The organism is Oleiagrimonas soli (genome assembly GCF_000761445.1).
Classification (GTDB): Bacteria; Pseudomonadota; Gammaproteobacteria; order Xanthomonadales; family Rhodanobacteraceae; genus Oleiagrimonas; species Oleiagrimonas soli.
In genome coordinates this window covers 484,149-599,129 of the sequence record NZ_KN196470.1, presented here as the reverse complement: position 1 = coordinate 599,129, position 114,981 = coordinate 484,149, and the positions used below count along the sequence as shown (strand labels likewise).

Annotated in this window: 99 protein-coding genes and 1 pseudogene (1 of these 100 cut by a window edge); 52 read left to right on the top strand and 48 right to left on the bottom strand. The window is 67.1% G+C overall.

Annotated features, from left to right (window positions below):
• Together LF63_RS02550 and LF63_RS16095 are read right to left on the bottom strand one after the other, a co-directional pair.
• Window positions 1-20 carry the 5' end (the start) of an MFS transporter gene (locus LF63_RS02550; RefSeq protein WP_043099419.1) on the bottom strand. It extends 1,210 nt beyond the left edge of the window, so only the first 20 of its 1,230 coding nucleotides appear in the window; the start codon lies at window positions 18-20; its stop codon lies off the left edge, out of view.
• A gap of 41 nt (window positions 21-61) precedes the next feature.
• Entirely contained in the window at window positions 62-1,327 is a 1,266-nt protein-coding gene (locus LF63_RS16095; RefSeq protein ID WP_161782313.1) for a GGDEF domain-containing protein, read from the bottom strand.
• A 170-nt stretch (window positions 1,328-1,497) separates the two neighbouring features.
• On the opposite strand from LF63_RS16095, the gene LF63_RS02540 reads away from it, so the two are divergent.
• Window positions 1,498-1,971 carry a DUF1203 domain-containing protein gene (locus LF63_RS02540; RefSeq protein WP_043102975.1) on the top strand — a complete coding sequence of 158 codons (474 nt, stop codon included), beginning with the start codon at window positions 1,498-1,500 and terminating at the stop codon, window positions 1,969-1,971.
• A gap of 74 nt (window positions 1,972-2,045) precedes the next feature.
• Here LF63_RS02540 and LF63_RS02535 read toward each other — a convergent pair whose 3' ends face one another.
• The 10 genes from LF63_RS02535 to LF63_RS02490 all read right to left on the bottom strand — a co-directional run bounded on the left by LF63_RS02535 (window position 2,046) and on the right by LF63_RS02490 (window position 13,356).
• Window positions 2,046-4,217, bottom strand: a complete 2,172-nt coding sequence (locus LF63_RS02535; RefSeq protein WP_043099415.1) for a carboxy terminal-processing peptidase — start codon at window positions 4,215-4,217, stop codon at window positions 2,046-2,048.
• Window positions 4,218-5,207 carry a lipoyl synthase gene (lipA, locus tag LF63_RS02530; protein ID WP_043099413.1) on the bottom strand — a complete coding sequence of 330 codons (990 nt, stop codon included), beginning with the start codon at window positions 5,205-5,207 and terminating at the stop codon, window positions 4,218-4,220.
• An 8-nt stretch (window positions 5,208-5,215) separates the two neighbouring features.
• Entirely contained in the window at window positions 5,216-5,929 is a 714-nt protein-coding gene (lipB, locus tag LF63_RS02525; protein ID WP_043099411.1) for a lipoyl(octanoyl) transferase LipB, read from the bottom strand.
• Between the two features lie 49 nt (window positions 5,930-5,978).
• Window positions 5,979-6,269: a DUF493 family protein gene (locus LF63_RS02520; protein ID WP_043099409.1), complete on the bottom strand. Its 291-nt coding sequence runs from the start codon at window positions 6,267-6,269 to the stop codon at window positions 5,979-5,981.
• On the bottom strand, window positions 6,269-7,513 hold the full coding sequence (locus tag LF63_RS02515; RefSeq protein WP_043099407.1) for a D-alanyl-D-alanine carboxypeptidase family protein: 1,245 nt from the start codon (window positions 7,511-7,513) through the stop codon (window positions 6,269-6,271). Before LF63_RS02515 ends, LF63_RS02520 begins: the two co-directional genes overlap by 1 nt.
• 125 nt (window positions 7,514-7,638) lie before the next feature.
• A complete protein-coding gene (locus LF63_RS02510; protein ID WP_052394595.1) occupies window positions 7,639-8,526 on the bottom strand; it encodes a septal ring lytic transglycosylase RlpA family protein in 888 nt (295 codons plus the stop codon).
• Between the two features lie 23 nt (window positions 8,527-8,549).
• The gene (gene mltB, locus LF63_RS02505) at window positions 8,550-9,551 is read right to left on the bottom strand and encodes a lytic murein transglycosylase B (RefSeq protein WP_235205344.1); all 1,002 of its coding nucleotides are present in this window, start codon (window positions 9,549-9,551) and stop codon (window positions 8,550-8,552) included.
• Window positions 9,552-9,646: 95 nt separating this feature from the next.
• Window positions 9,647-11,500, bottom strand: a complete 1,854-nt coding sequence (locus LF63_RS02500) for a DEAD/DEAH box helicase (protein WP_043099401.1) — start codon at window positions 11,498-11,500, stop codon at window positions 9,647-9,649.
• Between the two features lie 89 nt (window positions 11,501-11,589).
• Window positions 11,590-12,264: a type 1 glutamine amidotransferase domain-containing protein gene (locus tag LF63_RS02495; RefSeq protein ID WP_043099399.1), complete on the bottom strand. Its 675-nt coding sequence runs from the start codon at window positions 12,262-12,264 to the stop codon at window positions 11,590-11,592.
• A gap of 45 nt (window positions 12,265-12,309) precedes the next feature.
• Complete coding sequence (locus tag LF63_RS02490) at window positions 12,310-13,356, bottom strand: NADP-dependent oxidoreductase (protein ID WP_043099397.1); 1,047 nt, start codon at window positions 13,354-13,356, stop codon at window positions 12,310-12,312.
• A 355-nt stretch (window positions 13,357-13,711) separates the two neighbouring features.
• Between LF63_RS02490 and LF63_RS02485 the strand changes: the two genes are divergently transcribed.
• On the top strand, window positions 13,712-15,055 hold the full coding sequence (locus tag LF63_RS02485; RefSeq protein WP_043099396.1) for a DEAD/DEAH box helicase: 1,344 nt from the start codon (window positions 13,712-13,714) through the stop codon (window positions 15,053-15,055).
• Between the two features lie 56 nt (window positions 15,056-15,111).
• Here the strand turns inward: LF63_RS02485 and LF63_RS02480 are convergent, their stop codons facing one another.
• From LF63_RS02480 to LF63_RS02460, 5 genes are all read right to left on the bottom strand, one after another.
• Window positions 15,112-15,879 carry a glucose 1-dehydrogenase gene (locus LF63_RS02480; protein WP_043102972.1) on the bottom strand — a complete coding sequence of 256 codons (768 nt, stop codon included), beginning with the start codon at window positions 15,877-15,879 and terminating at the stop codon, window positions 15,112-15,114.
• Window positions 15,880-15,997: 118 nt separating this feature from the next.
• The gene (locus tag LF63_RS02475) at window positions 15,998-16,558 is read right to left on the bottom strand and encodes a GNAT family N-acetyltransferase (RefSeq protein WP_043099395.1); all 561 of its coding nucleotides are present in this window, start codon (window positions 16,556-16,558) and stop codon (window positions 15,998-16,000) included.
• Between the two features lie 118 nt (window positions 16,559-16,676).
• Window positions 16,677-18,428: a PKD domain-containing protein gene (locus LF63_RS02470; protein WP_081945052.1), complete on the bottom strand. Its 1,752-nt coding sequence runs from the start codon at window positions 18,426-18,428 to the stop codon at window positions 16,677-16,679.
• Window positions 18,429-18,857: 429 nt separating this feature from the next.
• Window positions 18,858-20,171 (bottom strand): APC family permease, encoded by a 1,314-nt coding sequence (locus LF63_RS02465; RefSeq protein ID WP_043099394.1) that lies wholly within the window; start codon window positions 20,169-20,171, stop codon window positions 18,858-18,860.
• Between the two features lie 99 nt (window positions 20,172-20,270).
• Window positions 20,271-21,074, bottom strand: coding sequence for an AMP nucleosidase (locus LF63_RS02460; RefSeq protein WP_043099393.1), 804 nt, complete (start codon window positions 21,072-21,074; stop codon window positions 20,271-20,273).
• A 226-nt stretch (window positions 21,075-21,300) separates the two neighbouring features.
• Between LF63_RS02460 and LF63_RS02455 the strand changes: the two genes are divergently transcribed.
• The 3 genes from LF63_RS02455 (at window position 21,301) to LF63_RS02445 (ending at window position 25,514) form a co-directional block, all read left to right on the top strand.
• Entirely contained in the window at window positions 21,301-23,715 is a 2,415-nt protein-coding gene (locus LF63_RS02455) for an acyl-CoA dehydrogenase (RefSeq protein ID WP_081945051.1), read from the top strand.
• A 118-nt stretch (window positions 23,716-23,833) separates the two neighbouring features.
• On the top strand, window positions 23,834-24,778 hold the full coding sequence (locus LF63_RS02450) for a DegV family protein (protein WP_043099392.1): 945 nt from the start codon (window positions 23,834-23,836) through the stop codon (window positions 24,776-24,778).
• A 43-nt stretch (window positions 24,779-24,821) separates the two neighbouring features.
• Window positions 24,822-25,514: a DUF4124 domain-containing protein gene (locus tag LF63_RS02445; RefSeq protein WP_052394593.1), complete on the top strand. Its 693-nt coding sequence runs from the start codon at window positions 24,822-24,824 to the stop codon at window positions 25,512-25,514.
• 9 nt (window positions 25,515-25,523) lie between these two features.
• Here LF63_RS02445 and LF63_RS02440 read toward each other — a convergent pair whose 3' ends face one another.
• The 3 genes from LF63_RS02440 to LF63_RS02430 all read right to left on the bottom strand — a co-directional run bounded on the left by LF63_RS02440 (window position 25,524) and on the right by LF63_RS02430 (window position 28,428).
• On the bottom strand, window positions 25,524-26,012 hold the full coding sequence (locus tag LF63_RS02440) for a methylated-DNA--[protein]-cysteine S-methyltransferase (protein WP_043099390.1): 489 nt from the start codon (window positions 26,010-26,012) through the stop codon (window positions 25,524-25,526).
• A 5-nt stretch (window positions 26,013-26,017) separates the two neighbouring features.
• Window positions 26,018-27,484, bottom strand: a complete 1,467-nt coding sequence (locus LF63_RS02435; RefSeq protein WP_043099388.1) for a DNA-3-methyladenine glycosylase 2 family protein — start codon at window positions 27,482-27,484, stop codon at window positions 26,018-26,020.
• Window positions 27,485-27,645: 161 nt separating this feature from the next.
• Window positions 27,646-28,428, bottom strand: coding sequence for an SDR family oxidoreductase (locus LF63_RS02430; RefSeq protein WP_043099386.1), 783 nt, complete (start codon window positions 28,426-28,428; stop codon window positions 27,646-27,648).
• Between the two features lie 150 nt (window positions 28,429-28,578).
• Here LF63_RS02430 and LF63_RS02425 point away from each other — a divergent pair, with 150 nt between their 5' ends.
• Window positions 28,579-28,824 (top strand): hypothetical protein, encoded by a 246-nt coding sequence (locus LF63_RS02425; RefSeq protein WP_043099384.1) that lies wholly within the window; start codon window positions 28,579-28,581, stop codon window positions 28,822-28,824.
• Window positions 28,825-28,827: 3 nt separating this feature from the next.
• On the opposite strand, the gene sppA is transcribed toward LF63_RS02425, so the two are convergent.
• Together sppA and LF63_RS02415 are read right to left on the bottom strand one after the other, a co-directional pair.
• Entirely contained in the window at window positions 28,828-30,678 is a 1,851-nt protein-coding gene (sppA, locus tag LF63_RS02420) for a signal peptide peptidase SppA (protein ID WP_043099382.1), read from the bottom strand.
• 69 nt (window positions 30,679-30,747) lie between these two features.
• Complete coding sequence (locus LF63_RS02415) at window positions 30,748-32,148, bottom strand: MATE family efflux transporter (RefSeq protein WP_043099380.1); 1,401 nt, start codon at window positions 32,146-32,148, stop codon at window positions 30,748-30,750.
• A 522-nt stretch (window positions 32,149-32,670) separates the two neighbouring features.
• Here LF63_RS02415 and LF63_RS02410 point away from each other — a divergent pair.
• From LF63_RS02410 to LF63_RS02375, 8 genes are all read left to right on the top strand, one after another.
• Window positions 32,671-34,851 (top strand): primosomal protein N', encoded by a 2,181-nt coding sequence (locus tag LF63_RS02410; RefSeq protein ID WP_043102960.1) that lies wholly within the window; start codon window positions 32,671-32,673, stop codon window positions 34,849-34,851.
• A 54-nt stretch (window positions 34,852-34,905) separates the two neighbouring features.
• Window positions 34,906-35,859, top strand: coding sequence for a transaldolase (gene tal / locus LF63_RS02405; RefSeq protein WP_043099377.1), 954 nt, complete (start codon window positions 34,906-34,908; stop codon window positions 35,857-35,859).
• Window positions 35,860-36,581: 722 nt separating this feature from the next.
• The gene (locus tag LF63_RS02400; RefSeq protein ID WP_052395155.1) at window positions 36,582-36,953 is read left to right on the top strand and encodes a low molecular weight protein tyrosine phosphatase family protein; all 372 of its coding nucleotides are present in this window, start codon (window positions 36,582-36,584) and stop codon (window positions 36,951-36,953) included.
• 56 nt (window positions 36,954-37,009) lie between these two features.
• The gene (locus LF63_RS02395; protein ID WP_043099374.1) at window positions 37,010-37,411 is read left to right on the top strand and encodes an MAPEG family protein; all 402 of its coding nucleotides are present in this window, start codon (window positions 37,010-37,012) and stop codon (window positions 37,409-37,411) included.
• A 49-nt stretch (window positions 37,412-37,460) separates the two neighbouring features.
• Window positions 37,461-38,012: a YdeI/OmpD-associated family protein gene (locus LF63_RS02390; RefSeq protein ID WP_043099373.1), complete on the top strand. Its 552-nt coding sequence runs from the start codon at window positions 37,461-37,463 to the stop codon at window positions 38,010-38,012.
• A 1-nt stretch (window position 38,013) separates the two neighbouring features.
• Entirely contained in the window at window positions 38,014-39,165 is a 1,152-nt protein-coding gene (locus LF63_RS02385; protein WP_052394592.1) for a glycoside hydrolase family 18 protein, read from the top strand.
• Between the two features lie 83 nt (window positions 39,166-39,248).
• The gene (locus LF63_RS02380) at window positions 39,249-40,088 is read left to right on the top strand and encodes a S1 family peptidase (protein WP_043099372.1); all 840 of its coding nucleotides are present in this window, start codon (window positions 39,249-39,251) and stop codon (window positions 40,086-40,088) included.
• 100 nt (window positions 40,089-40,188) lie between these two features.
• Window positions 40,189-41,373, top strand: a complete 1,185-nt coding sequence (locus LF63_RS02375; RefSeq protein WP_043099371.1) for a DUF2235 domain-containing protein — start codon at window positions 40,189-40,191, stop codon at window positions 41,371-41,373.
• A gap of 24 nt (window positions 41,374-41,397) precedes the next feature.
• On the opposite strand, the gene LF63_RS02370 is transcribed toward LF63_RS02375, so the two are convergent.
• The 3 genes from LF63_RS02370 to rpoH all read right to left on the bottom strand — a co-directional run bounded on the left by LF63_RS02370 (window position 41,398) and on the right by rpoH (window position 44,935).
• Window positions 41,398-43,278 carry a family 43 glycosylhydrolase gene (locus tag LF63_RS02370; protein WP_235205258.1) on the bottom strand — a complete coding sequence of 627 codons (1,881 nt, stop codon included), beginning with the start codon at window positions 43,276-43,278 and terminating at the stop codon, window positions 41,398-41,400.
• A 171-nt stretch (window positions 43,279-43,449) separates the two neighbouring features.
• Window positions 43,450-43,845 (bottom strand): hypothetical protein, encoded by a 396-nt coding sequence (locus LF63_RS02365; RefSeq protein ID WP_043099369.1) that lies wholly within the window; start codon window positions 43,843-43,845, stop codon window positions 43,450-43,452.
• A gap of 232 nt (window positions 43,846-44,077) precedes the next feature.
• Entirely contained in the window at window positions 44,078-44,935 is an 858-nt protein-coding gene (gene rpoH, locus LF63_RS02360) for an RNA polymerase sigma factor RpoH (RefSeq protein ID WP_043099367.1), read from the bottom strand.
• 723 nt (window positions 44,936-45,658) lie between these two features.
• On the opposite strand from rpoH, the gene LF63_RS16090 reads away from it, so the two are divergent.
• The 7 genes from LF63_RS16090 (at window position 45,659) to LF63_RS02335 (ending at window position 54,406) form a co-directional block, all read left to right on the top strand.
• Window positions 45,659-45,778, top strand: coding sequence for a class III lanthipeptide (locus tag LF63_RS16090; protein WP_200877526.1), 120 nt, complete (start codon window positions 45,659-45,661; stop codon window positions 45,776-45,778).
• A 616-nt stretch (window positions 45,779-46,394) separates the two neighbouring features.
• A complete protein-coding gene (locus LF63_RS16085; protein WP_200877525.1) occupies window positions 46,395-46,514 on the top strand; it encodes a class III lanthipeptide in 120 nt (39 codons plus the stop codon).
• Between the two features lie 156 nt (window positions 46,515-46,670).
• Window positions 46,671-49,388 carry a class III lanthionine synthetase LanKC gene (lanKC, locus tag LF63_RS02355; protein WP_052394588.1) on the top strand — a complete coding sequence of 906 codons (2,718 nt, stop codon included), beginning with the start codon at window positions 46,671-46,673 and terminating at the stop codon, window positions 49,386-49,388.
• 132 nt (window positions 49,389-49,520) lie between these two features.
• A complete protein-coding gene (locus LF63_RS02350; protein ID WP_052394586.1) occupies window positions 49,521-51,023 on the top strand; it encodes an ABC transporter transmembrane domain-containing protein in 1,503 nt (500 codons plus the stop codon).
• A 69-nt stretch (window positions 51,024-51,092) separates the two neighbouring features.
• Window positions 51,093-52,412 (top strand): ABC transporter permease, encoded by a 1,320-nt coding sequence (locus LF63_RS02345; protein WP_043099365.1) that lies wholly within the window; start codon window positions 51,093-51,095, stop codon window positions 52,410-52,412.
• 9 nt (window positions 52,413-52,421) lie between these two features.
• On the top strand, window positions 52,422-53,636 hold the full coding sequence (locus tag LF63_RS02340) for an ABC transporter permease (RefSeq protein WP_043099364.1): 1,215 nt from the start codon (window positions 52,422-52,424) through the stop codon (window positions 53,634-53,636).
• Between the two features lie 59 nt (window positions 53,637-53,695).
• Window positions 53,696-54,406, top strand: coding sequence for an ABC transporter ATP-binding protein (locus LF63_RS02335; RefSeq protein WP_043099362.1), 711 nt, complete (start codon window positions 53,696-53,698; stop codon window positions 54,404-54,406).
• A gap of 25 nt (window positions 54,407-54,431) precedes the next feature.
• Here the strand turns inward: LF63_RS02335 and ung are convergent, their stop codons facing one another.
• From ung to LF63_RS02310, 5 genes are all read right to left on the bottom strand, one after another.
• Window positions 54,432-55,130 carry a uracil-DNA glycosylase gene (gene ung, locus LF63_RS02330; RefSeq protein ID WP_043099361.1) on the bottom strand — a complete coding sequence of 233 codons (699 nt, stop codon included), beginning with the start codon at window positions 55,128-55,130 and terminating at the stop codon, window positions 54,432-54,434.
• Between the two features lie 23 nt (window positions 55,131-55,153).
• Complete coding sequence (locus tag LF63_RS02325; protein WP_043099359.1) at window positions 55,154-56,002, bottom strand: response regulator; 849 nt, start codon at window positions 56,000-56,002, stop codon at window positions 55,154-55,156.
• 25 nt (window positions 56,003-56,027) lie between these two features.
• Entirely contained in the window at window positions 56,028-56,984 is a 957-nt protein-coding gene (ftsX, locus tag LF63_RS02320) for a permease-like cell division protein FtsX (protein ID WP_043099357.1), read from the bottom strand.
• On the bottom strand, window positions 56,984-57,664 hold the full coding sequence (gene ftsE / locus LF63_RS02315) for a cell division ATP-binding protein FtsE (protein WP_043099355.1): 681 nt from the start codon (window positions 57,662-57,664) through the stop codon (window positions 56,984-56,986). The genes ftsX and ftsE overlap by 1 nt, the downstream gene beginning before the upstream one ends.
• Window positions 57,665-57,783: 119 nt before the next feature.
• Window positions 57,784-59,529 carry a DEAD/DEAH box helicase gene (locus LF63_RS02310; protein WP_052394584.1) on the bottom strand — a complete coding sequence of 582 codons (1,746 nt, stop codon included), beginning with the start codon at window positions 59,527-59,529 and terminating at the stop codon, window positions 57,784-57,786.
• Window positions 59,530-59,890: 361 nt separating this feature from the next.
• Between LF63_RS02310 and trxA the strand changes: the two genes are divergently transcribed.
• Together trxA and rho are read left to right on the top strand one after the other, a co-directional pair.
• Window positions 59,891-60,217 (top strand): thioredoxin, encoded by a 327-nt coding sequence (gene trxA / locus LF63_RS02305; RefSeq protein WP_043099354.1) that lies wholly within the window; start codon window positions 59,891-59,893, stop codon window positions 60,215-60,217.
• Window positions 60,218-60,384: 167 nt separating this feature from the next.
• Complete coding sequence (gene rho, locus LF63_RS02300) at window positions 60,385-62,130, top strand: transcription termination factor Rho (RefSeq protein ID WP_043099352.1); 1,746 nt, start codon at window positions 60,385-60,387, stop codon at window positions 62,128-62,130.
• 190 nt (window positions 62,131-62,320) lie between these two features.
• Here rho and LF63_RS15135 read toward each other — a convergent pair whose 3' ends face one another.
• Window positions 62,321-63,364, bottom strand: coding sequence for a hypothetical protein (locus LF63_RS15135; RefSeq protein ID WP_152569225.1), 1,044 nt, complete (start codon window positions 63,362-63,364; stop codon window positions 62,321-62,323).
• A 275-nt stretch (window positions 63,365-63,639) separates the two neighbouring features.
• Here LF63_RS15135 and LF63_RS02290 point away from each other — a divergent pair, with 275 nt between their 5' ends.
• The 3 genes from LF63_RS02290 (at window position 63,640) to LF63_RS02280 (ending at window position 66,250) form a co-directional block, all read left to right on the top strand.
• A complete protein-coding gene (locus tag LF63_RS02290; RefSeq protein ID WP_043099351.1) occupies window positions 63,640-64,221 on the top strand; it encodes an LOG family protein in 582 nt (193 codons plus the stop codon).
• A gap of 85 nt (window positions 64,222-64,306) precedes the next feature.
• Entirely contained in the window at window positions 64,307-64,810 is a 504-nt protein-coding gene (msrB, locus tag LF63_RS02285) for a peptide-methionine (R)-S-oxide reductase MsrB (protein WP_043099350.1), read from the top strand.
• Between the two features lie 72 nt (window positions 64,811-64,882).
• Window positions 64,883-66,250 carry a glutamate--cysteine ligase gene (locus tag LF63_RS02280; protein WP_043099349.1) on the top strand — a complete coding sequence of 456 codons (1,368 nt, stop codon included), beginning with the start codon at window positions 64,883-64,885 and terminating at the stop codon, window positions 66,248-66,250.
• Window positions 66,251-66,324: 74 nt separating this feature from the next.
• Here LF63_RS02280 and dcp read toward each other — a convergent pair whose 3' ends face one another.
• Together dcp and bioD are read right to left on the bottom strand one after the other, a co-directional pair.
• Window positions 66,325-68,511, bottom strand: coding sequence for a peptidyl-dipeptidase Dcp (gene dcp / locus LF63_RS02275; RefSeq protein ID WP_152569224.1), 2,187 nt, complete (start codon window positions 68,509-68,511; stop codon window positions 66,325-66,327).
• Between the two features lie 113 nt (window positions 68,512-68,624).
• Window positions 68,625-69,338: a dethiobiotin synthase gene (gene bioD, locus LF63_RS02270; protein ID WP_043099348.1), complete on the bottom strand. Its 714-nt coding sequence runs from the start codon at window positions 69,336-69,338 to the stop codon at window positions 68,625-68,627.
• Between the two features lie 92 nt (window positions 69,339-69,430).
• On the opposite strand from bioD, the gene LF63_RS02265 reads away from it, so the two are divergent.
• Window positions 69,431-69,937 carry a GAF domain-containing protein gene (locus LF63_RS02265; protein ID WP_043099346.1) on the top strand — a complete coding sequence of 169 codons (507 nt, stop codon included), beginning with the start codon at window positions 69,431-69,433 and terminating at the stop codon, window positions 69,935-69,937.
• Here LF63_RS02265 and yihA read toward each other — a convergent pair.
• Complete coding sequence (gene yihA, locus LF63_RS02260; RefSeq protein ID WP_043099345.1) at window positions 69,934-70,539, bottom strand: ribosome biogenesis GTP-binding protein YihA/YsxC; 606 nt, start codon at window positions 70,537-70,539, stop codon at window positions 69,934-69,936. The two genes, LF63_RS02265 and yihA, sit on opposite strands and share 4 nt — an antisense overlap.
• A gap of 123 nt (window positions 70,540-70,662) precedes the next feature.
• Here yihA and LF63_RS02255 point away from each other — a divergent pair, with 123 nt between their 5' ends.
• From LF63_RS02255 to LF63_RS02225, 7 genes are all read left to right on the top strand, one after another.
• The gene (locus LF63_RS02255) at window positions 70,663-71,397 is read left to right on the top strand and encodes a c-type cytochrome (protein ID WP_043099343.1); all 735 of its coding nucleotides are present in this window, start codon (window positions 70,663-70,665) and stop codon (window positions 71,395-71,397) included.
• Between the two features lie 106 nt (window positions 71,398-71,503).
• Complete coding sequence (locus LF63_RS02250) at window positions 71,504-72,403, top strand: thiol:disulfide interchange protein DsbA/DsbL (RefSeq protein ID WP_043099341.1); 900 nt, start codon at window positions 71,504-71,506, stop codon at window positions 72,401-72,403.
• Window positions 72,404-72,435: 32 nt separating this feature from the next.
• Complete coding sequence (locus tag LF63_RS02245) at window positions 72,436-73,080, top strand: thiol:disulfide interchange protein DsbA/DsbL (RefSeq protein WP_043099340.1); 645 nt, start codon at window positions 72,436-72,438, stop codon at window positions 73,078-73,080.
• Between the two features lie 47 nt (window positions 73,081-73,127).
• On the top strand, window positions 73,128-73,922 hold the full coding sequence (locus tag LF63_RS02240; RefSeq protein WP_235205257.1) for an endonuclease/exonuclease/phosphatase family protein: 795 nt from the start codon (window positions 73,128-73,130) through the stop codon (window positions 73,920-73,922).
• Between the two features lie 23 nt (window positions 73,923-73,945).
• Window positions 73,946-76,051 (top strand): transglycosylase SLT domain-containing protein, encoded by a 2,106-nt coding sequence (locus tag LF63_RS02235; protein ID WP_052394580.1) that lies wholly within the window; start codon window positions 73,946-73,948, stop codon window positions 76,049-76,051.
• Between the two features lie 43 nt (window positions 76,052-76,094).
• Window positions 76,095-77,033, top strand: coding sequence for a complex I NDUFA9 subunit family protein (locus LF63_RS02230; protein ID WP_043099336.1), 939 nt, complete (start codon window positions 76,095-76,097; stop codon window positions 77,031-77,033).
• A 40-nt stretch (window positions 77,034-77,073) separates the two neighbouring features.
• Window positions 77,074-78,306: a multifunctional CCA addition/repair protein gene (locus LF63_RS02225; RefSeq protein ID WP_043099333.1), complete on the top strand. Its 1,233-nt coding sequence runs from the start codon at window positions 77,074-77,076 to the stop codon at window positions 78,304-78,306.
• Between the two features lie 21 nt (window positions 78,307-78,327).
• Here the strand turns inward: LF63_RS02225 and LF63_RS02220 are convergent, their stop codons facing one another.
• From LF63_RS02220 to LF63_RS02205, 4 genes are all read right to left on the bottom strand, one after another.
• Window positions 78,328-79,521, bottom strand: coding sequence for a class I SAM-dependent methyltransferase (locus LF63_RS02220; protein WP_043102946.1), 1,194 nt, complete (start codon window positions 79,519-79,521; stop codon window positions 78,328-78,330).
• 255 nt (window positions 79,522-79,776) lie between these two features.
• On the bottom strand, window positions 79,777-81,936 hold the full coding sequence (locus LF63_RS02215; protein ID WP_043099332.1) for a TonB-dependent receptor: 2,160 nt from the start codon (window positions 81,934-81,936) through the stop codon (window positions 79,777-79,779).
• 297 nt (window positions 81,937-82,233) lie between these two features.
• The gene (locus tag LF63_RS02210; protein ID WP_043099330.1) at window positions 82,234-83,088 is read right to left on the bottom strand and encodes a DUF6159 family protein; all 855 of its coding nucleotides are present in this window, start codon (window positions 83,086-83,088) and stop codon (window positions 82,234-82,236) included.
• 24 nt (window positions 83,089-83,112) lie between these two features.
• The gene (locus LF63_RS02205) at window positions 83,113-84,420 is read right to left on the bottom strand and encodes a mechanosensitive ion channel family protein (protein ID WP_052394578.1); all 1,308 of its coding nucleotides are present in this window, start codon (window positions 84,418-84,420) and stop codon (window positions 83,113-83,115) included.
• Between the two features lie 59 nt (window positions 84,421-84,479).
• Here LF63_RS02205 and LF63_RS02200 point away from each other — a divergent pair, with 59 nt between their 5' ends.
• Complete coding sequence (locus tag LF63_RS02200; protein ID WP_043099329.1) at window positions 84,480-85,232, top strand: pteridine reductase; 753 nt, start codon at window positions 84,480-84,482, stop codon at window positions 85,230-85,232.
• Window positions 85,233-85,296: 64 nt separating this feature from the next.
• On the top strand, window positions 85,297-85,833 hold the full coding sequence (locus LF63_RS02195; protein WP_043099327.1) for a hypothetical protein: 537 nt from the start codon (window positions 85,297-85,299) through the stop codon (window positions 85,831-85,833).
• A 52-nt stretch (window positions 85,834-85,885) separates the two neighbouring features.
• On the opposite strand, the gene folK is transcribed toward LF63_RS02195, so the two are convergent.
• The 3 genes from folK to tsaD are packed head-to-tail and all read right to left on the bottom strand — an operon-like array spanning window position 85,886 to window position 87,880.
• Window positions 85,886-86,416, bottom strand: a complete 531-nt coding sequence (gene folK / locus LF63_RS02190) for a 2-amino-4-hydroxy-6-hydroxymethyldihydropteridine diphosphokinase (protein ID WP_043099325.1) — start codon at window positions 86,414-86,416, stop codon at window positions 85,886-85,888.
• On the bottom strand, window positions 86,413-86,772 hold the full coding sequence (gene folB / locus LF63_RS02185; protein ID WP_043099322.1) for a dihydroneopterin aldolase: 360 nt from the start codon (window positions 86,770-86,772) through the stop codon (window positions 86,413-86,415). Before folB ends, folK begins: the two co-directional genes overlap by 4 nt.
• Before the next feature lie 55 nt (window positions 86,773-86,827).
• Complete coding sequence (gene tsaD, locus LF63_RS02180; protein WP_043099320.1) at window positions 86,828-87,880, bottom strand: tRNA (adenosine(37)-N6)-threonylcarbamoyltransferase complex transferase subunit TsaD; 1,053 nt, start codon at window positions 87,878-87,880, stop codon at window positions 86,828-86,830.
• Between the two features lie 62 nt (window positions 87,881-87,942).
• Here tsaD and rpsU point away from each other — a divergent pair, with 62 nt between their 5' ends.
• Both rpsU and LF63_RS02170 read left to right on the top strand, forming a co-directional pair.
• Window positions 87,943-88,158: a 30S ribosomal protein S21 gene (rpsU, locus tag LF63_RS02175; protein ID WP_043099318.1), complete on the top strand. Its 216-nt coding sequence runs from the start codon at window positions 87,943-87,945 to the stop codon at window positions 88,156-88,158.
• Window positions 88,159-88,313: 155 nt separating this feature from the next.
• Complete coding sequence (locus tag LF63_RS02170) at window positions 88,314-88,757, top strand: GatB/YqeY domain-containing protein (protein ID WP_043099315.1); 444 nt, start codon at window positions 88,314-88,316, stop codon at window positions 88,755-88,757.
• A gap of 6 nt (window positions 88,758-88,763) precedes the next feature.
• Here the strand turns inward: LF63_RS02170 and glnE are convergent, their stop codons facing one another.
• Complete coding sequence (gene glnE, locus LF63_RS02165) at window positions 88,764-91,637, bottom strand: bifunctional [glutamate--ammonia ligase]-adenylyl-L-tyrosine phosphorylase/[glutamate--ammonia-ligase] adenylyltransferase (RefSeq protein WP_043102941.1); 2,874 nt, start codon at window positions 91,635-91,637, stop codon at window positions 88,764-88,766.
• Between the two features lie 156 nt (window positions 91,638-91,793).
• Here glnE and LF63_RS02160 point away from each other — a divergent pair, with 156 nt between their 5' ends.
• Entirely contained in the window at window positions 91,794-93,803 is a 2,010-nt protein-coding gene (locus LF63_RS02160; RefSeq protein ID WP_081945047.1) for an LTA synthase family protein, read from the top strand.
• A gap of 66 nt (window positions 93,804-93,869) precedes the next feature.
• Here LF63_RS02160 and LF63_RS02155 read toward each other — a convergent pair whose 3' ends face one another.
• The 3 genes from LF63_RS02155 to groES form a co-directional block, all read right to left on the bottom strand.
• Window positions 93,870-94,427 (bottom strand): YaeQ family protein, encoded by a 558-nt coding sequence (locus LF63_RS02155; RefSeq protein ID WP_043099313.1) that lies wholly within the window; start codon window positions 94,425-94,427, stop codon window positions 93,870-93,872.
• 115 nt (window positions 94,428-94,542) lie between these two features.
• Window positions 94,543-96,195 (bottom strand): chaperonin GroEL, encoded by a 1,653-nt coding sequence (gene groL, locus LF63_RS02150; RefSeq protein WP_043099311.1) that lies wholly within the window; start codon window positions 96,193-96,195, stop codon window positions 94,543-94,545.
• 110 nt (window positions 96,196-96,305) lie between these two features.
• Window positions 96,306-96,599 carry a co-chaperone GroES gene (groES, locus tag LF63_RS02145; protein WP_043099310.1) on the bottom strand — a complete coding sequence of 98 codons (294 nt, stop codon included), beginning with the start codon at window positions 96,597-96,599 and terminating at the stop codon, window positions 96,306-96,308.
• Between the two features lie 231 nt (window positions 96,600-96,830).
• Here groES and cutA point away from each other — a divergent pair, with 231 nt between their 5' ends.
• From cutA to purH, 10 genes are all read left to right on the top strand, one after another.
• Complete coding sequence (gene cutA, locus LF63_RS02140) at window positions 96,831-97,175, top strand: divalent-cation tolerance protein CutA (RefSeq protein WP_043099309.1); 345 nt, start codon at window positions 96,831-96,833, stop codon at window positions 97,173-97,175.
• Window positions 97,176-97,231: 56 nt separating this feature from the next.
• The gene (locus tag LF63_RS02135; protein WP_043099308.1) at window positions 97,232-99,439 is read left to right on the top strand and encodes a protein-disulfide reductase DsbD family protein; all 2,208 of its coding nucleotides are present in this window, start codon (window positions 97,232-97,234) and stop codon (window positions 99,437-99,439) included.
• Window positions 99,440-99,443: 4 nt separating this feature from the next.
• Window positions 99,444-100,058 carry a TlpA family protein disulfide reductase gene (locus LF63_RS02130; protein WP_052394576.1) on the top strand — a complete coding sequence of 205 codons (615 nt, stop codon included), beginning with the start codon at window positions 99,444-99,446 and terminating at the stop codon, window positions 100,056-100,058.
• 274 nt (window positions 100,059-100,332) lie between these two features.
• The gene (gene aroQ / locus LF63_RS02125) at window positions 100,333-100,773 is read left to right on the top strand and encodes a type II 3-dehydroquinate dehydratase (RefSeq protein WP_043099307.1); all 441 of its coding nucleotides are present in this window, start codon (window positions 100,333-100,335) and stop codon (window positions 100,771-100,773) included.
• 34 nt (window positions 100,774-100,807) lie between these two features.
• A complete protein-coding gene (gene accB, locus LF63_RS02120) occupies window positions 100,808-101,272 on the top strand; it encodes an acetyl-CoA carboxylase biotin carboxyl carrier protein (protein WP_043099306.1) in 465 nt (154 codons plus the stop codon).
• Window positions 101,273-101,289: 17 nt separating this feature from the next.
• Entirely contained in the window at window positions 101,290-102,657 is a 1,368-nt protein-coding gene (accC, locus tag LF63_RS02115) for an acetyl-CoA carboxylase biotin carboxylase subunit (RefSeq protein WP_043099305.1), read from the top strand.
• A 108-nt stretch (window positions 102,658-102,765) separates the two neighbouring features.
• The gene (gene prmA / locus LF63_RS02110) at window positions 102,766-103,665 is read left to right on the top strand and encodes a 50S ribosomal protein L11 methyltransferase (protein WP_043099304.1); all 900 of its coding nucleotides are present in this window, start codon (window positions 102,766-102,768) and stop codon (window positions 103,663-103,665) included.
• A 39-nt stretch (window positions 103,666-103,704) separates the two neighbouring features.
• Entirely contained in the window at window positions 103,705-104,508 is an 804-nt protein-coding gene (locus tag LF63_RS02105) for a zinc-ribbon and DUF3426 domain-containing protein (protein ID WP_043099303.1), read from the top strand.
• 215 nt (window positions 104,509-104,723) lie between these two features.
• On the top strand, window positions 104,724-104,990 hold the full coding sequence (locus LF63_RS02100; RefSeq protein ID WP_043102936.1) for a helix-turn-helix domain-containing protein: 267 nt from the start codon (window positions 104,724-104,726) through the stop codon (window positions 104,988-104,990).
• Between the two features lie 247 nt (window positions 104,991-105,237).
• Window positions 105,238-106,821 (top strand): bifunctional phosphoribosylaminoimidazolecarboxamide formyltransferase/IMP cyclohydrolase, encoded by a 1,584-nt coding sequence (gene purH / locus LF63_RS02095; protein WP_043099301.1) that lies wholly within the window; start codon window positions 105,238-105,240, stop codon window positions 106,819-106,821.
• A 91-nt stretch (window positions 106,822-106,912) separates the two neighbouring features.
• On the opposite strand, the gene LF63_RS16080 is transcribed toward purH, so the two are convergent.
• Window positions 106,913-107,395 (bottom strand): DUF2782 domain-containing protein, encoded by a 483-nt coding sequence (locus LF63_RS16080; protein ID WP_043099299.1) that lies wholly within the window; start codon window positions 107,393-107,395, stop codon window positions 106,913-106,915.
• A gap of 79 nt (window positions 107,396-107,474) precedes the next feature.
• On the opposite strand from LF63_RS16080, the gene polA reads away from it, so the two are divergent.
• The 3 genes from polA to uvrD all read left to right on the top strand — a co-directional run bounded on the left by polA (window position 107,475) and on the right by uvrD (window position 113,304).
• On the top strand, window positions 107,475-110,237 hold the full coding sequence (polA, locus tag LF63_RS02085) for a DNA polymerase I (RefSeq protein ID WP_043102934.1): 2,763 nt from the start codon (window positions 107,475-107,477) through the stop codon (window positions 110,235-110,237).
• Window positions 110,238-110,792: 555 nt separating this feature from the next.
• The gene (locus LF63_RS02080; protein ID WP_043099297.1) at window positions 110,793-111,011 is read left to right on the top strand and encodes a hypothetical protein; all 219 of its coding nucleotides are present in this window, start codon (window positions 110,793-110,795) and stop codon (window positions 111,009-111,011) included.
• 100 nt (window positions 111,012-111,111) lie between these two features.
• Window positions 111,112-113,304: a DNA helicase II gene (gene uvrD, locus LF63_RS02075; protein ID WP_043099296.1), complete on the top strand. Its 2,193-nt coding sequence runs from the start codon at window positions 111,112-111,114 to the stop codon at window positions 113,302-113,304.
• 67 nt (window positions 113,305-113,371) lie between these two features.
• On the opposite strand, the gene LF63_RS15705 is transcribed toward uvrD, so the two are convergent.
• Window positions 113,372-114,196: a hypothetical protein gene (locus LF63_RS15705; RefSeq protein WP_152569222.1), complete on the bottom strand. Its 825-nt coding sequence runs from the start codon at window positions 114,194-114,196 to the stop codon at window positions 113,372-113,374.
• Window positions 114,197-114,235: 39 nt separating this feature from the next.
• Window positions 114,236-114,981, bottom strand: a pseudogene (locus LF63_RS16205) (heme biosynthesis protein HemY); the annotation flags it as partial.

The following is a 114,981-nucleotide window of genomic DNA, read 5'->3' as shown; positions in this document are numbered from 1 at the left end:
AATGCGGTTCGTGCGGCCACGACAGGCGGCGGCCGCGAAGGTACAGACGACATGCGTGACCCTACGGCGCGCGATGGCGCTGCTTGTGCTTGTACAACGCCGCATCCGCGGCTTCGACCAGCGCCGTCGCATCGCGGCCGGCATCCGGCGCGGTAGCGACGCCGACGCTGACGCCGGGATAGGCCGGCTCGCGCACGGCCGCTTCGCCGACCGCCTGCACGATGCGTTGCGCAATGCGTTCCGCCTGCGCCTTGCCGGTGCGCGGCAGCAGGACGATGAATTCGTCGCCACCATAACGCCCGAGGTGATCGCCTTCGCGCAGCAAGCCGCGCACCTTGTCGACGACCCAGCACAGCGCGCGGTCGCCGGCGGCGTGGCCGAAGCGGTCGTTGATCGACTTGAAGCGATCCAGATCGAGCACCAGCAAACTGAACGGCTGGTGCGCACGCAAGCCGGCCTCCAGTTCCGCCGTCAGCAGCGCCAGCGTCGCGCGCCGATTCAGCGTGCCGGTCAGCGGATCCTCGGTCGCTTCGGTGACCAACGTCTGCCGCGTGGTTTCCCAACTCGCCGCCATGTCGTTGAAGCAGGCCGCCAACGCAGTCAGTTCGTCCTGCCCCTCGACCGGCACGCGCACGCCGGTACGTCCGTTGCCGATCTCTCGCGCGGCCTGCGCCAACTGCCGCATCGGCCGCACCAGCGAATACAGGAACGCGCCGGCCAGCACGATCGCCACCGTCAGCGTCAGCACCCAGCCCCACACCAGACCCACCAGTTGCCGGTGCCGCTGCGCGGCAGCCCGTTCGTAGCGCGCCTCGATCACCGCCGACAAATGCTGACGCGCCGTGGAGACATCCTGAATGGCGCGCTCCAGTTCCTGGCGCGTGTAGTCAGTACCGTCCTGCGGCACGACGGCGTGCACAGAGCGCACCTGCTCGACCAAGCGCTGCACCCCCGGCTTCGCGTGCATCCAGGCGAGATGGGCATCGTTCATCACGTCCTGCGGCAGATCCTGAGAGTACGTGCCCACGCGCAGGCTCGAGAAGCTCTTGTCGATGCTGTCCGTCAGTCCGGCGAAATCCGGCGCGGCCTGATGGGACTCCGCCAGCAACTCATCCACCAACGCGCGCTGCAGGTAATGCTCCAGCGTGGTCAGCGGCAGCAGGGTGTGCACGGATTCCTCGACCGAGGCCCGGAAGGCCTCTCCCTGCTCGTTGAGCACCGTCATGCTGACCGCGCTCAGGATCGCCAGCGGCAACAACAGCAGCGCGACGATCACCGCCACCCGCTGCCCGACCGACCACCTCCGCAAGTGACGTTCCAGTCTCATCGTTTCCGTCGAGTCCCTGCGCTGCCTCACTGCATGCACAACCATGATACCCGCTCGCGCTGCCCCTGCCGACCGGATACGCAGCCGCGCATGCCGTGGCCGGAAACGGCGCGTACGCGATCCACGACGCGGTCATGCTGTGCCGCACCTAAACCACGGAGATGTTCGCCATGACCTCATTCCGCCTCAGCGGCCTCGATCCCGCACCCTTCGCGCCCCTGTTCGCGCTGTCCGACGATGCGCTGGCGCAGCAGCACATCCTGCGTATGCGCGCGGACAGCCATCCGGGCTACCCCTGCCGTGTCAGCCTCGAAGACGCCTTCGAGGGCGACGTGTTGCTTCTGCTGCCCTTCGAGCACTTGCCCGAGGCTTCGCCCTACCGATCCTCCGGACCGATTTTCGTGCGCCAGGACGCGCCGCGCCGCGTACTCGCACCGGGCGAGGTTCCGCCCTACGTCACGCGTCGCACGATTTCGCTGCGCGTGTACGACGACGCACACCAGATGATCGCGGCGGACGTCGTCGACGGCCCCAGCGTCGGCGACGCGCTGCGGCACGCGTTCGTCGATCCGCACGCTGCCTACATCCACCTGCACAACGCCAAGCGCGGCTGCTTCTCGTGCCGCGCCGATCGTATCGCCTGATCCTCGAATCCGCGCAAGAAAAAAAGGGAAGGTCCGCGGACCTTCCCTTTTCGTTGTCTGCGCAGACGCCGACGTCAGTCGGTCGCGGAAGCCGACTTGCCGTGATACGGCAGCACTTCGGCCGCGAGCTTGGTATCGGACTGGATCAATCCGATCTCGTCGGCGACGATGTGCGCGGTCTCGTCGAGCATCACGTCGGTGGCCTTGTCGGCCTCCTTCTCCTGCTTGATCTGATCCTTGATGCTGCGCTCGCCCGGCGTCAGACCGTCGTCCAGCGTCACTTCCTCGGTGTCGCTGGAATCGCCGTTGATGGCCTTGTGGCGCTCGCGGAAGGCCTTCTGCACCGCCTCGACATGCTTGCGCTCGGCCATGCGCGTGTCGTAGTTCAGCGACACGGTGGTCTTGTCGCGGTTCTTGCGGTACTCGGCCAGCTCGTCGAGCATCAGCTTCCACGCCGGCAGCTTGGCGATGCGCTGCTCGTGCTTGTGTTCGAGCATCGGCACCAGCATTTTCAGATTGGCCACCGGCTTGTACTTGGCTGGCTGAATGTCGGTCCACGGCAGGGCGTTGTCGTAGGTCGACTCGCCGAACAGCTTCTCGTCGCCGTTCTTCGGATAGGCGATGTCCGGCGTCACGCCACGCAGCTGGGTCGAGCCGCCGTCGATGCGGAAGAACTTGGCGATGGTCATCTTCAGCTCGCCGTACTTCGGCTTCTTCTCGCCGTCGCCGAAGCGGTCCAGATCGACCAGGTTCTGCACCGTGCCCTTGCCGAAGGTCGGCTCGCCGATGACCAGACCGCGGCCGTAATCCTGAATCGCCGCGGCGAAAATCTCCGAAGCCGAAGCCGTGCCGCGATTGACCAGCACCGCCAGCGGACCGCTCCACACCATGCCCGGCTGGTCGTCGGTCTGTTCCTCGACGCTGCCGTTGCTGGAACGCACCTGCACCACCGGACCCTTGTTGATGAACAGGCCGGTCATGGCGGTGGCTTCGGACAGCGAACCGCCGCCGTTGTTGCGCAGGTCGACGACGATGCCGTCCACCTTGTCCTTCTTCAGTTCCTTGAGCAGCTTGGCGACGTCGCGCGAGGCGCTCTTGTAGTTCGGGTCGCCGTCGCGGCGCGCGCCGAAGTCCTCGTAGAACGACGGCAGCTCGATCACGCCGATGCGACGCGTCACGCCGTCGTCCTTGACCTGGATGATCTTCTTCTTGGCGGCCTGCTCCTGGATGGTGACCTTGTTGCGCACCAGGGTCACGATCTCGTGCTTGCCGTCCAGCCCGGTCTTGCTGGGGATGATCTCCAGACGCACGGTGGTGTTCTTCTTGCCGCGGATCTTGGAGACCACGTCATCCAGACGCCAGCCGATGACGTCCTGGATCGGACCGTCCTTGCCCTGGCCGACGCCGACGATGCGGTCGCCGACGTGCACCTGGTCGGACTTGGCCGCCGGGCCGCCCGGCACCACTTCGCGCACCATGGTGTATTCGTCGCTGGCCTGCAGCACCGCGCCGATGCCTTCCAGCGAGAGCTTCATGGCGATGTCGAAGTTCTGCGCCGCGCGCGGACCGAAGTAGTCGGTGTGCGGATCGGTGGTCTCGGCGTACGCGTTCATGAAGATCTGGAACGCGTCCTGCGAATCGAGCTGATCGAGACGGTCGATGTAGTTCTTGTAGCGCTTGTCCAGCGTCTTGCGGATGTCGGCGTCGTCCTTGCCGGCCAGCTTCAGGCGCAGCCAGTCGTTCTTGACGCGCTTGCGCCACAGATCGTTCAGGGCCTGCTCGTTGGGCGCCCAGCTGGCCTTGTCGCGATCGAAGTCGTAGCTTTCCTTCTTGCTGAAGTCGAAGCCCTTCTTCAGCAGGCTGCGCGCGTAGTCCAGACGCTGCGTGGCGCGCTGCACGTACAGGTTGAACATCGCGAACGGTCCGGACAGGTCCTGGTTCCAGATCGCGTCGTCCATGCCGTCGCGCAGGCTGGAGAAACGCTGGATGTCGGCCTGGGTGAAGTACAGCTTGTCGCCGTCGAGATCCTTGAGATACGCGTCGAAGATCTTCTCCGACATCGCATCGTCGAGCGGCTTGGCGTCGTACTGGAAGCGCGTCAGGAAGCGCGCCGACAGCGCCGCGGCCTGCGTCTCGGCCGTGGTCGGCTTGAGCGTCAGTGAGTCGGTCTTGGCGGGAACGTCGGCATGCGCCGCCACACCGGTGAGGGCGAGCAGCAGCGTGGCGAGAAGAAAACGCTTGATCATTCAGGCGACCTCGACAAAACCGGCGGCATGAGCCTGCTCGTCGGCGTGATAGGAAGAACGCACCAGCGGACCGGATGCGACATGGGTGAAGCCCATCTCCATGCCGGCCACGCGCAGGGCTTCAAACTCGTCCGGAGTCCAGTAGCGGACCACGGGATGATGATGGGCCGTCGGCTGCAGATACTGGCCGATGGTGACCATGTCCACGTCGTGCGCACGCAGGTCGCGCAGCGTGCCCAGCACCTGTTCCATGGTCTCACCCAGCCCCAGCATGATGCCGGACTTGGTCGGCACTTCGGGATGTGCGGCCTTGAACTTCTTCAGCAGGTCCAGCGACCACTGGTAGTCGGCGCCGGGACGCACCTCGCGGTACAGCTCCGGCACGGTTTCCAGATTGTGGTTGAACACGTCCGGGGTGTGCTCGGCGAGCGCTTCCAGCGCGCGCTCCATGCGGCCCTTGCCGCGGAAGTCCGGGGTCAGGATTTCGATCTGGATGTTCGGGCTGGCGTGACGCACCGCGCGGATGCACGAGGCAAAATGCGCCGCGCCGCCGTCGCGCAGGTCGTCGCGGTCGACCGAGGTGATGACCACGTAGCGCAGCTGCATGCTGGCGATGGTCTCGGCCAGGCGCGCCGGCTCCAGCGGATCGGGTGGCGCCGGACGGCCGTGGGCCACGTCGCAGAACGAGCAGCGCCGGGTGCACACCTCGCCCAGGATCATGAACGTCGCGGTGCCCTTGGAGAAGCACTCGTGGATGTTCGGGCACGAAGCTTCCTCGCACACCGTGACCAGGGCGTGTTCGCGCAGCTTGGCCTTGAGCTGCTGCACCGCATTGCCCTGCGGCAGGCGCACGCGAATCCAGGAGGGCTTGCGCAGCACCGGGCCATCGGTGTCGAAGCCGGCGCGGTTGCGGGCGATCTTGTCGCCAGCGACCTGCTTGTCGACCACCTGCAGGGGAATGCTCTTGTTGGAGGGCTGAAGTTCGCTCATGGCTCGTACTATGCGCAGACCGCGCCCTGACCCGGGAGTTCAGGGATATGCGGTTCGGAAATGTGGGATCGGAAGCCGAATTGACGGCAGATCTCGTCGATCAGCACGTCTTCGACCGCTTCCAGACCGGAGGGACCGCCCAAGTCTAGCACCTGCGTCACCTGCAAGCCCTTGTAGCCACAGGGATTGATGCGGTGGAACGGTTCCAGGTCCATGTTCACGTTGAAAGCCAGGCCGTGGAACGTGCAGCCGCGACGCACGCGCAGGCCCAGCGCGGCGACCTTGGCGCCGGCCACGTACACGCCGGGCGCGCCTTCGACGCGCTCGGCGACGATGTTCCAGTGCGCCAGCGTGTCGATGATGGCCTGCTCGATGCGGTTGACCAGTTCGCGCACGCCGACGCCGAGCCGACGCAGGTCGATCAGCGGGTAGGCCACGATCTGGCCGGGACCGTGGTAGGTCACCTGACCGCCGCGGTCGACGGGGACGACGGGGATATCGCCGGGCATGAGCACATGCTCCCATTTGCCGGCTTGCCCGAGCGTGAACACCGGGTCGTGCTCCAGCACCCACAGTTCGTCGGGCGTATCGGCGTCGCGCGCGTCGGTGAACGCGCTCATGGCCTTCCAGGTGGCTTCGTAGGGCTGGCGTCCGAGACGCCGGACGCGCAGCTCGCGCCCGTCTTCGGCGGGCGCGGTGCGGGTGGAAGCGATTGCAGTCATGCGCTATTCCTGGTGTCCGCGGCCTTCCGGTTCAAGGCCGCCGACCGGCTCAGAGGGTGTACCGGATGTCCGGATCCGCGCGCAGCGCGGCATGGGCCTCATCGTACTCCTCGCGGCGATCGCAATCGAAGTCGACGGTCACGGCCATGTAGTTGCCCTTGCTCGACGGCCGCGTCTTCATGCGGTCGATGTGCACGCGGCGACCGAGCTTGCGCAGAATCTCCGGCACCTTGCTCTCCAGCACCGCCTCGGCGTTGCCCATGGCGGTGATGGTGAAGGTGCCGGGGAACTGGAAGCCCTGTTCGGGCTGGTCCGGCTGGATGTCGTCGACGTCGCGCATCACTTGGCGTCTTTCTTGTCGCTGCTGCTGTGATGGAACCACAGCAGGATGGTATCCCACAGACGCGAGAAGAAGCCGCCTTCCGGCGCGTCCTGCAGCGCCACCAGCGGCTGCGTCAGCACGGTGTCGCCGTCCAGGGTGATGCGCAGGGTGCCGATCTGCTGGTCCTTCTTGAACGGCGCGATCAGCGGGTCGGGGATGTCCATGGTGGCCTTGAGCTTGTCGTACTCGCCGCGCTTGACGGTGACCAGCACCGGCTCGGCCACGCCGATCGGCAGTGTGTCGGCCTCGCCCTTCCACAGCCGCGGCGTCGCCAGCGCCTTGCCCGGCGTGTAGACCTGGTGCGTCTCGAAGAAGCGGAAGCCGTAGTTCAGCAGGGCCTGCGCGTCGTCGGCGCGGCCCTGCTCGCTGGTCGCGCCCATGACGATGGCGATCAGGCGCTGGTCGCCACGCTTGGCCGAGGCCGCCAGACAATAGCCGGCCGCCGAGGTGTGGCCGGTCTTGATGCCGTCGACCGACGGGTCGCGCCACAGCAGCGTGTTGCGGTTGTGCTGGGTGATGCCGTTCCACTGGAATTCCTTGACCGCCGAGATCGCGTAGTCGGCGGGGAAGTTGTGGATCAGCGCACGCGACAGCACGGCCACGTCGCGCGCCGTGGTGTAGTGATCGGGCACCGGATAGCCCGAGGCGTTGGAGTAGTGCGTGCCGGTCATGCCGAGCTGCTTGGCGTAGGCGTTCATCAGCGCGGCGAAGGCATCCTCGCTGCCGGCCACGTGCTCGGCCAGGGCGATGGCGGCGTCGTTGCCGGACTGGATGATCATGCCGTACAGCAGATCCTTCAGCGGCACTTCGGAATTGACCTTGAGGAAGCTGGTCGAGCCGTCGGTGCCCGCGCCGCCGGCCTGCCAGGCGTGCTTGGAGATGAACACCTTGTCGTTCATGTGAACCTTGCCGGCGGCGATCTCGGCCGAGACCACGTAGTCGGTCATGATCTTGGTGATCGAGGCCGGAATGACGCGCTCGTTCGGGTCCTTGCTGGCGATGATGCGGCCGGTGGCGTAGTCCATCAGCACCCAGGACTTGGCGTCGATGTCCGGCGGCGGCGGCACCGGCGCTTCCGGCACCACGGGTCGAGGCACCGTCGGCGCGGGCGGCGCCTGCTGGGCGAACGCGCCGCCGACCAGGCAGGCGGCGACCATCGCGAGGGTGGCCAGTACGGTGGTGCGGAAACGGAAGAACGTCATGGGTGCGATCCGATCGGTGATGGGCCAAGCGCACGGGGCGCATGCAATGCATAAGTACGGTGGAACGGTGACCGCGAGCTGGCACAAAAGCGGCCAGATCGTGGCGTGCAGCCCGCCATGACCGCCTAGTCTACCGCCACTTGCGGTGTCGGCAGACCCAAGGCGGTCACGCGGCGGGTCATGCGGTCGGCGGCGGACACGCTTTTCAGCGGTCCCAGCCGCACCCGACGCACGTCGCGTCCCTGCACGTTCAGGCGGGTGACCTGGACCGGCCCGAGGCCGGCCGCACGCAGGCGGCGCGCCACGCGTTCGGCGTTGTCGGGGTCGCCGAACGCGCCGACCTGCAGCCAGATGCCGGGGTGCGAACCGGCGCTTTCGACCACACCCGGCTTCGGCAGTTCCTGCGGATGTGCGGGATCGATCGCCTGCACCTCGACCAGCCCCGTGCCCTTGGGCCAGATGCCGATGCGCACGGCGGCGGCGTAGCTGAGGTCGATGATGCGATTGTCCACGAACGGACCGCGGTCGTTGACGCGCACGATCACGCTCTTGCCGTTCTCCAGGTTGGTCACGCGCGCCCAGGTCGGCAGCGGCAGCACCTTGCTGGCGGCGCTGAACTTGTACATGTCGTACTTCTCGAAGTTCGACGTCATGTAGCCGTGGAACTTGTTGCCGTACCAGCTGGCGATGCCGCGCTCGTCGTAGCCCTTGGCGCTCCTGAGTACGCGATAGGTCTTGCCGCGCACCACGTAGGGCGACTTGTTGCCGTAGCGCGAACGCGCCTCCGGCACCGGCGTGGGTTCGGTCAGCGTGGCGATGTAGGACGGCGGCTTGACCGGACCGCCATCGTCGGCGTCCTGATAGCGGCTGGACTGCGGCAGGCTGGTGTCGTCGACCGGCCCCGGCGCGCCCGGCAGGGCGTCGGCCACCGGCGGCGTGCCGCCCTTGACGGCAGGCGGTGCGTCGGGCCGCACGCGGTGTCCCGCGCAACCGGCCAGCAACAGCATCAGCATGGGTGTAAGAAGAAGTCCGCGCCTCACGGCGCGGCCTCGGCGGCCACCGGGTCCTTGACGCCGTCGGCGATGGCATCGGCGATCTGCCGCACCGCCATCGCGTACAGCGGACTGCGGTTGTAGCGGGTGATGACGTAGAAGTTGTCGAACGTGAACCAGTGCTGCGGGCCGTGCTCGCTCTGCAGGGTCAGCAGGTTCGCCGCGGTGTCGGGATCGAACCGCTGCACCGGCGCGTAGCCCAGCGCCTCGTACTGTTCGAGCGTGCGCCTGGGCGGCTTGGCCTGGTAGTCGACCGCGGTCGCGTCGGTCTGCGGCTGCGCCTGCGCGGCCACCTCGCCACCGGCCTTCCAGCCGTGCTGATGGAAATAGTTGGCGACGCTGGCGAGGATGTCCGGCAGCGAGCCGTGCAGGTCGATGTGGCCGTCATGATCGGCATCGACGGCGTAAGCCTTGATCGACGACGGCATGAACTGGCCCCAGCCCTGCGCGCCGGCGTAGGAGCCGGTCAGCGTGTCCAGCGGGCCGGCCAGCTTGCTGTCGGGCAGTTCCAGCAGCGTCTTCAGCTCCTTGCGGAAGAACTTCGCGCGCGGCGGGTAGTAGAACGCCAGCGTGACCAGCGCATCGAGCACCTTGTACTTGCCGGTGATGCGACCGTAGCGCGTCTCGACGCCGAGGATCGCCACCAGGTACTGCGGCGCCACGTCGTACTTCTTCGCGGTGGCGTCGATCAGCGCGCGGTGCTCGCGATAGAAGGCGATGCCGTCCTGGATGCGCTCGGGCGTGACGAAGATCGGTCGGTAGTCCTTCCACTCCTTGGATTCCGCCGGGCGACTGATCGCGTCGAGGATGCTCTGCTGCTTCTGCGCACTGTCCAGCAACGCCGTCAGCTTGGCCGGATCCTTGCCGGTATCGGCGGCGACTTCGCGCACCAGCGCGGCCTCGCCAGGATGGGTCTCGGCCTGGACCGCGGTCCAGGGCGCCAGCGCGGCGCAGATGGCAACAACGGCAACCAGACAACGAAGCATGGGCATGGGACGAACACGGGCGCGCATGAAAAAGTGTTGACAGCGTAGCAGTTTGCACGCGTTTTTCTAGCCGCGCGTGCACCTCCGCCAGGGGATCAGACCTTGGGCTTGCGGACCTTGCGCGGCGCCGCGGCCTTGCCGTGCGGCTTGCCTGCCGGCTTGCCCTTCTTCTTCGGCTTGGCCGAGGACGCGTGCGGGCGCTTGCCCGGCGCACGCGGACCGGACGCACCCTCCTGCGCCGCGTGCGCGCTGATCTGCAGCATGCGGCCGGCCACGCGCACCTTCTTCAGATGCGCGAGGATTTCCTTGGGCATGTCCGGCGGAAGATCGATCAGGCTGTGATCGCCCTGGATCGTCAGGCGGCCGATGAACTGGCTGTCCAAACCCGCCTCGTTGGCGATGGCGCCGATGATGTTGCCGGGCTTGATGCCGTGCGTGTGGCCGACTTCCAGGCGGTAGGTTTCCTTGCCGGCCTCGGTGACGTGCGCGCGTTCGTGACGCTTGGCGAACTTGTCCGGCTTACCGGACTTGTCGAACGCGCGCTTGCCCGGCGGGCCGCGGTCGTCCGGCGTGCCCTTGCGCGGCGCGCGCTCGATCAGGCTTTCCTTCAGCAGCAACGGCTTGTCGCCGTGCGCGATGCGCGCCAGCGCGGCGGCGACTTCCGAAGGCTGCATGCCGCGCTCGCTCTCGTAGCGCGCGACCAGGTCGCGGAACGGCTGCAGGTCGTCGCTTTCCAGCGCGGTGTCGATGCGCTCCATGAAGCGCGTGATGCGGCGGTCGTTGACCACCTCGACGCCGGGCAGATGCATCTGCTCGATCGGCTGACGCGTGGCGCGTTCGATGGCGCGCAGCATGCCCTTCTCGCGCGGGGTGACGAACAGGATCGCCTCGCCGCTGCGACCGGCGCGGCCGGTGCGGCCGATGCGGTGCACGTAGGACTCGGTGTCGTACGGAATGTCGTAGTTCAGCACGTGGCTGATGCGCTCGACGTCCAGGCCGCGCGCGGCGACGTCGGTGGCGACCAGGATGTCGAGCTGACCGTCCTTGAGCTGTCCGATCACGCGCTCGCGCTGCGGCTGGGCGATGTCGCCGTTGATGGCAGCGGCGGCGAAACCGCGCGCCTGCAGCTTGGTCGCCAGTTCCTCGGTGGCCTGCTTGGTGCGCGCGAACACGATCATCGCGTCGAACGGCTCGGCCTCGAGAATGCGCGTGAGCGCGTCGAGCTTGTGCACGCCGCTGACCCACCAGTAGCGCTGGCGGATGTTGGTGGCGGTGGTGGTCTTGGCGGCGATCGCCACCTCGACCGGATCGCTCAGATGCGTCTGCGCGATGCGCTTGATCGGCGCCGGCATGGTGGCCGAGAACAGCGCCACCTGACGGTTCTTCGGCGTCGCCGTGAGCACGGCCTCGACGTCCTCGGCGAAGCCCATCTTCAGCATCTCGTCGGCTTCGTCGAGCACCAGGAAGCGCAGCGCGGAAAGATCCAGCGTCTTCTTCTTCAGATGATCGACCACGCGCCCCGGCGTGCCGACCACGACATGCACGCCGCGGCGCAGGCCCTGCAGCTGCGGGCCGTAGCCCTGCCCGCCGTAGATCGGCAGCACGCGGAAACCGGGGATGTGCGCGGCGTAGCGCTGGAAGGCCTCGGCGACCTGGATCGCCAGCTCGCGCGTCGGCGCCAGCACCAGCGCCTGCGGCTTGCCGGCCGCCGCATCGAGGCGCGAAAGAATCGGCAGCGCGAAGGCGGCGGTCTTGCCGGTGCCGGTCTGCGCCTGGCCGAGTACGTCGCGGCCGTCCAGCAGCGGCGGAATCGTCGCCGCCTGGATCGGCGACGGCGACTCGTAGCCGACGTCGGCCAGCACCTGCTGCACCGCGGGCGCCAGCGCAAGCGCGGCGAAGCTCGGCCCGTCCTTGGCGGCGGGAGCGGAATCGGAAACGGGGGATGTCATGGGAACCTCGAGGGGTAACGCGCGACGATTCGCCGCGCGCGATGCCGCATTCTAGCAGTCCCGGACACGTCCCGACATCCGCCCGCGCGTCAGGCGAGCTGCTGGAGCAGCGCCTGCGCCGTCGCCGCCGAGGACGCCGGATTCTGCCCGGTGACCAGACGACCGTCGACCTGCACGAAACTGGACCAGTCGTCGCCCTTGGCGTACTTGCCGCCCAGGCGCGCCAGCTCGTCCTCGACCAGGAACGGCACGACGTCGGTGAGGCCAACCGCCGCTTCCTCACTGTTGCTGAAACCGGTGACGTCGCGGCCGTCGACCAGCGGCTTGTCGCCGTCGTGCACGTGACGCAGCACGCCGGGCGCATGGCATACCGCACCGACCGGCTTGCCGGCGCGCCAGAAGGTCTCGATCAGGTCGATCGACGTGCGATCCTCAGCCAGGTCCCACAGCGGGCCGTGGCCGCCGGGATAGAACACCGCGTCGTAGGCGCTGGCGTCGAGATCGCTCAGCTTGCGCGTGTTCGCCAGCGCCTGCTGCGCGTCGGCGTCGTCCTTGAAGCGGCGGGTGGAGTCGGTCTGCGAATCCTCGTCGTCGCTGCGCGGATCGAGCGGCGGCTGGCCGCCGGCCGGCGAGGCCAGCGTGACCTCCGCGCCGGCGTCCTTGAACACGTAGTACGGCGTGGCGAACTCCTCGAGCCAGAAGCCGGTCTTCTCGCCGGTGTCGCCGAGGCGGTCGTGGGACGTCAGGACCATCAGAATCTTCATGGGGAAACTCCTTGGGGAAAGCGTGGAAAAGGTAGAGGGCCGGATTCAGGCCGGCAGATCGTCCGGGCCGACGCGCACCGCGAGCTTGCCGAAATTGGCGCCGTGAAGCATGCCGATGAAGGCTTCGGGCGCGGCTTCCAGGCCATCGACCAGATCCTCGCGGTAATGCAGCTTGCCGGCCGCCAGCCACGGCTGCATCGCGGCGAGGAATTCGCCGTAGCGGTCGCCGTAGTCGTCGAAGATGATGAAGCCCTGCATGCGGATGCGCTTCTTCAGCAGCGTGCCGGTGAGCAGCGGCAGGCGATCCGGGCCGGGCGGTAGTTCGGTGGCGTTGTAGCTGGCGATCAGCCCGCACAGTGGAACGCGCGCCTTGCTGTTGAGCAGCGGCAGCACGGCGTCGAAGACCTTGCCGCCGACGTTCTCGAAATACACGTCGATGCCGTCCGGGCAGGCCGCCTTCAGCTGCTCGGCCAGGTCCGGCTGGCGGTGGTCGATGCAGGCGTCGAAGCCCAGCGTGCCAGTGACGTAGTCGCACTTCTCCTTGCCGCCGGCGATGCCGACCACGCGGCAGCCGAGCTGCTTGGCGACCTGCCCCACCACCGAGCCGACCGCGCCGGACGCGGCGGCCACGACGACGGTCTCGCCGGCCTTGGGCTGGCCGATGTCGGTCAGGCCCATGTAGGCGGTGAAACCGGGCATACCGAGGATGCCCAGCGCCCAGGACGGCGGCGCGCGTTTCGGGTCGAGCTTGAACAGGCCCTTGCCGTCGGAGAGTGCGTAGTCCTGCCAGCCACTGTAGGCCAGCACCCAGTCGCCTTCGGCATAGTCGGGATGCCTCGACTTCGCGACCCGGCAGACCGTGCCGCCGACCATCAGGCCATCCACCTCGACCGGCGCGGCGTACGACGGCGCATCGCTCATGCGTCCGCGCATGTACGGGTCCAGCGAAAGGAACACGGTACGCAACAGCACCTGACCCTCACCCGGTTCGGGGGCGGACCCGGTCTCGAGGCGGAAGTTGTCCGGCGTGGGCGCGCCCTTGGGACGCGAAGCCAACACGAAGCGGCGGTTGCGGTCGGAAGTCTGGGCCATCGGGCGCATCCTTGAACGTTCAGGGCGAGGCCTTCATGGATGCTGGCGCACGCACGCGAATTCAAGCGCCCCCGTTCAGGAAGCGGTCCGAAACTTCTGATCGAAAAAGAAAAACATGGCCCGCCGCGAGGTTTTGCTATATGCTTCGCGACGTCTTGCGGGTCGGACCTCCGACTTCCCTACGGATTTCCGCGACTGTCAGGTCTTCTGCACAGTCCGGCCCACGCCACTCGGCCCCATCCGCACGACCGGGCAGTCCGCCACAAAGGCGAGCATCCGCCACATTCCCTACTCGCAGCGCGGTTCACCGGGAACGCTCCGAGTCACCAAACCTGTCTTCACAGGTGGAGCTTTCATGCATTTTGAATCTCTCGGGCTTTCGCCCGCGTTGCTGCGCGCGCTTGCCGATCAGGGCTACAACGAGCCCACGCCGATCCAGGCCGCCGCCATCCCCGTCGTTCTGGAAGGCCGCGACCTGCTCGCCAGCGCCCAGACCGGCACCGGCAAGACCGCCGGCTTCTCGCTGCCGATGCTGGAGCGCCTGTTCCCGAACGGTCAGCGCCCCGTGCAGGGTCGCCCGCGCAAGCCGCGCGCGCTGATCCTCACGCCGACGCGCGAACTGGCGGCGCAGGTGCACGATTCCGTGCGCGACTACAGCAAGTTCCTGACCGTCTACAGCACCACCATCTTCGGCGGCGTCGGCATGGGCAACCAGATTCAGAATCTGCGCCGCGGCGTGGATATCGTGATCGCCACGCCCGGCCGCCTGATCGACCACATGCAACAGCGCCACATCGACCTGTCCGGCATCGAGATCCTGGTGCTAGACGAAGCCGACCGCATGCTCGATATGGGCTTCCTGCCCGCGCTCAAGCGCGTGATCTCGGCGATGCCGGCCAAGCGTCAGACACTGCTGTTCTCGGCCACCTTCGCGCCGGCGATCAAGGCGCTGGCGGCGCAGTTCATGCAGAACCCGCAGGAAATCGAAGTGGCGCGCGCCAACACCGTCGTCGCCACCGTCAGCCATCGCGTGCATCCGGTCGACGCCGAGCGCAAACGCGACCTGCTGCTGCACATCCTGGCCGAGGACAGCCGCCGCCAGACCCTGGTCTTCGCGCGCACCAAGCATGGCTCAGACAAGCTGTGCAAATACCTCAACGACTCCGGTCTGCGCAGCGCCGCGATCCACGGCAACAAGAGCCAGAACCAGCGCACCCGCGCCCTGGCCGACTTCAAGAGCGGCAAGATCCACGTGCTGGTGGCCACCGACATCGCCGCGCGCGGTCTGGACATCGAACAGCTGCCGATGGTCATCAACCACGACCTGCCGATGGTCGCCGAGGACTACGTGCACCGCATCGGTCGCACCGGTCGCGCCGGCGCCAGCGGACTGGCCGTATCGCTGGTCAGCCACGAGGAATCGGGACTGCTGCGCGACATCAAGATGCTGCTGAAGGACGAGATCGACATCGCGCCGATGGACGGCTACGAGCCATCCCATCCGCTGCGCATGGACGCCGGTGCGCCGAAGCCCAAGCAGGGCGGCCAGCGTCAGCGCTCGGGCGGCGGCGGCAATGCCTCGCGCCAGCGTCGTCCGCACACGCAGGAACGCAAGTCCGGCGGCAACGGCCAGGCGCATGCGCAGTCCAAGCGCCGCCAGCGCGGCGGTTCGCGCTCGCGCCGTTCACCGTCGTCCTGAGACACCCGAACCGTCGTTGCGGAGCGATGCGTGCGTCGCTCCGCAAGGCTTGAGATTCAGGCCAGAAAGCCGCCGTCCAGCACCCAGCTCGCGCCGTTGACGTAGCTCGCCGCCGGCGTGCACAGGAACGCGACCGCGGCGGCAATCTCCTCGGGCTGCGCCGCGCGCCCCAGCGGAATCTGCGCGCGCAGGAAGCGCATCAGCTTGTCGTCGTCCAGCAGCGCCGAGGCGAAGCGGGTGTCGGTCAGACCGGGCAGCACCGCGTTCACGCGGATGCCCTGCGGACCGAGCTCGCGCGCGAAGCTTTCGGTCATCGACACGATGGCCGCCTTGCTCATCGAGTAGGCGCCCTGCCCCGGCGCCGGCCGCCGCGCGTTGATCGAGGCGACATTGACCACCGCGCCGCCGCCCTTCGCCTGCATGCGCCGCACGGCCTGCGCCGTGGTGTAGAAATAGCCGCGCACGTTGACGTCGAGCGTCTTCTGGAAACTGTCCAGATCCTGCGCCGCCAGCGGCCCGTAGTACGGATTGGCAGCGGCGTTGTTGACCAGGATGTCCGGCGCCACATCGCGTGCGTCGAGCGCGGCGAAGCCGGCCTCGATGGCATCGGTGTCGCCCATGTGCATGGCCAGCGCCTCGGCCGCGCCGCCTTCGCCGCGGATCGCCTCGGCCACCTTCTCGCAGGCATCCAGCTTGCGGCTGCTGACCACGACATGCGCACCCCAGCGCGCCAACTGCCGCGCCGTCGCCTCGCCGATACCGCGCGATGCGCCGGTGACCAGAGCGACCTTGCCGTGCAGGTCGAACGCTTCCATCGAACTCATGAGCATCCCTCTGCGGATTCGTTGCGGACACGCCGCACGCAGGCATCGGCCGCGGCGGCGCAACGCCTTCCAGCATCGCATGGCGACGCCGGTCGACGCACCCGCCAAGCCGCGCGCATCAGCCGCGCGCGTCGGGATGCAGCAGTGCGGTCAACACGTGGTCGCGCCAGGCGCCGGCGATCTTCAGGTAGCTGCGCGCGTAGCCCTCGCGCTCGAATCCGAGCCGCTGCAGCAGCCGTTCGCTGCGCTCGTTGTCGGGCAGGTAGTTGGCCATCACGCGGTGCATGCGCAGGTCATCGAAAGCCCAGACCAGGCCGGCCTGCAGCGCTTCGTGCATCAGTCCCTCGCCCTGCCGATCCGCAGCGATACCGTAGCCCAGATGGCAGGCCTGAAAGATGCCGCGCACCACATTGGCGAAGGTGAAGGTGGCGAGGATGACGCTGTCGTCCGGCGACAACACCAGCAGCGGATACGCGCGATCGGCATGCGCCGCCTCAATGTGCTCGACGATGGCGCGCTCGCAGACTTCGAGCGTGTAGTAGCCGTCGTCGCGCTCCGGTTCCCACGGCGCGAGGTGCGCGCGGTTGTCGCGGCGATAGGCGAGCAGACGCTCGGCGTCGTCCTCGCGCGGCAAGCGTATGTGGGTGCGCTCGGTGCGCAGGTCCGGCAGCGGAATCATCGCGGTCGCCATCCTTGAAACGGAGCGGAAGCATACCCGCTCCGCGCCGCATCGGCAGGCCCACAACGAAACGGACCGGGCACGAGGCCCGGTCCGTTCATACCTTCCCTGGCTTGCCTTACAGACCGAAGTCCTGCAGGAAGCGATTGGTGTACTCCAGCGCCGAGGTGCCGGAGACCGAGTTGCAGGTCGGCGACGCGTAGCCGCTGTTGCTGGCGCACGGCGTGTCGCGGTCCAGCGACCAGAAGTGCACGCCGGCCAGACCGTTGCTGACGGCGTAGTTGCTCACCGTGTCGACGTCGTTGACCGTGAAGATCTCGCTGGACACGTCGTTCATGCCGATCATCGGCGTCAGCTCGATCTTGCTGGCGGGCACGCCGTAGGTGTGCTCCAGATTCACCGCGGCCTGGATCGCCGACTGGCCCATGTCGCAGGAACCGTTGACGACCACGCACACGCCCGGGCTGGCCGAGCCGAAGTCCATCACCATCAGGTTGATGGTGTAGTTCTGCAGGCCGTTGCTCTGGATCGCCTGCATCACGCTGTTGCCCAGCGAGTTCAGGCCGCCGTAGCTGCCGTCGGACGCGGCCAGCGTGGCCAGCGTGAACGAGAAGCGCAGGTTCGGATACTGCGACTCGGCGTAAGCCACCTGCTGCACCAGCGCGTTGAGCTGCGACGCGGTCTGGCCGCCTTCGATGTCGAAGTCGACGCCGACCATGTGCGGCGAGTAGTAGCGCTGGATGAACTGCACCATCGAGGACGGATCCGAGCAGCTGAACGTGCCCGCGGCGCCGCCGGTGGAGACGATGTAGTCCACGCCCGCACTGTCGAGCGCCGAGACGTTGGCGCTGGCGAAATCCGCACCAGGCACGCCGCCCCAGTTCTCGCTGCCGCAGGTGCCGGTGGCGAAGGCCAGGGTGATCGCGCCGAGGTTCGGCTCGTAGTTCGAGATCAGGCTGCCGCTGCCGACCACCGGGATCAGCGAGCCGGTGACCTTGGTCGACATCACGTTGGTGTTCCAGTTCAGATTGACGGTGATGTCCTTGTACGGGCTGAAAACGAAGCCCGCCGGCGTACCGCCGCCGCCACCGCCGCCACCGCTGGACACGGTCACGGACGCGCTCTTGCTGCCGGTCGCACCGCCGTTGTCGGTCACGGTCAGGGTGACGGTGTAGGTGCCGCCCGCGGCGTAGGTGTGGCTCGGGTTGGTCGCGGTCGAGGTCGCGCCGTCGCCGAAGTTCCAGGCGCGCGAGGCGATGGAGCCGTCGCTGTCGCTGGAGGCGTCGGTGAAGCTCACGCTCAGGCCGTTGATGGCATCGGAGAAGTTTGCCGTCGGCGGATTGTTGCCGCCACCGCTGCTGCCGCTGCAACTGCCCTGCGAGGTCCACGGCTGGCCGGAACCGCTCGGGCCGCTGTGGGTGGCCGGGTCGTCGCCCTGCGTCCACCAGTTGGCCTTGTAGTTGACGCCGTTCTCACTGGCGACGTCGCCGCCGTTGTACGCGGTCGAGGCGCTCCACGGCGCGGCGCAGCCGCCACTGCCGGTGCCGCCACCGCCGGAACCCGACGAGCCGCAGGCGCCCTGCGACGTCCACGGCTGGCCGGAACCGCCGGGACCGTTGTTGGTCGCCGGGTCGTCGCCCTGCGTCCACCAGTTGGCCAGGTAGTTGACGCCGTTCTCGCTGGCGACGTCGCCGCCGTTGTACGCGGTCGAAGCGCTCCACGGTGCGGCGCAGGCGGTGGCCGTCTGCGCATGCGCCACGCGCACGGGCACGACGGCAAGCATCAGCGTGGCGATGCTGCCGCCGACCACGCTGCCCAGGGCACCCAGGGTCAGGTGCGCCCATCTCTTCCATTGCTGTGTGTGCATCATCTCTGTCTCCTCCATTCAGGAATCGCTTGAGTTGGCCTTGCTGCCTGGCGATCGACCGGCCACGTCCGGGTGGTCGGTGGGGACAGTCGCCGTCCGCATCCCTGCGGGCGACCGTTCTGATGCGGTCATTGTTCGATGTGATAGCAACGTTATGACAACGTTGTCTACAAACTTGTCCTACAAGACCGAATAAGACGCCAACGATGTGACCTGGATCACACTTTCCTCGCGCCGCCCCACCGCACGAACGACGCGATGCGCACACGAAAGGACGCCCTCGCGCCTTCGGCACGGCGGAAAATAAACCCAGCAAAGGGTTGCGAAGAAGATGGCGTGCGTCAGGAAGCACCCACGCCCGAGTGCTCACGTCATCGACGTACTAGGAAAGCCCAGTGCACTGGCGAACGACTTTTTGACAACGTTGTCCGATCATTGCCCGCCGCGGGCCCCGCGGTGATGAATCGGCAGATGCAGCGGACGCTCGCGCCAGCGCCGGTAGACGAGCTCGATGCCCCAGGCCAACCCCAGCATGGCGGCCAGCACGCTCAACTGCGCCGGCGTGCGCAGCGCGGTCTCGACCAGAAGACAGGCCAACGCCAGCAGACACGCCGCCGCGCCCAGCCACGCCAGCCACGGACGCGCTCCGGTCTTGCCGGCCAGCCGCGCATTGGCCACGTTGACGGCCGCGAAGATCAGCAGGAAGCCGGTGCTGCCCATGGTCGAGATGTTGGACAGATCGAAGCCGTTGGCCAGCGCCAGCGTCAACGCGGCAGTAATCAGCAGGCCGACGACGGGACGGTTCCAGATGCGCCGCTCCAGAACACTCGGCAGTTCGCCGTCCTGCGCGATGACAAAGCTCAATCGCGCCGCGCCGTACAGCGTGGCGTTGATCGCCGACGCCGTGGACAACAATGCGGCCACGGTGATGACCATGTAGCCGGCCGTGCCGAGAAACGGTCGCGCGGCCTCGGCCAGCGCGTAGTCCTGGGCCGCGACGATGCCGTCCACGGACAGGTTGCCCAGCGTCACCGCCGCCACCGCCAGATACAGCACGATGACGAAACCGACGCAGGCGTAGAACGCGCGCGGCAGGGTGCGCTTCGGATCGCGCACGTCCTCGGCCGCATTGGCGATCAGCTCGAAGCCCTCGTAAGCGACGAAGATGATCATGCCGCCGGCCACCACCGGCAGCCAGCCGGCCCAGTCCGAAGGCGCCAGCCGCTGCGTATCCATACCGAACAGGCCGATGCCGACGAACACGGTCAGGATCAGGATCTTGATCGCCACGATCCAGCGCTCGGCGGCGCCGATGGCCTTCACGCTGAGCAGGTTGAGCGCGGTGATCGCCACGATCACCGCGCTGATCAGGGCGTGCGTCCAGAAACCCCGCTGGTCGGCCGGAAACAGCAGCGCGCCATAGCTGCCGAACGCATGCGCGTACAGCGACAGCATGACGATGTAGCTGATCCACAGCAGCACGTTGGCGGTACCGGTGAACAGGCTCGGCCCGAACGCCTGATACAGGAACGTGACCGTGCCGCCCTGCGACGGAAACGCCACCGACAGCTTGGCGTAGGACCACGCCGTGACCAGCGCGACCAGACCGGCCAGCAGAAAGGCGATGGGCGCGGCGCCGTGGGCCAACTGCACCGAAAGACCGAGCACGGCGAAGATACCGCCGCCCACCATGCCGCCGACGCCGATGGATACCGCGCCCCAGAAACCGATCTTGTCCGTCTGCATTCGCCTTCCGTCGTTCGCGCCGCGGGTGCGGCCAGCGGCGATGATGCCACGCAGGCACGCGGCGGCCCGACCCGAGGCCGACCGCCGCGCGTGCGCGAATCAATCCTCGTCGGGATCGACTTCCAGGTCTTCCTCGAACCGCAGGTGCTTGACGCTGCGTCCGTGACGACGCACCAGCTTCAGCGCCTCGATGCCGACCTTGATGTGCGATTCGACATACTCGGCGGTGACCTTGCGGTCGCTGGCCTCGGTCTTCACGCCCTCGGGAATCATCGGCTGGTCGGACACCAACAGCAGCGCGCCGGTGGGAATGCCGTTGGCGAAGCCGGCGGCGAAGATGGTCGCCGTCTCCATGTCCACCGCCATGCAACGCGTCTGGCGCAGATAGCGCTTGAAGTTTTCGTCGTGCTCCCACACGCGGCGGTTGGTGGTGTAGACGGTGCCGGTCCAGTAGTCGTGGCCCAGGTCGCGGATCATCGTCGACGCGCCGCGCTGCAGCTGGAACGCCGGCAGCGCCGGCACTTCCGGCGGCAGGTAGTCGTTGGAGGTGCCTTCGCCGCGGATGGCCGCGATCGGCAGCACCAGGTCGCCGATCTTGTTCTTCTTCTTCACGCCGCCGCATTTGCCCAGGAACAGCACGGCCTGCGGCGAGATCGCCGACAGCAGATCCATCACCGTGGCGGCGTTGGGACTGCCCATGCCGTAGTTGATCATGGTGATGCCGTCGGCGGTGGCGTTGGGCATCGGACGGTCGGTGCCGCGGATGTCCACGCCGTGCCACTGCGCGAACAGCTCCAGGTAATGCCCGAAGTTGGTCAGCAGGATGTGGTCGCCGAAGTCGCCCAGTTCGGTGCCGGTGTAGCGCGGCAGCCAGTTGGCGACGATTTCATTCTTGTCTTTCACGCGGATTCTCGCATCGGGCGCATCGCGTGGCGACGCGCGACGCCGGCGACGCCACGCCGGCAGGAAACACTTCGTTCGGATATCCCTCTTATTGTACGCGCTTGCGCGTGCATCGGCGCTGCGATGCGCCCGTCGACATGAACGGCGGCGCACCGGGCGGCGCGCATTTTTGCCAGTCGCGCGCGTAGACCGTCAGAATGGGGCGTCGCGAATAAGGAGATGCACCATGCTGCTTGCGGGAATCCTCATCGCCCTGATCGTGCTGTTCGCCTTCGCCATCGGCGGACGCGGCTGGCAGGCCTGGACCGCCGCCCTGACCGTGCTGTTCCTGACCTGGCTGGTGCACGGCGTGGCTTCGCCCGTGCTGTTCGGCTTCCTGTTGCTACTGACCGTGGCGCTGGCGCTGGTCACTGGCTTCGCGCCGCTGCGGCGCGCGCTGTTCGCGAAATCGCTGATGCCGCTGATGGGCCGCGTGCTGCCGCGGCTCGGCGAAACCGAGCGCATCGCGCTGGAAGCCGGCACGGTGTGGTGGGACGCCGAGATTTTCTCCGGCATGCCCAACTGGAGCCGACTGGAACATTTCCGCTGCCAGCCGCTGAGCAAGCGCGAACAGGCCTTCATGGACCAGCAGGTCGACACGCTGTGCCGCATGCTCGACGACTGGCAGATCGAGCAGGACCGCGAAATGCCCGAGGCGGTCTGGGACTACCTCAAGCGCGAGCGCTTCTTCGGCATGGTCATCCCCGAGGAATTCGGCGGCCTGGGATTTTCCGAGATTGGTCATTCGCGCGTGGTCACGCGTATCGCCAGCCGCTCCATCGCCGCTGCGGTGACGGTGATGGTGCCCAACTCGCTCGGCCCCGGCGAACTGCTGCTGCACTACGGCACCGACGAACAGAAGCAGCGCTACCTGCCGCGCCTGGCCGACGGCCGCGAAGTGCCCTGCTTCGCCCTGACCGGTCCCGAAGCCGGCTCCGACGCCGCCGCCACGCAGTCGACCGGCATCGTCGAACGCGGCATGTACGACGGCGAGGAAGTGCTGGGCATGCGCCTGACCTGGAACAAGCGCTACATCACGCTGGCGCCGGTGGCGACATTGATCGGCCTCGCCTTCCGCCTCAAGGACCCGCACGGCCTGCTCGGCGGCGAGGAAGATCTGGGCATCACCTGCGCGCTGATTCCGCGCGACCTGCCCGGCATCGAGATCGGCCGCCATCACGACCCGATGGGCGTGCCGTTCAACAACGGTCCCATCGTCGGCACCGACGTATTCGTGCCGCTGGACGCCATCATCGGCGGCCGCGAACAGATCGGCCACGGCTGGCGCATGCTGATGGAATCGCTGGCCGCCGGCCGCTCCATCTCGCTGCCGGCGCTGTCGATCGGCGCGGCGCAGATGGCCACCCGCATCTGCGGCGCCTACGCCACCGTGCGCGAGCAGTTCGACACCCCCATCGGCCGCTTCGAGGGCATCGAGGAACCGCTGGCGCGCATCGCCGGCATGACCTACGTGATGAGCGCCACGCGCACCCTGACCTGCGGCGCGCTGGACGCCGGCGAGCGTCCCGCCGTGCTCGGCTCCATCGCCAAGGCTTACCTGACCGAAGGCATGCGCGAAGTGGTCGCCGACGCCATGGACATCCGCGCCGGCGCCGCCATCCAGCGCGGCCCGCGCAACTTGCTCTCGCGCATGTGGATGGCGATCCCGGTCGGCATCACCGTCGAGGGCGCGAACATTCTCACGCGCTCGATGATCATCTACGGCCAGGGCGCGATCCGCTGCCATCCGTTCGTGCAGAAGCTAATCGGCGCGGTCGAGGAGAAGGACGAGGCCAAGCTCGACAAGGCCCTGTTCGGCTATATCAACTTCGTCTGCACCCGCGCCATGCGCGCCTTCGCGCTGGCGCTGACCGGCAGCCGTCTGGCCGGCGCGCCGGAGGGCGACCTGAAGCGCTTCTTCCAGCACCTGTCGCGCTTCTCGGCCGCGTTCGCCTTCGTCTCCGACCTGTCGATGGCCACGCTCGGCGGCACCCTGAAGCGGCGCGAGAAAATCTCCGGCCGCCTCGCCGACGCGCTGGCCTGGCAGTACATGGCTGCCGCCGCGATGAAGCGTTACATCGACGAACCGAAGATCGCCAGCAACTACGACCTCGCCCGCTGGAGCGCCGCGACCGCGCTGTACCGCACCCAGGAAGCGCTGCGCGGCGTGATGGAGAACCTGCCCAACAGCGCCGCCTCGTGGCTGGCGCGCATCGTCGTGTTCCCGCTGGGCGCGCGCTTCCGGCCGCCGTCCGACGGTCTCGGCCGACGCGTGGCGCGCACCATCCTCGAAGACCGCGAGGCGCGCATCCATCTGACCGAGGACATCTTCGTGCCGCAGGGCGACGAGGTCGGCCTGGGCATGCTCGAAGCCGCGCTGGACAAGGCCGTGCGCGCCATCCCGGTCGAGACCAAGATGCGCGACGCGGTGCGCGCCGGCCGGCTCGAACGCGCGCCGGGCTACATGCTCGACGATCTCGCCCTGCAGGCCGGCGTCATCACCAGCGAGGAGTACGAACTGCTCGACGAAGCGCGCGAGGCGCGCAACGAAGTGGTGCAGGTCGACGCCTTCGATGCCGACACCTACAAATCCCTGCGCTGAGGACGTTCAGCTGCGACATGCAACCATTTTGGATGACACAACGTAGCTTGCACTGGAAGAGCTGATTACGTGATAGGTTTCACGCTGTCAGCCATGCGTATCACGTCGGGAGGGTTCTATGCGTATCGGTCTGGTCATGGATGCGACGTGCGATCTGCCACTGGAATTCGTGCAGAAAAACAACATCACAGTGCTGCCGATCCTCGTCAACGTCGAGGGCGAAACCTTCGCCGATCAGCGCGATCCGGTTGAAACCCAGCGCTTTCTCGACTCGAACATGGGCAGCCGAAGTCACGGCGCGGAAACCACGCCCTATTCGTCCGAGGAAGTCATGCAGCTGTTCATGGAACGGCTGGTCATCGACTTCGACTGCGTGTTCTGCTTCACCATCACCGCCACGCGCAGTCCGGTGTTCGAGCAAGTCAACAAGGCCAGCTTCGCGATCCTGAAGAACTACCGACCCGCGCGCCAGGAAGCCGGCGTGCCCGGTCCGTTCCTGATGCGCGTGATCGACACGCAGACGCTGTTCGCCGGCTCGGCGATCCCGGTCATCGAGGCCGTGCGGCTGCTGGAGACCGAACAGAGTCCCGGGCAGATGCGCGAACGCCTGGAGCAGGTCGCGCAGAACACGCACGGCTTCCTGATCCCGCGCGACCTGAACTACCTGCGCCAGCGCGCGCGCAAGCGCGGCGACCGCAGCATCGGCCTGGTCGGCGCGACGCTGGGTTCGGCGCTGGACATCAAGCCGATCCTGCGCGGCTGGCGCGGCAACACCGAGCCGATGACCAAGGTGCGCAGTTTCGAGGGCGCCGCCGAAACCCTGTTCAAGCACATCGAGGATCGCATCCGCCACGGGCTGATGGTGCCGGTCGTGTCGCTGAGCTACGGCGGCGATCTCGACGTGATGCACCACCTGCCCGGTTACGACGACCTGCGCCGGACCTGTTCCGACCACGGCATCGACGTGATGGAATGCCCGATGAGCATCACCGGCATGGCCAACACCGGTCAGGGCGGTCTGTGCGCCGGCTTCGCCAGCGAGCCGTACGAAGCGAACTTCTGAACGAGCGCACCCGCGTTCACGCGCGGCGCGCTACTATCGGCGCATGTCCACGCAGCAAGCCACACGCACACGCCGGGCCGCGATCGTTCGCGGCCTGCCGTTGCTGCTGCTCCTTTTCGGCGCGCCGGCCGCGGCCGAGACGATCTACAAGTGCACGGCCCGCAATGGGCAGGTCAGCTACCAGGACACGCCCTGCGCGCGCAGCAGCCAGCAGCAGACGCTGAACATGCCGACCCCGCCGCCGGCGACCAGCCTCCCGGCACCGCCTGCCGCGCCGGTACCAGCCACACCGCCGCCGGTACGTATCGCGCAGACTCCCGCGCCGGCAGCCGAACCGGTCACCCTGCCGCAGCTGTACAGCTGCGTGCGCGCTACCGATGGCACCTCGTATGTCAGCCGCGACGGCCATCCCAACGCCTACCTCGCGCCGCTGGGCATGCTCGGTGCGTTCCAGTCGCCGCTGTCGAGCGTCTACGGCGGCAAGAACGCGACCCAACGCGCGGCCTCGGACCCGCAGCTGGCGCGCGGACGAATCACGTCGGGCCTGATCGCCAGCAATTACACCTGGGTGCAGGACCGCTGCCGGCCGATGAGCGCGTACGAAATCTGCCTGACCTTGCGCGACCAGCTCAGCGACGTCGAAGACAAGATCCACAAGGCGTTCCAGAGCGACCAGCCGCCGCTGGAACGGCAGGCCGCCGGCCTGCGCAAGGACATGGCCGGCTGCAACCGCTGATCGCTCCGCTCAGGCGGCGCGCCGGTGCCGCTGTTCGTGATCGAGCAGCCAGCGCTTGGCCTCCATGCCGCCGCCGTACCCGGTGAGGCTGCCATCCGCGCCGATCACGCGATGGCACGGCACGATGATCGACAGCGGATTGGCGCCATTGGCCGCGCCCACGGCGCGCACCGCGCGCGGCCGGCCGATGCTGCGGGCCAGATCGGCATAGCTGGCAGTGCGCCCGTAGCCGATACCGAGCAAGCCGTCCCAGACCTGCCGCTGGAAGTCCGTGCCGTGCGGGCGCAGCGGCAGATCGAAGTCGAAACGTTCGCCGGCGAAATAGGCCTCGAACTGCACGCAGATCGCAGCCAGTCGCGCGCGATCCGCGCGTACCGGCCCGAGGTCCGGCGGCGGCTTGCGCGACTGCGGCAGATTCACCCGCACCAGCGCGCCGTCTTCGTCGGCGATCAGGGTGAGCACGCCGATGGGCGTGTCGAGGCGGTCCTGGTACAACATGATCGTCACTCCTCGCAGCGCCACAGCAACAACGTGGCGTAAGCGCGCCACGGCCGCCAGGCCATGCCGCGCGTTTCCAGTTCACGGGTCGAAAGCGTGCGTCCGCCACCGGCGCGACGCCGCAGGATCAGGTCGGCCGCGGGGAACGCGTCCGGGTGACCGAGCGCGCGCAAAGCGATGTAATGCGCGGTCCACGGACCGATGCCCGGCAGCGCCGTCCACATCGCGACGAAGGCATCCAGTCCGCGCTCGGCACGGAAGTCCACCTCGCCGGCCGCGACGGCCGCAGCCATCGCGCGGATCGTGCGCGCGCGCTGCCCCATCACGCCGACCTCTTCCAGCGCGGCTTCGGCCAGCACGCCCGGCGCGGGGAACGCGTGCGCGGGCGCATCGTCGTCGACCTCCATGCCCAGCGGCTCGCCCCAGCGATCGACGATACGCGACGCCAGCGTGCGCGCCGCGGCGACGCTGACCTGCTGGCCCAGCACCGCACGCACCGCGATCTCGAATCCGTCCCAGCAACCCGGCACGCGAATCCCGGGCTGCGCGCGAAGCAGGCGCTTCAGCAGCGGATCGCCGGCCAGTCCGAGTGCGATGGCCTGCGGTTCCGCATCCAGATCGAACAGCCGCCGCACGCGCGCCACCACGTCGGTCAGCACGTCCGCGCGCGGATGCTCGACATGCAGCTGCAGTGCCGGCTCGCCGTCCAGCGCCTGCACGCGCAGCCGCCCCGCGTGCCCTTGCAGCCGGAACACGCGCTCGTAGGCGTCGCCCGTCACGCGCTCGATACCGGGCACCGCGCGCGCTGACAGGAACGCCAGCATCGCCGGGAAATCGTAGGGCGGCCGATAGCCCAACCGCAACCGCACGCCCTGCGTCTCGGCGGCGACCCGGCGACGGCGCATCTCGCGTGGCGGCACGCCGAAGCTGTCGAGGAACGCGGCATTGAAGCGGCGCACGCTGCCGTAGCCCGCACCCAGCGCGATCTGCGTGATCGGCAGCGCGGTCTCGTCGAGCAGCTTGCGCGCGAACAGCAGCCGCCGGGTCGCCGCCACCTGCAGCGGACTCGCGCCCAGGGTGTCGGCGAACAGGCGTCGCAGATGGCGTTCGCTCAGGCCGGTACGCTCGGCCAGCGTGGCCACCGGCGCGTGGTCCAGCAATCCATCCTCGATCATGCGCAGCGCACCGGCCACCAGTTCATTGCCGCTGCGCCACGCCCACGCACCCGGCGCCAGCTCCGGCCGGCAGCGCAGGCACGGTCGATAACCGGCGGCGGCGGCCGCAGCGGCGGTCGCGTAGTAGGTCACGTGCTGCGGCTTGGGCGTCGGCGCGGGACACACCGGCCGGCAGTAGATGCCGGTCGAGCGCACCGCGGTGAAAAACAGCCCGTCGAAGCGCGCATCGCGACTCAGGCGTGCCTGTTCGCACACCTGTGCATCGGGAACATTCGGCAGAGCGACGACGGTATCCATGCGGCAAGCTTAGCGCCACCGGAATCGGATACTGGTCGTTTTCGGCCATGAATCTTTTCGCTTCGTTCCGGAGGCCGCCGCGCGGACGTTCGGCGCAACAGACGCGCAGGAACCTTCGCACCGATCCAGGTGCAGGAACGAGGCCGGGCGCAGTGCGGGACTCAGAACCCGTAACGCAGAAACCCGCCGTCGACGGCAATCAGTTCGCCGCTCACGTAGCTGGACGCCGGCAGACACAGGAACGCCACCGCCGCCGCCACTTCCTCCGGCTCGCCGATGCGCTGCATGGGCGTGCGCTCCAGCACTTCTTCGCGATAGTCCTCGTCGGCCAGCGCCGGTTCCGAACGCTGCGTGCGGATGTACCACGGCGCCACCGCGTTGACGCGGATGCCGTCGCCGGCCCATTCGCAGGCCAGGTTGCGCGTCATCTGGTGCAGCGCGGCCTTGGTCATGCCGTAGACCACGCCGGTACGCACGTGCACGACGCCCGACACCGAACCGATGTTCACGATGCCCGCGTTGGCGTGCTGCACCAGATTCGGATGCGCCAGGCGGCACATGTCGAACGCGCTGAACAGGTTCTGCTCGAACAGCGTGCGCACGTCTTCGTCGGTGTAGTCCAGCGCGTCCTTGATGCTGTTGCCGCCGACATTGTTGACCAGCAGCGACAGCGGCGCGCCGAGATCGGCGACCCAGTCGAACACGTCCAGCCGCTCCTCGGGCTGCGACAAGTCGGCGGCGAAGGCGCGCACCTTCGCATCCGGGCATTCCTCGGCCAGTTCGTCGCGCACCTGATCCAGATAGTCGCCGTCCCGCGCGACCAGCAGCAGGTCCGCGCCCAGCGCCGCCAGCTCGCGCGCGCAGGCCAGTCCGATGCCCTTGCTGGCGCCGGTGATCAACGCGGTCTGTCCGTGCAGACGCCAGCTGGAAAGTCGCGGATGCATGCTCGGTTCCTTCACCTGACTACGAAACGCGGTGGATCGCGGAATGTGCGCGAACCGACCGTTTCACGGCATCGTACAACGCACGCGCTTGCCGCGGGCGCCGCCGCGCGCGAGACTGCGGCGCAGACGCTCACGTCTCGGGGAATCGCCATGCGCCACCTTCCTATCGTCGCCTGCGGGCTGCTGATCGCCGCGCTCGCCGGCTGCTCGAAATCGCCCGCGCCCGACACGCCGCAGCCGCCGAATCCGAAGGCCGCCTCGGCGTCGACCGCGATGCCGGCCTCGAATCCGCTCACGCCGCTGCTGAACACCCGCGACCGCGCCAAGTCCGTGCAGCAGACCCTGCAGGCGCACGACGACGCCGAGCGCAAGGCGCTGCAGGACGCGCAGCAGTAGCCATCAGCGCGGCGCGCAGAGACAGTCGGCGTAGACGTTGAGCTTGCCCGGCTCGGCGTGCTGCAGCAGCGCCCAGCCCGGCACGCGCTCGCGCAGTTCGCGCAACCACGCCGGCGGGCGCAGACCGACGCTGGCCAGCACGTGCGCCGCGGTGCTGTCGCCGAACCCCGTCATCAGCCGCTTCAGACCCGAGCTTCCCGGCGGCGGCATGTAGCGCACCGCACCCGGCTTCAGATGCACTTCCTGGGCGGCGTAGGCCACCGCGTCGCGCAGTCCGCCGAGTTGATCGACCAGACCGCGCTGCAAGGCCTGACTTCCGGTCCACACGCGCCCCTGGGCGATGGCGTCGATCTGCTGGAAATCCTTACCGCGCGCCTTGGCCACGTGGCCGACGAAATCGCGGTAGCCCTTGTTGATGACGCTCTGCATGAGCTTGCCCATCTGCGGGTCCAGCGGCCGCGTGACGTCGCCGGCGCCGGCCAGTGGACCGACCGCGACGCCGTCGTTGTGCACGCCGATTTTGTTCAGCAGACCGGGCACGTTGTAGACCATGCCGAAGATGCCGATGGAACCGGTGATGGTGTTCGGCTCGGCGAAGATGCGGTCGGCGTTCATCGAGATCCAGTAGCCGCCGCTGGCGGCCACGTCACCCATCGACACCACGACCGGCTTGCCGTCCTCACGCAGCAGCGCGACCTGACGCCGGATGCGTTCGGCCGCATACACTTCGCCACCGGGAGAATCCACGCGCAGCACCACCGCGCGCACGTGCGGGTCCATGCGCGCCTGGTACAGCTGCTGCGCGGTGGACTCGCCGCCGATCTTGCCCGGTCCCTGCTTGCCACCGACGATCTCGCCCTCGGCGACGACCACCGCCACGTGATCGCGGCTGGCGGACACCGGCCGGTCGACCGCGCGCAGGTAGTCGTCCATGTCGATCTCGCGGATGCCCTGCCCCTTCGGACCGGGCGGCACGCCGTCCTTGCGCAGCATCGCCACCAGATCGTGCCGCGTCGCCACGCCGTCGATCAGGTGATCGTGCACGGCCAGCTTGGCCAGATCGCCGCCGGCGGCATCCAGCCGATCGGCGACGCTGTCGACGGACTGGCTCAGCGCCTGCGGATCGAGCTTGCGCTGCTTGGCGACGTCGGCCAGCCACTGCTGCCACAGACCGCCCATCCAGTAGGCGTCGGCTTCCTTGGCCTGCGGCGAGGCCTGATCCAGGATGTAAGGCTCGGCCGCGGACTTGAACTGGCCGACGCGGAACAGGTGCACGTCCACGCCGAGCTTGTCGAGCAGGTCCTTGTAGAACAGGCGATAGCTGGACAGGCCGGTGATCAGCAGCCCGCCCATCGGATCGAGCATCACCTTGCTGCCGTGCGCGGCCAGGTAGTACTGACTGCGGTCCATGCTCGGCGCCCACACGTCGACCGGTTTGCCACTGGCGCGGAAGCGGTCCAGCGCCGCGCCGACCTCGCGCAGCGCGGCGAATCCGCCGGCGCGCAATTCGCCCGGCAGCAGCACGATGCGGCTGATGCGCCGGTCGGTGCGCGCGTGGTCGATGGCCGACACCAGATCGCGCACCTGCACCTGGTCGACGCCGTCGCCGGACAGCTTCGCCATCAGCCGCGCGAACGGGGTGGCGCTGTACTGCTCGACCAGCATGCCCTGCGGCTGCAGCACCAGCACGCTGCGGTCCTTCACCACCGGCCGGTCGGGGCGCGACAGCACGGCGATCAGCAGGAACAGCAGACCGAAGAAAAGAACATTGAGGACCACTACGCGGAACAGATTGATGCCGCGCAGGATCATCACGATGAAAGCGACGAAGCCGCTGCGTTGGGTGCCCGTCATGGAGGCGTTTTCCGGATGAATCGACGGCTCAGCCTAGCGTGTCGTCCGCATCCGGTCATCTGCCACAGGTCAGCCCGTCGACGTCTTCGGCGACGCCGGCACGTGACGCAGCCAGCGTTCGCTGGACAACGTGCGCCACAGCCGCGCGAACAGCAGGATCGCCGCCGCGCTCAGCCCGACGATCAGTCCCGCCCACATGCCGCGCGCGCCCCAGTGCAAATGGAACGCCAGCCACCAGCCCACCGGCATGCCCACGCCCCAGTAGGCGAACGCACTGATCAGCATCGGCACGCGCGTGTCCTTCAGACCGCGCAACGCGCCGTTGGACGCCACCTGAATGCCGTCGGAGAACTGGAACAGGCCCGCCAGCACCATCAGCTGCGCCGCCATGCCGACCACCGCCGCATCGTCGCTGTACAGCCCGGCGATGGCGTGCGGCAAGCCCAGCATCAGACTGCTCGACACCACTTGCGTGAACAGCGTCAACCCGACGCCGCACAGCGCCGCATAGCGCACGCCGATGACATCGCGGCGTCCGGCGGCGTGACCCACGCGGATGGTGATCGCCATCGCCGTGCCCAGCGGCACCATGAACGCCACCGAGGCCACGTTCAGCGCGATCTGGTGCGCCGCGGTGACGACCTCGCCCATGCTGGCGATGGCCAACGCCACGGCCACGAACAGACCGCCTTCCATCAGCAGCGTGAACGCCATCGGCGCGCCGAGGTGAAGCAAGGCGCCCATCGCGCGCGGATGCGGCAAGTCGAAACGCTCGGTCAGTCGAATGCCCCGGTAGTTGGGGTGCCGCAGCACATAGAAAGCGAACCCGAGCATCTCGCACCACAGCACCGTCGCCGTGGCGATACCGCTGCCGCGCGCACCCAGCGCCGGAAAACCGAGGCGGCCGTACATCAGCACATAGCCCAGCGGCGCCAGCAGCGCCAGGCCGCCGAGGCTGAAATACATCGACGGCCGCGGCAGCGACAATCCCTCGGACAGACCGCGCAGGGCGAAGTACATCGTCATCGCCGGCGCGCCCCAGCCGACCGCGCGCAGAAACGCGGCCACGTCCGGACGCAGGCTCGGCACCACGCCGACCAGCCGCAGCACGAACTCGGCATGGCGCACCGCGTACAGCAGCAGCAAGCCCAGCAGCAGCCCGATCCACATCGCCTGGCGGAAGGTCGCGCCGATCTCCTCGCGGCGACCGGCGCCATCCAGCTGCGCCACGGTCGGCGGTACCGCCAGCATGGTGCCGATACCGATCAGGATCGCCAGCGTCCACACGCCGACGCCGGTGGTCACCGCCGCCTGTACGTGCGCATTGAGGTGCCCCGAGAGCATGGCGTCGACCACATTGGTACCGACCGCCGCCAGCTGCGCGCCGATCAACGGCAGCGCCAGACGCAGCAGCGCGCCGGTTTCGCGCGCGGCGCGAACGCGATCGACGGCGGAAAGGAACTGAGGCACGCGCGAAAACCGGGAGATCGGGGCCGGCCATTCTAGCCGCCGACGTCCTCGGTCGGGGCGCGGCACGACCTCGATCCGCGCTTTCGATCGGCCCGAATCACGCAAGTGGCCGTACGTGCACGATTTCGGCTGAAATGCTGTCGTGACAGGCGTTTTCCGCACCCGCACCTCAGGTTGTGCACAGTGGCCGTTGCGTCTCACGAATTCATGAGCGGTCGCCGAACCCGGCGCATGCACTCCGCACAAGAATCATGCAAGCATTTGTTTTTATATGATTATTTCAGGCTGGTTAAACTTTCACCAATATGTAACCGACCCCGCAACCACGCCCTCTCGGGCGCGTGATCCCAGCGACGTCCACAGACTTATCCACACCTTTTGTGGATAACCATGAAAAGCCCCTGCGACCCGGCACTTAGCTCTATTTCCCAAGGAAGATGTGAACTGTCGCACGTATCTGCGCCGCCTCCGTGCGCGCGGCCGGAGGTGGCGCAGCGCGTCGCCGCGGCTACACTGCGCCGCATGCCCGCCGTCCTGCGCATCGCCCTGCCGGTTCCCCTGCCGCGCCTGTTCGACTACCTGCCGCCCGAGGGCGCGAACATCGCGCCAGGCACACGCGTGCAGGTGCCGTTCGGACGCGGCGTGCAAGTCGGCATCGTGATGGAGACTGCCGCACAGAGCAGCGTGCCGACGGCACAGCTCAAGCGCGTGCAGCGCGTCCTCGACGACGAGCCGCTGTTGCACGGCGAACTGCTGTCGAGTCTGCATTGGGCCACCGACTACTGGCTGGGCGCGCCCGGCGACGTGCTGCTCAACAACGCCCTGCCGACGGCGCTGCGCCAGGCCAAGCCGTGGCCGGCGCTGGGCGAGGAGCGCTGGCGTCTGCTGGACGCCGGTCGCGCCGCGCAGCAAGAGGGCAAGCGCCGCGGACGCAGCCGCGCGCTGCTCGATCTGCTTGCCGAGGGCGACCTGCGCGCCAGCGAACTCGACCTGCGCCTGCCCGGCTGGCGCGACGCCGCGCGACGGCTGCACAAAGCCGGCCTGATCGACAGCGAGATCGCGCTGGACGATGCGCCCACCGCGCCCACCCAGGCCGCGCCCGAACTCAACGCCGGCCAACGCGACGCCGTCGAGGCCGTCGCCGCCACGTTGGGCAGCTTCGCGCCGTTCCTGCTGCACGGCATCACCGGCAGCGGCAAGACCGAGGTCTACATCCAGCTGATGGAACGCACCCTCGCCGCCGGCCGCCAGTGCCTGCTGCTGGTGCCCGAAATCGGCCTGGCGCCGCAGACCGTGGCGCGCCTGCGCGCGCGGCTCGGCGTGCCGGTCGACGTGCTGCACTCCAATCTGGCCGAGGGCGCGCGCGCGCGCGCTTGGCTGCGTGCCCGCAACGGTCAGGCGCGGGTGATCCTGGGCACGCGCTCGGCGGTGTTCGCGCCGCTGCCGGACGCCGGCCTGATCGTGGTCGACGAGGAACACGACACCTCGTACAAGCAGCAGGAAGGCTTCCGCTATCACGCGCGCGATCTCGCCGTGGTCCGCGCGCAGCGGCTGGGCGTTCCAATCGTGCTCGGCTCGGCCACGCCGTCGCTAGAGACGCTGGCCAACGTCGAGGCCGAGCGCTACCGCCGCCTCGATCTGCGCGAACGCACCGGCGCGCATCGCACGCCGCCGCGCGCCGAACTCGTGGACGTGCGCGGCCAGGCGATGCAGCACGGCCTGTCCAACCCGCTGCTGGCAGCGCTGGACGCCTGCGTCGAACGCGGCGAGCAGGCGCTGATCTTCCGCAACCGCCGCGGCTACGCGCCGCTGCTGATGTGCCACCTGTGCGGCTGGCACGCGGAATGTCCGCGCTGCGAAAAACCGCTGGCGCTGCATCAGGGCCGCCAGCGACTGGTCTGCCATCACTGCGAACTGGAACGCCCCGTGCCGACCGTCTGCCCCGGCTGCGGCGGCGAGGGCCTGCATCGCCAGGGGCATGGCACCGAGCGCCTGGAAGAAGCCCTGCAGACCCGCTACGTCGACACGCCGGTGCTGCGCATCGATCGCGAGACCACGCGCCGCCGCGACGCCTTCGAGGACCTGATGGGACCGCTCGCCGACGGCCGCCCGGCGATCCTGGTTGGCACGCAGATGCTGGCCAAGGGGCACGACCTGCCCAACCTCACCCTGGTCGCCATCACCAGCCTCGACGAAGGCCTGCACAGCCTGGATTTCCGCGCCCACGAGCGACTCTCGCAACTGATCGTGCAGGTCGCCGGCCGCGCCGGTCGCGCCGGCAAACCCGGCCGCGTGCTGCTGCAGACGCATCAGCCCGAACATCCATTGCTGCAGACGCTGTTGCATCGGGGCTACAGCGCCACCTGTGCGCAGATGCTCGACGAACGCCGCGCGCTGCGCCTGCCGCCGTTCGCCTACCAGGCGCTGCTGCGCGCCGACGCCACCCGCCGCGAACACGTCGACGCCTTTCTCGACGCCGCGCGCGACGCGCTGCCGGCGTCCGAAACGCTGCGCTGGTCCGGACCCATGCCCGCACCGATGCCGCTGCGCGCCGGTCGTCACCGCGGCCAGCTGCTGCTGGAAGCCGACACCCGCAGCGCACTGCACGCGGCGCTGAAATCGTGGCGCGATGCCCTCGGCGAACTCGAAGGCGCACGCCGCGTGCGCTGGTCCATCGACGTCGATCCGGTCGATTTGTACTGACCCGCACCGCAGTCGTACTCTGGGCGTTCCCGCTTCGCATCCCCAAGGAATTCCATGGCTTCCCAGCTCGAACAACTGCGCGCGATGACCACCGTCGTCGTCGATTCCGGCGACATCGGCGCCATCGAACGCCACAAGCCCGTCGACGCCACGACCAACCCGTCGCTGCTGCTCAAGGCCGCCTCGATGGACGGCTACAAAACGCTGATCGACGACGCGCTGGACTGGGCCCGCAGCCAGAGCAACGCGCGCGAAACGCAGATCGTCGACGCCTGCGACCGCCTCGCCGTCAACGCCGGCACACACATCCTCAAGCTGATCCCGGGTCGCGTCTCCACCGAGGTCGACGCACGTCTGTCCTTCGACACCGAAGCCACCATCGCCAAGGCGCACCGCCTGGTCAGCCTGTACGACGACGCCGGCATCGGCACCGACCGCATCCTCATCAAGATCGCCTCCACCTGGGAAGGCATCCGCGCCGCCGAGCAGCTCGAACGCGAAGGCATCCACTGCAACCTGACGCTGCTGTTCGCCTTCGAGCAGGCCGTCGCCGCCGCCGACGCCGGCGCCTTCCTGATCTCGCCGTTCGTCGGCCGCATCTACGACTGGTACGTCGCCAATACCGACCACGACGATTTCGCCGCCGAGGACGACCCCGGCGTGCAATCGGTGCGCAGGATCTACGACTGGTACAAGCGCCACGGCATCGACACCGTGGTGATGGGCGCCAGCTTCCGCAACACCGGACAGATCACCGCCCTGGCCGGCTGCGACCGCCTGACCATCAGCCCCGACCTGCTGGAAAAGCTCGACGCCACCGAAGCCGACCTCCCGCGCAAGCTCGAAGACCACGGCCACCGCGCGGAACGCCCGGAAAGCATCGACGAAAAGACCTTCCGCTGGGGCAAGAACGAAGACGCCATGGCCACCGACAAGCTGGCCGACGGCATCCGCCGCTTCGCCGCCGACCAGGTCAAGCTGGAGAAGATGCTCGGCGATCGGCTCTGAGTTGAATCGCTGCATCCATTCAACACGTCCAACCCCGTATGCCGGCCACCTGCCGGCATACGTCGATGAAGCGCTCTACATTGCCGCAAAGAATTTGCACTCCCGAAGTCGCACCGAGCTTCGTTCATCCGCACTCATCGTCGCGGCTATGCACTCTCGCGCCTCACGCCCCCGCTTCCGTCCCTGTAACTCACTTACGCCCCCACATACGGCGCGTAACGCACCACCGCTCAGGGATCAACGCACCAGAATAAACCGCCAAGCCCTTGTATCTAGAAGGCCCTTTGCTTGACCGACCGTTGATGCTCCCTGAATATCCAGGGTTACACCCCGGATCCGGGGGCTACTTGTAGTTAGGTGGGCATGAGCATCCGCGACTTCATTCGTTATCGCGTGAACATTGCACGACGGGGCTTCAGTCGCACCTTTTCAGGTCGCGAGTGTGAGCTAGCGTTTGATAACGACGGATTCTCCGCCTACCTGACGATCTTTCACTTTCTCGCGCCCGAGACTCGGACGACCAGAGTTAACTGGTCGGATATTTCGCGTATCGTCGCCTCAAAGGAGGATAGGTTCACCTGGGACTTGGACTTACCAGACCACGCAGACCGTCGAGGAATGCGTCGATGATCCCGACATCGCCGGCCCCACCCTTCGACAAGAGCAACTGCTCGAAGCCCATCCTGCTCATGCCAACCAACCAGCGCGCTGACGCCCACCCGATGTCACCTCGCTCTGAAAAACTTTCCGCGCCCTGCCGCGTGCTGTTCGTCTGCGGCAAGAATCGCCTGCGCAGTCCGACCGCGGAGCAGGTGTTCGCGACATGGCCGGGCGTCGAGACCGCATCGGCGGGCGTCAGCCGGGATGCCGACGTTCCTGTCACGCCTGAACTGCTGCAGTGGGCCGACGTGCTCTTTGTCATGGAGCGCCGACACCGCACCAAACTCTCGGAGAAGTTCCGGCCGCACCTGTCGCAAACGCACATTGTGTGCCTGGACATCCCGGATCGATTCGACTTCATGCAACCGGAGCTTGTCCGCCTGCTCGAAACCCGGGTCCCCCGCCACTTGCCCAGTCGCAAGCCCAAGACATAGTTTCAACAACATCGAACCGACGCACCGCCCTGCCCGCCGCTTGACCGGAGACGTTGATGACCCACGATCTGCTGCTTCCCATGACCGCGCATGTGGCGTGGACCGCGCTGCTCTATGTGCTGCTGACCGTGGCGCGTGCACCGGCGGTGTGGGGTGTGGGTCGCCGTGCGGACGGTTCCAGCCCGTGGGCCGCGGTCGAGCCGCGCATCGGCGCGAATCTGTCCAATCAGTTCGAGTGGCCCGTGCTGTTCTACGCAGCGTGCCTCCTGCTCATGCTGCTCGGCGGCGTGAACCGCTGGGCCATCGGACTCGCCTGGCTGTTCATGATCGGTCGCGTGCTGCACAGCGGCGTGCAGATACTCACAACCGACATTCGCCTGCGGGGCCTGGTGTTCACGATCAACTTTCTCGCCGTGCTCGGCCTGTGGGCGACGGTTCTTGCCGCCGGCTGGCGCTGAAGGCGCAGCCGAGGCATCCTGACCGTCCGTCACCGCCGACAGCTGCGTCATGACCCGTTCCAGCGACGACATCCGTTGCGAAGCGAAGCTCCTGCGGCCGAAGCATCCCGGCCGCGGCGGCAGTTGGAGTTTTCTGGTGTTGCCCAAGGCAGCCAGCGCGAAGCTGCCGACGCGCGGCCAGACCTTCGTCGAGGGCACGCTCAACGGCCAACCGTTCCGGGCCATGCTGGAACCCGACGGCTGCAAGAGCCACTGGCTGAAGGTCGATCGCGCCTTGCGGGAGCGCGCACAGGCGGAACCGAACGAGATCGTCGCACTGACCCTGTCCACGGACGTCGAGCCGCCGGAACCGACACTGCCGACCGACTTGCGCCAGGCGCTGGCGAAGCACCCCGAAGCGGCTTCGACCTGGTCCGACATCACCTGCGCCGCACGCTGGGACTGGCTGCACTGGATCACCTCCGCCAAGCGCGAGGAGACGCGCGCTCGGCGCATCGCCAATGCCTGCGACATGCTGGCTTCCGGCAAGCGACGCGTGTGCTGCTTCGACCGCTCCGGCTTCTACAGCAAGGAATTCAGCGCGCCCGAGGCGGCGGAGTAGCGTGCGCAGCCGACACCTGCTCATCGCACTCGTGCTGGCGCTGTGTCTGCTGCTCGGCGCCTGCCAACCCGCACCGCCGCCGCGCCTGGTTGGCTACGCGACGCTCAAGGCCGACCCGACCAAGATCGACGCGACGCGCCTGGACGCGCTCATCTTCGCCTTCGCCCACGTGCAGAACGGCGAGGTCGTGCTGGACGCCAAACACACCGAGGCTTTCGCGCGCCTGCAGCCGCTGCGCAAACGCAACCCGAAACTGAAACTGCTGATCTCGGTCGGCGGCTGGGGCGCGGACGGCTTTTCCGATGCGGCCATGACCGCGGCTTCGCGCAAGCGTTTCGCGGACAGCGCCGTGGCGCTGCTCGAACGCGTGCACGCCGACGGTCTGGACGTGGACTGGGAATACCCCGGCCACAGCGGCGCCGGCATCCGGGCGAGAGAGAGCGACCGCGTGCATTTCACGCTGCTGCTGAGCGCGCTGCGCCGGACCATGGACCACGCCTCGCGCACGCATCCCGACGACCCGCGGCATTTCCTGCTGACCGCCGCGCTTGCCGACGGCCCGTTTGTCGATCACGTCCAGTTGAAGCCGATCGCGCATCTGCTCGACTGGATCAACCTGATGACGTACGACTTCAACAACAGCATGACGCCGACCACCGGGCACCATGCCGGCTTGTACCGCTCTGCGGCCTCCACCGCGCCGGGCGACCGCTACGCCGACAAGGCCGTGCGCCAGTACCTAGACGCCGGCGTGCCGGCGCGCAAGCTCATGCTCGGCGCGGCCTTCTATGCGCGCGCCTTCACCGACGTGCGCGACCGCGACCAGGGCCTGTATCAGCCCTACGGCAAGTACGTCGACAGCTTCGACTGGCTGCAACTGAAGGCCGAGTACATCGATCGCCATGGCTTCACGCGCTACTGGGACGCCAAGGCCCGCGCACCCTATCTGTGGAACCCGCACACGCGCACCTTCATCACCTACGAAGACCCGCAGTCGCTGCGCGCCAAGGCCGACTACGTCAAGCAGCGCCGCCTCGGCGGCGTGATGTACTGGGAGCAGGGACTGGACCCCACGCACGAACTGTTCGACGCGCTGGCGAATGCCCTCAAGGGCGCGCCAGCGTCCGCTTCGAGCGTGCCTCGCGCGCCGTGACACATGAATTGCGCCACACACAACAACGCGACGGAGGGGCCAGACGGAGGCCTTCATCGATCGATGCACCCAAGGAGCGACGCATGAAACCCAAGCTGAGCCTGGTCGTTGCCGCACTGCTTGTCGTCTCGACGACCGTCGGCGCCGTGGTGCGCCGTCCCGGCATCCCCGACGCGCGCTACCGCGTGAAGGCCGAGGCCCTGCCCGCGCTGGCCAACCTGCCCGGCGAGGGCCACGGCACGCTGATCGCGCCACAATGGGTGGTTACCGCTGCGCACGCCACGATGGGCTACATGCTCGACAAGGTCTGGATCCACGGCGCGTGGCGCACCGTGGACCGGGTTGTCGTCTACCCGGGCTTCAAGCAGCAGTACGAACGGTTCCGCAAGCAGGCCGGCGCACCGACGCTGGCGAACTGGACGAAACTGCTGCCGCAGATGGAGGCCATGCACGACATCGCGCTACTGCATCTGGCCCAGCCCGTGACCGACGTACAGCCGATCGCCCTGTATCGCGGCACGGATGAAACCGGCCAGGCTGTACGAATCTTCGGCATGGGCGCCAGCGGCGACGGCAAGACCGGACAGACGCCGCACGCCTCGCATCGCGGCCTGCTGCGCCGCGCCGAGAACCGCATCACCCGCGCCCACGACCAGTGGATCGACTATCGCTTCGACTGCGGCAAACGCGCATTGCCGCTGGAAGGCGTGATGGGCGACGGTGACAGCGGCGGCCCCGTGCTGATCCGTCGGCACCATCGGTGGCTGCTGGCCGGACTGGCCAACTGGAAGCACTGGCCGCCGGGCCAGCGCACGTTCCGTCCGGGCGTGTGCGGACAGACGTTCTCCAACTCGCGCGTGTCCTACTACGCCGCCTGGATCGACCGCACCCTCGCGGCCGACGCGCACACGACGACGCGCTGACCTCGCGAACCCGGTGTTCGCAGCCGCGCACGACACGCGCACTGCTATCCTGCGCCGCATGCAGGTCCGAGCAACGGGCCTGCACTGACAGGGATGCCCGATGAACGCCGCCGAGACCTCCGCCGCATCGCCGCGCAATCTGCTGGTGTTCTGCGATGGCACCAACAACGAGTTCTGCGAGCACAACACCAACGTGGTGCGTCTACTCGCCTCGGCCACGCGCGACACGCAACGGCAGATCGCCTTCTACGACCCGGGCGTGGGCACCTTCCCTGCCACCGGTGCGCTGACGCCGATCAGCAAGCGCGTCACGCAATTGCTGGGTTCGGCATTCGGCTTCGGCATGAGCCGCAACGTCGGCCTGTGCTACGACTTCCTTCTGCAGCACTACCGTCCGGGCGACCGCATCTTTCTGTTCGGCTTCAGCCGCGGCGCGTACACCGCGCGCGTGCTGGCGGCACTGATTCATGTGTGCGGACTGCTGCGCGTCTACAACCCGAATCTCGCGGCATACGCCTTGCGTCTTTTCCGCAAGGAGGCCGGTGCCGCGAAACGGCGCAATGATCGCGAGGAACGCCGCACCCAGCGCTACCAGCACTTGCAGCTGCCGCTGTGCGACGCCTTCAGGGAGACCTTCTCCAGCACGCCGCCGATCCACTTCCTCGGCGTGTGGGATACCGTGTCCAGCGTCGGTTCGATCTACAACCCGTTCAAACTGCCCTTCACGCGCTGGAATCCGAGCGTGCGCGCCGTGCGCCACGCGGTTTCCATCGACGAGCGACGCAAGTTCTTCCGTACCAATCTGTGGTCGGACGGCACACAGGACAGCGACGTCAAACAGATCTGGTTCGCCGGCGTGCACAGCGATGTCGGCGGCGGCTATGCGAACGCCGAGAGCGGGCTGAGCAAGATCGCGCTGGCCTGGATGATGGACGAGGCGGTGCCGTTCGGCCTGGAACTCGACCCCGCCATGCGCGCACAGGTTCTGGCCGACCCGCCGCCGGACCCGTTGGCGAAGATGCACAACGCCCTGGACCACCTCGGCTGGAAGCTGGCGCAATGGATGCCCCGCCGCGAATGGGTGCGCATCCCGAATACGCCGCAATTCCGCCCGCGCTGGCGCTTCTCGCCAGCGCAGCTTCCGCGCTACATCGCGGACGGTTCGGTGATCCACAGCTCCGTGCATCGACGCGTGCAGGAAGATCCCGGTTATCGCCCCGTGAATCTTCCCGACAGCGCCCTCGACGAATCCGGCGTGCGCCGGGAATTCATCTATCCACGATGATCCCGGCGCCACGCGCGCGGCGCGTCAGGGTTTGAGCACCATCGTCTTCGACAGCCTCGACACGCCGCGCTCGTCGAAGGCCTCCACCGCCACCACGTAGCGCACGCCCTTGTTGAGCGAAGTCAGCTTCAGCGTCGTCGGCTGATCGGCGAAACGCTGGTAGGTCTCGAACAGGCGGTCCCTGGCCAGCCCCCAACGCAGGTTGTAGCCGACCGCGCCCGGCACCGGCTTCCAGGTGATCTGTGCGACGCGCGCGTCGACCAGACGCTTGGCCGACACCAGCACCGGCGGCGACGGCGGCGGTCCCGCCTCGTTGCCGAACACGCGCAGGTCGGCGATGGCCAGATGCTTCGAGCCGACATGGATGTGCACGTAGCGGATGTAACGCAGCGTCTGCGCGCGCTTCAGCGGAAGATAGGCATCCGCGCGACCGCGCTGGCTCTTGGACAGGTCCGCGAGCGTGTGCCAGTGCGTGCCGTCGACCGAGCCGAGCAGGCGGAAGCGCGTGACGATGTCCGGCGCATCGCCGTAGCGGCCGGCCTTGTAATCGGCGTAGTTCACCTGCACCGCACGCACCGTGCGCGGACCGCCCAGATCGACCGTCAGCGTCTGCCCCGGCGCGTTCTTCGCCGCCACCCAGAAGGTGCGCGGATTCTCGTCGGTGGCCAGCGCCGGGCCGTGGTCGGCGATCTGCGACGAGGCCGTCGCGTGCTTGCGGTAGGACAGCAGCATCCAGCCGGTGAACGTGCTCTCGCCCGGCTGGAGCTTGTGGTCGGGCACGTAGTGCGGGAAGTCGCCGAAGCGCGTGTTCACCCACATCTGGCCGTCGGCGGTGAAGCCGGCCGGATACAGGCCGATGCGGCGCTCGAAGGTCCAGTTGGTGCCGATCCAGCTGGTGCCGGTGTTCCACCAGTTGCCGTGCGCGCCCTGGAAGGTCGAGCCGTGTCCGGCGCCCTGAGTGAAGCCGCCGGGTTTGTAGCCGATCGGGTTGTAAGGCGCGTAGTGGAACGGACCGAGCGGCTTGTCGCTGGTGTACACGCCGGTGGCGTAGACGTTGTACTCGGTGCCGGGCGCGGCGTACTGCAGGTAGTAGCGGCCGCCGTGCTTGTTCATCCACGCGCCTTCGATGAACGGCGCGATGGTGGTGTCGGAATGATCGCGCCCGAAGCGCTCCCAGCCGTGTTCGTCCGGATGCAGCTTGATGAGCGTGACCGGTTCGCCCGGATAGGTGATCCGCTTGCCTTCGCCCTCGGCCGCCTTGTCCAGCGCTAGATTCATCTCGATGCCGTACAGCGGATGGACGTTCGACGAGCCCCAGTACAGGTACACCTTGCCGTCGTCGTCCTGGAACAGACCCGGGTCCCACGGCCCGGACGGCAAGCGACCCGGCAGGATCGGTTTGCCGGGCCAGGTCGTCTTCGGCACCATCGGCAGCCAGCGGCTCCAGAAGTCCCAGTGCCCCGACTTCGGATCGGTGCTGTACAGCAGCGGCTCGGGGCGCATCGTCGCACGCATCAGAAACAGCTTGCCGTCCGCGACCAGCGTCGCCGGCGCAACCTCGCTGTCGAACGGCCACTTGTCCGGCTTCACGAACGTCCAGTGCGCCAGATCGGTCGAGCGCCAATACCCGTCGGCCAGGGTCTGGAACAGGTAATACACCCCCTTGAAGTACACCACCGCCGGATCGGCGCCGGTGCGGTAGGAAATACCCTCGTTCATCTGCTCGTAGTTGTAGCGGTAGTCCACGTCGACCGGATTGGCGTAGGTCGGCCGCGCCGATGCCTCGTGGTCCGCCGACGCACGTGCCTGCGGAACGGTCAGCACCAGCAGCAGCACCGCAAGCAGCGGATGTAAACGTTTACATAAAGGTGCGAACGAGTGGGTAACAAGCATGCGTGAACTCACCAGGGAAAGGCTCCTGCCGCCGACGCAAAGCCATGCGCGCATGGAGGAACATCCGGCGAGGCCGGACGAGGGAAAAGGCATCCTGCAACAGCCGACGCCGGCTGGCAACTGTATGCGTGTCCTCCGTCGCTCCGTCGCACATGCCGCTGCACGACGGAGCGACGATGCGCATCAGGTCGCCGACACCCGCCCGCTCCCTGAACGCAGCACCATGTAGCCCATCAGCAGCATGCCCAGCAGCACGCCGACCGAGCCGAGGCTGAGGACCGGTTCCAACCACTCCGCCGCATAGACCTGGCCGTACAGCAGCAGCAACCCGATCGACAACAGCACGGTGCACACGATGTGCAGCCAGAACTGGATCCGGGCCACCCAGCGCCCTGGCGTCACCAGCCACAGCTTATGAATGATCGCGTAGATGAACGACACCACGAAGCCGACCAGCATGATGTGCGCATGCGCCACCAGCTGACCGTGATTCTGCGACGCCGCCATGTAGATGCCCACGCACAGGCCGAATACCGCGAAGCCCAGCGCCCACAGAAGAAACTTTCTGTCGTAGTTCATACCGCCCCCAAGCCCGCCCGACACCAGAGGCCGCAGGACGCCGCGGCCCCGCCTCGAACGCCTTGCGCTACTTCGCGAACGCTCCCTGGTCACCGGCAAGGCTTCCGTCGCTGGCGACCTTAGCATCGTCCGAGGCGCACCGACCTAGGCATTCCGTCATAGTCGTTGCAGACACAAAAAAACGGCTCCGCATGCGGAGCCGTTTTTCGTGTAAGACGGTGTGCCTGTGCAATCAGGCCGCAAACACGCCTCGCATCTTCTTCATCGCCGCCGCCTCGATCTGGCGGATGCGCTCGGCGGACACGCCGTACTCGTCGGCCAGTTCCTGCAACGTGGCCTTGTCGTCGGTCAGCCAGCGACGCTGGATGATGTCGCGCGAGCGGTCATCCAAATCCTGCAGCGCTTCGGACAACGTGTCGTGACGGCTCTCGGCCTGACTGGCGTCGGCGACGTTCTGGTACGGATCGGCGTTGTCGTCAATCAGGAATGTGGACGGCGACGGACGGGCATCGTCGTCGGCATCAACCGGCGCGTCGAAACCGACGTCGCGACCGGACAGACGCGACTCCATCTCCAGCACGGTCTTCTCCGGCACCCCAAGCTCCTGAGCCACCGTCTTGACCTCGCCGGCGTTCATCCAACCCAGACGCTTCTTGTTCTTGCGCAGGTTGAAGAACAGCTTGCGCTGCGCCTTGGTCGTCGCGACCTTGACGATACGCCAGTTCTTGAGGATGAACTCGTGCATCTCAGCACGAATCCAATGCACCGCGAAACTGACCAGACGCACGCCGTGCTCCGGGTCGAAGCGCTTGACCGCCTTCATCAGGCCGATGTTGCCTTCCTGAATGAGGTCGGCCAGCTGCAGGCCGTAACCGGAATAACCGCGCGCCACATGCACCACGAAGCGCAGATGCGCGGCAATCAGCTGCTTGGCCGCGCCCAGATCTTCTTCGGCACGGTAGCGCTCGGCCAGCTGCTGCTCTTCCTCGGCGCTCAACACCGGGATGCGATGCACCGCGGAGATGTACGCGTCGAGACTGCCGGCAACGCTGGGAATCGGCAGATTGTTGGCAACCAGGGCCTGATTCATGAACTCGAACCTCCTGAGGAACGTTCAGACTAGCACTCTGATACTTGGAGTGCTAACCGGCCGGGAAGTTCCGGCCGCACATAACTGTACTTAATAGTACACCAAGTCCGCGAAAAGTCAATTCGCAGGTGTCAATGTCGAGTACACCTAATGCTGTCAGTCAGTAGCACATTCCATGTCAGTGACGCTTGACCGTGTCAGCCCAGCCCGTCTCAGGGTGACAACTTCCCGACAGGGACGAAGGTCATCTGGAAATTCTCCAATCCAGGTCATCAGCTTCCTACGTGAGGCGGAAGCCGGTCTGCCGGCGAAGGAGCTGTGCCGCAAGCACGACGACAGGTCGCACAACGCCCGCAACGACTCGACCCTAACCAGGCATCCACCAGTTCCACGCACGACGACACCCCACACCGCCCTGCCGCACCCAAGGCATCACTCCCCATCCGACAACCGCGCAGCGCTCCCGAAAGAAGATTTGCCGATCTTGTGTACAACCAGGCATCGGAAATATGGGAGCTTGGACTCTACGCAGCGACGTCAATCAAGGAATGACCGCACAGCACACGAGCATAGAATCGGTGCCCACGCGGTTTCGCTGCCAACAGAAGCTGCATGGAGAGCGCTTCCCTCTTACGGGAGTTTCTCGATGCGGTTTAGCACCAGCCTCCGGACATGCGCGCCGGCTGGCTGACAGGTCTTTCATTGGAACTAAGGAGAGTACACATGAGCCGCATTCTTGATCTTCAGCGCCTGGCCCTGGACAAAGCCACCTCGCTGTTCGGCAGCAGCTGCAGCAGCTCTGCCAGCGATTGCTGCAACGGCAGCGCCCAGAAGTCGCTGTAAAGCTTCTTCTTCCGGAGAGCAATGGCGTGATCGTCATTGCTCTCTTGATGTTCAGGCCCCTCGGCGTCCGCCAGACCCCCGCTCGGTGGCGCCAAAGCCGATAGACCGTCGGCAAGCACATCAGACATGCCGACAGCGCCCGAATGTTGTCGTTTGCGACGTGACGAAGCGTTGGACGCTGTCGCGGCGCGCAATGCCCGGACACGCGTCTTCACGAATCAGGTCGTGCGTCATGACGGTGGATCGCAGGTGCGCTCGCTGAGCGGGCAGCGGACAAGATGTGCACCGACACGTTTCTTCTGACAGCGCCCGACGCATCCGTCCTGTCGACTGCGCCGCATGCCATGCACGGATGCGACAGACGATTCGCCCTGCTCCACTTTTGCCGAACTTGTGTACGACCGCGCATGGAAAGCGTGGCACCGTGCATCGAGGGGGCGACATGCATCCACTTTCGGCACCGCAACACGCGGCCGCCGTATGCGTGACGCCACAACGGAAGCTGCATGGAGAGCGCTTACCCGTTGTTTGAGGGTATCTCGATGCGGTGTAACGCCAGTCTCGGCCATTCGGCCGGAAGACTGATCATCGTTTCATCACACTAAGGAGAGTAGACATGAGCCGCATTCTTGATCTTCAGCGTCTGGCCCTGGACAAGAACACCTCACTGTTCGGCAACAGCTGCAGCAGCTCGGTTTCCAGTTGCTGCAACGACAAGCAGCAGCAGTCGCTGTAAGCAGCGTGATCCGGAGAGCAATGGCTTCTCGCCATTGCTCTCTTCACGTGTGTCGCAAACGAAAAAGACGCTCTTTCCGCGCCCGCGATGGGCGCATGAACGCATGCCCGCCCACATCGATCACGGACACGCACCCCATACGCAAGGATCACGCGCATGCTTGGTAGGAAGCCATCCCTCCGCGAGGCTCGTCACATCGACAAGGTGTTTTTCACCGGCATCGATGACCTCTTCTACGAATCCGTCGCCACGCATTACCGCCCCTCGGACGAACTGCGCACCTTGGTCCAGGCCATGCTCGACGAACGTGGACTGGCTTGGGACATCCGGCGCAAGGACGTGTGGTCGCATGTCCGGCCGGTCGAGCACACTGCAGAAACGCAGTTGCCCACGCAGGGGTGGAAAATTCACGTCTCGGCCAACGAGCAGAACTGCCGAGACCTGTTGACCAAGGTAGCGACCCTGGCGCTCGATCACGGCATGCAGTTCAAGTTCGCCAACGACGTCAACACCTTGAAGCTGATGACGTCCAAGCGCTGGGCGCGCGGCGGTTCCGGCAAGTTCATCACCCTGTATCCCCGAACCGACGAAGAATTCCGTGATTTCATCGAACTCGCCTACGCCATCCTCAAAGACGACGTCGGTTCCTACATCCTGTCCGACAACCGCTACAAGGACTGCCGCTGTCTGTACTACCGCTACGGCGGCATCATCCAGGTCAATCGGCTCGACTACATGGGCCGCAAGGTACCGATCCTGACCTCGCCGGACGGCGAGGAAATCGTCGACTACCGCACGCCATATTTCGACGTGCCGCCATGGACCACGGACCCCTTTCCGCGCGAGGACGCCGAACCGGCGGACATGACGCTGATGAACGGGCGATTCGCCATCCAGAGCGCGCTGGCGTTTTCCAATACCGGCGGCGTGTACCTCGCAACCGACACCACGACGGGCGAAGACGTCGTCATCAAGGAAGCCCGTCCCCACGTCGAACTCGGCGAGCACGGGCAGGATGCCACCAGCCGCCTGGCCCAGGAAGAAAGAATGCTGAGCCTGGTGGCCGATCTCGGCATTTCACCCCGCCTCGTGACCACCTTCTGGGACTGGGAGAACTTCTACCTCGCCGAAGAGCACCTGGACGCATCGGACATGCGCGAGGTCATGCTGATGAACTCGCCGCTGCTGAAGGTCAACCCGACCGTGGAAGACAGCGAGACGTTCTATCGCATCCACAAGAGCATTTTCGTGAGCCTGCTGAAGGCCATCGACGCCATCCACGGCAAGGGCGTGATCATGGGCGATCTCTCGCCGATGAACATCCTGGTCGACAAGGCCGACATGACGGTCCGCATCATCGATCTCGAGTCGGCTTATCAGCCAAAGAGCGACGAGCCCCAGAACATCTACACGCCAGGCTTTCGCAGCGAAGTGAAAGGCCGCAAGAAAGAGAACGACTTCCACGATGACATTTACGCCATCGGCGCGATCATGATGTACAGCATGTTCCCGATCGTCGCCACGGCCTATGTGCGCAACGATCTCTTCACGCGCATGCTGCCGGTGCTGGTGGCCGACATCGGCTGGGCCAACACCCCCGTCGAGGATGTCATTCGCAAGCTGGCCGAAAACACCATCACCTGTCACGAAGCGATCGAACTGCTCGATGCGCCGGCCTCGTTCGAACAGCCCTACACCGCCAGGCAAGTCGAACGCGAACTGTCGTCCGCCGCCGCCAGCATCGCCCTGGCCCGTTTCATTACCGATCACTACCGTCTGGACGACCTGCACACACTCTTTCCGGCTGATCCTTTTGGCGGCCAGACCAACACCCTGGGCCTGGGCTTCGGCGCCACCGGCATCGTGCAGGCGCTCCACAAGTGCGGGTGCACACTGCCCGCACCCGCACGCGAGCGCTTCGATCGCGAAATCGCGGCGGCGCAGGCCTCGGAAATTCCGCCGGGATTCCTGACCGGCTCCGCAGGCATCGCCTGGAGCTTCTTCGGCATGGGGAACACCGAACAGGGCAAACGCTTCATGGCGCATGCCAACGCGAGTCCCTTGCTGCGCGCACATCATTCGCTCTACTACGGCATGGCTGGCATTGGCATGGCCAATCTCGCCGCCTATCTGCACACGAACGATTCGACCTATCTGAACGCCGCGAAGGATCTCGCCAACAGCCTGGCGTCTTCGGCCATCGAAGACGAACGCGGACTGCACTGGGAAGACGATGGCGAAATACGCATTGGCTACGGCTACGGCCAGAGCGGCGTGGCGCTTTTCTTCCTGCGCCTGTCCCAGGTGCTGAAGGCGCCGACTTGGCGCGCCCTCGGCCAGAAAGCGCTTGAATACGACCTTTCGTTCGGTTTCGAGCTCGAAACAGGCATCACCACGTTCGCCTGCTCGCCAGAGGAAAAGAACACCTACGAGCACTACATCGAGCAGGGTACCGGCGGCATCGCCAAGGTCGCGATCCGCTACGGGCTGTGGGATCGCCTGGAAAGCATGTTTCCCGACGTCTACCGGAAATATTCGGGCTTCCCGGGCCTGATCTACGGCCTGACCGGCTTCGTGGATGTGCTTCTCGACGCGTACCTGTACTCTGGGAACCGCAAGTACCTGGACATGGCCGAACGTCCGCTGCAGGGCATCGCGGATCTGTACCTGTTCAAGAGCGGCGACGGGTATGCTGCTCCGGGGGAAAACCTGTTCCGGATCTCGTGCGACTTCGCCACGGGAATCGCAGGCATGATGAGGACGTTCCACCGGCATGCGAACCGGACACCGGACGAGTTCTGCCTGGACGAACTCGATGTCCGGCCTTCGGAGACGCACGCGGCGCAGCGACTCGAGCCGATGGAACTGGACTGACACCGCAGGCATGAGGGATAGCCACGTGAGTCGGAAAAGCAGATGAGCAGCCCCTCTGCAACGCCTCGTTCGCGTTCCGCACTGTCATGCTTCCTGCGTCTTCTCGGCACATTTCGCGGGGAATACGCGACCGTGACATGCTGCGCCGCGCTCGTCAGCGGCGTGGAAGGCGTGATGCATCCGTTGCTGATGAAAGCCATCTTCGACGAAGCGGCCAGTCGCGCGGATTTCGGTCACTTCGCCTACCTGGTGCTGGGCTACCTGATCCTCGGACTCTCCCTGAACGGCGCCATCTACCTGTTGGCACTGTGGCAGTTGCGCCTGGACAACCGCATCGTCAAACAGGTCAGCGACAACCTTCTGCGCACGTTCTACGCCAAGGATTACCGCGAAGTCCTGCGCAAGGGCGGCGGTCACTATGTGGCGCGCATTCGCTCGGACGTGAAGGACGGCGTCGTCCCCGCACTGCAGCAGGTACGCACGATCACGGCGCAGATTTTCTCGTTCGTGGCGCTGATCTCCGTGCTGATCTTCATTTCCTGGAAAGCGTTGCTGATCCTCTCGGCCATCATCCCCATCGCGACCTTCGTGAGCATGATCGTCGGCAAGAAGATCCGCGGACTGACCAACACCGAGCGCGATCGCGAAGCCGAACTGATGGATGCGCTGACCCGCTCCGTCGGTGCGTTCAAGATGGTCTGCAGCTTCAGCCTGATCCCGAAGACCGTCGGCACGTTCTCGCGCCGCATGGACGACGTGCTGGATTCCGGCTACAAGCGCTTCCGCGTGGTCCGCCTGCTGCAGGGGGCCAGCGATCTAACCATGGTGATCTCCGACGTCTGCTCGATCTTCGTCGGCGCGCTGTTCGTGTTCCGCAAGCAGATGTCGTTCGGCTCGTTCATCGCATTCATGAATGCGTTCTGGCGTTCGGCCACGACGCTCATCAACATCTTCAAGCAATGGGCCGACCTGCACAGCTACGGCACCACGCTGAGCCGGGTGGTCGGCTTCATCGACGAGCCGACCGCTGCGCCCTATCACCGAACCGGAAACACGGTCTCGGCAAGCGGCATCGAATACAGCTACAACGCCGAGCAGATCATCGCGGACTTCTCGATGCGACTCGAACCGGGTCACAGCGCGCTGATCGCCGGTGACAACGGCTCGGGCAAGACCACGCTCGCCAACATTCTGTCCGGCTACCTCTCGCCGTCCCGCGGGGAACTCGAACTGCCCGCGCGGATCAGCTCGGTCACGCTGCCGGTGCTGTTCCCCCCGATCAAGGTGCGCGACCTGGGTGCGGACCGCGACCTGCTGACGCTGTTCGGCATCGACGATCCGGACATCCTGGACGCCTACCCCGACCAACTCTCGGCCGGTCAGCAGCAGAAAGTGTCGCTGGCCCTGGCGCTGTCGCGCGACGCGGACCTGTACGTACTGGACGAACCCCTGGCCAATCTCGACGTCGCCAGCCGAACAGTCGCGATGCAGGAAATCCAGCGGCGAACGCGGGACCGGATGCTGGTCATCATCATGCACGGCTTCGAGGAATATCGCAGTCTGTTCGACCAGGTGCATACACTGGGCGCGGCGGCGTCCCGCACCGAACCGCAAGGGGCCACGGCACTCTGCTGAAGTCCACGCACCACGCCCCATGAAGCAAGCAAGAGGGTTGCCCTCGAACCCGGAGGAGTCGTTCCACGCATGTTCGCTTATTACGTGAAGGTCGCGCTGCACAATACCCAGCGCAACAAGGTGCTGGCCGCACTCATGGTCCTGGCCATCGCCGTGGGCATCGGCGCGAGCATGACGACCCTGACGGTGATGCATCTGCTGTCGGGTGACCCGTTGCCGGGGCGCAGCCAGCACATCTACTACCCGCAGATCGACGTCAACCCGCAGTCCAAGGGGCGTGAACCACTGGACATGCTCGACTACCGGACAGCCATGGACCTGTGGAGCTCCGACAAGGCCGATCAGCAGGCACTGGTGGCCAACAGCATGGTGAAGGTCCGCACGCCGTACAGCACTCGACCGGCGCTGATGCTGCCCATGGTGTCGACGACGTCCGACTTCTTCTCGATGTTCGACGTCCCCTTCCGCTACGGTCAGGCGTGGAGCAAGTCCGATGATGCATCGCGCACCCGTGTGGCCGTCATTTCCTCGCGCCTGAACGACAAGCTGTTCGGCGGCAGGAACAGCGTCGGCAAGACGCTTCGACTGGCGGACTCGGACGTGCGCATCATCGGCGTACTGGACGCGTGGCGACCGTCGCCGCTGTTCTACAAGGTGCGTGGTGGCCGCTTCACCGACGGCGACACCTCGGCCTTCTACAAGAAGACCGACGACGTATTCATGCCGTTTGCCGCGAGCCTCGAGGTCAACGCGGGCAACTTCCAGGCCTTCACCTGCTGGAGCGCGCCGGACCCGAACGAAGACCTGCGCAATGCACCCTGCGTCTGGGTCGCGCTGTGGGCCCGACTGAACAGCGCCGCCAAAGTGAACGCCTACCGAAGCTACCTGCAGAACTATGCCGACCAGCAGAAAGCAGCCGGTCGGATCAAATACGCCGACGACATCCGGCTACGCTCGCTGATGCAATGGCTCGACTTCAACCGCGTGGTGCCCAGCAACGTGAAACTACAGACCGCGCTGGCCTTCAGCTTCCTGCTGATCTGCCTGACCAACGTGGTCGGACTGCTGCTGGCGAAATTCCTGCGTCACAGCGGCGAGATCGGTCTGCGCCGGGCGCTGGGCGCGACCCGCACAGCGGTGTTTTTCCAGTGCCTGATCGAATCGGCGATCATCGGCCTGCTTGGCGGACTGGGCGGACTGCTGCTGACCCTGTTCGGGCTGTATCTGGTACGGCTGCAGCCGGTGGCCTATGCGGATCTCGCCCACATGGACGTGTCCATGTTCCTGGTGACCTTCGCGCTGGCGTTGGCGACCAGCCTGCTGGCCGGCGCGCTGCCCGCGCTACGCGCCAGCCTGACCCCGACCGCGTTGCAGCTGAAGCTGCTGTAGAGGAACGTCATGCAGATTCGTTTCGTCCTGGCCGCGCTCCGCAAGCATCGACTGGCCACTTTCCTGATCGCCCTGCAGATTTCGCTGGCCTGCGCGGTGTTGTGCAACGCGTGCTTCCTGATCGTGCAGCAGGTGCACGCCATGCGGATCGACAGCGGCGTTGACGAAGCGCGCCTGGGCACCGTCAAGCTGTCCGGCTTCGACCCGAAGAGCGCCAACGACTTCAACGCGCGCGTCGTGGATGCATTGCGCCATGTCGACGGCGTGCAGTCCGTCAGCGTGATCAGCGGGGTTCCGTTCGGCGAGCCGGGCGTCCGCGCCGGCATCGGACTCGATCCGGACTACAAGCAGTTCGGCGGCGTGATCGACTTCTACCTCGGCGACGACCACGCCGCCCACGATTTCGGCCTGCATCTGATTTCGGGCCGCATGCCTTCGCCGGACGACTACATGCCGGTGACGAAGTTCGTGCCGTCCAATGCGCCCGTGCTCATCACCCGCACCCTGGCCGAACACCTGTGGCCGGGCCAGAATCCGCTCGGCAAACAGTTCTGGGGCCTGGACACCCAATTCAGAGTCATCGGCGTCCTCGATCATCTTTCCGTGTCGCAACCCGGCGGCAGCGAGGCCAAGGACCCCGACTGGTCGGTCTTCGTGCCGGCCATCGCCGGCCCGAACCTTGCGGGCAAGTACCTGATCCGGGCCCAGCCGAATGACATGCCGCGCGTCATGCGCGAAGCGCGGGAGGCCGCACTCAAAGCGGCTCCGGATGCCGTGCTCGACACGGATCAGAGCCACAGCCTCTCACGACTTCGGCATAGCTACTTCGAGAGCGCGCGCGTCATGGTGAAGCTGCTGGCAGGCGTGGTCGTGGCCCTGCTCGGGACGACCGCGCTCGGCATCGTCGGGCTGGCCAGCTTCTGGGTCACGCAGCGCCGCAAGCAGATCGGCACGCGCCGTGCGCTCGGCGCCACCCGCGGCGACATCCTGCGCTACTTCCAGATCGAGAATTTCATTATCGTCTCGTTCGGCATACTGCTCGGCATGCTGCTCGCGTACGGCCTGAGCCTGGAACTGATGCGGAGCTACGAAGTGCCCCGGCTGCCATTCGGTTACATGCCCATCGGCGCGGCCGCGCTGTGGATACTCGGTCAACTGGCGGTGCTGGTGCCGGCGCTGCGCGCTTCGGCGATCACGCCGGTAGAAGCCATCCGGACGCTATGAGCTTGTTGCCCCCAACCGCCGCCGGCACATCGGCTCACGCGCCACCGAAGGAACGCCTCATGCTCGAGATGCGCGACATGTCCAAGATTTTCCGCACGGAACAGGTGGAAACGCACGCGCTGCGATCGTTCGATCTTCATGTGCGGGAAGGCGAATTCGTCACCGTCACCGGACCGTCCGGTTCCGGCAAGACCACGTTCCTGAACATCGCCGGCTTGCTGGATACCTTCAGCACAGGCGCCTATGTGCTCGACGGGCAGGACGTTTCCGACCTGGACGACTACGCGCGCAGCAAGCTGCGCAACCGCAAGATCGGCTTCATCTTCCAGGGCTTCAATCTGCTTCCAGACCTGAACCTGTTCGACAACCTCGATGTACCGCTCTGCTACCGCAGACTGAAGCGCGCCGAGCGCCACCAGCGCATCAACGACGCACTGGCACGCGTCGGTCTTGCCTCGCGCATGAAGCATTACCCGTCGCAACTCTCCGGCGGCCAGCAACAGCGTGCGGCCATCGCCCGCGCGCTGGCGGGACATCCCCGCCTGCTGCTGGCCGACGAACCAACCGGCAACCTGGATTCGCAAATGGCGCTGGAAGTCATGGATCTGCTGCAGGACATCAACCGCGCCGGCAGCACCATCGTCATGGTCACCCACGACCCGAATCTGGCATCCCGCGCGCAGCGCAACGTGCACATCGTCGATGGCCGTGTGGCCGAAGACCCGGCGGACGGCACGATTCGTCCGCGCCCGGTCGAGGGGACCGCCTAGCGGCCGCGCTGGCGCGACCCGCGCTTCACCGATCCAACTGCTCCAGGGGCGGCAACGACCAGTCGATCGGCGCCTGCTCGTGCGCTTCCAGATACTGGTTGGCGCGCGAGAAGTGCGCGCAACCGAAGAAACCGCGGTGCGCCGAGAGTGGCGAAGGGTGCGGCGCGCGCAGGATGCCGTGGCGACGGCTGTCGATGCGCTGCGCCTTGCTGCCGGCGTGGCTGCCCCAGAGCAGGAACACGAGATGCTCGCGCTCGCGGTTGAGCACGTCGATCACGGTGTCGGTGAAGCCTTCCCAGCCCTTGCCGCGATGCGAGGCGGCCTGGCCGCGCTCGACCGTCAGCACGGTGTTGAGCAGCAGCACGCCGCGGTCGGCCCAGGGCGTGAGGCAGCCGTGATCGGGCCGTGCGATGCCGAGATCGCTCTCGATTTCCTTGAAGATGTTGACCAGCGACGGCGGCGCCGGCACGCCCGGACGCACCGAAAAGCACAGTCCGTGCGCCTGACCGGGACCGTGATACGGATCCTGGCCCAGAATCACCACCTTCACCTTGTCGAACGGGGTGTGCTCGAACGCGGCGAAGATCTCGCCGCCAGGCGGATAGATGGCCTTGCCGGCCGCCTTCTCGGCGCGCAGGAAATCGCCCAGCGCCTGCATGTCCGGACGCTGGAAATAGTCGCCCACGCGCTGCTTCCAGGAAGTCTCCAGCCGCAGTTCGCTCATCGTTTCGTCCTTGCCTGCCCGGTTCACTCGGCCACTGCGGCCGCCCGCTCGCGCAAATGGCGCGACACGCGCAACTGGAACAGCAGCTTGGTCATCAGCAGACGCTCCTCGACCGGCTTCTCGACCAGGTCGTTGGCGCCGGCGCGGATCAGCTCGGCCTGCTTGTCGGGGTTGTCGTCGCCGGTCATCACCAGCACCGGCAGCTGACCCTTGTTGTAGCCGAACTCGCCGCGCAGCTTGCGCAGCAGGTCGCCGCCGGTCAACTCGCCCTTCAGGGTGACGTCGGTCAGCACCACGTCGGCGCCGATGCGCCCCTGTACCTTGGCCGTCTCCAGCCGCGCCAGGGCGTCCTCGACGCTGATGTCGTGCAACACGCTGAGGCCGTGCTTCTCCATCATGCGCCGCGTCGCCAACGCGACCACGCGGCTGTCCTCGATGTACAGCACCTCGCCCTCAGCCTGATCTTCCGGCCGCACGTAGCCGAGGATGAAGTCGGCCAGGGCCTTGAAGCCCAGCGACTTGTCGAAATAGTCGGTGACGGCATCGCCCAGGCTGCGGTCGCGCAAGCGCTGATCGACATCGCCGGAGATCACCACGATGGGCACGTAGGTCTGGGTGACCTGCTCGCGGATGTGGCGGGCCAGCTCCAGACCGTCGCCGTCCGGCAAACGCAGCGCCATGGTGACGAAATCGACCATGCCCTCGTCCAGCGCCGCACGCGCCTCCTCGCCGCTGCCGCAGCTGACCACCGTGGCCTCCGGCAGCTCCTTGCTGAGCACCTGCTCGATGAGCCGGCGCACGACCTTCGAGCCGTCGACCACCATCACGCGCGGTTCCGCGCTGGCAATGTGTCGGCTGATGTCGCCCTTCATGCTTGCCCCCAAATCCGTGTACGACTCATTCCGGCCGCCGCAGCTGCCGCGCGCAGACCAGCCGCGCGCCGAGCCAGCCCAGTGCCGCCGCGAGCACCGGCACCAGCGCCAGCAGCGCCCACGGCAACCCGCCGAAATCCAGGCGTCCGCCATAGCTGGCGGCCAAGCGTGCCACCGGCGCCGACAGCGCCCATTCCAACAGAAGCGTGAGCACCGTGGCTACCACACCTCCGGCCAGACCGTACCAGAGACCGGCGTAGAGGTACGGGCGACGCACGAACGACGGACTGGCGCCGACCAGGCGCAGCACGCCGATCTCGTCGCTGCGGCCCTGGATGTCCAGGCGCACGCTGTTGCCGACCACCAGCAGCGCGGCGATCGCCAGCAGCACCGCCAGCAGCAGCACGGCGCGCGTGCCGACCGCCAGCAGCGCATCCAGACGCTGACGCCAGGCGCCGTCGTCCTGCACCTGATCCACGCCCGGCTGCGTGCGCAGCCAGGCGATCAGCTTGGCCGCCTCGCCGGCATCGATGTGCGCCACCGGGCGGATCACGACGACGTAGGGCAGCGGGTTGTAATCGAGCGATTTCAGCGCGTCGCTGAAGCCCTGCATAGTGGCCAGCTCGGCCATACCCTGCTTCGGCGTGCGCACATCGACGGCCGCCACTTCCTTGCGATCGCGCAGACTGTCGGCGAGGGCCTTGGCGTCCGCGGCGTGACCGTCCACCTTCATGAACACGCTGATGGCCTGGGTCTGGCCCAGCGCCGTGCCCAACCGCTGCAGGTTGCCCAGCAGCAGCGCGAAGGTCAGCGGCAGCGCCAGCGCGAAGCCCATCACGGTCACGGTCAGCAGCGTGCCGAGCGGTCGCCCACCGAGCCGACGCAGGCTGGCGACCAGACCCCAGGCGTGCTGTTCGCCCCAGGCCGCGACGCGGCGCGGGCGGGTACGGCTGGTGGCCGGTTCGCGAGCGACGCGGGCCATCAGGAACGCACCTCGGTCGCCGGCACGTCGTCCACCAGACGCCCGTGATCGAGCACCAACACTCGCTTGCGCGTGCGCTTGATGAGCATCAGGTCGTGACTGGCCACCAGCACCGTGGTGCCGACGTTCTGCAGGGCGTCGAACAGCCCCATGATCTCGGCGGCGAGCTGCGGATCGAGGTTGCCGGTCGGTTCGTCGGCGATGATCAGCGGCGGCTTGGCGACGATGGCGCGGGCGATGCCCACGCGCTGCTGTTCGCCGGTGGACAGCATCGCCGGCGCCTGCTTCTCGTAGGACAGCAGCCCCACCTTCTCCAGCGCCGCACGCACGCGTCGCGCGCGCTCGGCCGGGGCGATGCCGGCGATCACCAGCGGCAGCGCGACGTTGGCGAAGACGCTGCGATCCATCAGCAGGCGGTGATCCTGAAACACCATGCCCAGCTTGCGCCGCAGGCGCGGAATGGAACCGGCGCGTGCCGTGGACAGATTGCGCCCGTCGACGGTCACGGTGCCGCGCGTCGGGCGCTCGATCATCGCCAGCAGTTTGAGCAGGGTGCTCTTGCCCGCGCCGGAATGGCCGGTGACGAACACCATTTCGCCGGGTTCGACCTGGAAGGACAGCCCGCTGAGAGCTTCCTGGCCGGTGGCGTAGCGTTTGCTGACCTGGTCGAAACGGATCACGGACGCCGCATCGTCTGCAAAAACGCGAGCATACCGTGCCGACACCGCGAAGCCATAGACGTGCTGCGCGAATCGTTCATCCAGACCCGCGCAACACGTGCGTTCAAAAGGCTTTGGACTCAGCGACCGCCGCCGAACAGGCGACGGAAGAAGCCGACCTTCTTCGGCTTGGCCGGCGCCGGCTCGGCATGCACCTGGCGGCTGCCGGACGTCTTTGCCGATGCCTGACCGGCCTCGGTCGACGCGCTGCCCGAGCGACGGCGAGACCCATCGCGCGATCCGCGCTCCTCGCCCTTGCCGTCTCCCTTGCCGCGGGCATTGCCACGCTCGCCGCCCTGCGCGCGGCCACCGCCCTGCTGCGCACCTTCGCCGCTGCGTCCGCGACCGCCACGGCGACGGCGACGCTTGCGCGGCGCGCCTTCCGCCGCGTTGTCGCCGGCCGCAGGCGAAGCCTGGGTCGAAGCCACGGCAGTCTCCGTGCCGGACATGGCCCTTTCCTCGCCCGCCGCGTCGTTCCGGGAACCCTGCCCCGAAGAGGCGGGCTTCTTGCCGCGACGACGGCGGCGCTTGCGTGGCGCACCCTCCCCCGTCTCACCCGTGGACGAAGACGGGGACGCGGTCGCTTCGGTCGGTGCGTCCTCGCCGTCGTCGTCGTCGTGATGCGCGTTGGCCGCCTGCGGACGCGGCGCGGGCATCTTCAGCATGGCCGGGTCGATGGCTTCGACCGGAATCTTCTGCTCGATGTAGGCCTCGATGTCCGGCAGACCCATCGCGTACAGGTCGCAGGCGAAGCTGATCGCGTCACCCTCGGCGCCCAGGCGCGCGGTACGGCCGATGCGGTGCACGTAGTCCTCGGCGTCGTGCGGCAGGTCGTAATTGAACACGTGACTGACCGCCGGGATGTGCAAACCGCGCGCCGCCACGTCGGTGGCCACCAGCACGTCGATCTGGCTGTCCTTGAAACGCTGCAGCAGCTTCTGGCGCTTGACCTGGGGCACGTCGCCGGACAACGCGCCGACGTTGTAGCCGTGCTTGCGCAGGCGCTCCTTGATGCGTTCCACCGCCGCCTTGGTGTTGGCGAACACGATGCTGCGCTCGGGCTTGTGCTGCTCGATCAGGTTCAACAGCAGCGGCATCTTCTCTTCCTTGGCCGGGAAGTAGACCACCTGGCGCACGCGGTCGGCGGTGACGTTGTCGGTCTCCACCACCAGCTTCTCGGCCTCGTTCATGTGCTCGTAGGCCAGCTCCAGCACGCGATGGCTCAGCGTGGCCGAGAACAGCAGCACCTGGCGCTCGTCGCGGCCCGGCAGTCGGCGGAAGATGTAGCGCACGTCCTTGATGAAGCCGAGATCGAACATGCGGTCGGCCTCGTCGATCACCATCACTTCGACCGAGTTCAGCGTGAACACGTGCTGCTTGTAGTAGTCGAGCAGGCGGCCGGGCGTGGCGATGATGATGTCGCAACCGTCCTTGAGCTGTTGGCGCTGCTTGTCGTAGTCGACGCCGCCGTAGATCAGCGCGACGCGCAGTCCGGTGTCGCGGCCGATGGCGCGGGCGTCCTTCTCGATCTGGATCGCCAGTTCGCGGGTCGGCGCAATGACCAGGGCGCGCGGATCGCTGTCCTTGCGGTCGGCCATGGCCGGCTGGGTCAGCAGGCGATTCATCATCGCCACCAGGAAGGCGCAGGTCTTGCCGGTGCCGGTCTGTGCCTGGCCGGCGACGTCGCGGCCCTTCAGCGCGACCGGCAGGGTCAGCGACTGGATCGGCGTGCAGCGGGTGAATCCGCAGGCGCGGAGGCCTTCCTGCAGTTTCGGGTGCAGGTCGAGATTCTCGAAGAAGGTGTCGGTGAGTACGTGTTCAGCCATAAATCCTGATCCGGCCGGCGAGCCACGGGCTCGCGGCATTGCGTGCGGCGCGCCGTGGGTCGGCGCAGCCGGGAAAAGAGGTTCGGTGCGGGGGCTGTCCGGCGCCCGAGCGCTCGGTCGGCGCGTGCCTGCGCGCCTGTCCTCGGGCGAATCCGGGAGCCGGGGCGCGATCGGCCGGCGACATGCACGCCAGCTTGAATCCCGTCCCGAGTTGCGCTGGAATGAGCGTAAGCCGCAACGGCCGCCCGCTTGATTTATCCAGCCCCACCCGCCATCTGTGGGTGACATAGTGTAGCCGATGCCGAACGCCGCGTGCGCAGGCAGCGGCCGCGACCCACCCGCAACCACGGAGTCCTCCGCAGTGAGCGATCTGATCACCCACATCAACGAAAGCGAATTCGAGACCGAAGTCCTGAATTCGGACATCCCCGTCCTGGTCGATTTCTGGGCGCCCTGGTGCGGCCCGTGCAAGGCCATCGCGCCGATCCTCGACGAGGTCGCCAAGGATTACCAGGGCCGCGTCAAGATCGTGAAGGTCGACATCGACCAGAACCAGAAGACCGCCGTCAACTACAACGTGCGCGGCGTGCCGACCATGATGGTGTTCAAGGGCGGCAAGGTCGAGGCGACCCAGGTCGGCGCCGTGCCGAAGGGCCGCATCACGCAGATGGTCGACAGCCTGCTCTGAGCGCCCGTTCCCGGCCGCGGCGGCGGCGATCCGCCGCGCGGCCGGACGATTGCGACCGAACGCTCGCAGTGCTAGATTGCAAGTCCTGACGCCGGGCCGTTCGCGCCCGAGCATCCGCAAGATCCCCGATCCTTCCTTTTTTCCACGGCGCCCTGCGAGGTCCGTTCGTGTCCGATACCGATACCAAAGCCAGTCCCGAGACCCCGCGTCCGGACGATTCCCCCGCGGCCGAGAAGACCGCCAAGCCCCGGCGCACCCGCGCCAAGGTGGCCGACAAACCGTCCAGCGACGCCCCGGCGCCGAGTCCGGCACCGGCTCAGACGCCTTCTCCCGCACCCGCGCCCACTTCTTCGCCTGCGCCCGCCCCGGCGGCCAGCAGCGGCGAGGGCGGTGGCGACAAGTCCCATGCTGGCAACGGCAACGACGGCGACAACGACGGCCAGGGCAAGTCGCCGCAGGGCGGCGACCGCAACAAGGCGCGCAACAACAACCGCAACAACAGCAACAACAACGAACGTCGCGGCCGCCGCCGTCGACACGAGCGCGGCAGCAACAACAACGACAATCGCGGCAATCGCGGCAGTCGCGGCAACAACAACGGCCTGCCGATGGACGATGACGAGAACCACGACGCTGGCAGCGACGATCGCGTCATCAACCTGACCGAGCTCAAGCGCAAGAACGCCATCCAGCTGCTCGAAGCGGCCGAGGAACTGGGCGCCCACGAAGGCGTCGCCCGCGCCCGCAAGCAGGACGTGATCTTCAACATCCTCAAGGCCCACGCCCGCTCCGGCGGCGGCATCTGGGCCGAGGGCGTGCTGGAAATCCTGCAGGACGGCTTCGGCTTCATGCGTTCGGCGGACGAGTCCTACCTGGCCGGTCCCGACGACATCTACGTCAGCCCCAGCCAGATCCGCCGCTTCAACCTGCGTACCGGCGACTACATCACCGGCCGCGTGCGCCCGCCCAAGGAAGGCGAGCGCTACTTCGCGATGCTGCGCGTGGAGACCATCAACGACGATCCGCCGGAAGCGTCCAAGAACAAGATCCTGTTCGAGAACCTGACTCCGCTGTTCCCGCGCACGGCGTTCCATCTGGAGCGCGGCAACGGTTCGACCGAGGACATCACCGGCCGCATCATCGACCTGATCGCCCCGATCGGTCGCGGCCAGCGCGGCCTGCTCGTCTCCCAGCCCAAGGCCGGCAAGACGATGATGCTGCAGAACGTGGCCCAGGCCATCACCACCAACCATCCCGATGCGCACGTCATCATCCTGCTGATCGACGAGCGCCCGGAAGAAGTGACCGAGATGCAGCGCACCGTGCGCGCCGAGGTCATCAGCTCGACCTTCGACGAGCCGGCCGTGCGCCACGTGCAGGTTGCCGAAATGGTGATCGAGCGCGCCAAGCGCCTGGTCGAGCACAAGAAGGACGTGGTGATCCTGCTCGACTCCATCACCCGTCTGGCGCGTGCCTACAACACCGTGGTGCCGAGCTCCGGCAAGGTGCTGACCGGCGGTGTCGACGCCAACGCCCTGCAGCGTCCGAAGCGCTTCTTCGGCGCCGCGCGCAACGTCGAGGAAGGCGGCAGCCTGACCATCATCGCCACCGCGCTGATCGACACCGGCTCGAAGATGGACGAAGTGATCTACGAAGAGTTCAAGGGCACCGGCAACATGGAAGTGCACCTGAACCGCCGCATCTCCGAGAAGCGCGTGTATCCGGCCATCGACATCAATCGCTCCGGCACCCGCCGCGAGGACCTGCTGATCGCCCCGGACCTGCTGCAGAAAATCTGGATCCTGCGCAAGCTGCTGCATCCGATGGACGAGCTGGCGGCGATGGAATTCATGCTCGACAAGATGAAGAACACCAAGACCAACGACGAGTTCTTCAATGCCATGAAGCGCTGACCGCTGCCTCGTCACGCATCGCGAAAAAGCCGGTCCTGCGCCGGCTTTTTCGTGTCTGTTGCCAGCGAACGAACGCGCATCCATGCGCAAGGCATGGCCGGGCATCCACGCCAGAAGCTCGTCATGATGCCGCGGCAGACGCCTCGTGACGCACGTCCCGGACAGCGCATCGAAACCGCCACGGGAACGATCATCGATCCGAGGAGCGTGCTCGATATGCAAAAAGATCACGTCGTCGCGCCGCGACCAAACCGTTGCCGCCCAAACGCTCCAGCATGCGCAAGCCCTTGCGCAACTCTTCGCCGCGCTCGCTCCGCACGTTCGCATGCGCGCGCGCCCGGTCAGCCGCACTGAACGCCTGCCGGGGATTTTTGGAATACCGTGAGCCGTGTCTTGCGAGCGCCCGCGCCGCGACATCGCTGCCTGCCTGCACGCCGAAGTGATCCGCCACGGCCAGCAGCGTCTGCGTCGGCATCTGCAGGAACGACTCGAAGTTCAGCGTGGGCACGTGCACCGACGACGAGGATCGCGCGTAGATCTCCATGTACATCCACCAGAGCAGCGCGCCGCGCTCGCCTTCGCTCATCCGTGCCGTGTCGATTCCCGCCAGGTCGTCGCGCAGGTAGTGACGCATGTCGCGGACCCGGTCGCGCACAAAAACGCTGCGCGTATCGTCGCCGAGCACGGCCATCAGATAGGTTTCGACATCCGTGTAGAGAAAAAGGACCCGCGACGACGGATGTCGCGCCAGAACGATGTCGATCAGCGGCACGCAGATGTCCGACGGCTTCACCAGTACCGCTTCGGTCGGCGCATAGGCATGAAGCAGCTTTTCCACGCCATCGCAGTAGCGCGACCACTCCGCAAGATCGCGCCCCTGTTGCTCGAAAAGCCGTTTCCACGCGGCAAGACCGTGGAAGGCGCTCGGCTCACGCAAGGCCAGAACGCCACGCATGTCGCCCAGGCAGCGGGAAATCAGCGTCGAGCCGCAGAATCCCACGTGGAACAGATAGTGCAGCGGCCTCGGATGCAGCGCGCGGCCATCGCACGCCGCATCCACATCCTCCAGCGCGACCCGAAAGCTCTCCTGGTAGCGGATGGTTCGGTAGTCCAGAAACGCGGCCTCGGTGGCGATGCGCCGATCCAGCGTCGCCACCGAAAGCACGCCATGATCGGGGAATACATCGACCGGAAACGCGTCCTTGCTGAGCAAGGCTCGGGTAGGTTCATCCATGGGCGGCAACTCGACAGGATTCCGGTCGCGTGACGCATGCATCGGCGGCCTGCTGCGGACGTTCTCGCGACATGCCGAGCGTCGGCACGCCATCCCGCCGATCCTAGCCCGCGCGATGCTCGTGCGAAAGCACTGCGCCGCCGAAACCGTGCGAACGCATGAGCCCGGGGGCAGCAAGGGACACGCCCCGGCGGCACGACGAGCAAGACGTGCATTCGCCCGCTGCCGACGACCGCGCCATAATCGGGCATCCCGCATTTCTCCGGACTGACACCATGCGTATCTGCGTCTACTGCGCCTCTTCCGATCATGCCGACCCGGCCTACCGCGAAGCCGCATTCGAGCTCGGCCGCCGCCTGGCCGAGGACGGCCACACCGTCGTCTACGGCGGCGGCTCGCGCGGATCGATGGGCGCGGTCGCGGATGGCGCGCTGAGCGTCGGCGGTCGCGTCATCGGCGTGCTGCCGCGCTTCATGGCCGATCTGGAATGGGGCCACCCGGGCCTGACCGAACTGCAGCTGGTCGAGGACATGCGCGAACGCAAGCACCGGCTGCTGACCGGCTCGGACGCCGTGGTCGCCCTGCCCGGCGGCTGCGGCACGCTGGAAGAGCTGTTCGAGGCGATCACGCTCAAGCGCCTGGGCATCTACCTGCACCCGATCATTCTGCTCGACACGCTGGATTTCTACGCGCCGCTGGACGCGTTCATGGGTCAGGTCATCGACGCCCGCTTCATGAATCCCGAACACGCCCGCATGTGGCAACGCGTGGCCACGCCGGCCGAGGTGCTGCCGACCATCCTCGACGCCCCGCCCTGGGACGAGAGCGCGCGCGACTACGCCGCCGTGCGCGAATGAATCGGCTGCGAACGCGTCGGCACGTGTAAGCATCCGCCGGTAAACGCGGTCCGTATGCATGGATGACGCCCCACGGAGGCCGACCATGCAACGACGCCGATTCCTGATCTCCACCGCCGCCGCGACCGGTGCCTTGCTGCTGAGCGCCTGCACGCGCAGCCGCGCCGGCGAACCCGTCGCCGTCGCCGGCAGCGGCGCCTGGGACCTGACTCCGGCGCAGTGGCGCGCGCGCCTGACGCCCGCGCAGTTCCATATCCTGCGCGAGGCCGGCACCGAGGCGCCGTTCAGCAGTCCGCTCGATCACGAGACCCGCGCGGGCCTGTACCGCTGCGCCGGCTGCGACCTGCCGCTGTACAGCTCGACCGCGAAATACGATTCCGGCACCGGCTGGCCGAGCTTCTGGAAGCCGCTGCCCGACGCCATCGCCACGCGCCGCGACGCCAGCCTACTGATGCTGCGCACCGAGGTGCACTGCCGCCGCTGCGGCGGCCATCTGGGCCACGTGTTCCGCGACGGACCGCCGCCGACCGGCCTGCGCTACTGCATGAACGGCCTGGCCTTGCAGTTCCACCCCGGCGAAACGGCCTGATCGGGTTCGCCCCTTTCATTTCGGGCTGGCCGCCCCCACAGTGATGCGATCTGTTCCCCGCAAGGATTCCCGGTGTCCATCCCCAGTTCCGCCAAGGCCACGCCGATCACCGACCCGCGCCAGCTGACCGAATACATCGCCAGCGGCGAAAAACCCCGCGAAGCCTGGCGCATCGGCACCGAGCACGAGAAATTCGGCTTCCGCCAGAGCGACCTGCGCCCGCCGACCTACGAGGGCGAGCACGGCATCCGCGCGCTGCTTGAAGGCATCGCCGCCCGCCACGGCTGGGACATCGCCCGCGAGGGCGAACTGCCGGTGGCGCTGGCCCGCGACTGCGCTTCGATCACGCTGGAGCCGGCCGGCCAGCTGGAATTGTCCGGCGCCATGCTGGAGACCATCCACCAGACCTGCCGCGAAGTGAACGGCCATCTGGAGGAAGTGCGCTCGGTCGCCAAGGACCTCGATCTGGGCTTTCTCGGCATGGGCTTCCAGCCCAAGTGGCGGCGCGAGGAGATGCCGTGGATGCCCAAGGGCCGCTACGCGATCATGCGCCGCTACATGCCCACGCGCGGCAACCTCGGCCTGGACATGATGACGCGCACCTGCACCGTGCAGGTGAACCTGGATTTCTCCAGCGAAGCGGACATGATCAAGAAGTTCCGCGTCGCGCTGGCGCTGCAGCCGGTCGCCACCGCGCTGTTCGCCGACTCGCCGTTCACCGACGGCCAGCCCAACGGCTACCTGAGCTACCGCTCGCACGTGTGGACCGACACCGATCCGGACCGCACCGGCATGCTCGATTTCGTGTTCGAGGACGGCTTCGGCTACGAACGCTGGGTCGACTACATCCTCGACGTGCCGATGTACTTCACCATGCAGAACGGCCAGCCGGTGGACGTCGCCGGACGCAGCTTCCGCGACTTCCTGGCCGGCAAGCTGCCGGAACTGCCGGGCGTGACGCCGACCCTGCGCGACTGGGACGACCACCTGACCACCACCTTCCCGGAAGTACGCATGAAGCGCTTCCTGGAGATGCGCGGCGCCGACGGCGGCCCGTGGAACCGCCTGTGCGCGCTGCCGGCGCTGTGGGTCGGCCTGCTGTACGACGACGATGCGCTGGATGCGGCCTGGGATCTGGTCAAGGATTTCACCATGACCGAGCGCAACGCCCTGCGCGACGGCGTGCCGAAGCACGCCCTGAAGCTGCCGTTCCGCGACGGCACCGTGCGCGACCTGGCGCTGGAGACGCTGAAGATCGCCGGTCACGGCCTGAAGCGCCGCGCGCGCCTGAACGAGAACGGCGCCGACGAAACCATCTTCCTGCAACCGCTGCTGGAACTGGCGCAGGCCGGCCAGACGCCCGCCGAACGCAAGCTGGAACTGTTCCACGGTCCGTGGAACGGCAGCGTCGACCCGGTGTTCCGCGAGTTCGCCTACTGATCGAAGCGCATTCGACGCATACGAAAAAGGCCGGCATGTCGCCGGCCTTTTTCGTGCTTGCGTGAGGCTGCGGCTTACTTCAGCCCGCGATCCTTCAGCATCGGGCCCACTTCGGGGTCCTTGCCGTAGAAGTCGCGGAACATCTTGCCGAGGTCCTCGGTGTTGCCGCGCGACAGGATCATGTCGCGGAAGCGCTGACCGTTGGCACGGGTCATGCCGCCGTGGTTCTCGAACCACTGGTAGGCATCGTCGTCCAGCATCTCGGTCCACAGATAGGCGTAGTAGCCGGCCGAGTAACCGTTGCCCCAGATGTGCATGAAGTAGCTGGAGCGGTAGCGCGGCGGCAGGTACGACAGGTCGGTGTGGTTGTCCTTCAGCGCCTGCGCCTCGAACTGGTCGACGTCCTTCAGCGGCGCGTCGGCCGGGATCATGTGCCAGCTCATGTCCAGCAGCGAGGCCGACAGCAGCTCGCCCAGGTCGTAGCCCTGGTTGAAGGTCGCGGCCTTGTGGATCTTCGCGGCCAGTTCCTTCGGCATCGGCTCGCCGGTCTTGTAGTTCTTGGCGTAGTGATTGAAGACCTGCGGGTAGCTGGCCCAGTGCTCGTTGAACTGCGACGGGAACTCGACGAAGTCGCGCGCCACGTTGGTGCCCGACAGGCTCGGGTACTGCTGGCTGGCGAAGAAGCCGTGCAGCGCGTGGCCGAACTCGTGGAACATCGTGGTCACGTCATCCCAGCTGATCAGTGCGGGCTGACCCGGCGCCGGCTTGGTGAAGTTGCACACGTTGTAGATCACCGGCTTGGTGCCCAGCAGCTTGGACTGGCCCACCAGGTTGTCCATCCACGCACCGCCCTGCTTGTTGTCGCGCTTGAAGTAGTCGGCGTAGAACAGGCCCAACGGCTTGCCGTCCTTGTCGAACACCTCGAACACCTTCACGTCCGGGTTGTAGACGGGGATGTCCTTGCGCTCCTTGAACGTCAGGCCGTACAGCTCGTGGGCGGCGTAGAACACGCCGTTCTTGAGCACGTTGTCGACCTCGAAGTACGGCTTGATCTGGTCCTGATCGAGGTCGTACTTGGCCTTGCGCAGCTTCTCGGCGTAGAACTCCCAGTCCCAGGCCTGCAGCTTGAAGTGCTTGCCGCTCTTGTCGATGATCGACTGCAGTTCGCCGGCTTCGTGACGGGCCTTGGCCATGGTCGGCGGCACCAGCGCGCGCACGAACTTCAGCACCGCATCCGGCGTCTTCGCCATCTGGTCCTCGAGCTTCCAGGCCGCGTAGTTCGGGTAGCCCAGCAGCTTGGCCTTCTCGGCGCGGACCTTGGCCAGTTCGGCGATGGTCTTGCGGGTGTCGTTGGCGTCGCCCTTCTCGGTGCGGGTGTAGCTGTTCTCGAACAGCTGCTTGCGCACGTCGCGGTTGGTCAGCTCGGCCAGCGCTGGCTGCTGCGTGGTGTTCTGCAGCGGAAGGACCCACTTGCCGTCCAGACCGCGGTCCTTGGCCGCCTGCGCAGCCGCGGCGATCTCGCCCTCGGACAGGCCGTCCAGCTTGGACTTGTCGTCGACCACCAGCGCGCCGGCCTTGGTCGCGGCCAGCAGCTTGTTGACGAACTGCGACTCCAGCTTGGACGCCTGCTCGTTGAAGCTCTTCAGCTTGGTCTTGTCGGCATCGGACAGCTTGGCGCCGTGATGCACGAAGTCGTTGTAGTACCACTCCAGCAGGCGCTCGGACTCGGGGTCGAGCTTGAGCGAGTCGCGCTCGTTGTAGAGCGTCTGGATGCGCTGGAACAGCTTGTCGTTGAGGTAGATGGCGTCGCTGTGCGCGGCCAGCTTCGGCGCCATGTCCTCGTTGACCTTGCTCAGCGCGTCATCGGAATTGGCCGAGAACAGCGCGTTGAAATCCATCTGCACGCGGTTCAGGGTCTGGCCCGACTTCTCCATCGCCACCAGGGTGTTGTCGAAGGTCGGCTTGTCCGGGTTGTCGGCGATCTTCTGCACTTCGGTCAGCTGCTCCTTCATGCCCTGCTCGAAGGCGGGCGCGAAGTCGCTGTCCTTGATCTTGTCGAACGGCGGTGCCTGGAACGGCAGGTCGCTCTTGGTGAGCAGCGGGTTCTCGCGCGTCTTGGCCGGCGCCGAGCCGGACGGTGCGGGCGCGCTGGCCTGCGGGCCGGCGGCCTTGTCGGACGGGGACGAGGACTGCGAGCAGCCGGACACCGCAACGACGGCGGCGATGGCGGCGGCAAGTGTGATGGTACGCATGCTGTACATCGCGAATGGATCCCTTGCAGACGAAACAGGATTTCCGGCCGGGGCCGAAAAACGATAGACCACCGGCCACTCTACCTGCGCCGAGCGCCCGGCACCAAGTGCCGCTCCCGCGCCTATCGCAGCGCGGCGACGGCCTCGTGCAGCCGCGCGGCGGCGGATGGCGGCGTCGGACCGTGTTCGAGCACGCCCAGGCACGGCGCCGGCATCAGGCTTCGCAGCGTGTCGATGTTGGCCTCGGCCATGGCCATGGCCATGTCGGGATCGACACGGTTGCCGATCCAGCCCAGCAGGCGACGGCCGTCGGCCTGGATCGCGCGCGCGCTGAGCAAGGCATGATTGAGCGCGCCCAGGCGCAGCCCGACCACCAGGATCACCGGCAGATCCAGCGCGGCGGGAATCGCCGAGGCCAGCAGATCGTCGCGCAAGGGCACCATCCAGCCGCCGATGCCCTCGACCACGGTGACGTCGCATTGCGCGCACAGCGCGTCGTAGGCCGCGCGGATCGGCTCCATCGTCACCGTCACGCCGTCCTCGCGCGCGGCCAGGTGCGGCGATACCGGCGCGTTCATGGCGAACGGGTTGACCTGTGCATAGGGCGGCCGCGGGTCGCTGGCCGCCTGCAGGGCCACGGCGTCGGCATTGCGCAAACCTTCGGGGGTGGCGTCGCAGCCGCTGGCGACCGGCTTCATGCCGCAGACCTTCAGGCCCGCGTCGCGCAGCGCATGGATCAGCGCCACGCTGGTGTGGGTCTTGCCGATTTCGGTGTCGGTGCCGGCGATGAAGACGCCGCGCGCAGCGGGCGAACCCGCGATATGCGTTTCGTTCATGGTGCTCACGTTAAAGATGGTGCGGTCGCCATTGCAGCGACCGGATTCGTCACCATGTGAGGATACTACGCCGTCCCCGGGAGCCTGTTCCGATGTTCCAAGCCGAGCCGCTCGACTTCACCGACAAACCCGCCGCCTACGCCGAACTGGCCACCCAGGCCCGCGGCCTGTTGCACGGCGAGCGCAACCTGATCGCCAACGCGGCCAATTTCGCCGCGCTGCTGTATCACGCGCTGCCGATGGTCAACTGGGCCGGCTTCTACTTCTTCGACGGCGACGAGTTGGTCGTCGGTCCGTTCCAGGGCCAGACCGCCTGCGTGCGCATCGCGCTGGGTCGCGGCGTGTGCGGCACCGCCGCGCAGACGCGCCAGATCCAGGTGGTCGAGGACGTCAACGCCTTCGCCGGCCACATCGCCTGCGACGCCGCCTCGCAATCGGAGATCGTGGTGCCGCTGGTGCGCGCGGACGGCTCGCTGCTGGGCGTGTGGGACGTCGACAGCCCGCACGTGAATCGTTTCGACGACGCCGACCGTGCCGGCATGGAACAGCTCTGCGCCGTGTTCATGGACGCCGTCGAAGCAGCCGGCGTGGCGGCCTAATCCGCGTCGTCGAACATCGCCATGATGGTCTCGCGGGCCTGTTCCAGACCGGCGCCCGCGCTGGAAGAGAACGACTGCACGCTGGCCGGCCAGCCCTCCTGCCGGCACAGCGTGCGTGCGCGTTCGACGGCCGCGGCGGCCTGACCGCGCGAGAGCTTGTCCGACTTGGTCAGCAGCAGATGGCACTGCAGTCCGCTGGCGCTGCAGAAGTGCAGCATCTGGCGGTCGAACTCCTTCAGTTCGTGCCGGATGTCGGCAATCAGCACCACGCCGCGCAGGCTTTCGCGCTGGTTGAGGTAGGCGTCGATCTCCTTGCGCCAGTGCGCGCGCAGCGACTCGGGCACCTTGGCGTAGCCGTAGCCCGGCAGATCGACCAGCCGCGTGCGCTCGTCGAGCGTGAACACCACCATCTGCTGGGTGCGGCCCGGCGTCTTCGAGGTGCGCGCCAGGGCGCGCTGGCCGGTCAGCGCATTCAGGGCGCTGGACTTGCCGGCATTGGAACGGCCGGCGAACGCCACCTCGGCGCCCTCGTCGGCGGGCAGTTGCGCGACTTTGTGCGCGGCAAGAACGAATTGCGCGCGCTGCAACGGATTGGAACTCATCGGGGAAACCTTGTGCTGGAACCGGCCAGGACAGCGGCCGTTTGACCGGTCCCTTGCGCGCGGGGATAATTCTGAAGTTTAGTCATGACCCCCACGCAGTACCGGGCTTTCGGGAGACAGTGTATGAGTTTTCGGCGTGTAGTGGCTCTGGCCGCCACCCTGGTCGCTGGCGCGGCCATGGCGCAGAGCGCCCCTCAGCAAGCCGCTCCGGCCGCGGCCGGTTCGACCGCCCCGACCACGGCGGCCGCAACCAGCCAGCCCAGCGGCCCGCTGCCGGGCGACGCGAAGACCGGTCAGGCCAAGGCCGCGGTATGCGGCGCATGCCACGGCATGGACGGCAACTCGTCCGATGCCCAGTACCCGAAGCTGGCCGGGCAGAACGAAGAATACATCTCGCGCCAGCTGCACAACTTCAAGAGCGGCAAGCGTCAGAACCCGATCATGCTGGGCTTCGCCTCGCAGCTGTCGGATCAGGACATGGCCGATGTCGGCGCCTACTTCATGACCAAGCGTTCGCGTCCGGGCGTGGCCGACGAGAAGCTGGCCGAAGAAGGCGGCAAGCTCTATCGGGAAGGCGACGCCAGCCGCGCCATTCCGGCCTGCATGGCCTGTCACGGTCCCGACGGTCGCGGCAATCCGGGCGCCGTCTACCCGCAGTTGGCGGGCCAGCACGCGCAGTACCTGCAGAAGACGCTGACCGCATGGCACGACGGCACGGTCTGGGGCGATGACGATCATTCCAAGATCATGCCCGCCATCGCCCAGCGCCTGACGGCCAAGGACATCACCGCACTTTCCAGCTATCTGGAAGGCCTGCATACCGCTACCGACACCCAGGCCGAGAGCGCCGCCCCCTAAGGCGCTCGCGGTACCAGCCACAGCCCCGCCGCGGCGGGGCATGGGTTCCCGGCCTGAAGCGTGACACCGGCATCGGCGCGGGAGCCGTTTTCTACGGAGAGTCCCGATGCGCAAAGCACTGCCGATCCTGATCTGTTCTCTGTTCCTGGCCGCCTGCGGCTCGCATTCCGGCGACGCCGATACCGCCAGCGCTCCGACACCCGCCGCTCCGGCGACCGCGCCTGCCGCACCGGCGCCGTCTTCGTCCGCCGCCAGCGCCTCCACCGCCGCCACGCCGGCCGCCAGCGACAGCGCGGCGACGCCGGCCGGTGACGGCACCGCCAGCGACAACGACACCGCCAGCGCACCCGCGATCGATCCGTCCAAGGTCGACTTCAAGGACACCGGCAAGTGGGTCGCCGGCAAGAACTACTTCGTCATCAGCCCCGCGCAGCCCAAGGTCAGCTCGACCAACAAGGTCGAGGTGGTCGAAGTGTTCTCGTGGGGCTGCCCGGCCTGCAACGCCTACCATCCCCTGGTCGACAGCATGCGCAAGGCGCTGCCGGACTACGCCACCATGGAATACCTGCCCGCCGCGTTCCGGCCGGACGAGAACTGGGTGGTCTATCAGCGCGCCTTCTACGCCGCGCAGGCGCTGGGCGTGGCCCGCAAGAGCTACGACGCCGTGTTCGACGCCGCCTGGAAGAGCGGCGAACTGGCCACCTACGACCTGGCTTCCGGTCGTCCGAAAGAGCGCGCCGACTGGCCGGGCATCGACGCCTTCGCCAAGTTCTTCGCCAAGCACTACGGTGTCAGCGAGCAGCAGTTCCTCGGCGTGGCCAATTCGTTCAGCATCAACACCAAGATGAAGCGCGCCGATGAACTGATCAAATCCTACGGTGTCCCTGGTACGCCGACGTTCATCGTCGACGGCAAGTACCGATTCGACTTCCAGAGCGCCGGCGGTGGAAAGCAGGCCATCGAACTGGCGCAGTGGCTGGTCGCCAAGGAAGCGTCGGGACACTGATCCCGCGCATCGCAGAATTTCCGGAGAACATCATGATCAAACGCATCGCCCTGCTCGTGTTCGGCATCGCTCTGGCCAGCGCCTGCTCGGCCCAGGACAACGGCGCCAACAAGGCTGCCTCGTTCACCGACGGCAACGAGTACGTCACCATCCCGAAGCCGCAGCGCCTGTCCGATAGCGGCAAGGTCGAGGTGGTCGAGGTGTTCTCCTACGGCTGCGTCCATTGCGCACACTTCGCGCCCGATGCCGAAAAGCTGCGCAAGTCGCTGCCCAAGGGCGTGCAGTTCAAGCTGCTGCCGGCCTCGTTCAGCCCGGCCTGGGAACCGTACGCCCGCGCCTACTACGCCGCGCAGAAGCTCGGCGTGCTGAAGCAGACGCATCTGGAGCTGTTCAGGGAGAAGTTCGAGGAGCGCTACCCGATCAACACGCTCGACGAACTGGCCGACTTCTACGCCCGCCAGGGCGTGGACAAGGCGAAGTTCCTGCAGATCGCCAACTCCAAGGAAACGGATCAGGCCATCGCCCGCGGCAATGCCCTGATCGCCGACTGGGGCGTCGACGGCACGCCGACCATCGTGGTCGACGGCACTTACCGCAGCAACCACATCAAGAGCTACGACCAGCTGCTCGACCTGACCCACTGGCTGGTCCAGCGCGAACTGCACAAGGGTTCCTGAACCCGTTCCTGAACACGGCAGGCGACGCGGCGACGCGTCGCTTGCCGATGTCCTCAACGGACCGCTACCTTGGCGGCATGACCGGCCCCACTTCCCGCATCCTGCGCGTGCTGAGCTGCAACATCCTGGCCGGCGCCAGCGTGCAGCGCTACCGCCAGTACGTCACCCGCAGCTGGGCCAGCGTGCTGCCGACCCGTGCCAAGCAGGACAACCTCGACAGCCTGGCGCGCATCCTGCCGGAGTTCGACGTCATCGGCCTGCAGGAAACCGACGCCGGCAGTCTGCGCTCGGGATTCCGCAACCAGACACGCTATCTGGCCGAGTCGTCCGGCATGCCGTTCTGGAGCCATCAGCCGAACCGGCAGATGGCGCGCCTGGCGCATTCGGCCAACGGCCTGATCAGTCGCGTACAGCCGATACAGGTGGTCGACTACCCATTGCCCGGCCGCGGACGCGGCGCGCTCCTGGCGCGTTTCGGCGAGGGCGACGACGCGCTGGTGGTGGTGGTCGCGCATCTGGCGCTGGGTCCGCAGGCGCGCGAACGGCAGCTGGCATTCATCGCCGAATTGCTAGGCTCCCATCCACACGCGATTCTCATGGGAGACCTCAACACCGACCCCGACAGCAGCGAGATGCGCCGCCTGTTCGAGCGCACATCGCTGCAACCGCCCGCGCAGGCGCAGCCGACGTTTCCGAGCTGGCGTCCGCGTCGTGCGATCGACCACATTCTGCTGTCTCCGGACCTGCGCCTGCGTCGTCAATGGACGCTGCCGGACGCTTTTTCGGATCACCTTCCGCTCGCCGCGGAAATCGAACTGCCCATGGAGCTGGCCATGCACTGACCCGCTCCGCCCACGGAAGCACCATGCTCATGGATTTTTTGCTGTCGAACGCTCCGAACATCGCGCGGAAGGGGCTGCGCGCCATCGCCTTGCTGCTCAGCTGCGGACTGCCGGCCGTCGCCGTGCATGCCTCCGCGCAAACTGCCGCCGCGTCCTCCTCCGCCACCGCTTCGGCTGCGTCGACGATGCCACGCGAAGCGCAACGCAAGGCCTTCATCCAGGCCTACGCCAGCGCCGAACGCGGCGACCCGGCCTGGCGCAAGCAGGCCGCCGGCCTGAAGAACTATCCGCTGTATCCGTACCTGCAGGCGGCAGCGCTGGAAAACCAGCTGCGCACCGTCACCCGCGCGCAGGTCGAGCGCTACCTCAACACCTGGCCGGACATGCTGCCGGCCGATGACCTGCGCCGCGACTTCCTGCACGAACTGGCGCGCCGTCGCGATTGGGCCGGCTTCAACGCGCTGTACCGGCCGGGACTCGGCGCCACGCTGACCTGCGATCACCTGCAGGGCAAGCTGGCCGCCGGACAGCGGCTGGACTTCGACCGCGACCTCGCCGGCCTGTGGCAGCACACCGCCCTGCCCGCCGACTGCGACCCGGTGCTGGCCTGGGCGCACGATCACAAACTGCTGACGCGCAAGCGGCTCTGGGAACGCATCGACCGCGCCGTCAAAGCCGGACGCGGCGGCACCGTGGCGGCGCTGGCGCAGTGGCTGCACGGCAACGAGGCCATGCACGCCAAGCGACTGGCCCAGGCACTGCGACAGCCCGCGCAGGCCGCGGCCGCCGCCGTGCACTGGCCCGACGACACGCGCAACCGCCAGGCCGCCGCCATCGCGCTGCAGCGGCTGGCGCGCAAGAGCAGCACCGGTGCCGATGCGCTGTGGCCGAAGCTGCGTCGCCACTTGCATTTCACCGCATCGCAGCGACACGACATCGAACACGACATCGCGCTGTTCACCGCCACCGACTTCACCAGCGACGCGATCCAGCGATTGCGCCATCTGCCCAAGGCCGCGCAAAGCGATGCCACGCGCAGCTGGCGTTTGCGGGTGGCGCTGGCGCGGCGCGACTGGCAGGGTGTGATCGATGCCTACGCGGCCATGCCACCGGCACAGCAGCAGGACAGCGAGTGGCGCTACTTCCACGCCCGCGCCCTGGGCGCGCTGGGCCACAAGCATGCGGCCGACAAGGCCTATGCCGATCTCGCCGATCAGACCACCTACTTCGGTTTCCTCGCCGCCGACCGGCTGAACGAGCCGTACACCATCTGCCCCGCGCATGTCGCCGACGCGCCGATCGACGAGACCGCGCTGCTGGCCAACCCCGGCTTGAACCGCGCGTTCGAGCTGTTCGCCGTGCATCTGCCCAAGCTGGCGCGCCGCGAATGGGTGCATGCCTTGCGCGGAGCCAGCGCCGACACCCGCCATCTGGCGGCGATGCTGGCCTATCAGCGTGGCTGGTACGACCGGGCCATCTTCACCTTCAGCAGCGGCGATGCGCTCAAACTCTACGATCAGCGCTTCCCGCTCGCGCGCCAGGATCGGGTCAGCGAACAGGCAAAGGACGCCGGCATCGATCCGGCCTGGGCCTACGCCCTGATCCGCGCCGAGAGCGCGTGGGTGACCGACGCGCGCTCGGGCGCCGACGCCTACGGATTGATGCAGCTCCTGCCCAGCACCGCACGCGTGGTGGCGAAGCAGCTGAAGCTGCCTTTCGGCGGCGCCGAGGACCTGTACGACCCGAAGCTCAACATCGCCCTGGGTACGCATTATCTGGCGAACATGGCCACGCGCTACGGCGGTGCGCCGTGGCTGGCCAGCGCGGCCTACAACGCCGGTCCGCAGCAAGTCGACAAGTGGCTCGCCGCGCGCGGCGACCTGCCGCCGGACATCTTCGTCGCCACCATTCCGTTCCACGAAACTCGCGAATACGTTGCCCGGGTGATGGCCTTCAGCGTGCTGTACGACTGGCGACTGCATCAGCGCACCGTGCCGCTGTCGCAACGCATGCCGCGTTTCGGCAAGCCCTACACGCCGCCGAACGCGAAGACGCCGCGCGAACCGGTGCAATGCCCCAGCGCGCCGGCGAAGACTTCGCCGGCCGCGGCATCCTCCGTGGCCCCCTGACGGGGTAGGCGACCGGCGCGCGATCAAGCACAATCCGGGGCGCATGAAGACTCAGACGCTCGTCCTACTCGGCGCGACCGGATTCGTCGGTCGCTACCTCGTTCCGCGACTGGCGGCGGACGGCCATCGGCTGATCCTGCTGTCACGCAACCGCGAGCAGCATCGCGCGCTGGCGGTGCTGCCCCACGTACAAGTGCGCAGCGCCGATGTGCATGCGCGCGAAGCGCTGGTCGGCCACTTCCGCGGCGCCGACGCGGTGATCAACCTTGTCGGCATCCTCAACGAAACCCACCAGCAGAGCTTCGAGCAGGTGCATGTGGCGCTGACCCGCCGCGTCATCGAGGCCTGCCAGGAAGCGGGTGTGGAGCGACTGCATCAGATGAGTTCGCTGAAGGCCGGCCAGGGCCTGTCGAACTATCTGAAATCGCGCGGTGAAGCCGAGGCCGCGGTGAAAGCCTCGCCGCTGAACTGGACGATCTATCAGCCGAGCGTCATCTACGGACTCGGCGACGGCCTGATCTCACGCTTCCATGCCCTGCTGCGCATGGCCCCCGTGATGCCGCTGGCGCGCCCGGAGGCGCAGATGGCGCCGATCTTCGCCGGCGACGTGTCCGAGGCCATCGCGCGTTGCGTGGCCGACGGGACAGCGAGCAGCCGGCGCACCTTCGAGCTGTACGGCCCGCAGACCTACACGCTGGCGCAGATCGTGCGCATGATCCGCGACGCGGCCGGCCTGCGACGCGCCGTGCTGGGCCTGCCCGATCTGCTCGGCCGCCTGCAGGCGCGCATGCTGGGCCTGCTGCCGGGCAAGCCGTTCACGCTGGACAACTTCAAGTCGCTGCGCACGGCCTCGGTCGGCAAGCGCGACGGCCTGCAGGAACTAGGCATCGTCGCACATCGTTTCGACGCTCTGCTGCCGATCCTGGTCGCCGACGCGGGCCGGCAACGGCAGCTCGATCACATGCGCCAGCAACCGCGCTGAGCGGCCCTTCCCTGCGCCACGCGCATGGCACAATGCGGCCATGCGCATCTATCTGGTCGGCGGCGCGGTCCGCGACAAGCTGCTCGAACGCCCCGTCGTCGATCGCGACTACGTGGTCGTCGGCGCACGCCCCGACGAACTGATCGAAGCCGGCTACAAGCCCGTCGGCAGCGACTTCCCGGTGTTCCTGCATCCGCGCACCGGCGAGGAATACGCACTCGCGCGCACCGAGCGCAAGAGCGGTCGCGGCTACCACGGCTTCACCTTCCACGCCGAGCCGACGGTGACGCTGGAACAGGATCTGGCGCGCCGCGACCTCACCATCAACGCGATGGCCGAGGACGCGGACGGTACGCTGGTCGACCCGTTCGGCGGTGCGGCGGATCTCGAAGCGCGCGTGCTGCGCCACGTCTCGCCGGCGTTCGTCGAGGACCCGGTGCGCGTGCTGCGCGTGGCCCGCTTCGCCGCGCGCTACGCACCGCTGGGTTTCCGTGTCGCCGAGGAAACCATGACGCTGATGCAGCGCATGACCGCCGACGGCGAAATCGATCACCTGGTGCCCGAACGTGTCTGGGCCGAAACCCGCAAGGCGCTGCGCGAACCGCAACCATCGGCATTCCTGCAGGTACTGCGCCAGGCTGGCGCGCTGCGCGTGCTGTTCCCCGAAATCGACGCGCTGTACGGCGTGCCGCAGCGCGCCGAATACCATCCGGAAGTCGACACCGGCGTACATGTCGAACTGGTCGTGGACATGGCAGCACGACTCGCGCCCGGCGACGATCTGGTCGGCTTCTGCGCCCTGGTCCACGACCTCGGCAAGGCGCGCACGCCGGAAGCCGAATGGCCGCGCCACATCATGCACGAGCAGCGCGGCACCGAACCGCTGCGAGCGCTGGCCGAGCGCCTGAAACTGCCCACCGAGCACCGCGAACTGGGCCTGCTGGTCTGCCGCGAACACCTGCATGCGCATCGCGCCTTGCAGCTGAAACCGAAGACCGTGCTCGGCCTGCTCGACAAGCTCGACGCCCTGCGCCGGCCAGAGCGGCTGGACGTGTTCCTGACCGCCTGTGAAGCCGACGCACGCGGCCGCACCGGACACGCCGAGGACGCCTATCCGCAAGCCGACTTCCTGCGCGCCGCGCGCGCGACCGCCGCGGCCGTCACGGCCGCGCCGTTCCTCGAACAAGGACTGCAGGGACCGGCCATCGGCGAAGCCATGCAGCGCGCACGGATCAAGGCCATCGCCGCCCTGGACAAACCCGCCGCCACGTAAGCGCCCCGAAGGCGGCGCGCTTCAGAGACGCTGCGAACGATCCGCCAGACGCACATCCCGAGGCAGCGCGTCGGCGTCCAGGCCGCGCGTGAACAGCATCACCTGGAAGCGTTCGCCCATCTCGCCCGGCAGGGTCAGGTGCTTGACCTCCTGCGCCAGCGCATAGCGCGCTTGCTCGTCCTGCGCCTGCGCGTGCGCCTGCTGGAACGCCTCCTGCAAGCCGCTGGCGATCAGGAACTGCGCCTGCGGCAGATACGCCGCCATCTCGAAGCCCGCATGCACGCCGGCCTCGGCCAGCGCGGTGAAATCGACCGAAGCGGTCAGGTCCTGCAGCCCGGGATGGCGCAACACGTCGCCATGCATGCGCTGACGATAGAACGCGCGCAGCGTGCCGTCGGTGCGCTCGGGATGGTAGTACTCGGCGCGCGGATAGCCGTAGTCGACGAACAGCATCAGCCCTGCCTCCAGCGTGCCGCCGACCGCCTGTATCCAGTACGGCAGCTGCGGCAGGATTTCGGAACGGTAGCCATCCACGAAACGCTCGCCGAGCGCACGTTCCAGATGCCGCACCGCACCCGCCACCAGCGGATCGGCCGGGCGCGCGCTGCGCCGGAAACCGCCCTCGTCGTCGATCTCGACATGCTCCTCGAACACCTCGCCCTCGTGCAGCGTGAAGCGTGTCGTGGGCAGCGCGTCGATGACTTCGTTGGCGAACAGCACGCCGCGCCAGGCCTGCTCCGGCGGACGCTCCAGCCAGGTCACGCGCGCGAACAGCTTCGCCGGCAACGCCATGCGCAGGCGTTCGCCCTGACGTTCGCGCAGATCCGCACTGGGTTCGAGAATGCGATAGCGATAGGGCATCGCGCCGGCGGCATCGAGCGCCTTGATGGCCGCCTCGGCGAACGCGCCGCTGCCGCCGCCCAGCTCGATCATCTCCGCCTGCGGACCCAGCGCGCGCAACGCCGGCGCCAGCGTCTGCGCCACGCACTGCGCGAACAGATCGCCCAACTCGGGCGCGGTGATGAAATCGCCGGCCGCGCCGAACTTCGGCTTGCCGGCGCTGTAGTAACCCAACCCCGGCGCGTACAGGCAACGCTCCATGAAGCGCGAGAACGGCATCGGCCCCTGCGCGGCGATTTCCTCGCGCAGGTGTTCGGCCAGTCGTTCGGCGTGCGCGCGTTCTTCGGCGTCGGGTTCGGGCAGCGAGGGATGCATGGGGATGGCGTTCGAATTCATCGCCGCAAGGATAGCCGATGCCGCCTGCCGGAGCCGCGACCGCGGCCAATCATCGTCCGCAGCGAACACCACGTTGACTACGCTGTCCTAGCCCCGCGCGATGCGTCGTGGACGGATAGAGCGCCCACGCGGGCGCGCCTTACGGGCCGGGCGGTTTGCCCTGCCGCGCCCCCAAGACGCAGACCGCGCCCGGCACGCTGGCCGGACGCGGTGTGCGAACCGCGGGGACGGTGATCAGAAGTCCTTCTGCACGGACAGGTACAGACCGCGACGAGGACCGAATTGCGGAGCGCCGACGCCGATACCGCTGCCGTCACGCAGCTCGTAGGTGCGGTCGAGCGCATTGATGAGCGCCAGTTGCGTGTGCAGCTTGCCGGTATCGGCGAAGCTGAAGTCGTGCGACACGCTCAGGTTCATCTGGAAGTAGTACGGCAGCGAGGCGCCGTTCGGCACCGCGCCATCCTTGCGCAGGCCGCTGCCGAGAATGTAGTTCGCGCCGACCGTGGTGGCGTTGCCGAGGTCGTAGCTGATACCGCCGGACGAGGCCACCTTCTGGTCGTGATCGAGGTGGATGTAGTGATCGGCGATGTAGGCCAGATCTTCGGGAGCGAAGTTGTACTGGCTGGTGATGACGCGCTCGCCCATCGCGCGGCTCAGCGCCAGGTTGAAGTACGCCGACAGCGGGCCATTGGCGTAGTTGGCGGTGAACTCGACGCCGTGGATGCGGCCCTTGGCGTAGTTGAAGGTCGAATACACCAGCGCGGCGCCGAACTGACCTTCGTCCTGCAGACGCTGCACCTTGCGGTAATAGGCGTCCACGCCCAGCGTCAGATGGTTGCCGACGTTCTGCTGCACGCCCAGGTCGAAGTAGTCCGAGCGCTGCGACAGCGGCGTGTCGTTGCCGTTGGCGCCCTGCAGCGCGTTGGTGGTGCCGGCGAACTTGGCGATGTTGTCGGTGCTGATGAGCTCGGTGGCCGGCGGCGTGAAGTAGCGCGCGTAACCGGCATGGACGGTGGTGTTGTCGGTGGCCTGGTAGACCACGCCCAGACGCGGGCTGAGCTGGCTCTCGGTGCGGAAGGCTTCGTACTTGTCGCCGCGCAGGCCGTAGTTCACGGTCCACTTGTCGCCGATGCTCCACTCGTCCTGCACGTAGGCGGCCCAGGTCTTGGCGACGATCTGGTTGCCGTCGACGATGTTGATCGGCGTGGTGCTGGTCTGGTTGCCGTTGGCGTCGGCCGGGAACACGTAGGCGTTGTTGGTGCTGAGCGCGCGCTCGAAGCTGCCGTAGACGCCGTAGCGCAGCGTATTGGTGTCGTTGAGCGGCGTGGAGAAATCGGCCTGCAACGTGCTGGCGCGGTTGCTGCGGTCGATGGCCGAGCTGACGCCGTTGAACATCAGGTCGCCCACCATGTCCGGCATGAAGTCCAGGCTGCTGTAGCGCTGGCCCAGCGACACCTGATAGTCGGTCTGACCCAGCTTGCCCTGCAGCGTCAGCACACCGAAGCGCGTGTTCTCGCTCTGGCGCTCGTCCAGATCCGCCGAGTTGAACGTGGTCTGGTTCATGTACTGGAACTGCGGCTGCTGATCCGGATTGTTGGGGATCTGGAACCGATTGTTGGTCACGCCGAACATGAAGCTGACGCGGGTGTGGTCGTTGACCAGATAGCTCAGGTCGCCGAAGCCCTTCACCTGATTGGTGTGATCGTGGATCGGCTTGCGGCTGGAAGTCGGATTCTCGATGCCGATGTCGCTTTGCAGGAAATTGGCGGTGCCGAAGAAGCTCCAGCGTCCGCTGCTGCCCCACACCGAGGCATTCGGATTGATGGTGCCGAACGAGCCGCCGGTGATGCCGACGCTGCCGCCGTTGCCCAGCGCGTGGCCGTTCTTGGTGGTGATGTCGACCACCGCGGCGGTGCGCTCGCCGTACTGCGCCGGCAGCGCGCCGTCGAGCAGCTTCACGTTCTGGATGATGCGGGTGTCCAGCGTCTGGCCGAAACCGGAGATCGACTCGGGAATCACCACGCCGTTGATGCGGTACTGCAGGTTGGCATGATCGCCGCGCACGTGCAGTCCGCCGTAGGAATCCTTGACCACGCCCGGCGCCTGCAGCAGCACCTGGTTGACCGGCGTGGCGTCGCCCAGCGGCAGCTTCTGGATGGCCTGCTGATTGATCACGTACTGGCTGCTGCCGGTCTCCGGCGACAGCGCGTTGCGCGACTGGTCCAGCGTGGTGCTGACTTCGACCGCGTTCAGATCGACGGCCTGCTTCTGGCTCTGACCATGGTTGGCATCGGCATCCGAGGCCGGCTGGGGCGAGACCGGCTGCGTGGCGGCGAACACGGACGGAGCGGACAGGGCCAGGGTGAGACCCAGGGCGAGCGTGGTTTTCTTCATCGGGACGGTGGTTCCAGGCAAGCGTTGAGGGGAGGCGAAAACTGTAATGTTATAATGTTACATTCACACCCGGCAAACACTCATGGCCCGGAAGTCATGGTCCGGGCGCCACCGTCGCGGGACAAGAGTTTCAGGACAGAATCGACACCGCTGGGCAGCGCGTCGGGCAACGCCTGACACGCCACGTGAAGCGCGATCTCATGCTGCGGTCAGCGCCCGTTCGCGCGCGTTCGCTGCGACGAACGGGACGATGAAAACCGCTGGAGCGGCGCCGCCGATGGCGACGCCTGCGCACATTCAGCGCTTGCTGCGGAATGCCTGGTCCAGCAGCGCCTGATCGAAGCCATTGCCGGCATCGCCATACTCGGCGTAACGGTACAGCGCTGCGGCATAGATGCCCTGCAGCGCCGACTGGATCAGCGCCAGCGCGATGAAAGCCAGCACGCCGAGCACCGCTAGCACCGGGATCAACACCGCCGCGTGCAGCGACACGCTGAAGATGACGCCGGCGAACAGCACCGCCACGATCAGCATGAAGCCCAGCGATAACACCACACTGATGCCGGCATTGCCGATGATGTTTTCGCCCCAGGTGCGCTTGAGCAGCTGCGTGCTGCGCTTGACCGCTTCGTACGGGCCGACGTCGGTCGCCGCCAGCACCGGCACCACCAGGAAAGTCGCCACGGTCCAGGCCAGCCCGATCAGGCCGATCACGAGACGGCCGATCAGGCCCAACCGTTCCTGCAGCGCACGCAGCAGCATGCCCACGGTCGACGCGATCAACGCATAACCGAAGATCTGCGGCCACTTCGAGGCGGCCAGGCGCAGGCCGTCGCCGACCGTCGGCCGCTCGCCGTTCATGCAGGCCATAGCCGAACCGACCAGCGCGGTGTTGAAGAAGAAGATCACGCTGTACTGCACGACGTAGAACACGAACAGGCCGATGTAGAAGCCGACCGAATGCTGGAGTTCCTGTGCCGACGCGCCGCCCCGTGCCTCGAGGGCGGCGAACACCGGCGCCGCGAAGCTGGCCAGCACCAGCAGGCAGCACACGCTCGACAGCAGCGGAAACACCAGCAGGCGGCGCTCCTTGTTCAGCATGCCCGCACTGGCCTTCGCCAGCGCCCAGCTCCGTGCGAATCGACCGGCCATCTCCCCTCCCCCGCGCCTTCGGCGCTACGTGTTCGACTGCCCGCCATTGTGCGCATCGCGCGCGCCCGAATCCAGTCGCGCATCGGCCGCGCCGGAGACGACGCCCTCGCCCATGCGCCCGAAGCCGATGCGCATGTCGCGACCGCTGGGCTGCTGGAACAGCGCCAGACCGAACTCCGGCAGGATCGCCATCAGATGATCGAAGATATCGCCCTGGATGCCCTCGTACTCGACCCACACCGTGGTGTCGGTGAAGCAGTACACCTCGACCGGGATGCCCGCCGGCGTCGGATCGAGCACGCGCACCATGCAGGTCAGGTCGTGGTTGATGCGCGGGTGCGCCTGCAGGTAGGCCAGCGCGTAGGCGCGGAACGTGCCGAGATTGGTCAGCCGGCGCTGGTTGACCGGCACCTTGCCCGGATCGCCGAGCGCGGCGTTCCATTCGGCCAGTTCGTCGTGCTTCTTCTGCAGGTAGTCCTTGAGCAGGCGGAAGCGACGCAGATGCTTCTTCTCCTCGTCGTCGAGGAAGCGCGTGCTGCCGGCGTCCAGATACAGCGCGCGTTTGATGCGCCGCGCGCCGGCGTCCTGCATGCCGCGCCAGTTCTGGAACGAATCGGAGATCAGCCGCCAGGTCGGGATGGTGGTGATGGTCTTGTCCCAGTTCTGCACCTTCACCGTGTGCAGGGCGATGTCGATGACGTCGCCGTCGGCGTTGAACTGCGGCATCGAGATCCAGTCGCCCACGCGCAGCATGTCGTTGGTGGCGATCTGCACGCTGGCGACGAGACTCAGAATGGTGTCCTTGAACACCAACAGCAGCACCGCCGAAATCGCGCCCAGGCCGGACAGCAGCAGCAGCGGCGAGCGATTGATCAGGGTGGCGATGATGACGATGGCGCCGACCACGAACAGCATGATCTTGACCAGCTGCACATAGCCCTTGATCGAGCGCATGCGCGCGTGCGGCGTCTCCTGGTACAGCGACTCCAGCGCGTTGAACACGGCGCTGAGCGCGAGAAAGCTATAGACGATGGTCATCGCCATCGCCAGGCGCTGGATGCCGATGTCCCAGCTGTCCGGCACGTTGGGCACCAGTTTGATGCCGAACTGGATCACCAGCATCGGCACGATCTGCGCCAGACGCTTGAACACGCCAGCGTCCAGCATCGCATCGTCCCAGCGCCAGGCGGTGCGATGCGTCACCGCGCGCACCAGGCGCAGCAGCACGCGGCGGGTGACGATGTTGGTCAGCCACGCCAGCAATACCAGGCCGAGGGCGTACAGTGCCGTCAACGCAAACGGCGAATCGAGCAGGTCTTTGATCTGTTCCATCGAAAAGCGGGACACTGGAGGCAAGTACAAGAGCATAGCCACACAGGTGCGCGCATCCAATGCAGAGCCATAAAACCTCCCGCCCCGTCGCGCTGATCACCGGCGCCGCCCGCCGCATCGGCGCGGGCATCGCGCGCCGTCTGCATGCCGCCGGTTACGACCTGCTGCTGCACTACCGAAACTCGGACGAGGCCATCCAGGCGCTGTGCATGGAGCTGACGGCGGCGCGCGAAAACTCCGTGCACGCCGTCGCCGCCGATCTCGCCGACGCGGAGGCCGCCAAGGTCCTCGTCGACGCTGCGCTGCAGCGTTTCGGCCGGCTCGACGCCCTGGTCAACAACGCCTCGGCCTTCTTCGCCTCGCCGCTGGAGACCACCACGGCCGCGCAGTGGGACACGCTGTTCGCGGTCAACGCGCGCGCGCCGTTCCTGCTGTGCCAGGCCGCCGCACCCGCACTGCGCGCCACACACGGCGCGATCGTCCATCTCACCGACCTGCATGCCGCACGCCCGCGTCCGGACCTGCTCGCCTACGCCGCATCGAAGGCCGCGCTGGAAGCGCTGACCCGCGGCATGGCCGCCGCGCTCGGTCCGGAGGTGCGCGTCAACGCCGTCGCCCCTGGCGCGATCCTGTGGCCCGAAAACGAAGGCGACCCGGCGGCGCGCCAGACCATGCTGGCCAACACGCCGCTGGCGCGCACCGGCACGGTGGAGGACATCGCCGAAAGCGTGCGCTGGCTGCTGATGGACGCCGGCTTCGTCACCGGCCAGATCCTGCGCGTGGACGGCGGCCGCGACGCGCACTGGGTGTGATCGGCCGTCGAACGCACACCGTCCCAGCGTGTGCATGGACCCCATCGCGAGTCGACGAAAAGCCATGGACCGCGAGACCTTCGACCTCGCCTACTTGCACAAGACGATGCGGGAGCTGTTCCCCAAGCGCAGTGATTGCGCTTCGATGGACGATCTGGCGGAAATGATGGGAGAACTCCATGCGTTCTCCATCACCACCCGGCTGCAGCTGCGCCTGTTTCTGAAGAAACATCCTCGCGAACTCATCGAAATCGGCCGGGAGCCGCCCGATGCAGGCCACCAGAGGATGTATCGCGAGTCGATGGGCGACGAGAACTATCTGGGTGCCATCCGCCAGCCATACGGGTTCTACTATCCCGGCCTGATCAGGATCGCCATGGAGATCGAGTTCGGCGCGGCGTGTGCACGACACGACCGTGCACGAGATCCAGGGCATAGGTGCTGGTGTAGAAGTTGGACTCGCAGGCGCGATCCTCCGGCGTCGGGTCAGGCAGCGGATCGCGGTTCCGCGCGACGCGGGCGCAGCCGTCGTCGGCGCAGATCGGCGTGTCGCGCTACATGCCCGGCCAGACGAAATCCTAGCCGTCGGCGCGATGCATGATGAGATGAAACGCTTGAGGGCCAGACGCCGACCAAATCCTGCTTGCGCAGCGTCACGAACCGGATGGCGACTCGCTCGCGGAAGCGCCCGTCGCGGTCGGTTCCAGCACACAGGCCTCGAAGGCCCGGTCGTGATCCGGATGCACGGACCACAGCTGCGCCAGCGTGCGGCCGTCGCCGGGCACCACGGCTTCGGGCGCGATGTCGGCCAGCGGTTTCAGCACGAAGGCGTGACGCAGCTCGTCGCGCGGAATCTGCAGATGGCCCGGACCGTTCACCACGCGGTCGCCGAACAGCACGATGTCGATGTCCAGCGTGCGACTGGAGAAACGCGGGCCGTCGCGGCGGCGTCCCTGGGCGTCTTCCAGCGCATGCAGCCACGCGTTCAGCGCCTCGGGTTCGAGATCGGTGTCGAGACCGACGCCGAGATTGAGAAAATCGTCACCCTCGAAGCCCACGGATGCGGTGCGGTAGGTCGGCGAAACACGCAGCGCGCCGAAGCGTTCGCGCAGCGCCGCCAGCGCCGCGCGCAGATGACGCTCGGGCTCGATGTTGCTGCCCAGGCTCAGAAGCACCGCGGTCATGCGGGACGCGTACCGCGCTCGATCTGCACGCCGACGGCCTTGGCGCCGCGCACCGCGCCCGGCTTGCGCAGGCGCAGGCGCAGCCAGGCCACGCCGAATTCCTCGCGCACGATCTGCGCGCAGCGTTCGGCCAGAGTCTCGACCAGACCGAAATCCGATGCCTCGACGAATTCGATCAGGCGCTTGGACACGGCCTTGTAGTTGAGCGCGTCCTCGATCTTGTCGGTGGCGGCCGGCGCGGTGTTGTCGAACGCCATCTCCAGATCCAGCGTCACCGTCTGGCGCACCATCCGCTCCCACTCGTAGATGCCGATGATGGTGTCGATCTTGAGTCGCTCGATAAAGACGATGTCCATGCGCTTCCTCGGATGCTTGATGCCTTGCGGGCCGACCAGTGTAGCGGGCGACGCCTCAGGCGGTCGCCACGGGATCCAGCGTGTCCAGACTCCAGCGTGGCTGCACCTTGATCTGCGGCCCCTGCGCCTGCCCGGCGGCGAGCCGGATGGCGCCGGCCAGCGCGATCATCGCGCCGTTGTCGGTGCAGAACTCCAGCCGCGGGAAGTGCACGCTGAAGCCTTCGCGCTCGCCGGCCTCGGCCAGTTGCGCGCGCAGACGACGGTTGGCGCCGACGCCGCCGGCGATGATGAGCCGCGACATGCCCGTCGCCTCCAGCGCACGGCGGCACTTGATCGCCAGCGTCTCGACGATGGCCTGCTCGAAGCCGCTGGCGACGTCGGCGCGGGTCTGCTCGCTGCGGTCGCTCTTGTTCCAGGCCAGCAGCACCTGGGTCTTCAGCCCCGAGAAACTGAAATCCAGACCGGGGCGATCGGTCATCGGCCGGGCGAAATGGTAGGCGCCCGGGTCGCCCTTGAGCGCCTCGGCCGCCAGCACCGGGCCACCCGGATAGGGCAGACCCATCAACTTGGCGGTCTTGTCGAAGGCTTCGCCGGCGGCGTCGTCCAGGGTGTCGCCCAACACCTCGTAGTCGCCGATGCCGCGCACCGCGACCAGCATCGAGTGCCCACCGGACACCAGCAGCGCCACGAACGGCGGCTCCGGCGGATCGGGTTCCAGCAGCGGCGCCAACAGGTGACCCTCCATGTGGTGCACGCCGATGGCCGGCAGGTCCAGCGCCCAGGCCATCGCCCGCGCGGCGCTGGCGCCGACCAGCAGCGCGCCGACCAGTCCGGGGCCGGCCGTGTAGGCCACGCCGCCCAGATCGCGCATGCCCAGGCCGGCGCGGTCCAGCGTCTCACGCACCAGCGGCATCAGCTTGCGCACGTGGTCGCGGCTGGCCAGCTCCGGCACCACGCCGCCGTAGTCGGCGTGCAGCTTCACCTGCGAATACAGGGTGTGGGCCAGCAGTCCGCGCCCGGGCTGGTCCGGGTCCCACGAAACCAGGGCCACCCCGGTCTCGTCGCACGAGGACTCGATGCCCAAGACAGGCTTTGAAAATTTGCTCATATGCACGTTATACTTCGCGGCTCGCCCGATTTCAGCGGGCCAGTTTACCAAGTGGAGATTCCATGCCCAGCGTCAAAGTCCGCGAGAACGAGCCGTTCGAGCTTGCCCTGCGTCGCTTCAAGCGTACCTGCGAAAAGGCCGGCGTGCTGGCCGAAACTCGCAAGCGCGAGTATTACGAGAAGCCGACCCAGGAGCGCAAGCGCAAGCGCGCGGCTGCGGTGAAGCGTCACCTACGCCGCCTGTCGCGCGATACCGCGCGCCGCACGCGTCTGTACTGAGCATCAGGCCTATCGCGCGCGGCTGATCCGCCCGACCGCTTCGGCGGCCCGGCCCGATCTGCCTTGCGCACCGATCTAGAGCCTGCACCAGCCGGTGTCGTGGATGCGACACCGGCTTTTCGCGTTTGCCGCGTCACGACCCTCAGGATGCCGTCATGAGCCTCAAAGCCCGCCTCATCGAAGACATGAAGAACGCCATGCGCAGCGGCGACAAGCCGCGCCTGGGCGTGATCCGTCTCATCAACGCCGCGATCAAGCAGCGCGAAGTCGACGAGCGCATCGAACTGGACGAGCCGCAGGTGCTGGCCGTGCTGGAGAAGATGCTCAAGCAGCGCCGCGATTCCGTCAGCCAGTACGAAGCCGCCGGCCGCGAGGACCTGGCCGAGGTCGAGCGCTTCGAGATCGGCGTGATCGAGACCTACCTGCCCGCGCCGCTGAGCGAGGCCGAGCTCAGCGCCCTGATCGACGTCGCGATCACCGAGACCGGCGCCGAATCGATGCGCGACATGGGCAAGGTCATGGCCCTGCTGAAGGACCGCGCCGCCGGCCGCGCCGACATGTCGGAAGTCTCCAAGCAGCTCAAGCAGCGCCTGGGCTGAGGCCGCTCAGACGGACGCTCCGGCGTCCGTCGTCGCATCGAAGTCGAACCCCAGCGCCTGCGCCGCGTGCATCACGGCGCGGCACTGCGCCACGATCGCCGACGAACGCGGCACCAGCCGCGGCCGACTGTCCAACGTGCATTCCAGCGAGCGCTGCAACAGCGCCTCGTGCGCCGCGTGCAGGGCGTCGGCCTGCGCCGGGTCGAACAGACCGACCGCCTTGCAGGCGTCGATCAGCGCGGCATTGGCGGTGTGCTCCAGCAGCGTTGGATGCCGCGAAGCGTGCGCCAGCACCAACCCCTGCAGCAGAAACTCGATGTCCAGCAGCGCGCCCGCGCCCTGCTTCAGATCCAGCCGCTGCGCGTCCGAACGATCGCGCTCGCTGCGCCAGCGATGGCGCATCTCGCGCACTTCCGCGCGCACCCGCTCGACATCGCGTGGCTGCGACAGCACTTCGTATCGCACCGCGCGCAAGCGCTCGCCCAGCGCCGCATCGCCCGCCACCGGACGCGCGCGCAGCAGCGCCTGATGTTCCCAGGTCCAGGCACGCCCGCGCTGGTAGGCGGCAAAGGATTCCAGACTGGTGACCAGCATGCTCTTGGCGCCGTCCGGGCGCAGCCGCGCATCGACCTCGTACAACCGCCCGGCGCGGGTCAGCACCGACAGCCAGTGCATCACCCGCTGCGCCATGCGCTGGTACCAGCGCACGCCGTCCAGCGGGCGCTCGCCGTCGCTGCGCAGCTGCGCGCGCTCGCCGTCGAACACGAACACCAGATCCAGATCCGACGCGAAACCGAGCTCCTCGCCGCCCAGACTGCCGTAGCCGAGCACGCTGAAGCCCGAACCCTCGCCGGGCAGACGCCCGTGCTGCGCGACCAGTTCGCGTTCGGCCAGCGCCAGCACCGCGCCGACCGTCTCGGCGGCGAGGCTGGCCAGACGACGCGCGCAGGCGACCGCATCGGCGCGGCCGTCGCTGAAGGCCAACCCCAGCCGGAACGCCAGACTGGCCTTGAGCTCGTTGATGCGTTCGAGATCGCCCTCGGCATCGCGCTCGTCCAGCGCCTTCAGCGCCCGCGCAATCTCGACCGCGATGTCGGCGCGCTTGAGCGGCAGATGATCCATGCGCGGGTCGAGCACGTCGTCCAGCAGCAGCGGCTGCGCGATCACGCACTCGGCCAGAAAAGCGTGCTCGGCGAACAGGCGCGCCAGTCGCTTGCGCGCCGCCGGCTGCTCTTCCAGCAGCGACAGGTACGAGGAACGCCGCGCCACCGCCTGCACCAGTCGGGTCAGCCGCTGCAGGCAGGTTTCCGGCGCCGCAGTCTGACGCGCGGCGGCGATCAGCTGCGGCATCAGCCGCTCCAGCCGTTCGCGACTGCGCGCCGACATCGCGCGCACGGCGGCGGCCTGCGACAGCTTGTTCAGGGCATCGGTCAATTGCGAGGCATCGCTGAGGCCGCTGGCTTCGAGCCGCTCCGTCGTCAGCGCCTGCTCGGTGGCCGCGCGCCACAAGGCGCTGTCGCCTTCGGGCGCGGCCGCATGCACGCCGGCCTCGGGCACCAGCACGGCATGGAATTCCTCGGTCACGGCGGCGCGGTGTTCGGCCAGCTCGACGGCCAGCGTCTCCCAGTCGGCATAGCCCAGCCCCAGCGCCAGGCGCGCGCGCAACGTCGGGTCGTCCGGAATATCGTGCGTCTGCGCGTCACGCAGCATCTGCACGCGGTTTTCCAGGTGCCGCAGGAACGTCCACGCCTCGCGCAGACGACGCACGCGACCGCCCGGGATGTAGCCCCGCGCCTCGCACACGTCGAGCGCCGGCAGCAGCCCGCGCACGCGCAGCGACGGATCGCGGCCGCCGCGGATCAGCTGTTCGAGCTGCACCACGAACTCGATCTCGCGAATGCCGCCCGGCCCCTGCTTCAGATTCTCGGACAGGTCCTTGCGCGCGACCTCGGCGTCGATGCGCGCCTTCATGTCGCGCAACCCGGCGAACGCGGTGTAGTCGAGGTACTTGCGGTAGACGAACGGACGCAGCATCTGCAGCAGCGCCTTGCCGGCGCTGCGGTCGCCGGCCACCGGCCGCGCCTTGATCCAGGCGTAGCGCTCCCAGTCGCGACCCTCGCGCTGGTAGTACTGCTCCATCGCCGCGAACGGCAGCGCCAGCCGGCCGGCGCTACCGAACGGCCGCAGACGCAGATCGACGCGCGCGACGATGCCCTGCTCGGTCGGCTCGGCCAGCAAGCGCACGAACTGCCGGCCCACGCGCGCGAAGTATTCGCCGTTGTCGAGCGCGCGGCGGCCGTCGCTCTGACCCGACTCGGCAAAGCCGAGAATCAGGTCGACGTCGGACGAGAAATTCAGCTCGTTGCCGCCGAGCTTGCCGAAGCCCAGCACGACCATGCGCTGCGCTTCGCCCTCGGCGTTGCGGGCCACCCCGAAGCGCTGTTCGACGTGCGCCTCCGCCCACGCCAGTGCGCGCTGCAGCAGCGCCTCGTAGAGCGCACTGGTGTCGCCCAGCGTGTCGCTCAACGTATCCAGCCCGTTGGCGTCGCGGAACACCAGGCGCATGGCCTCGGCGTCGCGGAAATCGCGCAGCGCGCGCATGCAGCCGGCCTCGTCGTCGGGCAGTACCAACTTCGCGGCGCGCTGGGCGACGTCGCCGCCGCCGCGCAGCCAGTCCAGTCCGGCCGCGTCGAGCAGATGCGGCTGGCGCATCAGCACCTCGCCGGCGAAATCGCTGACCAGCAACATGCGACGGATGCGCTCGGCCACGCCGGCGTCGTCGTGCACGGTAACGCCGGCCGCGCGACAGCGGGCAATCACCTCGGCATAACGCTCGGCCACCCGGGTTTCGAGCGCATGCGGCAGGGAAACGGAAGTCATGCGCGCATTATCGCGTTTGCTGCGGCCCATGCCAGCCGCAAACCGCGTGAATGCGTGTGATCTGCCGTTCATGTCCGCATCGTTACATTGATGCTGCAGTATGCTTTCACTTCTGCGCCCGGTGGGCGCAACGCACGCCGTGATGCGGGTTCGCCCATGAAACATTCCGTACACCTTTCGTCCCCGACACAGTGGTCGCCGCTGGCCAAGACCGGCGCGGTCGTGCTGCTGGCGTTGCTGTTCATCCTGGCGACGGGCTGGATCGACGGCGGCCCGGGCATCGCTGTGCATGAATTCTGGGCCGCGCCGGCCTGGGCGCACTGGTGGGACGCACCCTGGCGCATGTTCGCCAACGCCGTACCCGGCCTGCTGCTGGCGCTGCTGCTGCTGTTCGCGATCCGCAAGGCCATCCTCGCGTTCCTGCTCGCCTTCGGCGCGGAAGCGCTGTTGTACGGCGTCAATGCGCTGAAGGTCGCCAACCTCGGCTCGCCGTTGATGCCGGCCGATTTCCAGATGGTCGGCCAGATGGGCGATGGCGGCGGCGAATTGCTCAGCGGCTACCTGCCGCACAGCGTCGGACCGTATCTGCTGATCGCGGCCGCGATCGCGCTGCTGGTCGCGCTGATCCGCTACGAACCGCCGCTGCTGCAAAAGCGTGCGCGCCGCACTCGCCTGGTCGGCGGCGCAGCGACCGTGGCCCTGCTCGGCACCCTGCTGGCCGGCGCTTCCGCCTGGTCCGTGATCTACAGCCGCACCGCGCTGGGCATGCAGCCGTGGTCGGCCAAGGCCACCGCCAGGCACACCGGTCTGGTCAGCTCGCTGATGCTGTTCCGCCTGCAGTACAGCGCCGGACGCGACAAGCCCAACGTCGCCGACGCGCTGCAGATGATGGCCAGCTACGACCCCGCCATCCAGCGCGCCAAGCACACCGACAACGCCGCCGCCGACAACGACGGCAAGCCGGATATCGTGGTCATCCTGAGCGAGTCGTTCTTCGACCCGACCATTCTCAACGGCTACCCGAAGGGCACCGACTTCATGCCCAACCTGCGTCGGCTGGCCAAGCACGGCGTGTCCGGCGAGATGCACTCGCCGACCTTCGGCGGCGGCACCATCCGCACCGAGTTCGAGGTGCTGACCGGCCTGCCGTTGCGCTACTTCCCGGACATCCAGTTCCCGTACCTGCAGATCCACGCCAAGAGCATTCCGGGCATCGTGCATCTGCTGAAGGACAACGGCTACCAGACCCTGGCCGTGCATGGCGGCGAAGCGGGCTTCTGGAACCGCGTGACCGCGTTCAAGGCGCTGGGCTTCGACAAGTTCATCGCCCAGGACCAGTTCCCGGCGAACGATGCCGTGCAGGACGGCAAGTACATGTCGGACAAGTCGTTCACCGACGAGCTGCTGCGCCAGCTGCCGGACGACGGCCCGCCGCGCTTCGTGCTCGGCATCAGCATCGAGGCGCACGGTCCGTACGATCAGGACTACGGCATCGATACCAAGGTCCGCGACGCCATTCCGGTGCCGCCGAGCATCACCGGTTCGGCGCGCACGCAGCTGCAGAACTACATCTATCACATCCGTCACGCCGACCAGCAGCTGGGGCGTCTGGCCGACACCCTCGCCAAGCGCAAGCGGCCGACGCTGATCGTGTTCTTCGGCGACCACCTGCCGGCCATCGTGCCCGCGTTCCAGCAAGCAGGCTTCCGCAACGGCCAAGGCTTCCTGGTACAGACGGTGCCGTACCTGCTGATCGACACCTCGCGCCTGAAGACCGCCAAGCCGGTGCAGAAGAACGTGGCCGCGTGGGAGCTGCCGGGCATGCTGCTCGCGCGCACTTCGATCCACGACAACTACTTCGCGCTGACGCAGCTGGTGGCGCCGCAGCTCGCCGCGCTGACCCGCGCCCCGGACGCGCCGCCGCCCGAAGAGGACGCCACGCAGAAGACGCTGGACAAGGGCATGACCAACATCGCCCGCCTGCGCCTGAAGGGCAAACTGGACGACGGCCTGTGGGCCAAGGCCGCGGCGATGGCGCCGCAGGACGCGCCGACGCCGCCGTCCACCGACGGACAACAGGCCGCGGCCGGCGCGGAATCCGGCACCGGCGCAGGCACCGTCCAGCCGCAGGCCGCGACCACCCCGCACGCCTCGTCCTACCCCTGACGCCCATCGACAGCGCGCGGATCCGCCGTCGGCTCCGCGCGCGGCTGACTGCCTGATTCGCCGACCTCAGGCGACCGCGTACGCGCCCATGCGCACCTGCGGACGCATCGCCAGCATCTCGCCGCTGTCGTCGATCAGCTGCAGCTCGCCGTCCTGGATCAGACACTGCAGGCGCATGCCGCGCTCGCAGCGCGACGCCAGCGTCTGCATGGTCTCGGCATCGAGATCGAGCACGCACAGATTGCGGTTGCGTCCCAGCGATGCGCCGACGCGCTCCCACCACAGTTCGGCGCTGCGACCGCCATAGTTCAGCACCACCACCTGCTGCGCCCGCCCGCAGGCCTTGCGCAGACGCGTCTCGTCCGGTTCGCCGACGTCGATCCACAGCTCGATCGCGTCGCCGTAATCCTTGCGCCACAGCGCCGGTTCGTCCTCGTCGCTGAGACCGCGGCCGAACTGCAGGCGCTCGTCCGCGTACAGCGCAAACGCCAGCACGCGCGCCATCATGCGCAACTCGGTCTCGGAAGGATGCCGGGCCACGGTCAGCGCGTGGGTCGCGTAATAGTGGCGGTCCATGTCGCTGATGGACAGCTCGGCTTTGTAGATGGTGGAACTAAGCGCCATGTGCGGATTCCCCGGGGTCGACCGCCCATTGTACGTGTTCGCGAGCCAAAGCCCGGCTAAAGAAAAACCCCGCCGAAGCGGGGTTTTTCGTGTTGCAGGTCGGGAATGACCGGGCTTACATCATGCCGCCCATGCCACCCATACCGCCCATGCCACCCATGCCGCCGCCAGCGCTCTCGCCGCTGTCGTCCTTCGGCACTTCGGCCACGACGGCCTCGGTGGTGATGGCCAGACCGGCGACCGAGGAAGCGTTCTGCAGCGCCGAACGCGTGACCTTGGTCGGGTCCAGGATGCCGAATTCGATCATGTCGCCGAATTCGCCGGTGGCGGCGTTGTAGCCGAAGTTGCCCTTGCCTTCCTTGACCTTGTTCAGCACCACGCTGGCTTCTTCGCCGGCGTTGCTGACGATCTCGCGCAGCGGCGCTTCAAGGGCACGACGGGTGATGGCGATGCCGTGGTTCTGGTCGACGTTGTCGCCGGTCAGACCTTCGACCGCGACCAGCGCACGGATCAGGGCGACGCCGCCGCCCGGGACCACGCCTTCCTCGACGGCCGCACGCGTGGCGTGCAGGGCGTCTTCGACGCGCGCCTTCTTCTCCTTCATCTCGACTTCGGTGGCGGCGCCGACCTTGATGACGGCCACGCCGCCGGCCAGCTTCGCCACGCGCTCCTGCAGCTTCTCGCGGTCGTAGTCCGAGGAGGTCTCCTCGATCTGCGCCTTGATCTGGCCGATGCGGGTCTGGATCTTGTCGGCTTCGCCGGCGCCATCGATGATGGTGGTGTTTTCCTTGGTGATGACGACGCGCTTGGCGCGGCCCAGGTCGTTGACCGTGGCCTTCTCCAGCTGCAGACCGACTTCCTCGGAAATGACCTGACCGGAGGTCAGCACGGCCATGTCTTCCAGCATCGCCTTGCGACGATCGCCGAAGCCCGGCGCCTTGACGGCGGCGACCTTGACGATGCCGCGGATGGTGTTGACCACCAGCGTGGCCAGAGCCTCGCCCTCGACTTCCTCGGCGACGATCAGCAGCGGCTTGCCGGCCTTGGCGACGGCCTCGAGCACCGGCAGCAGGTCACGCACGTTGGAGACCTTCTTGTCGTGCAGCAGGATGTACGGGTCTTCCAGTTCGACCTGCTGGCTCTGCTGGTTGTTGATGAAATACGGCGACAGGTAGCCGCGGTCGAACTGCATGCCCTCGACCACGTCCAGCTCGTTGTCCAGGCCCGAGCCTTCCTCGACCGTGATCACGCCTTCCTTGCCGACCTTCTTCATGGCCTCGGCGATGATGTCGCCGATGTTGGAGTCGGAGTTGGCGGAGATGGTGCCGACCTGGGCGATGGCCTTGTCGTCGGCGGTGGGCTTGGACAGGTTCTTCAGCTCGCCGACGGCCGCGATGACGGCCTTGTCGATGCCGCGTTTCAGATCCATCGGGTTCATGCCGGCGGCGACCGCCTTCATGCCCTCGCGGATGAACGCCTGCGCCAGCACGGTGGCGGTGGTGGTGCCGTCACCGGCGATGTCGGAGGTCTTGGAAGCTGCTTCCTTGACGATCTGCGCGCCCAGGTTCTCGAGCTTGTCGGTCAGCTCGATTTCCTTGGCGACGGACACGCCGTCCTTGGTGATGGTCGGAGCGCCGAAGCTCTTCTCGAGCACGACGTTGCGACCCTTCGGGCCCAGCGTGACCTTGACCGCGTTGGCGAGCGTGTTCACGCCCTTGAGCAGACGCGCGCGGGCGTCTTCGCCGAAACGTACTTCTTTAGCTGCCATGATGGTTCAACCTTTTTCGGTAATCAGGGAATGGGATTCGGAGGGGTGCCGGAAGCGGCCCGCGTCGGTCGGCGCGCGGCATGGGAATGCGGCGCCGGACCGGAAGCGGATCAGCCTTCGATCACCGCCACGATGTCGTCTTCGCGCAGGACCAGCAGTTCCTCGCCCTCGACCTTGACCTCGGTGCCCGAGTACTTGCCGAACAGGACCTTGTCGCCGACCTTGACCGCCATCGGACGGACCTTGCCGTCGTCGAGGATCTTGCCGTCGCCGGCGGCCAGCACTTCGCCGCGGATCGGCTTTTCGGTGGCCGAATCGGGAATGACGATGCCGCCTGCGGAGACCTTCTCCTCTTCCAGGCGCTTGACGATCACGCGGTCGTGCAGCGGACGCAGTTTGCTCATGACGTTTCCACCAAATAGTTGATGTTGAAGAATTTTTCACCACCTTGCTAGCACTCGGTGGTGGTGAGTGCCAATTTTAGCGGCAGCCGACTCCGTTTTGAAGACCGCGCCGCCCTGTCCCGCCAGATGGAGGACCTGCGCGTCGCTTTCAAGGGCTACCGTGAAAAAAGTCCCCTGCACGCGCACGCCGCGGCTGCGTAGACTGGCCTGACGCCCACGCCCATCACCGCCATGACCGACGCCCGCCTGCTGCTGTGCACCTGTCCCGACGAGACCGCCGCAACGCGGATCGCCCGCGCCCTGGTCGGCGAGCGCCTGGCCGCCTGCGTCAGCCGCGTGCCCGGACTCATCTCGACCTACCACTGGGAAGGCGAGGTGCAGGAAGACGCCGAAGTGCTGTTGCTGATCAAGACCACCGCCGCAGCGCTTGCGCCGCTGCAGGCCCGCCTGCTGGAACTGCATCCGTACGAGGTCCCCGAGCTGATCGCGCTGGACATCGCCGACGGCCTGCCAGCCTACCTCGACTGGCTGCGCGGCAGCGTCCGTGTAAGCGATCGGCCGCACGCACGGTCATAATGGTTGTCTCAACACCGCACACGAGCCCGCGCCGCCTGCGCGGACCGGAGTCCCCGATGTCCCGATTGTTCCGCCGCACCGCCCTTCTGCTGCTGACCGGCCTGCTGGCCCTGACCGCGCTGGCGCCGCCGCTGGCCGCGCAGGAAGTCGACGGCCTGCTGCCCGTCGAGCAGGCGTACCAGGTCACCGCCAAGGTGACCACGCCGGGCACGATCCAGCTGCACTGGACCATCGCGCCCGATTACTACCTCTACCGCAGCCGCATCTCGGCCAAGATCGACGACGGCGCGGGCACGCTGGGCACGCTCAAGCTGCCCGACGGGCTGAAGGAACACGACGAATACCTCGGCGACATCGAGATCTACCATCATTCCATCGACGCCACGCTGCCCTACACGCTCAAGGATGCGAGCGCGACCCAGCTGACGCTCACCGTGAAGATGCAGGGCTGCCACGAAGTCGATCCGAAGATCTGCTACCCGCCCTACCCCAAGACGCTGACCGTGGCGCTGCCCGCCGGCGGCGCGAACGCCACCGCGACGACAGGCGCTTCCGGCAGCAGCGATCTGCTGGCCACGATCGGCAAGAACGGCAGCGCCACGCTCGACCAGAGCAGCGGCAATGCCGCCGGCAGCGACGCCCTGCCGGCCGAGCAGGCCTTCCGCTTCGAGGCCATCGCCACCGCGCCCAACACCCTGCTGCTGCGCTGGAGCATGCCCAAGGGTTACTACCTGTACCGCGACAAGACCGAACTGCGCCTGCTCGACGCGGACGGCGCATCGCTGGGCAAGCCGCAGTGGCCGAACGGCGTGGCCTATCACGACAAGTACAGCGGCGACAGCATCGTCTACTTCGACCAGGTCGAGGTGCCGGTGCCGGTGACGCGCGGCAGCGCCGACCAGGTGAAGCTGCAGGCGCAGTTCCAGGGCTGCCTGGAGAACGGCATCTGCTATCCGGTGATGACGCGCACCGTCGACGTCGCGCTGCCGCCGGCCGCCGGTGGCAACGCTGCCGCCACGGACGCCGCTTCCGCCAGCGCGGCACCCGCGAACGACGCCATGTCGCAATCGCTGCTTTTCATCCTGCTGCTGGCGCTGGGCGGCGGCCTGCTGCTGAACCTGATGCCTTGCGTGCTGCCGGTGCTGTCGCTGAAGGCGGTCAGCCTGGTCGAGGGCCGCGAGGGACCGAAGGTGGCGCGCCATCGCGCGCTGGCCTATGCCGCCGGCGTGCTGCTGAGCTTCGCCGTGGTCGGCCTCGCCGTGATCGCGCTGCGCCAAGCCGGCATGGCCTCGGGCTGGGGCTTCCAGCTCCAGCAGCCGGTGTTCGTCGGCACGCTGGTCTACATCCTGCTGGCGATGGGCCTGAGCTATTCGGGCGTGGTGCACTTCGGCGCCGGACTGGCCGGCACCGGGCAGTCGCTGACGATGAAGTCCGGCCTGTCCGGCGACTTCTTCACCGGCGTGCTGGCGGTGGTGGTGGCCAGTCCGTGCACGGCACCGGCGATGGGCGCGGCGCTGGCCTACGCCTTTGCCGCGCCGTGGTACTCGGCCTTGCTGGTGTTCCTGGTGCTCGGCCTGGGCCTGGCGCTACCGTTCCTGCTGATCGGCTACTTCCCGAAGCTGGGCGCCTGGCTGCCCAAGCCGGGCGCGTGGATGGAGACGCTCAAGCAAGTGCTGGCCTTCCCGCTGTACCTGACCGCGGCGTGGCTGGCCTGGGTGCTGGCCAACCAGCGCGGCGCCGATGGCGTCGGCCTGCTGCTGGTCGGCGCGGTGCTGCTGGCGCTGGCATTGTGGTGGGGCGAGCGCAGCCGCCATCGCGGCGTGCCCAGCAAGGTGCTGGCCGGTGCGCTGCTGCTGATCGCGCTGGCACCGCTGGCGTTGATCCACAGCGTGCCGCCGGTGTCGGCCCAAGCGTCCGAAGGCGTGGTCGCCTTCACGCCGGCCAAGCTGGCCGAACTGCGCAAGCAGGGCACGCCGGTGTTCGTCGACATGACCGCCGACTGGTGCATCACCTGCAAGGCCAACGAGCACACGGTGCTCGACACCGACGCTTTCCGCACCCTGCTCAAGCGCACCGGCACCGTCTACATGAAGGGTGACTGGACCAACGAGAACCCGGACATCACCGCGTTCCTCAAGCGCTGGAATTCGCCGGGCGTGCCGGTCTACGTGGTATTCGGCAAGGATGGCAAGGACGGCGTGAAGCTGCCGTCGGTGCTGACCGCCGGCATCGTGCGCAACGCCATCGAAAAGGCGAACCAGTAAGACCATGAAGCGCGGCCGACGCGCCTCGCTGGGCATCGTGCTGCTGGCCGTCGTGGTCGGCTTCGGCCTGTTCGGCGCGTACGTCTACGAATACGGCGTACCGCCGAAACTGCTGGATCGCCTGATGTCCACGCGCATGGGCCAGGGGATCGCGCAGCGGTTGCTGTCGGTCACCGCGCCAGCGCCGCCGCCCGGCGTGAACGTGCACGAGCCCGGCGACGCCTTGCCGGCCTGGACGCTTCCCGACGCCGACGGCCACCCGCAGGCGCTGGCGCAGTGGAAGGGTCGCCCGCTGCTGATCAACTTCTGGGCGACCTGGTGCATCCCATGCCGCAAGGAAATGCCGGCACTGGTCGCCGCACAGCGCGACCGGGCCGGTCATGCGCAGATCGTCGGCATCGCGATGGACGATCCGCAGGCCGTGCGCGCCTTCCTTGCGCAGCACCCGCTGAACTACCCGACCCTGCTTGGCGAAGACGCCAAGCCCGACCCGCGTGCCGTGCTCGGCAATACGCGGCTGGCGCTGCCGTTCAGCGTACTGGTCGACCGCAACGGTCGTATCGCGCGCACGCACCTCGGGCCGCTGAAAGCCGAGCAACTGACGCAGTGGCTGCGCTAGGCGGCTTTCTGCCTGCTGACGCCCCGCACACGACAGGCCACGGACACATCGCCGGGATCGCGCAGCGATCGCGCCGCCAACGACCCGCCATCCGCCCCACAAACTCGCTTACCTGCGCCCCAACCTCATTTCGGCCCACCAAGGCGTCTCGGGTTAGGAATTTGTGACGCGAACGTCAAAGAACGTCGCCGAACTACGCCGAACTGGACAATTTGAATCCGCGCGCGCACACTTGCGCCTTCGGCGATAGCCATCGCGTCCAGTGAATTGCCACGTGGCCAAGATTCTTGCCCTGCACGGCCCCAACCTGAATCTGCTCGGCGTGCGCGAACCCGAGCGCTACGGCACGCGCAGCCTGGCCGAGATCAACGCGGCCCTGGCCGCGCAGGCCGAAGCGGCCGGGCACGAACTGGCCTGGTTCCAGTCCAACGCCGAACACGAATTGATCGCCCGCATCCACCAGGCGCGCGACGAAGGCGTGGACGCCATCGTGATCAACCCGGCCGCGTTCACCCACACCAGCGTGGCCCTGCGCGACGCCCTCGCCGCGGTGCAAATCGATTTCGTCGAAGTGCACCTGTCCAACCTGCATGCGCGCGAGGCGTTCCGCCGCCACTCGTATTTTTCCGACCTGGCCGTCGGCGTGATCGCGGGCTTCGGCCCCGACAGCTACCGGCTGGCGCTGGAGGCCGTGTTCGCACGGCTTGCCGGCTGATCCCTTCGACTTTACTGCTGACAAGGTTCATCCCATGGATCTGCGCAAGATCAAGAAACTGATCGACCTGCTTGAGGAATCCAACCTCTCCGAACTGGAGATCAAGGAAGGCGAGGAAGTCGTCCGCCTGTCGCGCGTGCCCGCCGGCGGCGTGGCCGTGGCCGCCGCACCCGTCGCTCCCGCGCCGGTCGCTCCGGCCGCCGCGCCCACTGCAGCCCAGCCTGCCGCCGCGCCCGCCGAAGCGGCCGCCAGCGACGTGCCGGCCGGTCATCAGGTCAAGGCGCCGATGGTCGGCACCTTCTACGCCGCCTCCACGCCGGGCGCCGACCCGTTCGTCAAGGTCGGCCAGAAGGTCAAGGCCGGCGAGACCCTGGGCATCATCGAAGCCATGAAGATGTTCAACCAGATCGAGGCCGACAACGACGGCACCGTGGTCGCCATCCTGGTCGAGAACGGCCAGCCGGTCGAATTCGACGAACCCATGTTCGTGATCGCCTGAACCGCCGGGAACGCGCCATGCTAGACAAAGTCGTCATCGCCAACCGCGGCGAAATCGCCCTGCGCATCCTGCGCGCCTGTCACACGCTGGGGATCAAGACGGTGGCCGTGCACTCGACCGCCGACCGCAACCTCAAGCACGTGGGCATGGCCGACGAGGCCATCTGCATCGGCCCCGGGCCGAGCGCGCAGAGCTACCTCAACATCCCGGCCCTGATCGCGGCAGCCGAGATCACCGACGCCACCGCCATCCATCCCGGCTACGGCTTCCTGTCCGAGAACGCCGACTTCGCCGAACAGGTGGAGCAGTCCGGCTTCGTCTTCATCGGCCCGCGCGCCGAGACCATCCGCCTGATGGGCGACAAGGTCGAGGCCATCAAGGCCATGAAGGAAGCCGGCGTGCCCTGCGTGCCCGGTTCCGGCGGCCCGCTGGACGAGGACGTCGAACGCAGCCAGCGCATCGCCCGCGAGATCGGCTATCCGGTCATCATCAAGGCCGCCGGCGGCGGCGGCGGTCGCGGCATGCGCGTGGTGCACACCGAGGCGCATCTGGGCAACGCCATCGCCACCACCCGTTCCGAGGCGCGCGTCGCCTTCGGCAACGATCAGGTGTACATGGAGAAGTTCCTGGAAAATCCGCGTCACGTGGAAATCCAGGTACTGGCCGACGGCCAGGGCAACGCCATCCATCTGGCCGAGCGCGACTGCTCCATGCAGCGCCGCCACCAAAAGGTGGTCGAGGAAGCGCCGGCGCCGGGCATCACCCCGGAACTGCGCGCCGAGATCGGCAAGGTCTGCGTGGACGCCTGCAACCGCATCGGCTATCGCGGCGCCGGCACCTTCGAGTTCCTGTTCGAGGACGGCCGCTTCTACTTCATCGAGATGAACACCCGCATCCAGGTCGAGCACCCGGTGACCGAGCTGATCACCGGCGTCGATCTGGTCCGCGAGCAGCTGATGATCGCCAGCGGCCAGAAGCTCTCGATCAAGCAGGAAGACGTCACCATCAACGGTCACGCTATCGAGTGCCGCATCAACGCCGAGGATCCGGACAACTTCATGCCCAGCCCCGGCACCATCAAGCGCTTCGAGGCGCCGGGCGGCCCCGGCGTGCGCGTGGACACGCACATCTACGACGGCTACAAGGTGCCGCCGACCTACGACTCGATGATCGGCAAGCTGATCGTGCACGGTCCGGATCGCGCCACCGCCATCGCGCGCATGCGCATCGCGCTGTCGGAGATGGTCGTGGAAGGCATCAAGACCAACGTGCCGCTGCAGCAGCGCATCATGGACGACGGCGGTTTCCAGACCGGCGGCCAGAACATCCACTACCTGGAAAAGCGCATCGCCGAGCGCAAGGAAAAAGCCATCGGCATGGGCTGAGCGTCGACCGCGGCGTCTGCGCAACGAACCGAACGCCGCCCCGCACACGGGCGGCGTTCCACCTTCCGGCCCTGCGTACTGCAGCGCCCTCTATCTGCGGCCCTCACCATGCCCTGGCTCGAACTTTCCCTGACCCTGCCCGCCGACCGCCAGCCCGACTGCGAGGACGCGCTGGAAGCACTCGGCGCGCTGTCGGTCACCCTGCAGGACGCCGACGCCGAAACCCCGGACGAACGCGCCATCTTCGAGCCCGGCGTGGACCAGACGCCGCTGTGGAACCGCGTGGTGCTGACCGCGCTGTTCGAGGACGACGCCGACCGCAGTCAGCTCGCCGCCGCGCTGCGCGAGGCGCTGCCGGAACTGCAGCCGTCGCAGCTGGACTTCCGCGAGGTCGCCGACCAGGACTGGGAGCGCGCCTGGATGGACCAGTTCAAGCCGATGCGCTTCGGTCGCCGGTTGTGGATCGTGCCGTGGAACGACGAGGCGTTCGACGAACCCGACGCCGTGGTGGTGCGCCTGGACCCCGGTCTGGCCTTCGGCACCGGCACCCATCCGACCACCGCGCTGTGCCTGGAATGGCTGGACGGCCTCGACCTCGACGGCGTCGGCGTGACCGATTACGGCTGCGGCTCCGGCGTGCTCGCCATCGCCGCGCTGAAGCTCGGCGCGGCGCACGCGCTGGGCGTGGACAACGACCCGCAGGCGCTGACCGCGACCCGCGACAACGCCGAGCGCAACGGCGTCGGCGGCCGTCTGGACGTCCATCTTCCCGAGGATGCGCCAGACGCGCCGGCCGACGTGTTCGTCGCCAACATCCTCGCCGGCCCGCTGGGCGAACTGGCCGAGCGTTTCGCCGCGCTGGTCAAGCCCGGCGCGCCGTTCGCCCTGTCCGGCATCCTCGATGGCCAGCAGCACGAATTGCTGGAGCGCTACGCACCGTGGTTCGAGAACCTGCGCACGCAGCAGCGCGAGGACTGGATCCGCATCGACGGCCGCCGTCGCGCCTGATCCGCCGACCGCGCCGCGGCTTGGCATACAATCGCACTCATGTACGCCCAGTGCCCCGAATGCCTGACCGTCTTCTCGTTCGACGCCGAAACCGTCGCGCAGGCGCATGGCACCGTGGCCTGCGGCAAGTGCGGCGCCACCTTCGACTGCCTGCCGACGCTGACCGAGCAGCTGCCCGAGGAAACCTACGAGACGCTGCCGGTGCACCCGTCCAGCCCGGCGCCGCCGGTGCTGATGATGAGCGTGGTGCGCGCCGGCCCCGAGGATGCCGTGCAGGCGCCGCTGTTCGCGCATGCGCCCGACCCCGAGCCGGCCGCCGATACGCCACCCGGCATGCCTTCCTTCGCGCGCCTGCAGCGGCTGCCGCAACGCAGCCATCGCGTCGGACGCTGGATCGCGGTCTGCGGCGCGCTGGCGCTGGCGCTGGCGGTGCAGCTGGTCTGGGCCGAGCGCCGCCCGCTGACCGCGAATCCGAACACGCGTCCCTGGTTGCAGACGGTGTGCGGCTGGCTAGGTTGCACGCTGCCGCCGGTCGCCGACCTGGACAAGCTGGAACTGGTCTCGCGCGACGTGCGTCCGCACCCGTCCGTGCCCGGCGCGCTGATCATCAGCGCCACCGTGCGCAACGACGCCGCGTTCACGCAGCCGTATCCGGTGGTCGCGATCACGCTGTCCGACCTGGACGGCAACCGCATCGCGATGCGTCGTTTCCGTCCCGCGGACTACCTCGACGACCCCGCCGCGCGCGCCGCCGGACTGGCCGCAGGAGCCAGCGCGTCGCTGGTGTTCGAGGTGCGCGATCCGGGCAAGAAAGCCGTCGCCTTCGAGTTCGCCTTCCAGTGACACGCGCCGCGATACGGCGGCTCGAAGACGCATCCGTGCGCTGTCGCGCTACAAAATAAGACGCCCGCCGAGTAGACTGCACGTTCTTGCGCACGCCACCGGCCGGATTGCCGACATGGCCATGCGCATGTCCATGAACCAACGAACAAGAACCGGCGCCTCGCAGCCGCCGCACACGGAGCATCCTGGGGAACATGCACGCCAACGCCGTCCGAATGCCTCGCAACGGAGTCGACGAGACCGCAGTCGGTCGCAGTGCACTCAGTGAATGCGTCAGCCAGACCGTGCGCCGCTACCTGGTGGACATCGGCGACACGCCCTGCGACGACGGCCTGTTCGCCCTGGTCATCCGCGAAGTCGAAGCGCCGCTGCTGCGCGAAGTCATGGACTTCCACGACAACAACCAGAGCCGCGCCGCGGCCGCCCTCGGCATCAACCGCGCCACCCTGCGCAAGAAACTCGCCGCACACGGCCTGCTGTAGGCCGTCGTCCTGCCCGAGCGCCCGCTCGCGCACTGCACGCGCTCACTCCGCAACCTTCTCGATCCTCTGACGACCGCCACCGCCTCGGCGCGGAAAAACCGTGCTCACGCGGGTCGGCCACCCCATCGGATGCACCCATACCTACAGGGCGCACCCGTGACGCACCGCTTGTGGCGATCCGTCACAAGCGGTTCGGCCCGGTGTCCGCAGCGGCTATACTTCCGCTTTTCCGCACCAAGGCCCGACCATGTTCGATGCAACCCTGACCCCGGTCCGACGCGCGCTGCTGAGCGTCTCGAACAAGCAAGGCCTGGCCGACCTGGCCAGCGGCCTGGACAAGCTGGGCGTCGAACTGATCTCCACCGGCGGCAGCGCGCGCGCCCTGCGCGAAGCGCATCTGCCGGTGCGCGGCGTCAGCGAGATCACCGGTTTTCCGGAGATCATGGACGGTCGCGTCAAGACGCTGCACCCGAAGATCCACGGCGGTCTGCTGGGCCGTCGCCGCACCGACGATGCGGTGATGAGCGAGCACGGCATCGAGCCGATCGACCTGCTGGTGGTGAACCTGTACCCGTTCGCGCAGACCGTGGCGCGCCCGGACTGCACGCTGGACGAGGCCATCGAGAACATCGACATCGGCGGCCCGGCGATGCTGCGCGCGGCGGCCAAGAACCATGACCGCGTGCTGGTGGTGGTCGACCCGGCCGACTACGCCGAGGTCATCCAGACCCTGCACGAGCACGGCGGCACCAGCATCGCCCTGCGTCGCCGCCTGGCGGCCAAGGCCTTCGCTCACGCCGCGCAATACGACGGCATGATCGCCGACTGGCTCGGTTCGCACGCCGGCGAAGACGAGGAAGGCCCGTTCGCGCCGACCCTGCATCTGGCGCTGCAGCGCAAGGCCACGCTGCGCTACGGCGAGAACCCGCACCAGGGCGGCGCGCTGTACGTCGAACACGATGCGCCGACGCAGGGCATCGTCGCCAACGCGCAGATCCTGGCGGGCAAGGAGCTGTCCTACAACAACATCGCCGACGCCGACGCGGCGCTGGAATGCGTGAAGGCGTTCCAGAACGTGCCGGCCTGCGTCATCGTCAAGCACGCCAACCCGTGCGGCGTGGCGCTGGGCGCGAACATCGCCGAAGCCTACGACCGCGCGCACGCCTGCGACGCGACCTCGGCCTTCGGCGGCATCATCGCCTTCAACCAGCCGCTGGACGCCGACACCGCGCGCATGATCGTCGAGCGCCAGTTCGTCGAAGTGGTGCTGGCGCCGCACATCCCGGCCGACACCCTGGCCGTGTTCGCCGACAAGCCCAACGTGCGCGTGCTGGACACCGGTGCGTGGCCGGAGCAGCCGGACGCCACGCTGGACTACAAGCGCGTCGCCGGCGGCCTGCTGGTGCAGGACAGCGACCGCGACACCCTGCTGGCCGACGACCTGAAGGTGGTCAGCCAGCGCGTGCCCGACGCCGAGGAACTGCGCGACCTGCTGTTCGCCTGGCACGTGGCGATGTACGTGAAGTCGAACGCCATCGTCTACGCCCGCCAGGGCCAGACCATCGGCATCGGCGCCGGTCAGATGAGCCGCGTGATCTCGGCGCGCATCGCCGCCATCAAGGCCGCCGACGCCGGCCTCGACGTGCCCGGCAGCGTGATGGCCTCCGACGCCTTCTTCCCGTTCCGCGACGGCATCGACGCCGCCGCCGAGGCGGGCATCCGCGCGGTGATCCAGCCGGGCGGTTCGCGTCGCGACGAGGAAGTCATCGCCGCCGCCGACGAACACGGCATGGCGATGGTGTTCACCGGCATGCGCCACTTCCGCCACTGACCACGCAAAAGCGCCCGCACAAGCCGGGCGCTTCTCGATATCCGATGACCGCCCCGGTTGCGCGCTTGCGCTCCGGGGCGTTTTCGTGGGCCTACTTGCCGTCGCCGTCCTTCTTCTTCGGCGGGCCGCCCCACTGGTAGATCGTGTAGTAGACCGGCTTCACCGGCGGCTGCCCGGCCTGGCGCTGCAGCACGCCGTCGCTGTCGGCCATGTAGGTCTGCGGCACGCCGTGCGCGGGAATCACGTGGACCATGTAGAGCTTGCCGTTGATGCGGTATTCCTCGACCCGGTCCTTGCCGACGGTACGCACGTCGACGGTCGGCGGCGGATCGTCGCGCAGATCGCGCTGCGCGCCGTCGCTGCCGACGGCTGGCAGTTCCGGCAGACCGCGCAGGCCGCCCTTCGAGGACGACGGCGCGGTCGCGGTGGACGCAGGCGCGGCCTGCGGGCCGGGATCGTTGATGCCGGGCGGCGGCGGCACGGGAGCGCGCTGACTGGCGTTCTGCGCCTGGACGGAAGCGCCGGCCAGCAAGGCCGCGGCGCCGAGTACGAGAAGCGTGGAATGACGTGACATGGCGCACCTCCTGATGACGACCACAGGATACCAGCGCCGCGTACGCGCGAACGTGAACGCGCCATGCGAGAATCGTCGCATGGCTTCCATGATTCTCATCGACGGGTCCTCGTACCTGTACCGCGCGTTCCACGCGCTTCCGCCGCTGACCAACGCCGAGGGCGAACCCACCGGCGCGCTGTTCGGCGTGGTCAACATGCTGCGCGCCACGCTCAAGGCCGGCGCCGACTACGTCGCCTTCGTGCAGGACGCGTCCGGCCCGACCTTCCGCGACAAGATGTACGACCAGTACAAGGCCAACCGTCCGCCGATGCCGGACGAGCTGCGCAGCCAGATCGAGCCGATGCTGGCGATCGTCGAGGCGCAGGGCTTCCCGATCCTGCGCGTGCCCGGCGTCGAGGCCGACGACGTCATCGGCACCCTGGCGCGGCAGGCCGCGGCCCAGGGCATCGAGGTGATCATCTCCACCGGCGACAAGGACTTCGCGCAGCTGGTCGACCCGCACGTGACCCTGGTCAACACCATGACCAACACGCGCACCGACGAAGCCGGCGTGATGGACAAGTTCGGCGTGCCGCCCGAGCGCATCGTCGACTTCCTGGCGCTGACCGGCGACAAGGTCGACAACGTGCCCGGCGTGGACAAATGCGGCCCCAAGACCGCGGCCAAGTGGCTGGAAAAATACGGCTCACTGGAACAGTTGATGCAGCAGGCCGACGACGTCGGCGGCAAGATCGGCGAGAACCTGCGCGCCGCGCTGGACTACCTGCCGCTGTCGCGCGATCTGGTCACCATCAAGACCGACGTCGAACTGGAGGTCGGCCCGACCGACCTGGCGCTGCGCGAAGCCGACGTCGAGCGCCTGCGCGAGCTGTACACGCGCTACGACTTCCGCGCCGCGCTGAAGGACCTGGACGGCGACGACGCCACGGCCGAACCGCCGCCCGCCGCCGCGCAGGCGCCGGCGACGCAGACTCTGCGCAACGCCGCCGCCGAAACACCTGCGGACGATGCGGCCAAGCCCGGCGAATACGAGCTGGTCACCACCGAGGCGCAGCTCAAGGCCTGGGTCGAGCGCATCGAGCGCGCCGACCTGATCGCCTTCGACACCGAGACCACCTCGCTCGACGCGCTGCGCGCCGAGATCGTCGGCGTCTCGCTGGCGGTCGAGCCGGGCAAGGCTGCCTACATCCCGGTCGCGCACGACTACCCCGGCGCGCCGAAGCAGCTGGATCGCGCCACCGTGCTCGCGGCGCTGAAGCCGACCCTGGAAGACCCGAAGCGGCCCAAGGTCGCCCAGCACGGCAAGTACGACATCAACGTGCTGTCCAGTCACCTGCTCGGCGAACACAAGGTCGAGGTGCGCGGGCTGGCCCACGACACCATGCTCGAATCCTACGTGTGGAACGCCACCGGCACGCGCCACGACATGGACTCGCTGGCCTCGCGCTACCTCGGCTACACCACCACCAAGTACAGCGAGGTCGCCGGCAAGGGCGCCAAGCAGATCGGCTTCTCCGAGGTCGACCTGGACACCGCCTGCCATTACGCCGCCGAGGACGCCGACATCACCCTGCGCCTGCACCGCGCGCTGTGGCCGAAGCTGCAATCCGAGCCCGGACTGCAGGCCGTCTACACCGACATCGAGATGCCGCTGGTGCCGGTGCTGGCGCGCATGGAGAAACGCGGCGTGCTGATCGACGTCGACAATCTCAAGCACCAGAGCCAGGCGCTGGGCAAGCGCATGCACGAGATCCAGCAGCAGGCCTACGAGCACGCCGGCCGCGAGTTCAATCTCGACTCGCCCAAGCAGCTGCAGGCGATCCTGTTCGACGAACTCGGCCTGCCGGTGAAGGTGAAGACGCCCAAGGGCGCGCCCTCCACCAACGAGGAAGCGCTCGACGCCATCGCCGAGGACCACCCGCTGCCGCGCCTGATCCTGGATTACCGCGGCCTGGCCAAGCTGCGCTCGACCTACACCGACAAGCTGCCGGAGATGGTCAATCCGGACACCGGCCGCGTGCATACCAGCTACCACCAGGCCGTGGCGGCGACCGGGCGGCTGTCCTCGTCCGATCCCAACCTGCAGAACATTCCGGTGCGCACCGAGGAAGGCCGACGCATCCGCCAGGCCTTCGTCGCACCGAAAGGCTGGGTGGTGATGGCTGCCGACTACTCGCAGATCGAGCTGCGCATCATGGCGCATCTGTCCGGCGACGAGGGCCTGCTGAAGGCCTTCCGCGAGAATGCCGACATCCATCGCGCCACCGCCGCCGAAGTGTTCGGCGTGAAGCCGGAAGACGTCGATTCCAACCAGCGCCGCGCCGCCAAGGCCATCAACTTCGGCCTGATGTACGGCATGAGCGCGTTCGGCCTGGCGCGCAACCTCGGTATCGACCGCGGCGAGGCGGCCGACTACATCGCTCGCTACTTCGCCCGCTATCCCGGCGTGCGCGAGTTCATGGACCGCACCCGCGAGAAGGCGCACGAGACCGGCTTCGTCGAGACGCTGTTCGGCCGCCGCCTGTATCTGGAAAACCTCAAGGCCCGCAACCAGGCGCTGCGCGCCGGCGCCGAGCGCGCCGCCATCAACGCGCCGATGCAGGGCACCGCCGCCGACATCATCAAGCGCGCCATGCTCACGGTCGACGCCTGGCTGATCGACCGCGACGACGCCAGCATGCTGATGCAGGTGCACGATGAACTGGTGTTCGAGGTGCGCGAGGACGCCGTCGAGACGATCCGCGAAGGCGTCACCGAACGCATGCAGGGCGCCGCCGAGCTGGCCGTGCCGCTGATCGTCGAGGTCGGCGTCGGCGCCAACTGGGACGAGGCGCACTGAAGCCTGAAGCCTGAAGCCTGGATTCGGGATTCGGGATTCGGGATTCGGGAAAGCACGACCTGGGCCGTCATCCCGGCGAAAGCCGGACAAGCGCGAAGCGCGCAGAACGACCGAAGGTCGGCCCCGGCGGGGCGAGCGCAGCGAATCACCCAGCGTCTGCGCGGCCCGCCAGACACACGGAACAAACCGGCCCCCGAACGACCGCGAACTACCGTCCCATGGGCCGAAAGTCATACCCGAAATCAATCCCAAGCCATTGATTTAAAATAGGATGAACCGCTCCTGAATTTTTTTCCGAAATCGTGCAACTTTCCCTCGCCGACCGCATCTAATCCTTTGAGCGCACGCAATGGCGCTCGCCTCACTCACCTCCCTGAGTGAACCCCCGAGATAACGGGTCCTCCCCATGACCCTTATCCCCGCCCCGGGAGTCCCCCCCTGACTCCCGGGGCATTTTGTTTGCGTCGCCCGAACCTGAACGAAACCGGCGCGTGGCGCGCCCACGCGCCAGCGGCGTTGCTATGATCGAGCCTTCACAGACATGGAGCATCGAGCATGCGTATCGCGTTGATGGTGATCGGCATCATCCTTCTCATCGCCGGCATCTGGGTCGTCGCCGGGCACGGTTCCTACACCGCCACCGAGACCGTGGTCAGCGTCGGCGACCATGCTCTCAAGGCCACTCACGACAAGAGCATTCCGCAGTGGGCGGGCATCGCCGGCATCGTGGTCGGCGCCTTGCTGACGCTGGGCGGTCTGCTGCGCAAGCGCTGAGCCGCGGCGTACGTCGATTCGCGAAAAGCCCGCCGCGATCCGGCGGGCTTTTTCGTACCCGCAACGCAGCGTCCGCGCGCGCTGCCGCTACAATGGACGGATGGATGTATCGCACCTGCTCGATTCCCTCAATGCCGCCCAGCGCGAGGCGGTCAGCGCCCCGCCCGGCCACTACCTGGTGCTGGCCGGCGCCGGGTCCGGCAAGACCCGCGTCCTGACCCACCGCATCGCCTGGCTGGCCGAGGTCGAACGCGCCTCGCCGTTCTCGATTCTCGCCGTCACCTTCACCAACAAGGCTTCCGGCGAGATGCGCGCGCGCCTGGATACGCTGATGCCGCACGGCACGCGCGGCCTGACCGTGGGCACCTTCCACGGCATCGCGCATCGCCTGCTGCGCCGGCACTGGCAGGACGCCGGCCTGCCGGAAGGCTTCCAGATTCTCGACGCCGACGACCAGCAGCGGCTGGTCAAGCGCGTGGTCGCCGGTCTCGGCCTGGACGAAGCGCGCTTCCCGCCGCGCCAGGCCGCGTGGCAGATCGCGCACTGGAAGGACGATGGCAAGCGTCCGGACAACATCGAGCACCGCGACCATCCCGCCACGCGCACCCTGGTGGAGATCTACACCGCCTACGAGGACGCCTGCCGCCGCGCCGGCCTGGTCGATTTCGGCGAACTGCTGCTGCGCGCGCACGAGCTGTGGCTCAACAAGCCCGAAGTGCTGAACCACTACCGCGAACGCTGGCGCTACCTGCTGGTGGACGAATTCCAGGACACCAACGCGCTGCAGTACGCGTGGATTCGCGTGCTGGCCGGCAGCACCGGGCAAGTGTTCGCAGTCGGCGACGACGACCAGTCGATCTACGGCTGGCGCGGCGCGCGTGTGGAGAACATGCAGCAGTTTTTGAAAGACTTCCCCGGCGCCAAGACCATCCGCCTGGAACAGAACTACCGCTCGTCGGCCAACATCCTCAAGGCCGCCAACGCCATCATCGCGCGCAACGGCGACCGCCTCGGCAAGAACCTGTGGACCGAGGACGGCGACGGCGAGCGCATCGCGCTGTACGCGGCCTACAACGAACAGGACGAGGCGCGCTTCGTCATCGAGCGCATCGCCGAGCACATCGACCAGGGCGGCAGCGCGGTCGACTGCGCGATCCTGTATCGCTCGAATGCGCAGTCGCGCAACTTCGAGGAGCAACTGATCCAGCGCGACCTGCCCTACCGCGTGTACGGCGGCCAGCGCTTCTTCGAGCGCGCCGAGATCAAGAATGCCCTGGCCTATCTGCGCCTGACCGCCAACCGCCACGACGACGCGTCCTTCGAGCGCGCGGTCAACACGCCGCCGCGCGGCATCGGTCAGCGCACGATCGACATCCTGCGCCGCCGCGCCCGCGCCGAACGCATCTCCATGTGGGACGCCTCGCTGGCCGAACTGACCGGCAGCGAACTGGCCGCGCGCGCCAAGAACGCGGTCAAGGGCTTCCTCGAACTCATTGACGGCATGGCGCGCAGTTTCGCCGGCGCCAGCGGCGACGACGGACTGACGCTGTCCGAACAGGTCGAGCACGCCATCGTGCACAGCGGCTTGCGCGAATACCACGAACGCGACGACGGCCGCGGCAGCGCCGAATCGCGCAGCGAGAATCTGGACGAACTGATCAACGTCGCCAGCCGCTACCAGCCCACACCGGAAGACGAGGAATCGGGTCTGTCCGAACTGGCCTCGTTCCTCGCCCATGCCACCCTCGAAGCCGGCGAAGGCCAGGGCGGCAGCGGCGACGACTGCGTGCAGCTGATGACGCTGCATTCGGCCAAGGGCCTGGAATTTCCGGTGGTGTTCCTGGTCGGCATGGAAGACGGGCTGTTCCCCAGCCAGCGCTCGGTCGAGCAGGAAGACCGTCTCGAAGAAGAACGCCGCCTGGCCTACGTCGGCATCACCCGCGCGCGCGAGAAACTGATGCTGTGCTACGCCGAATCGCGCCGCATGCACGGCACCGAAATGCTGGCGCGCCCTTCGCGCTTCCTGGCCGAACTGCCCAGCGAACTGCTCGACGAGGTGCGCCCGCGCGTGCAGGTCAGTCGAGGCGTGTCACGCAGCCGCTTCACCGCCGCCCCGGTCGACGACGACCTGCCGATCAAGCTGGGCCAGGCCGTGCGCCACCCCAGTTTCGGCGACGGCGTGGTGGTCAGCGCCGAAGGCGGCGGCGCGCACATGCGCGTGCAGGTGAATTTCGACGATGCGGGCAGCAAGTGGTTGGTGCTGGCCTACGCCAATCTCACGCCGATCACATAATCCAAACTATAAAGAAAAGCACTCAGAATCCGGAGCCATGAGCCCGTAAACTTACCGTGCAAACCAATTAGTCGGCATATCCAGAAGATACCGCAATCTTTTCGAGTTCCAACTTTGCTGCATCAAACATCTGCCTCGCACCGGCATCACATGGATGAGTCTTAAGGTACTCCTCATAAAAACGCACCTCTAACTCCCGCACAGCAACGTAAATATCAGTCATTGTGTTGCGGGTTGCCAATGCATGCATCTCCCAATTACGATTAACAAATGGATTGGAATAATAAGGCACAGCATCGTAAGGCGCTAGGTCAAAATTCAACTCTTCAATATGCCCACGTATCTCTGCGTTGAGCGCCGCATCTGAATCCGCCAAATACTCGTGAATCTCATCTATACGAGCAAGCTTTTTCTTTAACTGCTCAAACACGCCAAAAGGCTCAGGCGCGATAGGCACAGAAATTGAAAATTCAGAGACTACATGCGCATCACGGTTGCTTTGCTCTAGTGCCGACCAATATTCATCCATCTCAGCCTGCAATCGGTAGAGAAAAGCCTCATTCACCTTGAAAGGACTCTCAGCAAAATGAGCTTCATGCTCTAACTTAATCTTACGCAGCGCCGCCACATCAAAACGAACAATGTCGTCTGTCTCTTTATGATGCCGGTGACAGAGTAAAAGCAAATTTGAAGCCGACCTACGACCCTCATCCGTAGAGCCCTGATTAAACCTTGGACCACCCAGCATTGCTGCCTCGATGTGACACACTTCCCCAACAAATTCGTTTTGCTCGTTTACAAGTTCGTGAATACACCCAGGGTAGGCGCACTGATTTCCCGAGCGCGCAAAAAGAGCTTTTAGTGTTTTTAATTTGAGTGCCAATCGCCCCATAGATAGAAACACCTCAGTCAGTCACGACTTAGTGCCCGCTCAGACCGAAGTTTTGTCGTCCGGCAACTGCGGCACGCCATGCGCGTTGCGCAACTCAGGATCGACCGTCAACGCGACCTGGCGCACGGCGTTAGTGCCGGGCAGCGCCTCGGTGGCCTCGCCGCGGGTCATGTGCAGGGCGTTGCGGTAGCACTGCTGGGCCAGCAGCGGGTTGCCCTGCCCGGCGTAGGTTTCGCCGAGGATTTCCCAGGCTTCGGCGGACGGTTCCAGCGCCAGCGCCTGCGACAGGTACTGGCGCGCTTTGCCCCACAACTGGATGCGCACGCACATGCGGCCCAGCGCGGTGAGCAGGGTGGCGTCGCCCGGATGCGCGTCGAGCCAGCCTTCGGCGCGACGCAGCCGGCCTTCCACGTCCTGACCCTGCAACTGACCGTAGGCCGCGACCAGCGCGGGCGACCACTGTCGGCGCAACGCCGATTCGATTTCGTCCATCGCCGGCAGCGGTCGGCCGAAGCGCGACACGTGCGTAGCGTAGACCGCGATCAGCTCCGGCTGCCGCCGCTGCACGCGCGGCAAATCGGCCCACAGGGCGTGCAGCGCGTCGACGCTCGGCGCGCGTTGCAGAGCCGCGCTCAGCACGCGCAGCTGCAGGGCAGCATAGGCGCCGGCGTCCAGCGCACCGCTCTTGCGCAGCGGCTCCAGCGCGCTGCGGGCGCGGTCGATGTCGCCGCGCAGCAGGGCCGCCTCGGCCAGTTCCAGCCAGCCGCCCGGCGGCAGTCGGCCCG

What these genes read in the sequence shown, in the direction of transcription:
- LF63_RS02335 (WP_043099362.1), top strand. Translation starts at nt 53,696, where the DNA reads ATGCTCGAGATGCGCGACATGTCCAAGATTTTCCGCACGGAACAGGTG.
- lipA (WP_043099413.1), bottom strand. Translation starts at nt 5,207, where the DNA reads ATGAGCGAACTTCAGCCCTCCAACAAGAGCATTCCCCTGCAGGTGGTC.
- LF63_RS02520 (WP_043099409.1), bottom strand. Translation starts at nt 6,269, where the DNA reads ATGCGCGACGTCGACGACATCCAGCCGGACCAGCCCGAACAGGGCTTC.
- glnE (WP_043102941.1), bottom strand. Translation starts at nt 91,637, where the DNA reads ATGACTTCCGTTTCCCTGCCGCATGCGCTCGAAACCCGGGTGGCCGAG.
- LF63_RS16090 (WP_200877526.1), top strand. Translation starts at nt 45,659, where the DNA reads ATGAGCCGCATTCTTGATCTTCAGCGCCTGGCCCTGGACAAAGCCACC.
- LF63_RS02170 (WP_043099315.1), top strand. Translation starts at nt 88,314, where the DNA reads ATGAGCCTCAAAGCCCGCCTCATCGAAGACATGAAGAACGCCATGCGC.
- LF63_RS02310 (WP_052394584.1), bottom strand. Translation starts at nt 59,529, where the DNA reads ATGGCTGAACACGTACTCACCGACACCTTCTTCGAGAATCTCGACCTG.
- LF63_RS02230 (WP_043099336.1), top strand. Translation starts at nt 76,095, where the DNA reads ATGAAGACTCAGACGCTCGTCCTACTCGGCGCGACCGGATTCGTCGGT.
- LF63_RS02340 (WP_043099364.1), top strand. Translation starts at nt 52,422, where the DNA reads ATGCAGATTCGTTTCGTCCTGGCCGCGCTCCGCAAGCATCGACTGGCC.
- tsaD (WP_043099320.1), bottom strand. Translation starts at nt 87,880, where the DNA reads ATGAGCAAATTTTCAAAGCCTGTCTTGGGCATCGAGTCCTCGTGCGAC.
- LF63_RS02195 (WP_043099327.1), top strand. Translation starts at nt 85,297, where the DNA reads ATGGACCGCGAGACCTTCGACCTCGCCTACTTGCACAAGACGATGCGG.
- LF63_RS02250 (WP_043099341.1), top strand. Translation starts at nt 71,504, where the DNA reads ATGCGCAAAGCACTGCCGATCCTGATCTGTTCTCTGTTCCTGGCCGCC.
- LF63_RS02130 (WP_052394576.1), top strand. Translation starts at nt 99,444, where the DNA reads ATGAAGCGCGGCCGACGCGCCTCGCTGGGCATCGTGCTGCTGGCCGTC.
- ftsX (WP_043099357.1), bottom strand. Translation starts at nt 56,984, where the DNA reads ATGGCCCGCGTCGCTCGCGAACCGGCCACCAGCCGTACCCGCCCGCGC.
- lanKC (WP_052394588.1), top strand. Translation starts at nt 46,671, where the DNA reads ATGCTTGGTAGGAAGCCATCCCTCCGCGAGGCTCGTCACATCGACAAG.
- LF63_RS02365 (WP_043099369.1), bottom strand. Translation starts at nt 43,845, where the DNA reads ATGAACTACGACAGAAAGTTTCTTCTGTGGGCGCTGGGCTTCGCGGTA.
- LF63_RS02215 (WP_043099332.1), bottom strand. Translation starts at nt 81,936, where the DNA reads ATGAAGAAAACCACGCTCGCCCTGGGTCTCACCCTGGCCCTGTCCGCT.
- folB (WP_043099322.1), bottom strand. Translation starts at nt 86,772, where the DNA reads ATGGACATCGTCTTTATCGAGCGACTCAAGATCGACACCATCATCGGC.
- LF63_RS02235 (WP_052394580.1), top strand. Translation starts at nt 73,946, where the DNA reads ATGCTCATGGATTTTTTGCTGTCGAACGCTCCGAACATCGCGCGGAAG.
- LF63_RS02375 (WP_043099371.1), top strand. Translation starts at nt 40,189, where the DNA reads ATGAACGCCGCCGAGACCTCCGCCGCATCGCCGCGCAATCTGCTGGTG.
- rpoH (WP_043099367.1), bottom strand. Translation starts at nt 44,935, where the DNA reads ATGAATCAGGCCCTGGTTGCCAACAATCTGCCGATTCCCAGCGTTGCC.
- LF63_RS02515 (WP_043099407.1), bottom strand. Translation starts at nt 7,513, where the DNA reads ATGACGTTCTTCCGTTTCCGCACCACCGTACTGGCCACCCTCGCGATG.
- LF63_RS02455 (WP_081945051.1), top strand. Translation starts at nt 21,301, where the DNA reads ATGCTGCTTGCGGGAATCCTCATCGCCCTGATCGTGCTGTTCGCCTTC.
- LF63_RS02265 (WP_043099346.1), top strand. Translation starts at nt 69,431, where the DNA reads ATGTTCCAAGCCGAGCCGCTCGACTTCACCGACAAACCCGCCGCCTAC.
- uvrD (WP_043099296.1), top strand. Translation starts at nt 111,112, where the DNA reads ATGGATGTATCGCACCTGCTCGATTCCCTCAATGCCGCCCAGCGCGAG.
- groL (WP_043099311.1), bottom strand. Translation starts at nt 96,195, where the DNA reads ATGGCAGCTAAAGAAGTACGTTTCGGCGAAGACGCCCGCGCGCGTCTG.
- LF63_RS02225 (WP_043099333.1), top strand. Translation starts at nt 77,074, where the DNA reads ATGCGCATCTATCTGGTCGGCGGCGCGGTCCGCGACAAGCTGCTCGAA.
- mltB (WP_235205344.1), bottom strand. Translation starts at nt 9,551, where the DNA reads ATGCTTCGTTGTCTGGTTGCCGTTGTTGCCATCTGCGCCGCGCTGGCG.
- LF63_RS15705 (WP_152569222.1), bottom strand. Translation starts at nt 114,196, where the DNA reads ATGGGGCGATTGGCACTCAAATTAAAAACACTAAAAGCTCTTTTTGCG.
- LF63_RS02200 (WP_043099329.1), top strand. Translation starts at nt 84,480, where the DNA reads ATGCAGAGCCATAAAACCTCCCGCCCCGTCGCGCTGATCACCGGCGCC.
- LF63_RS16080 (WP_043099299.1), bottom strand. Translation starts at nt 107,395, where the DNA reads ATGTCACGTCATTCCACGCTTCTCGTACTCGGCGCCGCGGCCTTGCTG.
- LF63_RS02495 (WP_043099399.1), bottom strand. Translation starts at nt 12,264, where the DNA reads ATGAAGATTCTGATGGTCCTGACGTCCCACGACCGCCTCGGCGACACC.
- purH (WP_043099301.1), top strand. Translation starts at nt 105,238, where the DNA reads ATGTTCGATGCAACCCTGACCCCGGTCCGACGCGCGCTGCTGAGCGTC.
- LF63_RS02100 (WP_043102936.1), top strand. Translation starts at nt 104,724, where the DNA reads ATGCCTCGCAACGGAGTCGACGAGACCGCAGTCGGTCGCAGTGCACTC.
- LF63_RS02400 (WP_052395155.1), top strand. Translation starts at nt 36,582, where the DNA reads ATGTCACCTCGCTCTGAAAAACTTTCCGCGCCCTGCCGCGTGCTGTTC.
- LF63_RS02440 (WP_043099390.1), bottom strand. Translation starts at nt 26,012, where the DNA reads ATGTTGTACCAGGACCGCCTCGACACGCCCATCGGCGTGCTCACCCTG.
- LF63_RS02410 (WP_043102960.1), top strand. Translation starts at nt 32,671, where the DNA reads ATGCCCGCCGTCCTGCGCATCGCCCTGCCGGTTCCCCTGCCGCGCCTG.
- lipB (WP_043099411.1), bottom strand. Translation starts at nt 5,929, where the DNA reads ATGACTGCAATCGCTTCCACCCGCACCGCGCCCGCCGAAGACGGGCGC.
- LF63_RS02485 (WP_043099396.1), top strand. Translation starts at nt 13,712, where the DNA reads ATGCATTTTGAATCTCTCGGGCTTTCGCCCGCGTTGCTGCGCGCGCTT.
- LF63_RS15135 (WP_152569225.1), bottom strand. Translation starts at nt 63,364, where the DNA reads ATGGATGAACCTACCCGAGCCTTGCTCAGCAAGGACGCGTTTCCGGTC.
- LF63_RS02490 (WP_043099397.1), bottom strand. Translation starts at nt 13,356, where the DNA reads ATGGCCCAGACTTCCGACCGCAACCGCCGCTTCGTGTTGGCTTCGCGT.
- LF63_RS02135 (WP_043099308.1), top strand. Translation starts at nt 97,232, where the DNA reads ATGTCCCGATTGTTCCGCCGCACCGCCCTTCTGCTGCTGACCGGCCTG.
- LF63_RS02445 (WP_052394593.1), top strand. Translation starts at nt 24,822, where the DNA reads ATGTCCACGCAGCAAGCCACACGCACACGCCGGGCCGCGATCGTTCGC.
- polA (WP_043102934.1), top strand. Translation starts at nt 107,475, where the DNA reads ATGGCTTCCATGATTCTCATCGACGGGTCCTCGTACCTGTACCGCGCG.
- LF63_RS02325 (WP_043099359.1), bottom strand. Translation starts at nt 56,002, where the DNA reads ATGAAGGGCGACATCAGCCGACACATTGCCAGCGCGGAACCGCGCGTG.
- msrB (WP_043099350.1), top strand. Translation starts at nt 64,307, where the DNA reads ATGCAACGACGCCGATTCCTGATCTCCACCGCCGCCGCGACCGGTGCC.
- LF63_RS02205 (WP_052394578.1), bottom strand. Translation starts at nt 84,420, where the DNA reads ATGGAACAGATCAAAGACCTGCTCGATTCGCCGTTTGCGTTGACGGCA.
- LF63_RS02105 (WP_043099303.1), top strand. Translation starts at nt 103,705, where the DNA reads ATGTACGCCCAGTGCCCCGAATGCCTGACCGTCTTCTCGTTCGACGCC.
- sppA (WP_043099382.1), bottom strand. Translation starts at nt 30,678, where the DNA reads ATGACGGGCACCCAACGCAGCGGCTTCGTCGCTTTCATCGTGATGATC.
- bioD (WP_043099348.1), bottom strand. Translation starts at nt 69,338, where the DNA reads ATGAACGAAACGCATATCGCGGGTTCGCCCGCTGCGCGCGGCGTCTTC.
- LF63_RS02535 (WP_043099415.1), bottom strand. Translation starts at nt 4,217, where the DNA reads ATGATCAAGCGTTTTCTTCTCGCCACGCTGCTGCTCGCCCTCACCGGT.
- LF63_RS02540 (WP_043102975.1), top strand. Translation starts at nt 1,498, where the DNA reads ATGACCTCATTCCGCCTCAGCGGCCTCGATCCCGCACCCTTCGCGCCC.
- LF63_RS02510 (WP_052394595.1), bottom strand. Translation starts at nt 8,526, where the DNA reads ATGCTGATGCTGTTGCTGGCCGGTTGCGCGGGACACCGCGTGCGGCCC.
- LF63_RS02080 (WP_043099297.1), top strand. Translation starts at nt 110,793, where the DNA reads ATGCGTATCGCGTTGATGGTGATCGGCATCATCCTTCTCATCGCCGGC.
- LF63_RS02425 (WP_043099384.1), top strand. Translation starts at nt 28,579, where the DNA reads ATGCGCCACCTTCCTATCGTCGCCTGCGGGCTGCTGATCGCCGCGCTC.
- LF63_RS02380 (WP_043099372.1), top strand. Translation starts at nt 39,249, where the DNA reads ATGAAACCCAAGCTGAGCCTGGTCGTTGCCGCACTGCTTGTCGTCTCG.
- LF63_RS02450 (WP_043099392.1), top strand. Translation starts at nt 23,834, where the DNA reads ATGCGTATCGGTCTGGTCATGGATGCGACGTGCGATCTGCCACTGGAA.
- LF63_RS16095 (WP_161782313.1), bottom strand. Translation starts at nt 1,327, where the DNA reads ATGAGACTGGAACGTCACTTGCGGAGGTGGTCGGTCGGGCAGCGGGTG.
- LF63_RS02345 (WP_043099365.1), top strand. Translation starts at nt 51,093, where the DNA reads ATGTTCGCTTATTACGTGAAGGTCGCGCTGCACAATACCCAGCGCAAC.
- LF63_RS02435 (WP_043099388.1), bottom strand. Translation starts at nt 27,484, where the DNA reads ATGGATACCGTCGTCGCTCTGCCGAATGTTCCCGATGCACAGGTGTGC.
- yihA (WP_043099345.1), bottom strand. Translation starts at nt 70,539, where the DNA reads ATGAGTTCCAATCCGTTGCAGCGCGCGCAATTCGTTCTTGCCGCGCAC.
- LF63_RS02475 (WP_043099395.1), bottom strand. Translation starts at nt 16,558, where the DNA reads ATGATTCCGCTGCCGGACCTGCGCACCGAGCGCACCCACATACGCTTG.
- LF63_RS16085 (WP_200877525.1), top strand. Translation starts at nt 46,395, where the DNA reads ATGAGCCGCATTCTTGATCTTCAGCGTCTGGCCCTGGACAAGAACACC.
- rpsU (WP_043099318.1), top strand. Translation starts at nt 87,943, where the DNA reads ATGCCCAGCGTCAAAGTCCGCGAGAACGAGCCGTTCGAGCTTGCCCTG.
- tal (WP_043099377.1), top strand. Translation starts at nt 34,906, where the DNA reads ATGGCTTCCCAGCTCGAACAACTGCGCGCGATGACCACCGTCGTCGTC.
- prmA (WP_043099304.1), top strand. Translation starts at nt 102,766, where the DNA reads ATGCCCTGGCTCGAACTTTCCCTGACCCTGCCCGCCGACCGCCAGCCC.
- LF63_RS02220 (WP_043102946.1), bottom strand. Translation starts at nt 79,521, where the DNA reads ATGCATCCCTCGCTGCCCGAACCCGACGCCGAAGAACGCGCGCACGCC.
- LF63_RS02470 (WP_081945052.1), bottom strand. Translation starts at nt 18,428, where the DNA reads ATGATGCACACACAGCAATGGAAGAGATGGGCGCACCTGACCCTGGGT.
- ung (WP_043099361.1), bottom strand. Translation starts at nt 55,130, where the DNA reads ATGAGCGAACTGCGGCTGGAGACTTCCTGGAAGCAGCGCGTGGGCGAC.
- LF63_RS02160 (WP_081945047.1), top strand. Translation starts at nt 91,794, where the DNA reads ATGAAACATTCCGTACACCTTTCGTCCCCGACACAGTGGTCGCCGCTG.
- LF63_RS02480 (WP_043102972.1), bottom strand. Translation starts at nt 15,879, where the DNA reads ATGAGTTCGATGGAAGCGTTCGACCTGCACGGCAAGGTCGCTCTGGTC.
- LF63_RS02155 (WP_043099313.1), bottom strand. Translation starts at nt 94,427, where the DNA reads ATGGCGCTTAGTTCCACCATCTACAAAGCCGAGCTGTCCATCAGCGAC.
- groES (WP_043099310.1), bottom strand. Translation starts at nt 96,599, where the DNA reads ATGAGCAAACTGCGTCCGCTGCACGACCGCGTGATCGTCAAGCGCCTG.
- LF63_RS02430 (WP_043099386.1), bottom strand. Translation starts at nt 28,428, where the DNA reads ATGCATCCGCGACTTTCCAGCTGGCGTCTGCACGGACAGACCGCGTTG.
- cutA (WP_043099309.1), top strand. Translation starts at nt 96,831, where the DNA reads ATGACCGACGCCCGCCTGCTGCTGTGCACCTGTCCCGACGAGACCGCC.
- LF63_RS02210 (WP_043099330.1), bottom strand. Translation starts at nt 83,088, where the DNA reads ATGGCCGGTCGATTCGCACGGAGCTGGGCGCTGGCGAAGGCCAGTGCG.
- accB (WP_043099306.1), top strand. Translation starts at nt 100,808, where the DNA reads ATGGATCTGCGCAAGATCAAGAAACTGATCGACCTGCTTGAGGAATCC.
- LF63_RS02240 (WP_235205257.1), top strand. Translation starts at nt 73,128, where the DNA reads ATGTCCTCAACGGACCGCTACCTTGGCGGCATGACCGGCCCCACTTCC.
- LF63_RS02290 (WP_043099351.1), top strand. Translation starts at nt 63,640, where the DNA reads ATGCGTATCTGCGTCTACTGCGCCTCTTCCGATCATGCCGACCCGGCC.
- dcp (WP_152569224.1), bottom strand. Translation starts at nt 68,511, where the DNA reads ATGTACAGCATGCGTACCATCACACTTGCCGCCGCCATCGCCGCCGTC.
- LF63_RS02390 (WP_043099373.1), top strand. Translation starts at nt 37,461, where the DNA reads ATGACCCGTTCCAGCGACGACATCCGTTGCGAAGCGAAGCTCCTGCGG.
- folK (WP_043099325.1), bottom strand. Translation starts at nt 86,416, where the DNA reads ATGACCGCGGTGCTTCTGAGCCTGGGCAGCAACATCGAGCCCGAGCGT.
- LF63_RS02245 (WP_043099340.1), top strand. Translation starts at nt 72,436, where the DNA reads ATGATCAAACGCATCGCCCTGCTCGTGTTCGGCATCGCTCTGGCCAGC.
- LF63_RS02465 (WP_043099394.1), bottom strand. Translation starts at nt 20,171, where the DNA reads ATGCAGACGGACAAGATCGGTTTCTGGGGCGCGGTATCCATCGGCGTC.
- LF63_RS02500 (WP_043099401.1), bottom strand. Translation starts at nt 11,500, where the DNA reads ATGACATCCCCCGTTTCCGATTCCGCTCCCGCCGCCAAGGACGGGCCG.
- LF63_RS02255 (WP_043099343.1), top strand. Translation starts at nt 70,663, where the DNA reads ATGAGTTTTCGGCGTGTAGTGGCTCTGGCCGCCACCCTGGTCGCTGGC.
- LF63_RS02395 (WP_043099374.1), top strand. Translation starts at nt 37,010, where the DNA reads ATGACCCACGATCTGCTGCTTCCCATGACCGCGCATGTGGCGTGGACC.
- accC (WP_043099305.1), top strand. Translation starts at nt 101,290, where the DNA reads ATGCTAGACAAAGTCGTCATCGCCAACCGCGGCGAAATCGCCCTGCGC.